The organism is Anaeromassilibacillus sp. SJQ-5, from assembly GCF_054108045.1.
Genome location: NZ_JBPJWQ010000001.1, coordinates 2,765,024 through 2,880,366, shown reverse-complemented (window position 1 = coordinate 2,880,366; position 115,343 = coordinate 2,765,024). Strand labels below are relative to the sequence as shown.

80 protein-coding genes, 4 tRNA genes and 3 rRNA genes (2 of these 87 running past the window's edge) are annotated in these 115,343 nt (G+C 59.2%); 65 read left to right on the top strand and 22 right to left on the bottom strand.

The features are described from left to right. From ACSAMM_RS12210 to ACSAMM_RS12185, 6 genes are all read left to right on the top strand, one after another. Nucleotides 1-165, top strand: the final stretch of a protein-coding gene (locus ACSAMM_RS12210) for a YIP1 family protein (protein WP_457791646.1). 1,962 nt of this gene lie to the left of the window's left edge; 165 of the gene's 2,127 nt are visible here — the last part of the coding sequence; its start codon lies off the left edge, out of view; the stop codon is at nucleotides 163-165. Between the two features lie 17 nt (nucleotides 166-182). Continuing rightward, nucleotides 183-2,798 (top strand): DUF5696 domain-containing protein, encoded by a 2,616-nt coding sequence (locus tag ACSAMM_RS12205; protein WP_457791645.1) that lies wholly within the window; start codon nucleotides 183-185, stop codon nucleotides 2,796-2,798. Nucleotides 2,799-2,812: 14 nt separating this feature from the next. Continuing rightward, entirely contained in the window at nucleotides 2,813-3,742 is a 930-nt protein-coding gene (locus tag ACSAMM_RS12200) for a sugar ABC transporter permease (RefSeq protein ID WP_178726209.1), read from the top strand. An 18-nt stretch (nucleotides 3,743-3,760) separates the two neighbouring features. Then, nucleotides 3,761-4,720 carry a carbohydrate ABC transporter permease gene (locus tag ACSAMM_RS12195; RefSeq protein WP_457791644.1) on the top strand — a complete coding sequence of 320 codons (960 nt, stop codon included), beginning with the start codon at nucleotides 3,761-3,763 and terminating at the stop codon, nucleotides 4,718-4,720. A gap of 63 nt (nucleotides 4,721-4,783) precedes the next feature. Further along, nucleotides 4,784-8,455: a hypothetical protein gene (locus ACSAMM_RS12190; RefSeq protein WP_457791642.1), complete on the top strand. Its 3,672-nt coding sequence runs from the start codon at nucleotides 4,784-4,786 to the stop codon at nucleotides 8,453-8,455. Between the two features lie 136 nt (nucleotides 8,456-8,591). Then, nucleotides 8,592-11,729 carry a glycoside hydrolase family 38 N-terminal domain-containing protein gene (locus tag ACSAMM_RS12185; RefSeq protein WP_457791641.1) on the top strand — a complete coding sequence of 1,046 codons (3,138 nt, stop codon included), beginning with the start codon at nucleotides 8,592-8,594 and terminating at the stop codon, nucleotides 11,727-11,729. A 48-nt stretch (nucleotides 11,730-11,777) separates the two neighbouring features. On the opposite strand, the gene ACSAMM_RS12180 is transcribed toward ACSAMM_RS12185, so the two are convergent. Then, nucleotides 11,778-12,689 (bottom strand): helix-turn-helix domain-containing protein, encoded by a 912-nt coding sequence (locus ACSAMM_RS12180; protein ID WP_457791640.1) that lies wholly within the window; start codon nucleotides 12,687-12,689, stop codon nucleotides 11,778-11,780. A gap of 112 nt (nucleotides 12,690-12,801) precedes the next feature. Here ACSAMM_RS12180 and ACSAMM_RS12175 point away from each other — a divergent pair, with 112 nt between their 5' ends. Further along, nucleotides 12,802-15,507, top strand: a complete 2,706-nt coding sequence (locus ACSAMM_RS12175) for a beta-L-arabinofuranosidase domain-containing protein (RefSeq protein ID WP_457791638.1) — start codon at nucleotides 12,802-12,804, stop codon at nucleotides 15,505-15,507. A 24-nt stretch (nucleotides 15,508-15,531) separates the two neighbouring features. Here the strand turns inward: ACSAMM_RS12175 and ACSAMM_RS12170 are convergent, their stop codons facing one another. After that, on the bottom strand, nucleotides 15,532-16,401 hold the full coding sequence (locus tag ACSAMM_RS12170) for an AraC family transcriptional regulator (RefSeq protein ID WP_178726196.1): 870 nt from the start codon (nucleotides 16,399-16,401) through the stop codon (nucleotides 15,532-15,534). Nucleotides 16,402-16,743: 342 nt separating this feature from the next. Here ACSAMM_RS12170 and ACSAMM_RS12165 point away from each other — a divergent pair, with 342 nt between their 5' ends. The 29 genes from ACSAMM_RS12165 to ACSAMM_RS12025 all read left to right on the top strand — a co-directional run bounded on the left by ACSAMM_RS12165 (nucleotide 16,744) and on the right by ACSAMM_RS12025 (nucleotide 62,573). Then, entirely contained in the window at nucleotides 16,744-19,461 is a 2,718-nt protein-coding gene (locus tag ACSAMM_RS12165; RefSeq protein WP_178726194.1) for a family 78 glycoside hydrolase catalytic domain, read from the top strand. 38 nt (nucleotides 19,462-19,499) lie between these two features. Beyond that, nucleotides 19,500-22,391, top strand: coding sequence for an extracellular solute-binding protein (locus tag ACSAMM_RS12160; RefSeq protein ID WP_457791637.1), 2,892 nt, complete (start codon nucleotides 19,500-19,502; stop codon nucleotides 22,389-22,391). 11 nt (nucleotides 22,392-22,402) lie between these two features. After that, nucleotides 22,403-23,314, top strand: a complete 912-nt coding sequence (locus ACSAMM_RS12155; protein ID WP_457791635.1) for a carbohydrate ABC transporter permease — start codon at nucleotides 22,403-22,405, stop codon at nucleotides 23,312-23,314. A gap of 1 nt (nucleotide 23,315) precedes the next feature. Further along, a complete protein-coding gene (locus ACSAMM_RS12150) occupies nucleotides 23,316-24,221 on the top strand; it encodes an ABC transporter permease subunit (RefSeq protein ID WP_178726188.1) in 906 nt (301 codons plus the stop codon). Between the two features lie 13 nt (nucleotides 24,222-24,234). After that, on the top strand, nucleotides 24,235-25,710 hold the full coding sequence (locus tag ACSAMM_RS12145; RefSeq protein ID WP_457791633.1) for a gluconolactonase: 1,476 nt from the start codon (nucleotides 24,235-24,237) through the stop codon (nucleotides 25,708-25,710). Further along, nucleotides 25,707-26,333: a Yip1 family protein gene (locus tag ACSAMM_RS12140; RefSeq protein ID WP_457791632.1), complete on the top strand. Its 627-nt coding sequence runs from the start codon at nucleotides 25,707-25,709 to the stop codon at nucleotides 26,331-26,333. The genes ACSAMM_RS12145 and ACSAMM_RS12140 overlap by 4 nt, the downstream gene beginning before the upstream one ends. A gap of 66 nt (nucleotides 26,334-26,399) precedes the next feature. Further along, nucleotides 26,400-28,943 (top strand): DUF5696 domain-containing protein, encoded by a 2,544-nt coding sequence (locus tag ACSAMM_RS12135; RefSeq protein WP_457791630.1) that lies wholly within the window; start codon nucleotides 26,400-26,402, stop codon nucleotides 28,941-28,943. Further along, on the top strand, nucleotides 28,940-29,851 hold the full coding sequence (locus tag ACSAMM_RS12130) for an ABC transporter permease subunit (protein WP_178726179.1): 912 nt from the start codon (nucleotides 28,940-28,942) through the stop codon (nucleotides 29,849-29,851). Before ACSAMM_RS12135 ends, ACSAMM_RS12130 begins: the two co-directional genes overlap by 4 nt. 14 nt (nucleotides 29,852-29,865) lie before the next feature. Continuing rightward, on the top strand, nucleotides 29,866-30,813 hold the full coding sequence (locus ACSAMM_RS12125) for an ABC transporter permease subunit (protein WP_178726177.1): 948 nt from the start codon (nucleotides 29,866-29,868) through the stop codon (nucleotides 30,811-30,813). A 49-nt stretch (nucleotides 30,814-30,862) separates the two neighbouring features. Continuing rightward, on the top strand, nucleotides 30,863-32,245 hold the full coding sequence (locus tag ACSAMM_RS12120; RefSeq protein ID WP_178726175.1) for an extracellular solute-binding protein: 1,383 nt from the start codon (nucleotides 30,863-30,865) through the stop codon (nucleotides 32,243-32,245). 22 nt (nucleotides 32,246-32,267) lie between these two features. Further along, entirely contained in the window at nucleotides 32,268-33,236 is a 969-nt protein-coding gene (locus tag ACSAMM_RS12115; RefSeq protein WP_457791628.1) for a sugar phosphate isomerase/epimerase family protein, read from the top strand. A gap of 30 nt (nucleotides 33,237-33,266) precedes the next feature. Then, nucleotides 33,267-35,882 carry a family 78 glycoside hydrolase catalytic domain gene (locus ACSAMM_RS12110; RefSeq protein WP_457791626.1) on the top strand — a complete coding sequence of 872 codons (2,616 nt, stop codon included), beginning with the start codon at nucleotides 33,267-33,269 and terminating at the stop codon, nucleotides 35,880-35,882. Between the two features lie 288 nt (nucleotides 35,883-36,170). Then, nucleotides 36,171-37,949: a hypothetical protein gene (locus tag ACSAMM_RS12105; protein WP_457791624.1), complete on the top strand. Its 1,779-nt coding sequence runs from the start codon at nucleotides 36,171-36,173 to the stop codon at nucleotides 37,947-37,949. 56 nt (nucleotides 37,950-38,005) lie between these two features. Beyond that, nucleotides 38,006-40,126, top strand: a complete 2,121-nt coding sequence (locus tag ACSAMM_RS12100) for a hypothetical protein (RefSeq protein ID WP_457791623.1) — start codon at nucleotides 38,006-38,008, stop codon at nucleotides 40,124-40,126. A gap of 67 nt (nucleotides 40,127-40,193) precedes the next feature. Next, nucleotides 40,194-41,657, top strand: coding sequence for an SGNH/GDSL hydrolase family protein (locus ACSAMM_RS12095; protein ID WP_457791621.1), 1,464 nt, complete (start codon nucleotides 40,194-40,196; stop codon nucleotides 41,655-41,657). 203 nt (nucleotides 41,658-41,860) lie between these two features. Continuing rightward, the gene (locus ACSAMM_RS12090; protein WP_457791620.1) at nucleotides 41,861-42,958 is read left to right on the top strand and encodes a hypothetical protein; all 1,098 of its coding nucleotides are present in this window, start codon (nucleotides 41,861-41,863) and stop codon (nucleotides 42,956-42,958) included. A gap of 105 nt (nucleotides 42,959-43,063) precedes the next feature. Continuing rightward, complete coding sequence (locus tag ACSAMM_RS12085; RefSeq protein WP_457791619.1) at nucleotides 43,064-44,710, top strand: hypothetical protein; 1,647 nt, start codon at nucleotides 43,064-43,066, stop codon at nucleotides 44,708-44,710. A 209-nt stretch (nucleotides 44,711-44,919) separates the two neighbouring features. Beyond that, nucleotides 44,920-46,224 carry a sn-glycerol-1-phosphate dehydrogenase gene (locus ACSAMM_RS12080; RefSeq protein ID WP_457791618.1) on the top strand — a complete coding sequence of 435 codons (1,305 nt, stop codon included), beginning with the start codon at nucleotides 44,920-44,922 and terminating at the stop codon, nucleotides 46,222-46,224. 419 nt (nucleotides 46,225-46,643) lie between these two features. Beyond that, nucleotides 46,644-49,595: an extracellular solute-binding protein gene (locus ACSAMM_RS12075; protein ID WP_457791616.1), complete on the top strand. Its 2,952-nt coding sequence runs from the start codon at nucleotides 46,644-46,646 to the stop codon at nucleotides 49,593-49,595. A gap of 80 nt (nucleotides 49,596-49,675) precedes the next feature. After that, on the top strand, nucleotides 49,676-50,584 hold the full coding sequence (locus ACSAMM_RS12070) for a carbohydrate ABC transporter permease (protein ID WP_457791615.1): 909 nt from the start codon (nucleotides 49,676-49,678) through the stop codon (nucleotides 50,582-50,584). A 123-nt stretch (nucleotides 50,585-50,707) separates the two neighbouring features. Beyond that, nucleotides 50,708-51,604: an ABC transporter permease subunit gene (locus ACSAMM_RS12065; RefSeq protein WP_178723829.1), complete on the top strand. Its 897-nt coding sequence runs from the start codon at nucleotides 50,708-50,710 to the stop codon at nucleotides 51,602-51,604. A 38-nt stretch (nucleotides 51,605-51,642) separates the two neighbouring features. Next, a complete protein-coding gene (locus ACSAMM_RS12060; protein ID WP_178723827.1) occupies nucleotides 51,643-53,079 on the top strand; it encodes a hypothetical protein in 1,437 nt (478 codons plus the stop codon). Next, nucleotides 53,076-53,729, top strand: a complete 654-nt coding sequence (locus ACSAMM_RS12055; RefSeq protein ID WP_178723825.1) for a YIP1 family protein — start codon at nucleotides 53,076-53,078, stop codon at nucleotides 53,727-53,729. The genes ACSAMM_RS12060 and ACSAMM_RS12055 overlap by 4 nt, the downstream gene beginning before the upstream one ends. A 13-nt stretch (nucleotides 53,730-53,742) precedes the next feature. Then, complete coding sequence (locus ACSAMM_RS12050) at nucleotides 53,743-55,986, top strand: DUF5696 domain-containing protein (RefSeq protein ID WP_457791613.1); 2,244 nt, start codon at nucleotides 53,743-53,745, stop codon at nucleotides 55,984-55,986. Further along, on the top strand, nucleotides 55,983-56,861 hold the full coding sequence (locus tag ACSAMM_RS12045) for an ABC transporter permease subunit (RefSeq protein ID WP_178724309.1): 879 nt from the start codon (nucleotides 55,983-55,985) through the stop codon (nucleotides 56,859-56,861). The genes ACSAMM_RS12050 and ACSAMM_RS12045 overlap by 4 nt, the downstream gene beginning before the upstream one ends. Nucleotides 56,862-56,873: 12 nt before the next feature. Next, the gene (locus tag ACSAMM_RS12040; protein WP_178724311.1) at nucleotides 56,874-57,803 is read left to right on the top strand and encodes an ABC transporter permease subunit; all 930 of its coding nucleotides are present in this window, start codon (nucleotides 56,874-56,876) and stop codon (nucleotides 57,801-57,803) included. Nucleotides 57,804-57,994: 191 nt separating this feature from the next. Continuing rightward, the gene (locus ACSAMM_RS12035; RefSeq protein ID WP_457791612.1) at nucleotides 57,995-59,869 is read left to right on the top strand and encodes a hypothetical protein; all 1,875 of its coding nucleotides are present in this window, start codon (nucleotides 57,995-57,997) and stop codon (nucleotides 59,867-59,869) included. Between the two features lie 92 nt (nucleotides 59,870-59,961). After that, nucleotides 59,962-61,494 carry a hypothetical protein gene (locus ACSAMM_RS12030; RefSeq protein WP_457791611.1) on the top strand — a complete coding sequence of 511 codons (1,533 nt, stop codon included), beginning with the start codon at nucleotides 59,962-59,964 and terminating at the stop codon, nucleotides 61,492-61,494. 104 nt (nucleotides 61,495-61,598) lie between these two features. Beyond that, on the top strand, nucleotides 61,599-62,573 hold the full coding sequence (locus tag ACSAMM_RS12025; RefSeq protein ID WP_178724317.1) for a helix-turn-helix domain-containing protein: 975 nt from the start codon (nucleotides 61,599-61,601) through the stop codon (nucleotides 62,571-62,573). 105 nt (nucleotides 62,574-62,678) lie between these two features. Here ACSAMM_RS12025 and ACSAMM_RS12020 read toward each other — a convergent pair whose 3' ends face one another. Beyond that, the gene (locus ACSAMM_RS12020) at nucleotides 62,679-66,539 is read right to left on the bottom strand and encodes a hypothetical protein (RefSeq protein WP_457791610.1); all 3,861 of its coding nucleotides are present in this window, start codon (nucleotides 66,537-66,539) and stop codon (nucleotides 62,679-62,681) included. Nucleotides 66,540-66,912: 373 nt separating this feature from the next. Between ACSAMM_RS12020 and ACSAMM_RS12015 the strand changes: the two genes are divergently transcribed. Next, a complete protein-coding gene (locus ACSAMM_RS12015; RefSeq protein WP_457791608.1) occupies nucleotides 66,913-69,867 on the top strand; it encodes an alpha-L-rhamnosidase-related protein in 2,955 nt (984 codons plus the stop codon). A gap of 68 nt (nucleotides 69,868-69,935) precedes the next feature. Then, nucleotides 69,936-71,708 (top strand): hypothetical protein, encoded by a 1,773-nt coding sequence (locus ACSAMM_RS12010; RefSeq protein ID WP_457791606.1) that lies wholly within the window; start codon nucleotides 69,936-69,938, stop codon nucleotides 71,706-71,708. A 46-nt stretch (nucleotides 71,709-71,754) separates the two neighbouring features. Here the strand turns inward: ACSAMM_RS12010 and ACSAMM_RS12005 are convergent, their stop codons facing one another. From ACSAMM_RS12005 to ACSAMM_RS11990, 4 genes are all read right to left on the bottom strand, one after another. Further along, nucleotides 71,755-73,089 carry a GH39 family glycosyl hydrolase gene (locus ACSAMM_RS12005; RefSeq protein WP_457791604.1) on the bottom strand — a complete coding sequence of 445 codons (1,335 nt, stop codon included), beginning with the start codon at nucleotides 73,087-73,089 and terminating at the stop codon, nucleotides 71,755-71,757. A gap of 15 nt (nucleotides 73,090-73,104) precedes the next feature. Continuing rightward, nucleotides 73,105-73,986 (bottom strand): hypothetical protein, encoded by an 882-nt coding sequence (locus tag ACSAMM_RS12000; RefSeq protein ID WP_457791603.1) that lies wholly within the window; start codon nucleotides 73,984-73,986, stop codon nucleotides 73,105-73,107. Between the two features lie 9 nt (nucleotides 73,987-73,995). Next, complete coding sequence (locus ACSAMM_RS11995) at nucleotides 73,996-74,994, bottom strand: LacI family DNA-binding transcriptional regulator (protein WP_457791602.1); 999 nt, start codon at nucleotides 74,992-74,994, stop codon at nucleotides 73,996-73,998. 145 nt (nucleotides 74,995-75,139) lie between these two features. After that, entirely contained in the window at nucleotides 75,140-76,150 is a 1,011-nt protein-coding gene (locus tag ACSAMM_RS11990) for a putative sulfate exporter family transporter (protein WP_178724333.1), read from the bottom strand. A gap of 124 nt (nucleotides 76,151-76,274) precedes the next feature. Here ACSAMM_RS11990 and ACSAMM_RS11985 point away from each other — a divergent pair, with 124 nt between their 5' ends. From ACSAMM_RS11985 to ACSAMM_RS11975, 3 genes are all read left to right on the top strand, one after another. Then, nucleotides 76,275-77,168: a LysR family transcriptional regulator gene (locus ACSAMM_RS11985; protein ID WP_457791600.1), complete on the top strand. Its 894-nt coding sequence runs from the start codon at nucleotides 76,275-76,277 to the stop codon at nucleotides 77,166-77,168. A gap of 132 nt (nucleotides 77,169-77,300) precedes the next feature. Next, nucleotides 77,301-77,759 (top strand): RNA polymerase sigma factor, encoded by a 459-nt coding sequence (locus ACSAMM_RS11980; RefSeq protein WP_457791598.1) that lies wholly within the window; start codon nucleotides 77,301-77,303, stop codon nucleotides 77,757-77,759. Beyond that, entirely contained in the window at nucleotides 77,756-79,027 is a 1,272-nt protein-coding gene (locus tag ACSAMM_RS11975; RefSeq protein ID WP_457791597.1) for a hypothetical protein, read from the top strand. The genes ACSAMM_RS11980 and ACSAMM_RS11975 overlap by 4 nt, the downstream gene beginning before the upstream one ends. 105 nt (nucleotides 79,028-79,132) lie before the next feature. Here ACSAMM_RS11975 and add read toward each other — a convergent pair whose 3' ends face one another. Then, nucleotides 79,133-80,110, bottom strand: a complete 978-nt coding sequence (gene add, locus ACSAMM_RS11970; RefSeq protein WP_457791596.1) for an adenosine deaminase — start codon at nucleotides 80,108-80,110, stop codon at nucleotides 79,133-79,135. 184 nt (nucleotides 80,111-80,294) lie between these two features. Here add and ACSAMM_RS11965 point away from each other — a divergent pair, with 184 nt between their 5' ends. The 3 genes from ACSAMM_RS11965 to ACSAMM_RS11955 are packed head-to-tail and all read left to right on the top strand — an operon-like array spanning nucleotide 80,295 to nucleotide 82,256. After that, nucleotides 80,295-80,675 (top strand): GntR family transcriptional regulator, encoded by a 381-nt coding sequence (locus ACSAMM_RS11965; RefSeq protein ID WP_178724343.1) that lies wholly within the window; start codon nucleotides 80,295-80,297, stop codon nucleotides 80,673-80,675. Further along, a complete protein-coding gene (locus ACSAMM_RS11960) occupies nucleotides 80,672-81,508 on the top strand; it encodes an ATP-binding cassette domain-containing protein (RefSeq protein WP_178724345.1) in 837 nt (278 codons plus the stop codon). The genes ACSAMM_RS11965 and ACSAMM_RS11960 overlap by 4 nt, the downstream gene beginning before the upstream one ends. A gap of 16 nt (nucleotides 81,509-81,524) precedes the next feature. After that, nucleotides 81,525-82,256 (top strand): hypothetical protein, encoded by a 732-nt coding sequence (locus tag ACSAMM_RS11955; RefSeq protein ID WP_457791595.1) that lies wholly within the window; start codon nucleotides 81,525-81,527, stop codon nucleotides 82,254-82,256. A gap of 97 nt (nucleotides 82,257-82,353) precedes the next feature. Here the strand turns inward: ACSAMM_RS11955 and ACSAMM_RS11950 are convergent, their stop codons facing one another. The 4 genes from ACSAMM_RS11950 to ACSAMM_RS11935 all read right to left on the bottom strand — a co-directional run bounded on the left by ACSAMM_RS11950 (nucleotide 82,354) and on the right by ACSAMM_RS11935 (nucleotide 86,828). Continuing rightward, nucleotides 82,354-82,527 carry a hypothetical protein gene (locus ACSAMM_RS11950; RefSeq protein ID WP_178724349.1) on the bottom strand — a complete coding sequence of 58 codons (174 nt, stop codon included), beginning with the start codon at nucleotides 82,525-82,527 and terminating at the stop codon, nucleotides 82,354-82,356. 18 nt (nucleotides 82,528-82,545) lie between these two features. Beyond that, complete coding sequence (locus tag ACSAMM_RS11945; RefSeq protein WP_457791594.1) at nucleotides 82,546-85,248, bottom strand: YfhO family protein; 2,703 nt, start codon at nucleotides 85,246-85,248, stop codon at nucleotides 82,546-82,548. 67 nt (nucleotides 85,249-85,315) lie between these two features. Then, complete coding sequence (locus tag ACSAMM_RS11940) at nucleotides 85,316-85,993, bottom strand: DNA alkylation repair protein (RefSeq protein WP_457791593.1); 678 nt, start codon at nucleotides 85,991-85,993, stop codon at nucleotides 85,316-85,318. Further along, complete coding sequence (locus tag ACSAMM_RS11935; protein ID WP_178724354.1) at nucleotides 85,986-86,828, bottom strand: helix-turn-helix domain-containing protein; 843 nt, start codon at nucleotides 86,826-86,828, stop codon at nucleotides 85,986-85,988. The genes ACSAMM_RS11940 and ACSAMM_RS11935 overlap by 8 nt, the downstream gene beginning before the upstream one ends. Nucleotides 86,829-86,934: 106 nt before the next feature. On the opposite strand from ACSAMM_RS11935, the gene ACSAMM_RS11930 reads away from it, so the two are divergent. From ACSAMM_RS11930 to ACSAMM_RS11920, 3 genes are all read left to right on the top strand, one after another. Continuing rightward, nucleotides 86,935-88,854: a glutaminase domain-containing protein gene (locus ACSAMM_RS11930; protein WP_457791592.1), complete on the top strand. Its 1,920-nt coding sequence runs from the start codon at nucleotides 86,935-86,937 to the stop codon at nucleotides 88,852-88,854. A 247-nt stretch (nucleotides 88,855-89,101) separates the two neighbouring features. Further along, the gene (locus ACSAMM_RS11925) at nucleotides 89,102-90,160 is read left to right on the top strand and encodes a LamG domain-containing protein (RefSeq protein WP_457791591.1); all 1,059 of its coding nucleotides are present in this window, start codon (nucleotides 89,102-89,104) and stop codon (nucleotides 90,158-90,160) included. Beyond that, nucleotides 90,157-90,816, top strand: coding sequence for a hypothetical protein (locus ACSAMM_RS11920; protein WP_178724360.1), 660 nt, complete (start codon nucleotides 90,157-90,159; stop codon nucleotides 90,814-90,816). The genes ACSAMM_RS11925 and ACSAMM_RS11920 overlap by 4 nt, the downstream gene beginning before the upstream one ends. A gap of 45 nt (nucleotides 90,817-90,861) precedes the next feature. On the opposite strand, the gene ACSAMM_RS11915 is transcribed toward ACSAMM_RS11920, so the two are convergent. From ACSAMM_RS11915 to ACSAMM_RS11880, 8 genes are all read right to left on the bottom strand, one after another. Continuing rightward, nucleotides 90,862-91,752, bottom strand: a complete 891-nt coding sequence (locus tag ACSAMM_RS11915) for a metallophosphoesterase family protein (protein ID WP_178724284.1) — start codon at nucleotides 91,750-91,752, stop codon at nucleotides 90,862-90,864. A gap of 4 nt (nucleotides 91,753-91,756) precedes the next feature. Then, the gene (locus ACSAMM_RS11910; RefSeq protein WP_457791590.1) at nucleotides 91,757-93,013 is read right to left on the bottom strand and encodes a DUF4474 domain-containing protein; all 1,257 of its coding nucleotides are present in this window, start codon (nucleotides 93,011-93,013) and stop codon (nucleotides 91,757-91,759) included. A 206-nt stretch (nucleotides 93,014-93,219) separates the two neighbouring features. Then, nucleotides 93,220-93,555, bottom strand: a complete 336-nt coding sequence (locus tag ACSAMM_RS11905; protein ID WP_457791589.1) for an EamA family transporter — start codon at nucleotides 93,553-93,555, stop codon at nucleotides 93,220-93,222. Further along, entirely contained in the window at nucleotides 93,548-93,913 is a 366-nt protein-coding gene (locus tag ACSAMM_RS11900; protein ID WP_457791587.1) for a transporter, read from the bottom strand. The genes ACSAMM_RS11905 and ACSAMM_RS11900 overlap by 8 nt, the downstream gene beginning before the upstream one ends. Continuing rightward, nucleotides 93,882-94,832 carry a glycosyltransferase family 2 protein gene (locus tag ACSAMM_RS11895; protein WP_457791586.1) on the bottom strand — a complete coding sequence of 317 codons (951 nt, stop codon included), beginning with the start codon at nucleotides 94,830-94,832 and terminating at the stop codon, nucleotides 93,882-93,884. The genes ACSAMM_RS11900 and ACSAMM_RS11895 overlap by 32 nt, the downstream gene beginning before the upstream one ends. Continuing rightward, nucleotides 94,829-95,350: a UDP-4-amino-4,6-dideoxy-N-acetyl-beta-L-altrosamine N-acetyltransferase gene (gene pseH / locus ACSAMM_RS11890; RefSeq protein ID WP_457791585.1), complete on the bottom strand. Its 522-nt coding sequence runs from the start codon at nucleotides 95,348-95,350 to the stop codon at nucleotides 94,829-94,831. The genes ACSAMM_RS11895 and pseH overlap by 4 nt, the downstream gene beginning before the upstream one ends. Beyond that, on the bottom strand, nucleotides 95,328-96,470 hold the full coding sequence (gene rffA / locus ACSAMM_RS11885; RefSeq protein WP_457791584.1) for a dTDP-4-amino-4,6-dideoxygalactose transaminase: 1,143 nt from the start codon (nucleotides 96,468-96,470) through the stop codon (nucleotides 95,328-95,330). Before rffA ends, pseH begins: the two co-directional genes overlap by 23 nt. Beyond that, on the bottom strand, nucleotides 96,457-97,203 hold the full coding sequence (locus tag ACSAMM_RS11880; protein WP_457791583.1) for a YfhO family protein: 747 nt from the start codon (nucleotides 97,201-97,203) through the stop codon (nucleotides 96,457-96,459). The genes rffA and ACSAMM_RS11880 overlap by 14 nt, the downstream gene beginning before the upstream one ends. Nucleotides 97,204-97,234: 31 nt before the next feature. Between ACSAMM_RS11880 and ACSAMM_RS11875 the strand changes: the two genes are divergently transcribed. Next, complete coding sequence (locus ACSAMM_RS11875; protein ID WP_457789050.1) at nucleotides 97,235-98,425, top strand: IS256 family transposase; 1,191 nt, start codon at nucleotides 97,235-97,237, stop codon at nucleotides 98,423-98,425. Here the strand turns inward: ACSAMM_RS11875 and ACSAMM_RS11870 are convergent. Both ACSAMM_RS11870 and ACSAMM_RS11865 read right to left on the bottom strand, forming a co-directional pair. Then, nucleotides 98,350-100,212: a YfhO family protein gene (locus tag ACSAMM_RS11870; RefSeq protein WP_457791581.1), complete on the bottom strand. Its 1,863-nt coding sequence runs from the start codon at nucleotides 100,210-100,212 to the stop codon at nucleotides 98,350-98,352. The two genes, ACSAMM_RS11875 and ACSAMM_RS11870, sit on opposite strands and share 76 nt — an antisense overlap. 195 nt (nucleotides 100,213-100,407) lie before the next feature. Further along, nucleotides 100,408-101,301: a DDE-type integrase/transposase/recombinase gene (locus ACSAMM_RS11865; protein WP_457791579.1), complete on the bottom strand. Its 894-nt coding sequence runs from the start codon at nucleotides 101,299-101,301 to the stop codon at nucleotides 100,408-100,410. A 258-nt stretch (nucleotides 101,302-101,559) separates the two neighbouring features. Between ACSAMM_RS11865 and hisH the strand changes: the two genes are divergently transcribed. From hisH to ACSAMM_RS11780, 17 genes are all read left to right on the top strand, one after another. After that, nucleotides 101,560-102,189: an imidazole glycerol phosphate synthase subunit HisH gene (gene hisH, locus ACSAMM_RS11860; protein WP_457791577.1), complete on the top strand. Its 630-nt coding sequence runs from the start codon at nucleotides 101,560-101,562 to the stop codon at nucleotides 102,187-102,189. Then, entirely contained in the window at nucleotides 102,179-102,949 is a 771-nt protein-coding gene (gene hisF / locus ACSAMM_RS11855) for an imidazole glycerol phosphate synthase subunit HisF (RefSeq protein WP_178724280.1), read from the top strand. The genes hisH and hisF overlap by 11 nt, the downstream gene beginning before the upstream one ends. A gap of 44 nt (nucleotides 102,950-102,993) precedes the next feature. Beyond that, nucleotides 102,994-104,595, top strand: a complete 1,602-nt coding sequence (locus ACSAMM_RS11850; protein WP_457791575.1) for a CTP synthase — start codon at nucleotides 102,994-102,996, stop codon at nucleotides 104,593-104,595. 91 nt (nucleotides 104,596-104,686) lie between these two features. Beyond that, nucleotides 104,687-105,520, top strand: coding sequence for a dihydropteroate synthase (gene folP / locus ACSAMM_RS11845; RefSeq protein ID WP_457791574.1), 834 nt, complete (start codon nucleotides 104,687-104,689; stop codon nucleotides 105,518-105,520). Further along, nucleotides 105,517-106,251, top strand: coding sequence for an AAA family ATPase (locus tag ACSAMM_RS11840; protein ID WP_457792187.1), 735 nt, complete (start codon nucleotides 105,517-105,519; stop codon nucleotides 106,249-106,251). The genes folP and ACSAMM_RS11840 overlap by 4 nt, the downstream gene beginning before the upstream one ends. Continuing rightward, the gene (gene folB / locus ACSAMM_RS11835; protein WP_457791573.1) at nucleotides 106,244-106,612 is read left to right on the top strand and encodes a dihydroneopterin aldolase; all 369 of its coding nucleotides are present in this window, start codon (nucleotides 106,244-106,246) and stop codon (nucleotides 106,610-106,612) included. Before ACSAMM_RS11840 ends, folB begins: the two co-directional genes overlap by 8 nt. Continuing rightward, a complete protein-coding gene (gene folK, locus ACSAMM_RS11830) occupies nucleotides 106,609-107,094 on the top strand; it encodes a 2-amino-4-hydroxy-6-hydroxymethyldihydropteridine diphosphokinase (RefSeq protein ID WP_457791572.1) in 486 nt (161 codons plus the stop codon). Before folB ends, folK begins: the two co-directional genes overlap by 4 nt. 427 nt (nucleotides 107,095-107,521) lie before the next feature. Then, nucleotides 107,522-109,036, top strand: a 16S ribosomal RNA gene (locus ACSAMM_RS11825). A gap of 223 nt (nucleotides 109,037-109,259) precedes the next feature. Then, nucleotides 109,260-109,335: transfer RNA gene (locus ACSAMM_RS11820), tRNA-Ala, on the top strand. A gap of 124 nt (nucleotides 109,336-109,459) precedes the next feature. Continuing rightward, a tRNA-Ile gene (locus tag ACSAMM_RS11815) sits at nucleotides 109,460-109,536 on the top strand. 397 nt (nucleotides 109,537-109,933) lie between these two features. Further along, nucleotides 109,934-112,770 (top strand): 23S ribosomal RNA (locus ACSAMM_RS11810). Nucleotides 112,771-112,906: 136 nt separating this feature from the next. Beyond that, a tRNA-Lys gene (locus ACSAMM_RS11805) sits at nucleotides 112,907-112,982 on the top strand. Nucleotides 112,983-113,073: 91 nt separating this feature from the next. After that, nucleotides 113,074-113,190 (top strand): 5S ribosomal RNA (gene rrf / locus ACSAMM_RS11800). The 16S, 23S and 5S rRNA genes sit together here with 4 tRNA genes alongside, the layout of an rRNA operon. Nucleotides 113,191-113,227: 37 nt before the next feature. Further along, nucleotides 113,228-113,303 (top strand) — tRNA-Asn (locus ACSAMM_RS11795). 981 nt (nucleotides 113,304-114,284) lie between these two features. Beyond that, nucleotides 114,285-114,752: a hypothetical protein gene (locus ACSAMM_RS11790; protein ID WP_457791571.1), complete on the top strand. Its 468-nt coding sequence runs from the start codon at nucleotides 114,285-114,287 to the stop codon at nucleotides 114,750-114,752. Beyond that, the gene (locus ACSAMM_RS11785) at nucleotides 114,641-115,183 is read left to right on the top strand and encodes a hypothetical protein (RefSeq protein WP_457791570.1); all 543 of its coding nucleotides are present in this window, start codon (nucleotides 114,641-114,643) and stop codon (nucleotides 115,181-115,183) included. Before ACSAMM_RS11790 ends, ACSAMM_RS11785 begins: the two co-directional genes overlap by 112 nt. Further along, nucleotides 115,156-115,343: the start of a DUF2961 domain-containing protein gene (locus ACSAMM_RS11780; protein ID WP_457791569.1), read on the top strand. Its footprint extends 1,024 nt past the window's final position; only the first 188 of its 1,212 coding nucleotides appear in the window; its start codon is at nucleotides 115,156-115,158; its stop codon lies off the right edge, out of view. Before ACSAMM_RS11785 ends, ACSAMM_RS11780 begins: the two co-directional genes overlap by 28 nt.

Genomic DNA, 115,343 nt, shown 5'->3' with positions numbered 1-115,343 from the left:
ATGGTGACCCACGAATATTCCTTTGGGAAAAACATCGTGGTGTCCCTGCTAACGGTGGTCGGCATCGCCATCATCCTGTTCCTGGTCATGATATTCTTCAGCCTGACGGGCCGGATGGTGGACTTAATCACCAACATCGTCAACGAAATCACCTTCCGCATGTGAAAGGCAGGTGCCCAACAGTGAAAACAAAACGATGGCTTTCCCTGCTGACGGCGGCGGTGTTGTTGGCGGGGGCCGCCGCCGGACCGGCTGTCCGGGGCGAGGAAGCGGCCGGCGAGGCGGCGGGTGATATCGCCGTAACCGGCGAACCCGTTTCCATCTCGTTTGATTATCCTTCGGAAGAGGCCATGCTGGCGGACATGACGCTGGCGGCGCAAAACAGCCGCTATGCCCTGTATGTGCAGGCCTCCTCCATGGCGGTGGCTCTGCTGGACAAGACGACCGGCAAAGCGGCGTTTTCCAATCCTTACGATGCCGCCCGGGACTCCTCCTTTAATGGCGACACTGAGAAAAATCTTGAATCCCAGCTGGTGCTCACCTACGTGGATGATAAAAACGAGCAGAGCCGTCTGTGGTCATCCGCCGACTGTGCCGAGCTCGGCCAGTTCCGTGCGGAAGAAACCGCTGCCGGCGTCCGTTTTCAGCTCTCCATCGGCAAGGAAGCGGTGGATTTCCAAATCCCCGCCGCTTTCACGGTAGAGCGGTTTGAAGAACTTACCGGCCGAATGAGCGGCCGCGCCAAGCGGAAGATGAACGTCTTCTATACCCGCTATTCCCTTGCGGACATTACCGATGAGACGGAACGCAAGAAAATGATCGATACCTATCCGCCGCTGGCGAATGAGGATTTATACGTCTGTATCGATCTCAGCGAGCGGGAAAAAGAAGAGCTTTCCGGCTACCTGGAGGAAGCCGGATATTCCGCGGCCGATTATCAGGCGGACAGCGAAAAGCTGAATATTCGCGAGGAGGAGGAAACCACCTATTCCCCCAACTTCAAGCTGACACTGGAGTATACCTTGACGGACGAGGGGCTGGAGGTCACTATCCCGAGTGCGTCTATCCAGTACGATAAAAAACATTTTACCCTTATCTCTATTCAATTGCTGGAATACTTTGGCGCGGATAAGCCGGGGGATGCCAGCGACGGCTATGTGTTTTTGCCCGATGGCTCTGGCGCGTTGTTGTCCATGAACAATCCGGATGAAAACCGCCGCCCGGTTATCTCCGGTAATGTGTACGGGCGGGACGCCGCCACGACGCAGAAGGTGGATGAACGCTCGGGCCAGATTTTCCATCTGCCGGTGTACGGCATCCGCCGGAACAACCAGAGCGCTCTGTTCGCCATCATCGACAGCGGCGCGGAGGTAAGCACCATTTCCGCCAAGCTGGGCAAGCCCAACAGCGATTATTACGAGGTGTTCAACACCTTCTATCTGACCACCAGCGAACGGGTCACTCTGGATGCCAAGGTTGCCTCTATCGGCTCCGCCCAACAGGTGTATGTGTACGATGCCAACGCTTACAAACAGGATTTGCGCGTGCGGTACACCCTGCTCACCGGCGGGGAGGCCACCTACAGCGGTATGGCCAGAGTATACCGGGACTATCTGCTGGCCCATGGCATGCGGGAACGACCCGAAAGCAACACCGTGCGTCTGGGGCTGGAAACCCTGGGCACCTCCCTGTACGCTACCTCCTTTCTCGGTATCGAATACCAGGCCAGCGCCGATTACACTACCTATGCCCAGAGCGAGGAAATGGCCCGCTACTTTCTGGAGAACGGCGCGTCCCGCCTGTCGCTGACCCTAACGGGCTGGCAGAAAAATGGACTGGACGCGGGGGTGGCCAACAAGGTGCGCCTGGCCGGATCCCTCGGCGGGAAAAAGGGCCTGGCCAGCCTGCGGGACTGGGCGAAAGGCTCCAACGTGGCGCTGCTGCCTGACGTGGATCTGCTCTTTGTGGCCCGCGATACGCTTTTCGACGGGTTCTCCAAGTCCTTTGACAGCGGCCGGAAGCTCAATAAGAAATACGCGGGCAACAGCATCTACCGGCCGGATATTTCCCAATTCGGAAAAACCGCCTTCGCCGTCTCCCCGCACAAATACGCGTCGTATTGGGCGAGCTTTTTCAAGGGGTATCAAAAGCTGGGGCTTTCCGCCGTCTCCCTTGGCACGGTGGGAACCTCTCTCAACTCCAATTTCGATTCCTCCCACGCCTATAACCGCGGCGATACGCTGGCCCTGCTTCAAAAACAGCTGGATACCCTTTCGGGAACGTACAGCCTCAGCTTTGACGGCGGCAACGCCTATGTCCTGCCCTACGCGTCGAATTTGAACCGGGTTCCCATTCGGCATTCCGGGTACACCGGGGAAACCAGCGCTGTGCCGTTCCTGCAACTGGCGGTGGCCGGCGCCATGACCTGCCAGTCCGCTTCCCTGAACCTGGACGAGGATATACAGACCGCTCTTCTCGGCTGTATCGAAAGCCGGACGTCTCCCAGCTTTGTGCTGGCAGCCGACCATGTCCAGCGGTTGAAGACCACCGAGCACACCGCGTATTATGCTGTTAGCTACCCTGTGCTGAAAGAAACGGTGCTCGAGCAGTACCGTTATGTGCAGGAGGCCTTGGAGGCGGTAGAGGGTCAGGTCATGACGGATCACGCCGTGCTGGCTCCCGGCGTCTCCCGCACCGTCTATTCCGGCGGTACAAAAATCTATGTCAACTACAATCAGGCGGCCTATACGGCGGACGGTTTGACCGTTCCCGCCGGCGGCTACGCCGTGCAGCGCTGAAAGGAGGAAGCCGTTTGAAAGCCGCGCCATCTGCCATCCGCCGTCCCCGGGACAAACGGGACAATCAGCTTTTCGGTCTCCTGTTCACGCTGCCCTTTATCCTGGGATTTGTGTTCATTTTCCTCTATATTTTCATCACGGCCATCCGCTTCAGCGTCTCGGACATGAGCCTTGGGCAAAACGGGTTTGAGCTAAGCTTCGTATGGCTGGAAAATTTCCGGTACGCTCTGCGGGGCGATCCCAATTATGTGCGCATTCTGCTGGACGCGCTGAAAAATATGCTGACCACCATCCCGGTGGTGCTCATCTTTTCGCTGTTTGTGGCGGTGGTGCTCAACCGTCAGCTGCCCGGCCGCACATTTTTTCGGGCGGTGTTCTTCCTGCCGGTCATCGTGGCCACCGGCCTCATCAGCCGGATGGATATGAACAACGCCGTCATGAGCGCCATGAACAGCGCCTCCATTGAAACCGGCGCCGAAACGATGGGAAGCGCCATCGGCGACATCACCCTGCTGCTGCAGGGGATGAATTTCAGCCCCGGCCTCATTCAGTTCGTTTCCGACGCCGCGTCGGGTGTGGTCAATATCGTCAACCTGTCCGGCGTTCAAATTCTGATTTTCCTGGCGGGAATCCAGTCGATTTCCCCTTCAATTTATGAATCGGCAAGCGTGGAAGGGGCGACCGCCTGGGAAATGTTCTGGAAAATCACGCTGCCCATGGTCAGCCCCATGCTGCTGGTCAACGTGTTTTACACCATCATTGACTATCTGACCCGGGACAACAATACGTTGATGAACTACATCAACGACATCTCTTTTGATCAGGGACACTATGGATACGGCGCGGCCATGGCCTGGCTCTATTTCCTGGTGGTGGCCGTTATCCTGGCTGTGCTGGTGGCGATTCTTAATAAGTTCCAGTTTACCTATCAGCGGGAACAGTAGGGGAGGAGTGGACTGCATATGAAAAACTTGGCTGCCAGCCCATCGGCCTCCATCCCCTCCGGCCGCCGCCGGATAACCGCCGCTCGCCTCGGCGGCCTGCTCAGCAAGGTGGTGCTTTTTGTTCTCCTGCTGGGGTTTGCCTACGTGATCCTGTATCCCTTCCTGGCGAAATTCTCCGCTTCCCTGATGCCCAAGGCGGATTTATATGATCCGACGGTGGCCCTCATCCCACGCCATCCCGGCTTGGACAATTACAAAGACATCCTCGCTTCCGGCGAGTTTTTCCCCGCCCTGTGGACCACCTTCTATTTCGCGCTGGTGCTGGCGGTCTGCGCCACTTTCTGCGCGGCCGTGGTGGGCTATGGGCTGGCGCGGTACCGGTTCCGGGGCAGCCGTCTGCTGTTTGTGCTGGTGGTGTGCACCCTGCTGATTCCCAGCCAGACCATTTCCATTCCTCTGTTTTCCTACTTCAAGTTTTTTGACATCTTCGGCCTGCTGCAGGCGGTGAACGGCCAGCCGGGCATCACCAATTCCGTCTGGCCCCTGGTTCTGCTCGGTATCACGGGGCTCAGTTTCCGCGGCGGTATTTTCATCATCCTGATGCGCCAGTATTACAAAAATATCCCCACCGAGCTGGTGGAGGCGGCGTATGTGGACGGTGCCGGGCATCTGCGGACTTTCGGCCGCATCATCCTGCCCATGGCCCGTTCCATGCTGGTGGTGGTGTTCATTCTGGCCTTTGCCTGGCAGTGGACCGATACCTTCTATACCAACACGCTTATGGGAGGTACCAAGCTGCTGCCCAATGTGGTGCTGTCCCTGGCCAACAGCAATATCAGCGCGTCCCATGACTACTACTACAATCTGGTGCAGGCCAATACCGCCCTGCTGCTGGCCGTTCTGCCGCTTCTGATTTTGTATGTCTTGTTTCAGCGGCAGATTATCGCTGGCATTGAACGCAGCGGGTTGGTCGAATAATCGCGTCATTTAAGCGGAAAGAGCAACGGCCGCTTAAATTATAGAATTTAAGGAGGTTTCCCGATGTTAAAAGCAAAAGGGTCCAAGGCATTATCCCTGGTTCTTGCCGTGGCTATGCTGGTCACGCTGTGCTGCACGTATCTGTTTACCAGTGCGGAACCCATCAAAGCGGTGGGGAAAACCGAATCCGTACAGTTGACCTATGGTGGCGACCACGTCTGGCCGAAGGACGGCAATGGCGCGGCGGCCGGCGTGGATTTCAATTTCAATTCGCAGGATATTTCCAGCATGGACTTCTTGGAGTTTGATTTTTACATCGACAACGTGGCGGCCCTGAAGCAGGAAAAGGATTTTGGGGAGTTGTTCATCCGTCTGTTTTCCGAGGCGCCCTCCGAAGGGGCTAGCCGTAATTTTATGAGTGCGACCTTCACCGATCAGGTGATCCGCAACGGTAAAAACCACATCAAGCTGAGCCTGAGCTCTCTCATACAAACGGACGGCGGCGTTCTCAACCGTGAAAAGGTTAACGGCGTGCGGTTTTATATGGAGAACTATGGAACCATCCAAGCCAGCCGGGACTATTCCTATTCGCTGAAAAATGTCTTTGCCACCAAGAATTCCGCCAATTCCGGCGCGAAAGCCATACATCTGTCCCACGGCAATACCGATCCCTTTGCCTGGGAAAGCGGTAAAATCCCCGAAGCGGTTGCTCAGTTCTTCACCTTTGCCGCTCCGGAGGGCAGTCTGACCAAAGGCCTGGATATCTCTGACTGCACATATCTGGAGGCCGACCTTTATGTGGATGATATTGCCGCCCTCAAGCAGGAAGAAAAGTTCGGCGGCCTGAAGCTGCGGCTGTTCACCACCGCCTATAAGGACGACGAAGGCGGTTGGAACAACAAACTGACCTGGGATGTGACCGATCAGGTCTATCAAAACGGCTGGAACCATATCAAGGTGCCGCTGAGCGGCGGCGCCGGCGAAGGTGAGCCCGACCTGTCCACGGCCACCTGGCTGCAGTTCTTCATGGAGGACTATACCGGCATGCACGCTTCCCGCGATTATGCCCTGGCTCTTTCCAACTTGTATGCCACAAAAGCCTCCGACAACCCCATGACCGAGACGCTGCTGATTTCCGCCAACGGTGCGGATGCCTCCATCGGGCAGGGCGGTCATCCCAACAACGGCGGCTTCTTGGAGCAGAAGATTTTCCTGCCGGAGGCTGTGGATGTCTCCGCCTATGACAACATGGAATTCGATCTGTACATCGATAACCTGGAAACCTTCCGCGCCGAACAGGGCTTTAACATAGCCAAGCTGACGCTGCTGGCCAAGGCTGACAACGGCGCTATGGATTCCTGGGATTACCGCAATATCTACCGCATTTACAACCAGATTACCAAAGACGGCTGGAACCACATCACCGTGCCGCTGCGGGGCGGCCGTCAGGAGGACGCGCCTCACGCCACCACCGATAAACTCAACGAACTGGCTTGGATTCGCATTGCAATGGAGACGCCCTCCAACGCCGCTTCTTCCACTGGACACACTATCAAGTTCCAGAATTTCACCGTCACCCGGGAAAAGACGGCCGCGGCGGACGAAACCCTACTGTTCAAGGGCTCTGTCAACGAATTCTATACCGACATGAACCGGGATTGGATCCTACAGGAGTACACCTTCCCGGAAGCCAAGGATCTGTCCGGCTATGATTATATCGCGCTGGATTATGTGTTAAGCGATCTGGCGGCGATTATGGATTCCGATAAATTTGCCGGCGTGAATCTGCGCCTGTGCAACGAGGGAGACCGGTTCTTCCAGTATCCGCTGACCCGCAGCATCCTGACCACTGGTAAAAACCGCGTCATTCTGCCGTTGCAAACCTTCTCCGACGCCATCGGCGACCCCGACATGAAGGCGATTACCAAGATCAAGGTGTTTATTGAGAATTCCAGCGCAGGTATCCTGCAGCCGGCACGGGATTGCCAGGTGGGCGCCGCCAATATTGCGGTTGGGAACTTCCAGGAAGTGGAGGTCGATCCCAACGAAAAAATGATTGCCGATTGCGAAAACGTCTCCAATGTTGCACCCGGCGGCAGTGTGTCCAATTGGGTGGATACCACCGAATACACCCAGGGCTTTGCGTCCATCCGCGCGCTGTTCAAGAGCTATGAAGACGCGGTCCCCGGCTGGAAGAACAATCTGCGCATTGACCTTAACCAGCCGGTGGACATCTCGTCCTGCAACGTCATCAAGTTCGATTTGTACGTCAGCGATCCCGCCCTGTATGCCGCAGAATTCCAGCCAACCATGTATTTCACCATCAACAACAATTATGGCACCCTGGATAAGGGGCAGGTCCCCGAATCCTTTGTGCTTCCCAAAGAGCTGAAAAAGGGCTGGAACACCATCACCATCGACATTTCTGACCGCACCAAGCTGGATTTGGATTTGACCAAGATTTACAACGTGGGGCTCAACACCACCAACCCGGAGGCGGATCCCCTGAGCGTGGATCATGGCTGGAATCACTATTCTGCTCCCCTGACCCTCCGTCTGGACAACGTGCGCGCCACTATCGACCCGGATAAGACCATTGTGGACAGCTACAAGGCACCCGAGAACAGCGTAAAGGTAACCGACGGCAAAAGTCTCCTGTGGGTTAAGGGAGGCAAGACGGACATCTATCCCGTCGCCCAGTTCAACATCCCCGAGGGTCTTGATTTCACCGGCATGGGCACCCTCGATCTCAACGTCTATGTCAGCGACTGGGAAGCCATGAAGGCCAGCGAGGGCTTTACCGGGCTGAAAATCCGCTTCTATCCCACCGAGGGCCTCGGCGACGACAGCGCCATCACTATCCCCATGGACACCGCGAACTTCCAGAGCGGCTGGAACCACGTCCAGGCTAGCCTGAAAAACGTGGCCATTGAAAAGCTGTACGCTCTGCGTATTTTCATCGAGGACAACGCCACGGCGGAATCCTCCTGCGATTTGAAGCTGTCCTATAAAAACATCTACGCCGTTAAGGCTAAGGAGGGTGAGGGCCCGATCGTTCCGGAAAATCCCGATCAGCCCGCCCGCCCCGATACCGGCGCGGTGTATATTTCCGATTGCGAAACCCTGGATGATCCGGAGGCTGGCAGCTGGTATCCCAGCACCGTTAAGCTTGATACCAAGAGCAAATCCGAAGGGAAAGCCTCCGTCACCAACAATCTCAGCGCCGAGCAGGCCCTGCGGGAGAACAGCTTCCGCTTCGTGCCCGTCTCTCCGCTGGATCTGACCGGCGGTAAGGAGCTGCGCTTCGATATGTACGTCAGCGATCCCGCCCTGCTGGCCCGGCGTACCTCCTGGGCGGTTCGCCTGAGCAGCAGCTCCCGCGGCACCGACGATTACATCCAGTGGACGCTCGCGGATTTCGGCACCCTGAAGGAGGGCTGGAATTCCGTGACCCTGAAGCTGGATGACGCGAAGACGAGCGGCGACTTCCAGCTAAGCAGCGTGGAAGCCTTCTACATGCTGGCGGAGGAAGCCTCCTTTGAAGAGGGCGAGCTGGTCATGGTCAAGCTGGACAATATCCGCGTTTCCGGCGCTTCGTCCGGAGATAAGGACGACAACAGCAGCCCGGACACCGGCGTGGCCGCTCCGGTGCTTCCCGCCGCCCTGGCGGTGGCCACCGGCGGCTCCGCTGCGGCGGTTCTCCTCTCCCGCAAGAAGAAGGGATCCGCGAAATAACCGCCATCACCGCGTTCTCGACAGGAACCGGGCTTTACCGCCCGGCCCCTGCCGGGGGCTATGGGCATTCGTCTGGCGAATGCCTATAGCCCTCTGCATGGGAGGAATTTGATCAGGAAAGATACGGTGCGTACCTATGATGGATATCCATAAGGAAAAGCTGATGGCCAAGGTGGAGAACATGGCCGTCACCTATGAAAAATATCGTCTGATCCCTCTGGACGAAATCGCCTGCGATATGTGGGAGACCGACGACCATACCCGGCGCAGTGAGCCGGGAAACGAGGCCGCCTGGCGCCCGGTTCATATCGGCGACCCCTGGGGGAAAGAGTACGGGTACGCCTGGTTTCGAGGCGATCTCACGGTGCCAGCCTCCTGGGAGGGGAAGGCGCTCTGGCTCCTGTCCGGGGCCGATGCCACGGAATGCCTGCTGTTTCTCAACGGAGAGCCGGCGGGGCTGTTCGATTACACGGAGGAAGTGTCCCAGCCGCTGACCCGGCCCCACCGCATCCAGCCTCTGACCTTCCGGGCCGCGGCCGGCGAAACCATCCATGTGGCGCTGGAGGCCTATGCGGGGCATAAGGTGCTGGGCACCATGCCGTTCGAGGATTTCGGCCACTGCGACAATTTCTATCCCAATCGGTGGGATCGGCATTTTAAGGGCATGACCGTCGTGGAAATCGATCCGCTAGTCGAGCATTTTTTGACCCGTCTGCGTACCGTGTGCCAGTATTACGCGAATCTTGAGGAAACCGCTTCTAAGAAGTGGGCCCTCACCCACGATTTTGAGGAGCTGTTCCGCCTGGTGCCCCAGATGCCGGAGGAGTGCCCGCCGGAGGCGTGGCGAACCGCCCTGAAGGACGCGTGCGCCGTGCTGGACAAGGCGCTGGATTGCCGGCGGGAGGAACCGGAGAACCCGCTGGGCTACGCCGGCCTGGTCGGCCATTCCCACCTGGACGCCGCCTGGCAATGGCCAGTGCGGGAGACCATTCACAAAGCGGCCCGCACCTTTTCCAACGCCCTGCGGGTGATGAACGCCTATCCTGAATATGTCTTTGTTCAAAGCTCGGTGGCCTATATCGACTGGATGCGCCGCTATTACCCCGCCATCTACGAGGGGATCCGCCGGCAGACGGCTGAGGGCCGCTGGGAGCCAAACGGCGGCTCCTGGATCGAATGCGACGGCAACATGACCGGCGGCGAATGCCTGATCCGCCAGTTTGTCAAAGGCCAGCGGTATCTTAGGGACAATCTGCATTATCAAGCGGACGCCTTCTGGCAGCCGGACACCTTCGGCTATTCGGCCGCTATCCCTCAAATCATGAAGGGCTGCGGCCTGCGGTATTTCCTGACCACCAAGCTGTCCTGGAACGAGGCCAATGCGTTCCCCTACGACACCTTTACCTGGAAAGGGATCGACGGCACCGAGGTGCTGACCCATTTCAACATTACCCACTGCTGGCCGGATATCGACGCCATCTGTAAAAATGTTCGGGAAAATATCCGCCAGCGGGACGTCACGGACTGTAAGCTCATCGCCTATGGCTTTGGTGACGGCGGCGGCGGCCCCAGCTACGACATGGTGGAGGCCGCCCGCCTGGCCAAGGATCTGCCCGGTATCCCCCGGTCGGAGCACACCACTGTCAGCCAGTTTATGCGCCGGCTGGAGGCGACCGCCCACGACCTGCCGGTATACGACGGCGAGCTGTACCTGGAACTGCACCGGGGCACCTTGACCCAGATGCACGACATCAAGCGGTCCAACCGCCTGGCCGAAATTGCCCTGCGTACCCTGGAAATGGCGGAGGTGCTCTACGGCCTGCGGTACGCCGCCACCATTCCTCGGGAGGAAACCACCGCCCTGTACGAAACGCTTCTGCTCAATCAGTTCCATGACATCCTGCCCGGCACCTCCTTGAAAGAGGTGCACGAGCTGGCCATTCAGGAGAATTACCAGGTGGCGCGGGACGCCGGCCGGCTGGCGGGCGACCTCCTGATGGCCCGGGGGACGCCGGGGCAGAGCCTCACCTTGTTTAACACCCTGTCGTGGTCCTATACCCGGCAGGTGACGGTACCCTATGAAGGCCTCGTGCCGGCGGCTTTGCCATATCAGCGCTTTACGGATCGCAAGGGCGCCGAGCAGTTGGTCATTGGCGGCCTCGATATTCCGCCGCTCTCGACTCTCACCATAGCCATGACCGAGGAAAAACGGCCCATGCCGCCCTCTCCCTTCCAGCTGGAGGGCGATCGGCTGGTCACTCCCTTCGCGGAAATCACGCTGGATGAAATCGGCGCCATAACGTCCTTCGTCGACCGCCGCTGCGGCCGCCAATTGGTCAAGGATCCGCACACCCCGCTGAACACCCTGCTGATGGGAGAGGATATCCCGTATCTGTGGGACAACTGGGATATCGACAGAACCCAGGAGATGAAAATGCAGCCCCAGCACCAGGTTCTCTCCCGCTGTTGCGCGGCGGACGGCTGCCTGCAGCTGCGCTTCCGGACGGTGTACGCCCTGGGCGGACACTCCACCCTCACCCAAGACATGGTGGTCTACGCCGACTCCCCGCGGGTGGACTTTGAAACGACGGTGGACTGGCAGGATAAGCACCATCTGCTCAAGGCCCAGTTCCTGGTGGATATGAAAACCAGCTTTTCTCGGCATGAGATCCAGTATGGCTATGTTGACCGGCCCAACAACGCCAATACATCTGTGGAACGGGCCAAATTCGAGGTCTGCAACCACAAATACACCGATCTGTTCGATACCCGCTATGGGGTGGCGCTGCTCAACGACTGCAAATACGGCATTTCGGTGCAGGGGTCGGATATGCGCCTGACCCTGCACAAGGGTGGCTGTCGGCCCGATCCCGGCGGCGATATCGGCGTGCACGATTTCACCTACGCCCTACTGCCCCACGACAGCGGCTTCAGCGCCCCGTCGGTGGTGCGGCCGGCCTATGAGCTGAACATGAAGCCCCTGTGCGTCCCGGCGGCGCTGGAGGAGCCGGAGGAGCCTCCCATCACGCTGGAGCCTTCCAACCTGATTGTCGAGAGCATTAAGCCCGCCGAGGATGGGGATGGCTGCGTCGTTCGCTTCTACGACAGCGAGTGCACCACATCGCGGGCGAAGCTGCGCCTTCGTCTGCCCGTGCGCCGGGTTGCGGAGACCAACATGCTCGAGGATGAAATCGCCGAGCTGCCGCTGCGGGACGGCGTGGTGGAGCGGGTGGTCAAGCCCTTCGAAATCGTCACCGTCAAGCTCTTTTTCTAAGATGCGGCAACAGGCCGGAAGCCCACAAAGGCTTCCGGCCTGTTGATTTTACGGTCGGCATTGGCGGCGATAGTGCCGGGGAGACAGCCCGTAGGCCCTGCGGAACACACGGTCCAAATGAGCGCCGTCGTAAAAGCCGCATTCCGCCGCAACGGCGGTAACGGACAGCTGATCCTGCTGCAGCAGCTCTCTGGCGCGAATCAGACGGTATTGCTGCAAATACTGCATGGGGGAGAGACCGGTAAATCGGAGGTAATACCGGTACAGGGTGGTTCTGGACACGGCGGCCTGCTGCTGCAGATCGTCGATGGTCAGCGACTCGCCGCAATGCTCCTGGAGGTAGTGGATACTGTGCAGGATGCCGGCGGCGGTGCCATCCACGCGGGAGTCGCCGCCGGCCATATAGCAATCCCGATAAATCCGGCAGATGGTCCCGACCGTATACAGACCGAGCGCGTGCTGGAGCACGGCGGTTTCCTCCCGTCCGGTTTCGCCGAACAAATCGGCGAAGGTGCTCAGCTGCCGGCACAGAACGTCCATTTCCCTGTCGGTCAGGCGCAGGCAGCTGCGAAACGGATCGTCGCACCTGGTGGGGGGGCTTGCCGTCATCACGATGGGGTAGGCGGGCAGCCGCTGCATATCCGCCGCGTACCGGGTGAAAAACGCCGGATGCAGCAGGATGTGGTAAAGAGCCAACGGTTCCTCCGGATAGTAGCCGTGCAGGTAGCCGGGCGGCAGCAGGAACAAATCGTTTTGCTGGACAGGGAACCGCTGATCATTGATGAAGTGATAGCCCTTGCCCTTTACAATCACATTGATCTCATAAAAATCGTGGATGTGCATACCGGCCCGGTAATCCGTCTCGTAAAAGGCCCTGGCCAGAATTTCCGGCGGGTCGGAGAAAAAGTAACGGCTGTACCAATGCCGGATAGGCGCGTCGGGAAGCTTATCGGGGATCATGACGGTATCTCTCCTTTGAAACACCGGTACAAAAACCGGCAACGGGCGTCCTAGCTTTTTCCGCAGCAAACTGTTTATAGTAGAAGCATCAAGCGGAAAGGATGCGATACATATGGCTGAAACACAGGAAGCCGGCCGGAGCTATGCCGGCGTGATACTGGCCGTCGCCCCGGAGGCAAAAGCCGAGGCGGACGCGCCGATGCCGCGAGTTTCCTCCGGCACCCAGGTGATCAACGATACCGAGCTGACCTATGCGGGCCGATGGGAGTCGCTGCGGATTCTGCCGCGGGCCTTCGGTTACAGCAACAACACCTGTTCCAGCTCCCGGGAGGCGGGCGCCGAAGCCTCCTACGCATTTTCCAGCTGCGAGGGCATCGCCTGGTATGCCGCCGGCCGTCAGGCGCGCATGCAGCCCCAGGAGGCAGGCGAGGCCGATGTGTATGTGGACGGTGTCTTCCTCGCGACGGTACGCGCCAGCCAGGAGAAACCGGATGTCCCTGCGTTCACCACCGGCCCGCTGAAAAAGGGCCCGCACACCCTGCGCCTGGTGGCCCGGAGCGCCCAGCCGGTGGAGATCGATCGGCTGGAGGCGCTGGGGGAGCCGGCCTATCCGCTGTTCATCAGCAGCCGCAACGGGGCGTATATGCATGTCTCCCCCGGCTTTGCCGGGGAGACGTGCCCGCCGGCGAAAAGCGGCTGGCTGACGGCGGCCGCCGGCCGCGGCGAACGGTTCTTTATCGGATTTGCCGGCCCGCAGCTGCGCTTGTATGGACGAAAGGGACCGGATGGCGGCTGCTTCAGCGTGACGCTGGACGGCACGTTTATCCGGGAAGTAGACTGCCGGGCGGAGAAGGAAACGGCGTCAGCGTTGCTGTTTTCAGCGGATGGCCTATCCGGAGCGGGCTTTCACATGCTGGAGGCGGAGACGCTGGGCGGCTGTGTAGCGATCGACGGCTGCGAGATCTGGGACAACCGCTGTCTGATGACGGTTATCAACCGGCGGACGGATGAGGAAACCGGCCGTATGGCGCGGTATGAGACAACCGCCACCGATCCGGCGGACTGGAAACCGGTGACCCTTCCCGGGAAAATCCCGCTGAAGAACGTCCGGCTGACCAGCGGGGTGTTCCGGCAGATTTTCCAGCGGAATATCCAGTATCTGAAGGATTCCCTGAAGAAGCCCCAATGGGTGGACGCCAAGGATCCCGACAGGATCTGGGTGGATATGCTGGTGGCCTCCAACGAGGGGCGCATGCTGGGCGGCATGGGCAACACCCTGCGCTACGCGGAGGAACCGGCCTTCCGGGAAGCCATCGCCGGCATTTTGGACGCCGTGGAAAGGCGCCAATTCGCCAACTGGAATGGCTACCTGATGCCTTATGAAAGCCGCAACTACCGGCTGTCGACCGATACCTGGCCCGCGATTATGCGAGATGAAGAAAAAAACTACGACCGGGCCATGTTTACCAAGGGGATGCTGGCCGCCGGCGCGGCCGGCTTCGGCGAGGCATACGATATGCTCCGCCATTTTTACGACTGGTTCAACGGCGCGGAGGAGTACCTGCCTATCATGCTGCTGGGCAGCATGGCCATTCAGGGCAGCATCGCCGGGCCCTTGGTCTACCATTCCCCCGTAGGAGTTCCGGACGACATCCAAACCAACCAGAAATATTACGACCTGGATTGGTGGCTGGAATATCTGGCGGCGGGCTATCCGGAGGCGGTGTACCGCTTCCCGCTTAACCGCCCCCATAACTATCTGCTGACGAGCGTCTGCGCTTTGTTCGAGGAGTACACGGCCACGGGGGACGAAAAATACATAAACGCCTGTCTGGGCGCCTGGCGCATTTATCACGATTATTTCCAGATTCCCGGCGGTGGCATCAGTATCTGCGAGCATTTCGAGTGCAAGCCCTGGTCCCATAAGCTGACCAACCTTCCCAACAACATTTATGAGACCTGCGGCAGCGTATTCTGGGTCGATCTCAATCACCGATTCCTGCAGCTGTGGCCGGATAAGGAGCTCTATGCGGCGGAGATGGAAAAGAGCTTGTACAATATCGTGTTCGCCAGCCAGGGCCCCGACGGCTGCATCCGGTATTTCAATCATATGAATCAGGGCAAAGACAGGCCGGGACGATACAATACCTGCTGCGAAATCCAGGCGACTATGCTATTCGGCCAGCTGCCCCAGTATATCTACATGCTGCGGCAGGACGGGGTGACGGTCAACCTGTTTGCGGCCTCCAGTGTGGATTTCTGCGTGGAGGAGCGGCCCTATGCGCTGCAAATGGAGACGGCGTTCCCCTACGAGGAAACGGTGACGATGAAGGTATCGGCTCCCCAGGGGGGACGCATGGCGCTGCGGATTCGGATTCCCTCCTGGCTGCAAGCAAACGCGGTGATCCGGGTCAACGGCCGAGATGCCGCCGAGGGCCAGCCGGGCAGCTATGTCCTGCTGGACAGGGAATGGACGCAGGGGGACACCGTTTCCCTGGCCCTGCCCATGGCCTTTAGGACGGAGGCCTATACCGGAGAAAACCGTGTTCCGGGCTGCGTGCGCGCCGCCGTGCTGTACGGCCCGCTGCTCATGGCGGTACAGGGGCCGATGAGCGAAGGCGTCTATCAGGCGGAGGGCGAACCCACGATTCGCCTGGACAAAACGGTGCCGGAGCTATTGCAATCCCTGCGGCCCGGCGAGGAGGCACTGGCCTTTGCCATCGAGGGTGCGCCGGCCTACCGCCTGGTTCCCTACTGGACGGTGGGGGGGGAGCCCTTTACCTGCTTCCCTGCCCTGCGCCCCGAAAACAAAAATTAGCAGTAGCAAGCGAGCCGCGGAAGTTCAGGACTTCCGCGGCTCGCTGCTGTCCGTTTCCTGATCGGGATATATGGGCTTCGAGGAGGATACCAGCCGATAGTCGGTGGGCGTGAAGCCGGTTTTTCGTTTGAAAATCCGAGCAAAGTAATACGAGGATTTGAAGCCCACCGCCTTGGCGATGTCCTGGATGGCCATCTCCTCCGTCTGGAGCATCCGTTTGGCATGCTCAATGCGCAGATTGCTGATATATTCCATAGGGGATAGGCCGGTCGCTTCTTTGAAATACCGGATGAAATAGTTGGGATGGAAATGCATAATGCCGCACAGCTCGTTAATGGTCAGCGTATCCGGCAGATGCTCTTCAATGTACAGCATCAGCCCTGCCAGCTTTTCGTCCTTGAACATGTCCTTGGCGTCGGGCAGATTGGAATGCTCGATATAATACGCCAGCAGCTGGAACAGCATGGCTTTCTGCTGCAGCCTGGCCCCTAGATGCGGGCTTTTGTTCAGCTCCAGCATTTCGGTGAACCGATTGGTGACGATTTGCGGATCCTCCACGTTGATGAAATGAGGCAGGGAAATGAGCTCAAGCAAATCCCGATCCTTACAGGGTGCCGTGAAATGCACCCAGTACTTGGTGGCCAAATGGCTGGAGAAATGGTAATATGTCTGGGTGGAGTTATAGGGAAGCAAAAACATCTGGCCCGCTTGCGCTTGATACTCGGCGTCGTTGATTTTTAAATAGAACTCTCCGTCCACGACGTAATACAGCTTGTTGTAAGCCGGTGTGACGTTGTCATACCGCCAGGACTGCCAGCACTGCGTGTACGCGCCGGTCATAAATTCCACGTTGGCATCCTCAAAATACCGGCTCATGGTCAGACGATCCTCCATATGGCTATCACGTGTTCCTTTCTGTCGCGCCCGTACGTGTTCTATCAGGTTAATATAATACTATTATAATGTCCGGCAATACAATTCTAACTTTTTATTAAGGTCAAAAAATTGATAAAACGCACAAAAAAGTAAGTATTTTAAGAGTATTATATCGATTATATCCGCACATGTCAAGGGACAACCGAAAAACAGCCTGTACGATTTTCAGATAGTAAAAATCGGGTTTTATAAGGAGAAGTTAGAATTGTACTATATACGGTTAGCGCCGTCCATTTTAAACCGCCGGAATTCCTTCTATAATTTAGCTATAATAAGTCGCTCGTGAAGGAATGATTATTGGTGAATCCGTTCGATATGCTCTGCGAATACAGAATACGGCCCATGGGCGTCGAACGCCGCCCGCTGCTTACATGGCGCGTGCGGGGAACAGACGGCGCGAGGCCCGAGGGTTACCGCCTATTGGTGGCGGCGGATGAGGCGGACCTATCGGAGGAGCGGGCGTATTGGGACAGCGGTGCGATCCTCTCCGATACCTGCGCCTGTACCTATGACGGCCCTCCCCTCGCGTCCTGCACCGCGTATGTATGGACGGTGAAGGCTCTGTGCGGCGGCGTCTGGACAGCGTACGCACCGCCCGCCCTGTTCGAGACCGGCCTGCTGTCGCGGAAAGACTGGGACGGGGTTTTTATCGGCATGCCGAACGACAGCCGCGCGGTGGCGCTCTTCCGCCACCATGAGCCGCTTGCGGCCCGCGTGGTGCGGGCGCGGGTGTACCTGGCAAGCGACGGCTACGCGGAGCTGTGGATAAACGGCAAAAAGGCTGGCGAGAACCTGCTGGAGCCGGCCAATGCCGATCACGCCAAGAGGGTTTACTACAACACCTATGACGTTACGCCGCTGCTGACAGCGGGCGATAACGCCGTCGGCGTGATGTTGGGCCGCGGCTGGTCGCCCCACGCCCGCTTTCTGCTTCAGGGCTTGGCGTGGCTGGAAAACGGCGAATGCGTGCGGTTTTGTTCCCGGTTTTCGGACTGGGTGTTTTCCATTTCCCCGGTTCTCTCGGCCACCATTTATTCCGGCGAGGTGTACAACGCCAACTACGAGTGCCCGGAATGGAACCTGCCGGGCTGCGCTTTCGAGAAGAATGTACCCAAACGCCGGTGGACGCTGTTCTGTGACAGCCTCCCCCGCCGGCCGGAGGATAATCCCGAGCAGTTCGCCGAGTTCGGCCGGGCGTGCTTCGACGTGATGGAGCTGCCCGCGCCGGGCGGCGTGCTCTGCTCGCAGATGATGGAGCCTATCCGCGAAATGCGGCAGTTCAAGCCGGTGAGCATGACCCGGCTGCCGGATGGGAAATATGTGTTTGATTTCGGACAGAATTTCGCGGGCGTTATCCGGATCCGCCTGCGGGGCGAACCCTATACAGAGGTCAAAATTCAGTATTCCGAGATCCTCAACAAGGATAACACCCTGAACATGGAGTATCTGCGGGTTTCCGACCCCAGCTATCCGCTGCCCATGCAGTGCGATACCTATGTTCTCAAGGGGGATGGGGAAGAGGTGTATCAGCCCCGCTTCACCTATCACGGCTTTCGGTACGTCAGCGTGGAGGGCGGCGTCCGCGACCTCCGCGAGGAGGATGTCGTCGGGGTGGCCATGTATACCGCTGTGCGGCAAACCGGGCAGTTCGTCTGCGGAAATGTACTGATTAACCGGATCCAAGATAATATATTGTGGACAGAGCGATCCAATTTGTACAGTATTCCTACCGACTGCTGCCAGCGTTCCGAACGGCAGGGCTGGCTCAACGACCTGACGGCCCGGGCGGAGGCCTCCGTCTATAATTTCGACCTGAATCTCTTTTACGAGAAGTTTCTGCGGGATATCCGCGACACCCAAGATCCGGTTTCGGGCGCCATCGCCGACACCGCCCCCTTCCGGCGCGGCAATATGCCGGCCGATCCGGTATCCAGCTCCTATCTCATTCTGCCCGACCTGCTGTATACGCACTACGGCAATCGCCGTCCTATGGAGGAGCAATATGAGGGGCTGCGGATGTGGACGGATTTTCTCGGGCGGAATTCCCGGGACGGCATCGTCTCCTTCAGCCTGTACGGCGATTGGGCCTCCCCGATCGAGCACTGCTGCCACAACGGGATATATTCGCCGATTTCCAATATTACACCTGGTGACTTTGTGTCCTCCGGCTATTACTATTATAATTTGGGGCTGATGGAGAGGTTCGCCACCCTGTTGGGACGGCGGGAGGAGGCCGCCGCCTTTGCGGCCCGCCGGGAATCGGTGGCCGCCGCGATAAACCGGGTCTTCCGGGATGAGGAAACCGGGGATTACGCCGGCGGCAGTCAGGGCTCCAACGTCTTCGCCCTGTATCTGGGGCTCGTACCCGCGCAGGATACGGCTCGGGTGGCGGCTCGGGTGGATGAGGATGTGCGGCGGCGCGGTTATCATCTCACCACCGGCAATCTGATGACTAAATATTTGCTGGAGGTGCTCACGGCGTACGGCTATCTGGAGACGGCCTATCGCCTAGTGGTGCAGACCACCTATCCCAGCTGGGGCTATATGCTGTCCAAGGATGCCACCACCATCTGGGAGCGGTGGGAATATGAGACCGGCTACGGGATGAACTCCCACAACCATCCCATGTACGGCAGCATCAGCGCCTGGTTTTATAAATATCTGGCGGGTATTTCCGCCGAGGCTCCGGGCTTTGCCGCCGTTAAAATCCAGCCGTACCTGCCTGAGGAGCTTCCCTTTGTGCGCTGCAGCCTGGAAACGTGTGCCGGTCGGATCGGCTCCTCCTGGAGTCGGGAGACCGACGGCGTGGAACTGCTGGTGGAAATCCCCGGGGATGTCACGGCGGATCTTTATCTGCCGATCCGGCCGGACGCCGCGGGCGTCGACCGGGACGGCGTGCCGCTCTGGCGGCGGGATACCGGCGCGGTTCCGGATGACGCCCTTCGGTTTATCGGCGGGGAGTCGGGCTATCTTCACTTTGCCGGCCGGGGCGGGAATTACCGGTTCTGGATCTACTGACATACCGCAACCGAAGTAGGAAAGGGTTGGTCAAGAACATGAAACCGTGCGTACATAAAGGGATTGGCTGCGCGATGGCCATTCTGCTGTCCCTGGCCATCCTGCCCGGCGGCGTGAGGGCGGAGGGGTCCGGTGTCCCGGAAGGTCGCGGCGCCTCCCTGGACTACACCGCTGCCGATTCCTACCGCGCCTATCTGAAAAACCACAGCGGCGATGCCCGGGGCGCCGATGACTTGCTCTTGGGGGCCGACGCCCTGTCCGCTCATTCGGAGAATGTGACCATGCAGGAGAACCTCGGCGGCCGCCCTGGCGCAAGCTTGCTGACAGGCGAGGAGGGGTATGTGACCTACCGATTCGCCGTGGCCAGCGCCGGTCTGTACAACATCGGGCTGCACTACTATCCTCTGGAAGGCAAGGGATCGTCCATGATCCGTACCTTCGAGGTGGATGGAAGCGTTCCCTTCGCGGAGCTGCGGGAAATCGACTTTCCGCGTATCTGGAGAGACAAGGAGCCCATCGGCCAGGATTCCAACGGCAACGACACGCGGCCGGCCCAGGAGGAAGCCCCCCGCTGGCTGTATACCGATCTGCACGATTCCACGGGCTATTACAACGAGCCCCTGCAGGTATACCTGTCCGCTGGAGAGCATACGCTGACTATTTTTTCGGAAAGAGAGCCCATGGCTGTAGGCGGCGTGCGGATATACAGCGCTCCGCAGCCGGCGCCGTATGCCGAGGCCCTAGAAATCTACCGGCGGCAGGGTTTGGCCGACGCGCGGGAATTCTGCCGGGATTACCAAGGGGAGCAGGCCGATTATAAATCCGCCTCGTCCATTTATCCCATTTACGATCGCACCTCGCCTGATACGGTGCCCACCAGCGCCTCTCAAATCCGCCTGAATACCATCGGCGGCAGCAAGTGGCAGGTGGCGGGCCAGTGGCTGATTTGGGAGGTGGAGGTTCCCGCCGACGGACTGTACACCCTGGGCATCAAGGGGCGGCAGAACGTGGTCAACGGAGCCTACTCCAACCGCCGGCTGTATGTCAACGGCGAAATCCCCTATAAAGAGGCGGAGGAAATCCGATTTCATTACGACAACAGCTTTCAGACCCAGGTGTTCGGCGACGGGGAAACCGCCTACCGGATTCCGCTGAAAAAGGGTATCAATGAAATCAAGCTGGAGGCTACACTCGGCAGTTTGTCCAGCCTGCTGATGGAAGTGGACGACTGTATCGCCGCCCTCAATTCCATTTACATGAAAATTCTTATGATCACCGGCCCCACGCCGGATCAGCTGCGGGATTATCAGTTTGATAAACAGATCCCCGACGTGTTACGGAATCTCAAAGAGCAGGCCGACGCCCTGGAGGATCTATACAGCCGCTATGTGGCCATTACCGGCCAGAACGGCCAGGAAGCCCAGACCCTCAAAAAGGCGTACCTGCAGGCCCGGGAGATGACCGACGACCCGGACGGGATCGCCCAGCGGTTTTCCGCCTTTTCCTCCAACATTACGGAGCTGGGTACCTGGCTGAGCAACGCCGCCCAGCAGCCACTGGAAATCGATTATCTGACCGTGGCCTCTCCCGATCAATCCCTTGTGAAAAAAGGGGCGGGCTTTTTCAGTCGCTTCTGGTTTGGCGTCAAGCAGCTGGTGGCCTCCTTCCTGCACGATTATGACGTGGTGGGGGCGATTGACGGCACGGGGCGGAACGTGCGCGTCTGGGTGGGCAACGGTGCCACCGGCGGTCGGGATCAAGTGCAGGTGCTGCAGCGCATGGCCAGCGCCTCCTTCACAAAAGATACCGGCATCGCCGTGCAAATCCAGCTGATTTCGACGGGCGCTCTGCTTCCCGCCACCCTGTCGGGCAAAGGCCCCGACGTGGCCCTGACCCTGAACGCCTCCGATCCCATCAACTACGCGGTGCGCCATGGGGTTATCAATTTGGCGGCCTTTTCCGATTATGTCCAGGTGGCTGAGCGTTTTATGCCCAGCGCTCTGGAGCCCTTCTCCTTTGACGGCGGCGTTTACGCCCTGCCGGAAACCCAGACCTTTTACATGCTGTTTTACCGCAAGGACATTCTGGCAGAGCTGGGGCTGGAGGTTCCCAACACCTGGGAGGATGTTATCCATATTCTGCCCGTCCTGCAGAAAAAGAATCTGAACTTCGGCTTCCCCAAGGTGCTGGTGGACGGCGCCGTGGGCCTGGGGCTGCCTGTGTATGCGACGTTTCTGTTCCAGAACGGCGGCAGCCTCTACACCGCCAACGGCTCCAAAACCCTGCTCGACAGCAAGGAGGCGGTCAACGCCTTCTTCGAATGGACGAAGTTTTACACCAGCTATGGCCTGCCCACCCAGTACGATTTTCTCAACCGCTTCCGTTCGGGCGCGGTACCCATCGGGATAGAGGAATACTCGAATTACAACACGTTGCAGGTGTTTGCACCGGAAATCAAAGGGAAATGGGGCTTTGCCGCCATACCCGGCACCCCGCGGGAGGACGGTACGCTGGATCGGTCGTCCTGCGGCACCACCACCGGCTGCTCCATCCTGAATACGGTGAAGGATAAAGATGCCGCCTGGGCGTTTCTCAAGTGGTGGACCAGCGCGGATGTCCAGGGTGACTTCGGGGTGGAGCTGGAAAATATTCTCGGCGCTGCGGGCCGGTATTGCCCCGCCAACCGGGAGGCGCTGGAGCGGATTCCCTGGTCCCAGGAAAACCTGAAGACGATTCAAGCGCAGTGGAGCGAGGTCAAGGGGATCCGGGAGGTGCCGGGCAGCTATATGACCTCCCGATTTGTGGACTTTGCCTTCCGTGACGCGGTGAGCAGTGGCGTCGATCCCGATGAAGCCCTGCGGGACGCCGTCAAGCAGATGAACGCGGAAATCAAACTGCGCCGCAAGGAATTCGGCCTGGCGGAAGAATAGGAGGAACCCACATGCGCCAACAACCAAAAGCGGGCGGCGGCCTTTTGAAGAACATCGCGCGCAACCGCACCAACTACCTGTTTCTGCTGCCCTTCGGCATTGTTTTCCTCCTGTTCACCGTTATTCCCGTCGTCATCGCCATCTGCCTAAGCTTCACCCACTTCAACGTGCTGGAGCCGCCCACCTTCAACGGCTGGGGCAACTTTCAGCAGCTGTTTTTCAACGACGATCTGTTCATCACCACCCTGACCAATACCTTGACCTTTGCGGTGATCCTCGGCCCGGCGGGGTATATCCTGAGTCTGGCCTTCGCCTGGTTTATCAACGAGCTGGGGCCGAAAATGCGCTCCTTTATGACCCTGCTCTTTTACGCGCCGTCCCTGGCCAATATCTACGTCATCTGGAAGGTGATTTTCAGCTCCGACGCCTATGGCTTTGTCAACGCCTGGCTGACCCGCCTGGGCTTCATCACCTCGCCCGTGCTCTGGCTGCAAAGCAAATCCACCATGGTGGGGGTCATTATCCTCATCCTTCTGTGGGCCAGCCTGAGCACCAGCTTTCTGGCCTTCATCGCCGGCTTCCAGACCATTGACGCCTCGCTGTATGAGGCCGCCGCCGTGGACGGCATCCGCACTCGCTGGCAGGAGTTGTGGTACATCACTCTGCCTTGCATCAAGCCGCAGCTGATGTTCAGCGCCATCATGAGCATCACCTCCTCGTTTACCATCGGGGATCAAATCACCATGCTCGTCGGCTTCCCCAGCCCTAATTACGCGGCGCATACCATCATGCACCATCTGCAGGATTACGGATCCACCCGGTTTGAAATGGGTTACGCCTGCGCCATCGCCACGGTGCTGTTTCTGCTGATGGTGGTCTGCAACACGCTGATCCAGAAATTCCTCAGGAAGGTGGGCAACTGATATGGCGCATGAAACGGTCACGGTCAAAAGACACAGAACGCGCCTGCGTCTGTTCCACCAGCCGCGGGTCAGCCGCTCCCGGGCGGGTAATGCGCTGATGTTTCTCTTTCTGTTTCTCTGCGGCGCCTTCACGGCTATGCCCATGATCTATGCCATCAGCACAGCCTTCAAGCCCTTGGACGAATTGTGGAAATATCCGCCCAACATCCTCATCGTCAACCATCCAACCTTGAAAAACTTCTCCGACATGGTGGCGGTTATGTCCAACTCCTGGGTGCCCTTTTCCCGTTACATATTCAACTCCTTTTTCATCACGGGCGTCGGCACCTTCGGCAATGTGATTTTCGCCTCCATGGCGGCGTATCCGCTGGCCAAAAAGCGGTTTCCCGGTTCCGGCCTGTTCTTTCAGGTCATCGTGCTGTCCCTGATGTTCACCCCCGCCGTGACGGCCATCCCCAGCTATCTGGTGATGTCCGGCCTCGGCTGGGTGGATACCTATGCCGCGCTGATCGTCCCGGCGGTGGGAAGCTCCCTCGGGCTATACCTGATGCGCCAGTTCATGACCGGCATCCCTGACAGCATGCTGGAAGCGGCCAAAATCGACGGGGCCAACGAGTGGATCATCTTCTGGCGCATCGTCATGCCGCAGGTCAAGCCGGCCTGGCTGACCGTCACGATTTTCGCGGTGCAGGCCCTGTGGAACGGCACCAGCGGTAGCAATTACATCTACAGCGAAAAGCTCAAGGCGCTGCCCTACGCTATGAACCAGATCGTCAACGGCGGCCTGGCCCGCCAGGGCGCGGCGGCGGCCGCCACCCTGGTCATGATGGTGGTGCCCATCGTCATCTTTTTATTTGCCCAGAACAACATTGTGGAAACCATGGCCAGTTCCGGCATCAAGGAATAGGAGGGAGAGCCGCTTGAAAACCCCGAAATTTGCCCGCTGGGGCAGAGGGATCGCTGGCGCGCTGTCCCTGACCCTCCTGTTTTCCCTGTCTGCCGCGGCGCTGGAACCCTATCGGAACTATACCTATGACAGCGAGGAAAACGCCTGGGTGGAGCCTCAGGCCTATTACGCCGCCGACATCCTGCGGGGCGGCACCCTGGGAACGGCGGATTTCCATAAGCCGCAGGATGTTTTCGTCGCGCCGGACGGGCGGGTCTATATCGCTGACACCGGCAACAATCGGATCCTGCGCCTGAGCGCCGCACTCGAGCTGGAAGCGGTTATCGATTCCTTCGATAACAACGGGAAGGCCGACGGCTTCGCCTCTCCCTCCGGCGTCTTTGTCACCGGGGAGGGCCGGCTCTATGTGGCCGATACCGATCATAAGCGCCTGGTGGTGCTGGAGGCGGATGGCCGGCTGTGGAAGATCATGGGCGAGCCGGACTTCCAACTGGACGAAAGCTTTATCTACGCCCCTGTCCGGGTGGCGGTGGACGGCGCGGGCCGGGTGTTCGTGGTCTCCAAAAACGTCAACTACGGCATGGTGGAGCTAGATAAGGATGGAAACTTCAGCAGCTTTTACGGGGCCATCCAGGTAACCTCCTCTCTCAGCGACCTGCTCTGGCGGCGAATCGCCACCAAAGCCCAGCGGGAAAAGATGCTGCAAAACATCCCCACCGAGTACAGCAGCAACGCCGTGGACGGCGATGGCTTTATCTACGGCACCATCAGCACCCAGAGCGCCGACCAGTTCATCAAGAAAATGAACCCCATGGGCAGCGACGTGCTGCGCCGCATGGGCAGCGTCGACCCCAATGGCGATATCGAGCTGCCCGACGCCGACGAAAAGCCCGTCCGCTCCGTCCTGACGGATATCTGTGTCGGCCGCGGGGGCGTTTACAGCGTCCTGGATACCCGGCAGGGCCGGGTGTTCACCTATGACAACGACGGCAATCTGCTGTATGTTTTCGGCGCGCTGGGCAACCGCAACGGCTGCTTTGTCCAGCCTTCTGCTGTGGATGTGCTTCCCGACGGCACGTTTCTCGTGGCGGACAGCGGGCTGAACCAAATCCTCCGCTTTTACCCGACCGAGTACGCGCAGAAAATCAACGCGGCGGTCGGCTATCAGTACAACCGGGACTACGCCAGCGCGGAAGCCAGCTGGATGGAGGTGCTCAAATACACCGCCAAGTCGGAGCTGGCCTTCAATGAAATCGGCAAGGCCTATTACCGGCAGGAGGAGTATACCGCCGCCATGAAATACTTTAAGCTGTCGGGCGACCGCACCCAGTATTCCAAGGCCTATAAGGAATATCGGCGGCAGGTGCTCAACGATTCCTTCAGCACGGTGATGACCTGCCTGTCGGTGTTGGCGGCTGGAATCGTCGTTCTTGTGTGCGTGCGCCGCCGCAAAGGACGGAAAGCCGGACGAGGAGGGGTGGACAGATGAAAGCGATAAAAGACAGCCTGCTGTACGCGTTCCATGTCATCACCCACCCCTTCGACGGCTTCTGGTGCGCCCAGAGGGAGCGCCGGGGCGACGTACGCGCCGCGACGATCCTAATCGCGCTGGTGACCCTGGTGTCCGTGCTATCCAATCATCTGACCGGGTTCATTTTCAACGAGAACAGCGGAAAATCCTCGAATCTGCTGGCCGAAATTCTCGGTATCGTGGTGCCGGTCGTTCTCTGGTGTGTGGCCAATTGGAGCATCACCACCCTGCTGGACGGCGAAGGGAGCTTCCGCGATATTTATATCGCCACGGCCTACGCGCTGACCCCCATCATCCTGGTGCAGATCCCCATGATTCTTCTCAGCCAGGTCATTGTCCTGGAGGAGGCGCGAATTTACCAGGCGCTGGGGTTGCTGATGCTGGTATGGGTGGCGTTCCTGCTGTTTTCCGGGCTGATGACCATCCACCAGTATACAGTGGGGAAAACGCTGCTGACCGTCCTCATCGCCATTGTGGGCATGGCCGCTATCCTGTTCCTGTTTCTGCTGTTTTTCGCCCTGATCCAGCAGCTGATGAACTTCCTGTACATTTTCTATAAAGAGATGACCCTGCGGGTATGACGGGGCGCCTGCGGAGCCGTTGGGGCGGGTTTACGGCAACCCCTGAACGAAAGGATGGATGAAACGGTGAGAAGACGCTTATGCTGCTTGTTCAGCGCGCTGCTGGTGACGGCGGGTCTTGCCGGATGCGGGACCGATCAGACGGCGGCGCCCTCGACCTCGACGGAGCAGGCGCTTGCCGACACGTCCTACAGTACGGGGCTGAAGGCACAGGATGGCTTCACGCGCGTGGCGCAGACGGACGCGCTGGAACTGTTTATCAACGGAAAAACCGCCGAATTGTGCGTGCGGGAAAAGGCCGGCGATCGCCGCTGGTATTCTACCCCTCAAGAGGGGGAGGGTCGTCAGGCGCTCCTTGCGCAGATCGAGCTGCGTTACGCCAACAGCAAAAGCCAGATAAGCACGATGAACAGCTACGCCGACGCGGTGGAGCTCGGGCAATTCGTCTGGGAGGCCTGCGAGGGCGGCGTGCGGGTGGTATATGACATCGGCAAGCGGAAAAAGGTGTATACCATGCCCACGGTTATCACCAAAACGCGCTTCGAGCAGGTGCTGTTGGCCGGCCTGTCCGAGACGGATAAAACCACGGTGCGCGGCTTTTATACCGCCTACTCCTTGTCCTCCGCCTCCTCCCAGGTGGTTAGGGAGGAGCTTATCTCCAAGTATCCCCGCATTCAGGACGACGACGTCTATGTCCTGATGGACGGCCTGGCGGATTTTGCCGCCGCCCGCCTGGAGGCGGTTATCGTTTCCGGCGGCTATACCCAGGAGGAGTTGGAGAAGGACAACGCCGAGAATCAGGTGGCCGCTCCGGAGGCCTCCATCACCTTCCGGGTGCCGGTGGAGTACACCCTGGACAAGGACGGCTTTGTGGCCCGGGTGGTGACGGAGGATATCCAGTGTCCCTCCTCCGCCCACCTGCTCACCCTGTCCCTGCTGCCCTATTTCGGCGCGGCGGGGAAGAAGGAGGAGGGCTATATGCTGGTGCCGGACGGCAGTGGCGCCCTCATTCGCCTGAACAACGGAAAGGCCTCCCAAGGGCTGTACCAGGCGGGCCTGTATGGCGACAACCTGACCGCCGGCCGCTCCGACGTGCTCACCGAGAAGCAGGCGGTTCCCCTGCCGGTCTATGGCATGCGGCGGCAGACCGCCGGCTTTCTGGCGATTATCGAAAGCGGCGACGCGCTGGCCGCGGTGAACGCCGCCGTCAGCGGCGGCGCCAATCGTTTCAACTATGTGTATCCAAGCTTCACCCTCAACCAGGCCGAGGCGGCGGATGTGCCCTATTATATGGCCACCAGCATGTATTTTTATCAAAAAACCATGACGCGAGAGGATTTGCAGGTGCGGTATTGCTTCCTGAACGGGGAAGACAGCACCTATTCCGGCATGGCCCGCCGGTATCAGCAGTACCTGCTGGACGCCGGCACCCTGCGCCTGCGTCCCGAGGCGAAGCCCGCCCTCTATCTGAGCCTGCTTGGCGCCATCGATTACGAGGACGACATTGTCGGCATTCCGGTGCAAAAGACCGTGGCGCTGACCACCTTTGATCAGGCCCGCGGCATCGTCGAACAGCTGCGGGAGCAGGGCGTGGACAGCGTGGCTGTCCTCTATGAGGGCTGGGCCAACGGCGGCCTGCGGCACAGCGCCATGGACAGCCTGAAGGTGCAAAAGCAGCTGGGCGGCAGCAAAGGGATGGCCGCATTTGAGGAGTATATGCAGCAAAACGGCGACCGGGTATACTGGGACATCGATCTGCAGTACGTCCACCGCAACGGGCTGTTTGACGGGTATAAGGCCATGAGCGACGCGCCCAAGTCCATTATGGGAAAAACCGCCGGAGCCGACGTGTTTCATCTGGTGACCGGCCGGAAAACCGGGACGGTCAACCTGCTGTCCCCCGGCAAATATCTGGCCTTTGCCGAGAGGTCGCTGCAAAGCCTTTCCAAGCTGCCGGGCCGCGGCGTGTCGCTCAGCGGCTTGGGCAGCACCCTGTATGCGGATTTCTCCGAAAGCGCCTTTGTGAACCGGCAGCAGGCCGCGCGCAACGCCTCGGAGGTGTTCCGCCGCTTCAGCGACGCGGGCAGGGTGTTGGGCAACCGGCCCTCGGCGTACGCGCTGGCCGGCCTCGAGGAGGTTGTGAATCTCCCCGCGGACAGCAACGGCCACTATCTGCTGGATGAGGAAATCCCGTTTTATCAGATGGTGCTCCACGGCTGCCTGCCCTACGCCGGGGAGCCGGTGAATTACGCGAATAACACCGCCGAGGCGGCGCTTAAGCTGATTGAAACCGGCGCCATGCCCGGCTTTGAATGGATGTACCAGCCCAATTATGTGCTGCACGACGTGGATTCCACGTATGTGGCCGTTTCCTACAGGGAGTGGCTGGACGAGGCTGTGAGCTTGTACAAGAAGGTGGCGGGCGCCCTGTCCGGCGTAGCCGGTCAGCGGATCGTCTCCCATGCCGAGGCGGCGCCGGACGTCTACCGCACTGGCTACGAGGACGGCACGGCCATTTATACCAATTATGGCAGCGCCCCGATCACAGTGGGCGGCGTGACGGTGGCCGCCAAGGATTACGCGGCGGTGAAGGAGGGAGCGCATCCATGAGAACCAAAAAACGCCTGTCCATCAGCGGAAGAAAAGCGTTGACCGGCTGGGTGTTCAGTATCCCCTTCCTCATCGGATTTTTCCTGTTTTTCCTGGTGCCGGTCATCCACTCCGGCATCCTCAGCTTTCACACCATCACCGCCGGCCCCACCATGAAATTCGTGGGCTGGCAGCACTATTACGATCTGTTTTTTACCAATGCCGAATATATCCCCAAGCTCAAGGAGAGCCTGCTTAATTTGCTTATCGATTTCCCCTGCATCCTGCTGTTCAGCTTTTTCATCGCCACCATCCTCAACCAGCGGTTTCACGGGCGGACGGTGGCCCGGGCGGTGTTCTTCCTGCCGGTGGTCATCTACAGCGGCGTGCTGGCTATGATGCAGAGCAATCAAATCCAGGACGTGACCATGAGCAATATCACCGCGGAGGCGGCGGGCGAGGGGACCGGCATCCTGCAAATCAACCAGATGGTGGCCGGCCTGCTGGGAACGCTGAACCTGAGCGGCGGCCTGCTGGATTTCGTGCAGACAGCGGTGGATCGGGTGCAGGACATTACCATGGCCTCCGGCGTGCAGATTCTCATCTTCCTCGCCGGCCTGCAGACCATATCTCCCTCCCTGTACGAGGCCTCCACCATGGAAGGCGCCACCGGCTGGGAGAATTTCTGGAAGGTAACCTTCCCCATGATCAGTCCCATCATCCTGGTCAACGCCGTGTATACCATCATTGATTCCATGGCGGGCCTGAATAACCCCATTATCGATAAAATTTACTATGAATCGGTCGTTTACGGGCGGCACGGCCCGGCGGCGGCTATGAGCTGGCTTTATTTTCTGATTATCTCGGCGGTGCTGCTGGTGTTTATCGCCATCGCCTCCCGCAAGGTGTATTACGAGGACGCACGGTGAAAGGAGGAACCACCATGGCAAATGGCCATATCCGCAGGCACGCCACGCTCTACCGCACCCAGAAATGGGTCTGGAGCCTGTTTCGGGCGGTGCTGCTCATCGGCCTCGGCTTTATCATTCTGGAACCGGTGATTATGCAACTGTCCACCTCCTTCAAAAGCATCAGCGACCTGTACGACGGGTCGGTTTATCTGGTGGCCAAATCCCCGACGGTGAACAACTACCGGCGGGTGTGGGAATACCTGGACTATCCCGTCCGGTTTGTCAATTCCCTGCTGTATTCCCTGGCCTGCTCCCTGCTTCAGCTGATGAGCTGCACCTTGGTGGCCTACGGCATCTCCCGGTTCCGCTTCCGGGGCCGGAACTTGATTCTGGGCATGGTGATTTTCACCCTAGTGATCCCGCCGCAGACGGTGCTGCTGTCCCTGTATTTCCAGTTTCAGTATTTCAGCCCCCTGTCCATTTTCTCCCTGGGTATGTCCCTGCAAGGGGCCAATCTCATCGGCACCCCCTGGCCTCTGCTCATCCTGTCCGCCACGGCGGTGGGCTTTAAGAACGGCCTGTATATCTTTATGCTGCGCCAGCATTTCAAAAATGTGCCCAAGGAATTGGAGGAGGCGGCCAGCATCGACGGCTGCGGCGCTTTTCAGACCTTTTTCCGGGTCATCCTGCCCGGGGCGAAGCCCATGCTGTCCTCCATTCTGCTGTTCTCCTTCGTCTGGCAGTGGAACGACTATTTCTACACCACGACCCTGACCCCGGGTATGAAGATATTCACCACCGTCATCTCGGGCGTCGGGCACAACATCGCCCGGGGCGACGGGCAGGTGATCGGCAATATGCAGAACATGCTCTACGACAGCGCCGCCTTTATCCTGTTCATCATTCCCTTGATTGTCCTCTATCTGTTCACCCAGAAGGGCTTTGTGCAAAGCATCGAACGCAGCGGCCTGGTAGGCTGACGCTTTCGGCAACGCGTGTCCATTAATTGATATAGAAGGAGTGGTTGACATGTTCCATGGCGGAAAATTCAGGCGGGGTGCGGCGGTGCTTCTGGCCGCTGTTCTCACGGCGGGGCTGGCCGCGGGCTGCGGCGACAAACCGGCGGTATCCTCCGGCAGCTCACAGAGCGCCGGCTTGTCGGTCAAAACCGTGGATCTGAAGCAGCGCAAAATCCGTATCTACCAGTATGGCTTCCGGAAAGCCAGCATCACGGATACCGAGGACGGCCGCCGGCTGATGAACCGGGTGGCGGAAATTGAAAAAGCCTTCAACTGCGTCATCGAGCTGCCCGAGGACGATGACTACACCGCCGTCTGGAACGCCACCATGGCGGGACAGCCCAGCTTCGACATCATGAGCGTGGCCGCCCCTCATTTGTTCGCCCAACCGGCCACCAACGGCATTTTTCAGGATTTGAACCAGTTCAAGGACGCGCTGGATTTCAGCGCCGACAAATGGAGCGATCAGACCAACGGCCTGTACCAGCTCTCCGGCAAGCAGTTCGCCTGCGCCGCCGAGAGCGAAGGGGTCAACAGCCTGACGGGCAACCTGGTCATGTATTTCAACAAACGGCTGCTCAAGCAGGCCGGCTATAACCCGGACGATTTATATACCATGCAGAAGGACGGCACCTGGACATGGAGCAAGTTCGAGGAAATGGCGTCCAAGGTGGCGGCCCTGTCTTCCGGCGGCGACACCGTCTGGGGCTGTGTCAACAACGCGAGCCAGCTGTACAACAGCCTCTGCGTTTCCAATGGCCTGAACTGGATTACCAAGGATCAGCAGGGTGTGCATTTCAGCGCGGACGATCCCAAATGCATGGCGGCCATGGACTTCCTGCTCAAGCTGCGGGGGAACAACGTCATCCCGCAGGAGGATTCCTTCAACGACTACAAGATGTTCCTGGAGGGCAAGGCCGGCTTCATTCCCGAATACCTGGAGCGGCTGCAGCATAAGGACGGCTACGGCGGCATGCAGGACGATTTCGGCCTGGTGATGTTCCCGAAGCCGGAAGGCGCCTCCTCCTACATCTCCATCAACGACTGGTTCAGCGGCTGGGCCATCCTCACCGGCGTCAAGGAGCCGGAGAAGGTGGCGCTGGTGCTCAACGCCCTGACCGAGCCTCTCTATCCCGATCGGGAAGAGATGCAGAAGACCCAGAACTCCACGTATATGTCCTGGGTGCGGGACGAGGGGTCCATGGATGTGTTCCCGCTGGTGAAAGCCAACTCCGTCATCTCTCCCATGGGCTTCGCCTCTCCGGTGGACGCACAGTGGAAAGAGCAGGTCGGCAAAATCCTCAAGGGGGAAAAGACCTCCGCCCAGGCCATTCAGGAAGTCAAGAGCCAGTACACCGATACTCTGGAAGGGCTTTGGACCCTGACGGAATAATAAATAAAAAGGAGAAATTGCCATGAAGTACGCCGTGATTCTCGGGAACGTGGGTTCCTGCTCCGACCGGTATATGACCGGCGGCTATTCCGAACCGTTCACCGTTGAGCAGCTGTTCGAGCGGCTGTCCACCATTGATAACGTCCACGCGGTGGAATTCGTCGGGGGCTGGCAGCTGACGCTGGACAATCGGCAGATGGTGAAGGAACAGCTGGAAAAATATAAGCTCACCCCCGTGTCCATCATTCCGGATCATTTCGGCAGGCCCATCTGGGGGCTGGGCGCCTTTACCCATCCCGATCCGGACGTGCGCCAAGCGGCGGTGAAGGAAACCATGGACATGGTGGAGGCCGCCCGGTTTATCGGCTGCGATACCATCAGCATCTGGAACGGCCAGGACGGCTATGATTATCCCCTCCAGGCCAATTACGCCGACGCCTCCAAGTGGCTGGTGGAAGGGCTGCGGGAATGCGCGCTGGCGGCTCCCGACATCCGCTTCAGCCTGGAATACAAGCCCAAGGAGCCCCGCAACCACAGCTTTATTTCCAATGTGTGGTCGGCCATCACCTACGCCCGGGAATGCGCGCTGCCCAACGTGGGCGTGACCATCGACGTGGGGCACTCGCTGGAGGCCTATGAGAATGTGGCGGAGGCTATCTGCGCCGCCGCTTCCCGGGGCCTGCTGTTCCACATGCACATCAACGACAACTACCGCCTGTGGGACGACGATATGATCACCGGCTCCATCCACACCATTGAATATCTGGAAATTTTCTATTGGCTCAGGAAAATGGGCTACGACGGCTATGTTTCGGTGGATCAGTATCCCTACCGGGAAAACAGCCGGGACGCGGTCAACGAGAGCATCCAGTGGATGACCGCGCTGGAAAAGGCCGCCGATCGCCTCGATCCCGCGAAAATGGACGCCATCCTCGCCAAAAACGACGCCGTGGCCTCCACGCGCTATGTCCGAGAAATTCTTTTCGGCTGAGGACGGCCGGGCCGAAGGAGGGCCGACGCCATGGACGGAACCATACGGCTGACCTGCGAATTCTTGCACAATCCCCTGGGCATCCAGACCGCTCGTCCCCGCTTTTCCTGGTACAGCGACGAGCCGAAGGGGATGCAGGCCGGCTGGCGCATCCGCGTGGCCGCCAGCGAAGAGGACCTGCGCGGCGGGCCCCTGCTGTGGGACAGCGGGCCGGTGGCCTCCGGGCGCTGCACCGCGATCCCCTATGAAGGGGTCACGCTGGAAAGCCGGCGGCGGTACTGGTGGCGGCTGACCCTCTCCCTCGCAGGGGAGGACGAACCGCTGGAAAGCGCCCCTGCCTGGTTTGAAACCGGCATTCTCTCGCCTGGCGAGTGGCAGGCGGACTGGATGGCGGCCCCGGCTCATACCTATGGGGTCACCGACTGGTTCCGCCGCCCCTTCCGTCTGGCTGCCCCGCCGGTGTCGGCCCGCCTGTACATCAGCGGTATCGGATACTGCGAAGCGTTCCTGAACGGGGAAAAAATAGGGGATCGGCTGCTGGATCCCGGCTGGACCGATTACCGCCGTCGGGTATTGTACAGCGTTTATGACATCACCCCGTATCTGCGCGAGGGGGAGAACGTCCTGGGGGTGGAGCTGGCGGAGGGCTGGTACGGCCACCGCCACGAGAGCTTCGACAGGTTCATGGGCGGCCAGCCCGCGTTCCAGGGCACCCCGCGGCTGCTGCTGGAGGCGGATATCCGCCTGGCCGACGGCGGCAGGGTGCGGCTCTTGTCCGGCCCCGCGGGCGGGTTTTCCACCCATCCCGGCGCCGTGGTGGAAAATGGCGTCTATGACGGGGAGGTGTATGACGCCCGGCGGGAACAGCCCGGCTGGGCGTGCCCCGGCCCCGTCGGCGCGGCGTGGAAGCCCGTCGAGGCGGCGGAGCCTCCCGGCGGCGTGTTGACCGCGCAGCTGATGCCTCCCATCCGCCGGTTGGATACGCTGACGCCCCGCTGCCTGTTGCGGGTGGCCGATGGCCGCCTGGTGGCGGATTTCGGCCGGAACTTCGCCGGCTGGGTGACCATGACGGTGCGGGGCCCCGCCGGTGCGGCCGTCACCGTCCGCACGGGGGAGACCCTGCGGCCGGACGGCCGGGTCAACCAGGAGAATCTGCGCGGAGCCAAAAGCCGGGATCGCTACATTCTCAAAGGGGAGGACCGGGAAACCTGGCACCCCCGTTTTACCTATCACGGCTTCCGCTACGCGGAATTCGAGCTGCCCGCCGGGGTGGAGCTGCTGGCGGCCGAGGGGCAGGAGGTGGCGACCGGTGTGGAGCAGACCGGCCGCTTCTCCTGCAGCGATCCGGTGCTGGAAGGCTGCTTCGCCGCCATGATCCATACCGAGCGGAGCAACATGCACAGCGTCCCCACCGACTGCCCCCAGCGGGACGAGCGGATGGCATGGCTCAATGACATGACCGTCCGGTGCGAGGAGGCCATGTTCAACTTCGACGTGCGCCTCTTTTATGAAAAATGGCTGCTGGACATCGCTGACGCGCAGACTCCGGAGGGTTCGATTCCTGATACCGCCCCCCACGTCTATTGCGGGAACCCCGCTTTCCATGTCTCCAGCTGCTTTGTCCTCATCCCCTGGCTGATGTACCAGCTGTATGGCGACGATACCATGATGCATACGTTATATGAACCCATGAAGCGGTACGTCCGCTTTCTGGCCTCCCAGCGAGGGACGGACGGCCTCATCGGCCCCCCGTATTTCGGGGAGTGGGCGCCGCCCGCCGCCGAATGCAATCCCGACAGCCCCTGGAGCGCCGAACCGGTGCATATCCCCACCGGCCTCATCGCCACCGGTTATCTCGCCTACGACTGCCGGCTACTGGCCGCCATGGCCGAGCGGACCGGCCGCGCGGAGGACGCGACCGCCTTCCGCTCGCTGTTCCGGGAGACGGCCGACAGCCTGAACGCTGCCTATTATCAGCCGGAGGAAGGGCATTACGGCGGGGCGCAGGCCTGCGATATTTTCCCCCTCTTTCTCGGCATCGCTCCCGCGCCGCAGCGGGTGTTCCGCCACCTGCTGGCGGATCGGCAGGCCCACGGCGGCCATATCACCACCGGCAACCAGATGACGAAATACTGGTTCGAGGTGCTGGACGCCTTCGGCCGCAATGACGTGGCCCTGCAGATGGCCAGTGACACCACCTATCCCAGCCTCGGCTTTATGCTGGCAAACGGGGCTACCACCCTGTGGGAGCGATGGGAAAACCTGGACGGCAGCGGCATGAACTCCCATAACCACCCCATGAACGGGGCCTGTACCGTCTGGTATTACAAATCGTTGGCCGGCATCCGCCCCGATGGAGAGGGCTGCTACACCGTCACCCCCGCCGTCGAACTGCCCATCGACTGGGTGAACGCTTCGGTGGCAGCGCCCGGCGGGCGGCTGGCCGTGCTGTTCTGGCGGGAGGAGGGCGGTACGGTGGTGGATGTAACCGTGCCCTTCAACACCCGCGTCGCCCTGAAGCTCCCATCCGGAAACCGCCCAATCGTCTGCAACGGGCAGACAGTGGAAACGGCGGCGGGGGAGGACGGCTACCGGACAATCCCCCTGTCGGCCGGCCACTATCGCTGCCATATTCTGCCGGTTTGAAGCCCTAGGTAAGCGATGATGAAATCCAGTGGATGGATTTCCCCACTAAGCCGCCGCTGAGCCGCTAGGCGTGATTTAATCAGTGCTTACCTAGCACGGCGGAAAGTTAGATTTGTATTATATCGTCTTAGCACCGTCCATTTTTATAGATAAAAAGGAATTGTATAATAAAGAGGAAGTTGGGCAAAGTATCCAGTCCGCACTCCCGGAAGAAAGCCGGGGGTCTTACCCGATGGGTCTGACGCCACACATGGCGTAAACACCATAGAAAGAAAGGAAGAACGAAAAATGAGTACGAAACTCAAATCGGTGGTATCCCTGGTTGCCGGTATGGCTATGCTCATGAGCGTTGGCGTGGGAACCGCTATGACAGCCGGCGCCGCAGAAGCGCAAACCCCTCTGGTCCAGCTGGTGGAAGAGGACGGTGGCACGACGGTTCTGGACAAAGATACCTTGACCGACGGCGCCGGTACCCCCTGGAAAAGCATGTATCTGGTTTTCGAGAAGGAGCTTAACTCCTACGCCTCCGCGGACGACTGCGTCGCCGCCATGGGCGAGTTTATCACTGTTAACGGAGCTACCTTGAAAAACGGATTCACCGGCATGGGCGGTTTCGGCCGGGCTATCAGTCCCTACACGGTGGATTTCCTCAGCGCGGATAACGATCCCAAAATGAACGCCAAAACCCTGCGCCTGGACACCAACCGCAACGAATGGGCGGATCACTACATCGAGGGCGGCAATACCGGCCTGACCATCTCCCCTCGCCCCCAGTCCGACGACTCTAAGGTCAATGAGGTGAAAATCCTGAAGGGCTTCCCCCTCAAGGACGGTCCCCTAGATCGCACCATCACCATCACCAGCTCCAAAGCCACTGAAAACAAGTGGGTGGTGGACGATCCCGGTTCCCAGGACGTCGTCACCGATCCCAACGAGGGCAAGCCTCTGGAAATTTCCATGGGCACCTTCGAGGTGGACGGCAAGGAGTACCCCGTCCTTCCTGCGGCTGTCCAGGTTCCGTACGGCGCGGTGAAAATCCAGTTCTCCCGGCCACTGTACTGCGGCACCTCGCAGGAGGAAATCCTGGAGGCCGTGGGCGAACGCATTCTCACCAAGGGCCATACCCTCACCAGTCTGTACAAGGATTCCGACGCTCAGGGCATTCCGGGAAAAACCCTTATGTTTGACCTGAGCGCCGATAAGCGCACCCTGGTCATCTATGCCCGCTGGGATACGATTGGCGGCAGCGACGGCGGCTTCTACTATTATGTGGACGATAAGGGCGCCGTGACCACCGATGAAATAGAGCTGACCTTCCGCAAGGGCTTGGCCTACGGCCTGACCGGGGAAGAGAAGCTGGACGCTGATTACCGCGCGGTTTGGGACAAGGAAAAGTGGACCATCGTGGATCCCAACGCCGAACCGGATCTGGACGGCGTGAAGGTGACTGTCAACATGACCGACGCGGACGGCGGCCCCGGCATCACCGACGCCAAGTCGGGTGAGAGCTGGACCTCGGTCGCCCGTATCGTGTTCAGCGCGCCCCTGACCGTGGAGGATATCTCTCCCGACGCCCTGATGGCGCAATTCGGCAAATACGTCACCATCAACACCGGCACGGCGGATAAGGCCTATCAGCTCAACAACGCGGGCGGCACCGGCGTGCAGCACGCTATTTCCTTCGGCATCAGCGCCGATCGCACCGCCCTTATCGTGTATTCCGATGTCACCATGGCCAATGCCGGCGCCCTGCTGGTGGATCGCGACAACTTCGTCATCGTCTCCAAGGACTTCCCCATCACCAGCAAGAAAACCCTGGAACGGGACGTGGCCTTCGAATATGCCAAGGATACCGGCGCCTGGACGGTGATCGACCCCTATACGGGCGACGATACCAGCAGCGATTCCTCCAGCAGCGACCCTGCCTCCACTCCTGAAGAGAGCGGCGGCGACAGCAGCACGGACGAGATTCCCGTCACCGGCGTGGCGGCCCCCGTCGCGGCTGTGGCGGTTCTGGCTGCCGCGTGCGGCGCTATCGTCCTGACAGCCCGCCGGAAGCGTTCCTGATTGACCGCCCGCTCTCCGGACGCTGCCCGACTGTATCTAAAAAGTGAGGTTTGACTATGCTCACCAGGTTTCGCGATTTCGTTGTGAAAAATAAGCTGTATGTCGGCATCGGCGGCGTGGCGCTGGCGCTGTGCGTCGTGGTCGCGGTGGTGTTCGGCGTGTTGGCTGGGCAGCCGTCCGGGCTCCCGGTGGACAACAATTCCGTGCTCTCCTCTCAGGAATCCGGATCCGACGCCGTGTCCTCCTCGCCCGAGGAGAGCGGCGCCGCCGATCCCTCCGGGGAGGGCAGCACCACCGGCGGCACGACCGGCGCCGACTCGTCCGGCGGCGCAACCCGGACGAAATCCACCACCAAAGCCACCGGCAACAGCGCCAACCAGGCGATCATCGGCCATACCATTTATTCTGCCGACACCTCCAAGAACGGGTATAACACCTATAATATCGTGGGCGTGGATAACCTGGGCCGCACCTTCTCCACCCTGTCGTCGGAGAAAAGCGGCAAGCAGGTGGGCATATTCGCCGCGGCGGCCGAAGGCAACGGGGAACCGGAGCTGGCCATGGGCATCTACGACAATTCCAAGATCCTGGCCATGCCCAACGGTCTCAAGCTGCTGACCGATCCAAAATCCTACAACAGCGACATCAGTCCCGTGTGGCAGCCCCATTTCTGGGCCGAACCGGTCTGGGGCTATTACCGCGGCCGGGATAAATGGGTCATCCGCCGGCAGCTGGAAATGATGGCAATCGCCAACATCGACTTTATCGTCTATGACGTCTCCAACGGCGTCAACGAGAAGCAGCAGAATTTCGAGGATCCGAACAACAACTCCTACGCGCAGATTATGAAAACCGTGGAAGAACTGACCGCCGAGGGCTGGAAGGTACCGAAAATCGCCTTTTACACCCACTCCCGTTCCAGCGACGTGGTGCGCATGCTCTACAATAAGCTGTATAAAAAGGGCCTGTACAAAAACGCCTGGTATATGGTGAACGGCAAACCCTTCATCGTGGGGTATACCAACCTGAAGGATGAAATCGAAGAGGCGGACAGCCGGGGAGACACCTCCTACAAGCCCACCGCCCTGTCTTCCGAAATCATGAATTTCTTCTCCTGGCGGGAAGCCCAGTGGCCCCAGGAAACCTTCCGGGACAACGGCTTCCCCTGGATGGAATGGAGCTGGCCCGCCCCGATACACAACGGGGTCATCAACGTCACCACCGCCGCCCATCCCGGCGTACCCATGTCCTTCTCCGTGACCCGCCCCGGCTGGATCAACTGGGGTCGTGGCTGGGATCCCCGCACCAAGAAAAACGTGAGCGCCAATGTGGATAAAGGATCCTTTTACCAGGACACCTGGGATACGGTTTTCAAGAATCAGGACAAGGTGAACACGGTGTTCATCGGCGAGTGGAACGAATGGTGCTCCATGAAGCAGATGTGGGATGGGGAGTACATGTTCGCCGATGAGTTCAACGCCGAGTATTCCCGGGACATTGAACCGATGATCGGCGGCTTCGAGGACAACTTCTATATGCAGACCATCCAAAATATCCGCAAATTCAAAGGCAACAGCGGCGGCGGATCCGGCACCAAGAAAACCATCGACATCCGGGCGAGCGCCAATCAGTGGAAGGATGTCGCAACCATCTACCGCAGCATCGGCACCACCGGCCTTGCCCGGGACAGCTACGGCGCCTCCGACGTCATCACCTATAAGCAGGCCGCCCCCCGCAATAACCTGCAGGAGGTCAAGATGGCCAACGACGGCGAAAACGTCTATCTGTATATTCGCAGCGAAAAGGCCATCACCGCCTACGACGGAAAATCCTCCAACTGGATGAATATCCTCATCGGTACCGGCAGCGTCGGCTCCAAGGGCTGGGAGGGCTATGAGTACATCGTCAACCGCAGCCCGAAGAATACCGGCAAAACCTCGGTGGAGAAGCTGGACGCCAGCGGCAAGGCCTCCTCCGCGGGTACCGCGGAGTATACCGTCGACGGCAACGTCATGCAGGTGAAAATTCCCCTGAGCGTGCTGGGCGGAAACGCCAAAAAGGGCCTGTATATCAAGGTGGCCGACAACGTGGAAAAGCCCACCGATATGATGAGCTACTACAACAGCGGCAAATCTCTGCCCCTGGGCCGTGTCAGCTATCAGTACGCGGTGAAATGACCGCGCCGGCCCGCCTTCCTGCTGGGGGCGGGCCGGCTGACGCGGTTGAACAAAAGAGGAACGAGCTATGATAACAATCAAAGGAAAGCCTATTTCTCAGAAAACCATCTTTATCGTCGTTCTGTCGGCACTCGGCGTCCTGCTGGTGGGGCTGTGCATCGGCCTTGTCGTGGCGCTGACCCCCAAGGATAAGGCGGTGGTGGCCCCGTCCTCCTCCCAGACGGAGGAAAGCCGCGGCTCCACCAACGCCTCCGGGGAGTCCACCCAGTCCGCCGATTCCACCTCGCAGGAAGGAGACAGCACGATGAGCCTCAACGGCAGCACCGCCTCGGCCACCAGCACCGCCGGCAAACCGGACAACACGCAGACGCCGGCCACCGCCGGCACCAAGGCGACGTCCACTACCACCAAAAAGACGGACACCTACAAAACCTATACCAAATACAATCTCGACGCCTACATGACCCCTGTCTGGAAGGGCGGCGTAGTGTATAACGAATCCGTCATGTTTTTCCCCAACGCCAAAACCGGCAAGCTCGATCCCGCTCCCCTGCTGTACAAGCCGGATAAAATTCTGTCAGTGCGTTCCTCCGATCTGAAGACGGAATATAAGGAGGGCGTGGACTATGTGGTGGAAAACGGCTGCATCAAGCTGACGGAGAACACTAGCATCTGGTCCTGGGATTACGACGATTTTTATCTAAAGTCCCCGGCGAGCGTGCCGATCGGCAGCGTGCAGGCTCCGGGCCGGTATGTATTCTATACCAACGGCGCCACCTATGCCGATACCCAGCTGGCCGTCACCTACACCCATTCCGGTAAATGGACGGGCACTGTGCCCCAGTACGCGGGTAGCCAGCTGCCCAAAACCATCGCCAAGCTGAAGGCTAAGCAGCCGGTGACGGTGGTGTATTACGGCGACAGCATCATGGTGGGCTGCGAGGCCAGCGGCCTGAATAAATACGAGCCCTATATGCCTATTTTCACCACCATGGTCACCGATCAGCTGAAGAAGACCTACGGCACCTCCAATATCAAGGAGATCAACACCTCCGTCGGCGGTAAGCACAGCGAATGGGGCCGGGAGGAGGCGTCGAATCTGGTGACCAAGTACAATCCGGATCTGGTGGTCATCGGCTTCGGTATGAACGACTCCGGCCTGACCGTGGAAGTGAACGGCAACAGCCAGCCGGTGGACGTGGCCCGCTACGAGGCCAACATCCGCGCCATCATTCAGAACGTCCGCAGCAAAAACCCGAACGCCGAGTTTATCCTGGTGTCCACCACCCTGCCCAATCCCGACTGCAACGGCTGGACCAACTGGCAGCCCAAATACAAAGCCGGACTGGAAAACATCGCCAAGGATACGGCCGGCGTCGCCCTGGCGCCCATGACGGATATGCATACCTATCTGCTGAGCAAGAAGAGGTACGAAGACATGGACGGCAACGGTGTCAACCATCCCAACGATTTCCTAGCTCGCGTCTACGCCCAGACCATTGCCCAGTGCCTGGTGCCGAATCTAGGTTAGCACTGAATAAATCACGCCTGACGGCTCAGCGGTGTCTTGGCGGGGAATTTCCCTCATGACTGCGTCAAAAATCCTCGGAAACCGGAAGGTTCCTGCGGTTTTTTCCTTGTTGTGGGGAAAATTCCCTTCACCAATCCATCCGCTGGATTTAATCATCACTTACCTAGGATAAGAACCCTAACCCTTGAAAGGATGATGGCAGAATGAAAAAACTAGCGGCGCTTTTGGTAAGCGCCATATTGACGGTGGGACTGCTGCCCGCGGCCTCCGCCGCCGGGGAGCCCAATCCCTGGAAGGATTCGTCAATCCATATCATGGAGATCGAGAGCTTCGAGAGCGGGTATCCGTCCGGCGACGTGAACCAGTGGTCCGGTTTCTGGTCTTATAACCAGGAGATCGGCTATGCGCCCACCAGCGGCCTGATTAAGAACGGGCAGCTGGTGATCAACAACGGCGGCACGGAAAGCTTCTTTTTCAAACGGGCCAGCGGCGCCATTTCCTCCTCCCTGCTGTCGCAGGCGGAGGGCGTCGGTTTCTACGTGAAAAACAATACCAAAAGCCCGGTCCGGCTGGCGTTTTACGGCGCCGGGGACAAGGACAAGAAGGACAACGGCGAAGCAATGTTCTTCTTCCAGAAGAGCGCCGCCACCTTTATCGACATGCAGGGCAACGCCTCCACCCTCTCTGGCAAGGACAGCCTGGTGTCTCTGGACGCGGGCAAGGAAGGGTACGTCCTTTTCAGCTTTTCCGATTTTGTGGACGGCTGGCACGATAACAAGAAGCTGGATGTGTCCAAAACCTCGCTCGAGCGCATCGGCCTGAGGCTGAACGACGGCATGGTCAACGTCCGCTACACCCTGAATTTTGATCACTTCTTCCTGTATGGGAAATCCATCAAGCACGCGCCCGGCACCATCTCGATGTCCGGCGCCGCCACCACCAAGCCCACCCAAACGAAAGCGCCGACCTCCCCCGCCACCAAGGCCCCCACCAAGACGCCGGCGGGCAGTGGTACCACCGCCCCCACCGCCCCCACGCAGGATTCCGTCGCCTCCGGCGAGGAGACCACCCTGCCCGCGGAGGAAACCACCCTCCCCACCGGGGAAACCACCCTTGCCGAGGAAACCACCACCACCGCCCAGCCGGTGGTCGGCCCGACCGCGGCGAATACGGAAGAGCCCGGCGGCATCAGCCCGGCGGTGCCAATCCTCATCATCGCCATCATCCTCGTGCTGGCGGTCGCCGCCGTGGTGATCGTCTACGTGGTGAAAAAGAAGAAGGCCGACGGCGCCCCGCAGTAATCCAAAGGAATCAGCCGGAGGAACGACGCTTCCGGCTAGTAGTCCGCCAAGACTAAACGGCTTTCGTTTTGGCGGACTACTGTTCTCTTTTAAGGAGGAACGCGTATGGATAAGTGCTCGCAGCTCAACCACCTGGTGGGCCTGGATAAGTACGGCCGCGCCTTCGCGCCCCAGGCCGGCGTCCGGCCGGATCGGCAGGTGGGCCTTTTTTTCTGGCTGTGGATCGGCCAGCCCGCCGCTACTGGCGCCTATGACGCCGGCGCTCTTCTGGAGCAGGAGAACGGCCGGGACATCCTCTTTCATCAGGATGTCCCCGAAAGCCCCGACGGACAGCAGCACTTCTGGGGCAAGCCCCTGTGGGGTTACTATGATTCCGCCGACGAGTGGGTGATCCGCCGCCAAATCGAGCTGCTGATGCTGGCCGGGGTGGATTTTATCGTGTTCGATACCACCAACGCACGCACCTATCCGCAGGTCTACGAGCAGGTGCTCGCCGTCATCCAGGCCTATCAGCAGGCCGGCTGGAACCCTCCCCGCGCCGCCTTTTATACCCACTCTCATTCTCTGGATACCGTGCGGGTTCTGTATGAGGAGCTGTATCGGCCGGGTAAATTCGCCTCCGCCTGGTACCAGTTGGACGGCAAGCCGTTGATCATCGCCTATACCGCCTCCGCGCCCGATTTGGCGGAGGCCGCCACCCGGGGGGATACGGCGTATTCCCCGGCGGAACTGTCCCCTGAAATTCTGGATTTCTTCACCTTCAAGCGCCCCCAGTGGCCCTTCGATCCCTTCTATCCCGACGGCTTTCCCTGGATCGAGTGGACGTATCCCCAGCCCCTGCACGGCGACGTCATGAATGTGACGGTCGCCAGCCATCCCAACGTACCCTTCTCCTTCACCCTCACCCGCGGCCTGGAGAACTGGGGGAGAGGCTGGGATCCGCAAGCCCGGGTCAACCGGCCGGAGGACGTGGATACCGGCGCTTTTTTCCAAAAGCAGTGGGACTGGGCCATTGAGAACGATCCGGCTCTCGTGTTTGTGGGCGGCTGGAACGAATGGATCGCCTATAAACAGCTGTGGGAAGGGGAATACATGCTGTGTGACGCGGTCGATCGGGAGTTTTCCCGGGACATCGAACCCATGTGCGGCGGGTATGAGGACGCCTTTTATATCCAGCTGATTCGCAACATCCGCCGGTATAAGGGGCTGGAAGGCTCCGAAAAGCCGGCCGGTCCCCTGCGGCTGGAGGCCACCGCCCTGCCCCCCATCCCCCGCGATCACCGGGGGGTCAGCGAGACGATCCGGTACACGGTGCCCGCACCCGTCAACCCCTTGCGCAGCGTCGAGGCCGCGCGCGTCGGTTCTTCCCTGCAGCTGACCCTGGCGTTCGCGCAGGATGTCCGGGCCTGCGGCACGGCACCCGACGTCCTGCTGGGGACGGGATCGGTTCCCCACGGCGGCTGGCAGGGCTATGCCTTCCGCCTGCGCTGCCGGCCGGAGGAATCCGCCGCCTGCCTGGAGACGCTTGAAAGCGACGGGACGGGCACTGCGATCGCCAAGTTCCCCCTGGAAACGCGGGAGGCCGAAATCCGCCTGTCCCTGCCCCTGGAGGCCCTGGACGCCGCCGGGGAGCCGGCGATTTACCTAAAGGCTGCCTCGGAGGTGGAAAACCCCCGGGATATTCTGAGCTATTACACATCGGGCAGCGTGCTGCCCCCCGGCCGCCTGAGCTACAGCCTGCCTCTCGCCTAGTCAAAAAGGCCCGGAACCCGTCACTTGGCGGGTTCCGGGCCTTTTCAGTCTGCCAAAGAAGCCAGCGCGGGAAGCTCTTTCTATTTCGGCAAGATGACCCTGACGGAGGGCAACTTATCCCGTTTACCCGGCGGTCCCTCGTGTGGTATGCTGTCCCTGACAGCCGGCTGCAGCCGGCGGGAAAATAGCCCCGAGGAGGAAAATCACTGATGAAATCCTGGGATACATTGCTTGGGCATCCCTATCCGTGCGCCTGCGGGGGGACTCACATGTGCGGCATCGAGCGAGTGGTACTGGGCAGAGGCGCGCTGGCCGCCGTGGGGGAGTTGGCCGCCCACTATAAAACGATTCTGCTGGTGGCGGACGCCAACACCTACCGGGTATGCGGCCAACAGGTTCAAAAGCAGCTGACCGCCGCCGGAAAAGCTGTCTCCACCCTTGTGTACAAGGAAGCGGATCCGCTGCTGCCGGACAACGCCGCTGTCGCCCTGCTGGAGGAACGGATCGGGGCCGACACGGAGCTGGTGCTGGGGGTAGGCTCCGGGGTGATCAACGATCTGTGCAAGCACGGCAGCTGGCGGCGCGGGCTGCCCTATGTCATCGTGGCCACCGCCCCCTCCATGGACGGATACGCCTCGTCCGGCGCCGCCCTGTTGCTGGACGGCATGAAGGTGACGGTTCCCGCCCGGCCCCCGGCCGCCATTCTCGCGGACACGGCGGTGCTTCGGGAAGCGCCCTTCGACATGCTGCGGGCCGGCTTTGGAGACACGGTGGGCAAGTTCTCCGCCCTGAACGACTGGAAGCTGGGCAGCCTGCTGACCGGGGAGCCCTTCTGCCAGGGGGTGGCCGATCTGGTGATGGAGGCGGTGAACGAGGTCGTCGGGCTGGCCGATGGATTGGCCGCACGCCGGGAGGAAAGCGTGGAGGCCCTGATGGCCGCTCTGATTACGGTGGGCGTCGCCATGAGCTATGCGGGCAATTCCCGCCCTGCCTCGGGCAGCGAGCACCATCTGTCCCATTTCTTCGAGCTGACGGGTATCGAGCGCCGCCGCCCCTATCTCCTGCACGGCATCGACGTGGGCTATGCCACCGTGATGACCTGCCGAATGCGGGAGCAGGCGCTGCGGGGCCGGCCCATCACCGCCCCCCTGGTTCGGGACGCCGCCGCCTGGGAGGCGGCTGTCGGACGGGTGTTCGGCGCCGGCGCGCCGGAAATCCGCCGCCTGCAGGCCGGCGGGCTGGAGGAGTGGGATCTGCGCCCCCTGGTGACGGAAAAATGGGATGACATCCGCGCCGTTCTCCGGGAAGCGCCTGCCGCCCGCGACGTGGCGGCCATCCTCGCGTCCATGGGATACGGGCGCGGGGAATTCCTCGCGGCCTACGGCGAGGAGTGGATCCGCCAGGCCGTGGACTACGCCCGGTATACCAAGACGATTTATACCCTGCTGTGGCTGCTGCGGGACGTGGAGGCACCCGCCCTCTCTCCCGCCGAGCTGCTGGCGGCCTTTTCATAAGGCGGCGGACACCTGATCTAAGCCGGAACAGCTTCTGTTCCGGCTTCTTTTATGTGTCTATATTTGCCCGGGATCCATCCAATTTTGCATAGACACCCCTGCAAGATTGGATGGGTACCCCTTGATACGACTTGTGAAAAGTTGTTGGAAACCCCTTAAAATACAAGTACACAGGCTGAAAAACAAGTCGAAATCCAGCAAATTCCTTTTCGCAGGTGAAGGCCGCGGTTTAAGCGAATAAAGCGGAATTGATAACCGCAGGCACGATCTTGCTCAAAAAAGTGTATAACTTGGTAATAACCCCTCCGCTGGTTGTTCCTCTTAAAACCGATGTGTTATACTCGGTATGGGACGGGGGAGAATCCCCGCTTTTTCGACAACCCCGGATGGGTTTACTATGCGGAAATGGAGCGACGATTATGCCGACAAAGCCGATCACGTGCCAGAGAACTCCCGGCGGGATCCGTCTGCTGGCGGTCGTCAGCGCCGCCTGTCTGCTGATCCCCGCCTCCGGCTGGGGAGCCGGGGCGAAGACGCTGGCGGATAAGCTGCGGCCCGATGCGGAATACGGCGTCTCCTTCGATTATCAGGTGCAGGACAATTACCAGGCCCGGCTGAAGGAATACGCCGAGAAAGGGTACGCCCCGGCCGAGGCGGTACCCGTGCGCGTGCCGGCCGGCAACTTCACCAAGGCGGACAAGACGCCCGCGGCGCATACGGAGGACGGCCGACAGGCCGTCCTCTGGGAAGAGGATAACGACTATCTCGAATGGACGGTGGAAGTGCCGGCCTCCGGACTGTATTGCCTGCGCCTGAGCTATAAGGCGGCGGATGACAACGGCGCGGACATGGTGCGGGCCCTGTCTATCGACGGGGCGGTGCCCTTCGACGAGTGCGCCAATATCCCGCTGTACCGCCGCTGGAAGGACAACGGCAAGCCGGTGGTCAACAGCATTGGCGACGAGGTGCGGCCTGGCGTTGTCCAGGCCATGGAATGGACGGTCTCCCCGCTGTACGACGCGGGGGGCATGTATGACGGCGCGCTCCGCTTCTACCTGGAAAAGGGAGCCCATACCCTGCGCTTGTCAGTGGTCGACGAGCCGCTGCTGCTGGAATATCTCGAGCTGTACGCCCCCGAGGAGCCGCCGGCCTATGCCGCTGTCAAGGCGGACTATGACGCCAAGGGCTACACCCCCGCCGGAAAAGGGATTACCTTCGAGGCGGAAGGGGAGCGGATCCTCTTCAAAAACAACAGCACCCTGCGCATGACCAGCGACGGCGACCCCAAGACCAGCCCCCAGAAGACGGGAAGCGTGGTGATGAACGTCCTGGGCGGCACGGCCTGGCAGAGCGGCAACAGCGCCGTCACCTGGCAGGTGGAGGTGCCTCAAAGCGGCCTGTACCGGCTGGCCCTGAGGCTTAAGCAGGACTACCGCGAGGGCCTGCCCTCCTACCGGCGTATCGAGGTGGACGGCCAGGTGCCCTTTAAGGAGTGGGAGTCCTACCGCTTCGCCTACGACAAGAACTGGCGCACCGAGGTGCTCGCTGACGAAAACGGGACGCCCTATTATATTTATTTGGAGGCCGGGCGGCCCCATACCCTGACCATGACCGTCAAGCAGGGGGAACTGAACACCATCACCCAGATCCTGACGGCCGATTCCCTCCGGCTGTCCGAGCTGCTGCTGAATATCACCATGATCACCGGCCAGACGCCGGACGTGAATTACGATTACGAGCTAGATAAGAAAATCCCCGGCCTGCTGGACGCCCTGGACGAAATTGCGGCCAACATGCGTTCCTGCATGACCATTATGGAGCAGGTGTCCGGCAACCGGCCCTCGAAATACTACCAGATGGAAAGCATGATCGCCCAGCTCGCGGCGCTGCGCGGGGATCCCTTCACCATTCCCCGCCGCCTGGACGATCTCAACAACATCCTGACCACCTATGGCGAATGGGTCACCCAGTTCCAGCAGCATCCGCTGCTGCTGGACACGGTGGAGCTGGTGCCGGGGGACGGAGAGGTGGCCAGCCCCCGCTCCAATGTTTTCCAGCGGCTGTGGGTGTCCACCGTCAATTTCTTCAATTCCTTCTTTAAGGATTACGACAGCGTGCTAGGTGTAAGCGCCGGCGACTATGAGGTGCACACCACCATCGACGTGTGGATCGGCCGGGGCAAGGACTGGGGAATGCTCCTCAAGCAGATGGCTGATGAGGATTTCACCCCCAAGACCGGCATCGGCATCCGCCTGAACATCCTGCCCGCCGGCCAGCTGGGTGCGGGCAGCGTCAACGCCATGCTGCTGGCCATCTCCTCCGGCCGGGCCCCCGACGTGGGGCTGGCCACCTCCACCAATTCCATTGGGGAATTCGCCCTGCGCAACGCCGTGGTGGATCTCAGCGGGCTGGAGGGATTCGCGGAGGTGCGGGAGCGGTTCCTGCCTGAGCTGTTCATCCCCATGACCTATCAGGACGGAATATACGGCCTGCCGGAAACCATGAAATTCACTGCCCTGCTCTACCGCAAGGATATCCTGTCCGAGCTGGGGCTCAGTCTGCCCGAGACGTGGGAGGATTTGTATGACAAGATCATCCCCGTCCTCTATCAGAACAACATGCAGTTTTACATCCCCGCGGCCAATCAGGCCGAGGTGGAAAGCAGCTTCGGCATGTTCCTCTGCCAGCTGGGCGGCCGGTATTACAGCGACGACCTGATGAACTCCGCCTTCGATCAGCCCGAGGCCTATCAGGCCTTCCGGGAGTTCACCGAGCTGTTCACCCTTTACGGCGTGCCGGTGTCCGCCAGCTTTTTCAACCGCTTCCGCACCGGGGAAATCCCCATTGGCATCACCGATTTCACCGCCTATATGCAGCTGCTTGCCGCCGCGCCGGAGCTTGGCGGCAAATGGGGGGTGGCCCCTATCCCCGGCCATCGGCGCGAGGACGGAACGATTGACCGGACTCACAACGGGATTCTGGCCGAAAGCGGCATGATTCTCAGCCAGTCGGCGCACCCCGACGAGGCGTGGCAGTTCCTCAAATGGTGGATGAGCACCAGCGTGCAGCGCCAGTTCGGCAGCGAAATCGAGGCCTTGAACGGCCGGGCCGCCCGCTGGAACACCGCCAATCTGGAAGCCTTCGGCGACATGGCGTGGCCCCGGGACGATTTGAAGCAGATCGAACGCACCTTCGAGCAGGTGACGCAGATCCCGGTGGTGCTCGGCGGGTATTTCGCCGGCCGTCATATCAACAACGCGTTCAACCGGGTGGTCATCTCGGGCCAAAACGCCCGGGATTCCCTGGAGGAGTCGGTTAAGGACATCAACCGGGAACTCAAGCGGCGCCGGGAGAGCTCCTCCGCCAGGTAAGGGATGATTTAACGGCGTGTGCGCGGGATGAAATCATTGCTCACCTAGATAGCCTTCACTTTGAAATGGGATGTGGTATTGTGGCGTTCCAAAAAGAGAAAGCGGTGAGGCGATATGGCAACACCAAAATGGGGTATCTGTTCATGTCCCCCTTCCTGGTGCTGTTCGCGCTGTTCACCATCGTGCCGGTGCTGATATCCTTGGCGCTGAGCCTGACCAACTACAATATGATGGAAACGCCCGACATCATCGGCATCACCAATTTCAAGCTGCTGATTTTGGACGACAAGGAGTTTCTCATCGCCCTGAAAAACACCCTGCTGTTCGCGGTGATTTCCGGCCCGATCTCCTTTTTTGCCTCCTTCATCATGGCGTGGCTCATCAGCAACCTGAAAAAGCTGCGCAATGTGTTCTCCCTGGCCTTCTACGCCCCCTCCATCACGAGCGGGGTGGCCATGAGCACCGTCTGGCTCTATTTTTTCTCCTCCGACTCTTACGGACTTATCAACAACGTGCTCATCCGCATGGGGCTGATTTCCGAGCCTATCAAATGGACGCTGGATCCCCAGTACATATTGGGCGTGGTGGTGTTTATCTCCATTTGGATGGGCATGGGCACCGGGTTCCTTACCTTTCTGGCCGGCCTGCAGGGGCTCAACGAGGAAATTTATGAGGCGGGAATGATCGACGGCATCCGCAATTCCGTGCAGGAGCTGTTCTATCTCACCCTGCCGCAGATGAAGCCCCAGCTGCTGTTTGGGGCCATCAACGGCACGGTGGCGGCCTTCGGGGTGTTCGATATTGCCGTGTCGGTAGCGGGGATGCCCAGCCCCAACTACGCGGCTCACACCATCGTGGCCCATTTGTACGATTACGCCTTCATCCGCTTCGACATGGGTTACGCCTCGGCGGTGGCGGTCATCCTGTTCCTGATGACCTTTGTGCTGGGCCGGGTGTTCATGAAGGTCTTCTCCTCCAAGGATCAGTGAGGCCGGCGTGCTGTGGCATGAAAAATCCCAAGCGGGATGGAACAGAACCGTTCGGCGGCCGCCCCGCATGGCGGAAGACGGTTCTTCCCATTCTATCTGTGCCTGAAAGGAAGGCGGTTTACTATGGCAGCCGTCAAAGGCTTCAGCGTCCGTTTCCGCGGACGTCACCTGTTTTTTGTCAACGTTCCCAAGCTGGTGCTGTTTCTTTTCCTGGGGCTGCTGGTCTGCTTCACGGCGCTGCCCCTGGTCTATGTGGTGTCCACTGCCTTCAAGCCTATCGATGAGCTGTATCTGTTCCCGCCGCGCTTCTTTACCAGTAAGCCGACGCTGAACAATATGGCCAGCCTGTTCAGCGCCCTGGACAGCTCGGCGGTGCCCTTCTCCCGCTACATATTCAACAGTCTCTTCACCGCGACGGTGACGGTGATCCTCACGGTGCTGGTGTCCTGCATGGCGGCTTACGGGCTGGTCAAGCACCGGCCCCGGGGCGGGGATTTCATCTTCAACCTCATCCTGGTGGCCCTCATGTTTTCCCCTCATGTCACTCAGATCCCCAACTACATGGTGGTGAAAACCCTGGGGCTTATCGATACCTATTGGGCGCTCATCGTGCCGAAGATCGCGGTGGCGTTCAACATCTTCCTGGTCAAGCAGTTCCTGGAGCAGATGCCGGACGCGTACCTGGAGGCGGCGCGGCTGGACGGGGCCAGCGAATGGGCCCTGTTCTGGAAAATCGTCATGCCGTACATCAAGCCCGCCTGGGCCACCCTGGTGGTTTTCTCCTTCGTGAGCAACTGGAACGACTATTTCAGCCCGTTGGTGTTCATCACGAAAACCTCGCTGAAAACCCTGCCCCTGGCGGTGCAGACCATCGCGGGCGGCCCGGGGGCGGCGGCGCTGGCCACGGCGGGGGCCATGGCGGCCTCCACCCTGGTAATGACCCTGCCCACCATTATCGTGTATACCGTGATGCAGGGCCGCGTGCTGTCCACCATGGCCCATTCCGGCATCAAGGCGTAGCCGCCCCACGGACAGGCGGCTGGAAAGGACTGGTACTCTTGAGAAGAACATGGCGGGCGGCGGCCGCGGCTTCGGCTCTCACTCTCCTGCTTGGAGGCGGCGCGCAGGCGCTGGGCACCATGGATTACGTGCTGGATACCGACGGCAAAACCCGGATCCCCACCCCTGTGACCCATCAAATTGAGACCGTGGTCGGGTATCTGGGGCCTCAGGGCGGCAGCCTGAACAAGCCGTCGGATCTCTATATTGACAGCCAGGACAACGTGTATATCGCCGACACCGGCAACAACCGCGTGGTCCAGCTGGATAAGGACGGGCGGTTCGTACGCAGCTATACCGACGCGGGCCGGCTGAACGCGCCGGAAGGGGTGTATGTGGACGAGGACGGGGACGTGTACGTCGGGGACACCCAGAACGAGCGGATCGTTCATCTCGATCCGGTCGACGGCTTTATCGAGGAATTCGTCAAGCCCCAGTCCGACATGCTGGAGGAAAGCATGGATTTCCAGGTGGGGCGGCTGGGCATCAGCCCCCAGGGATATATTTATCTCATCAAGGGCCAGCATTTCATGACCATCGACGCGGAAAACGCGTTCAAGGGCTATGTGGGCGCCAACGAGCTGGGCTTCAGCCTGACCCGGATCCTGATACGGATGTTCGCCTCGCGGGAGCAGCAGAGCAAGCTGCTCAAGGAGGAGCCTCCGGCCTACAATTCCTTCGACATCGGGGACGACGGCATGGTTTACGCCACCACGGTGGAGGGGAAGACCAGCGGCCAAATCCGGAAAATCAACGCCGTGGGCAAAAACATTTTCCCGGAGAAGGCCTATGGCGAAACCTATTTTAACGAGCATACCAACGTCTACAACAATCCCCGCTTCATCGACGTGGCGGTGGGGGCCGGCGGGCTGGTGTATGTACTGGAGGGGTATTCCTCCCAGGTATACGCCTACGACCCGGAAGGCAACCTGCTAGCGGTGTTCGGCGGGGAGGGCAAGGTGAAGGGCCGGTTCCAGGCGCCCAAGGCGCTGGATGTGAACAGCGCGGGGGATGTGTTCGTGCTGGACGGGGCCACCGGCTATATCCACCGGTTCGCCCGCACCGACTTTATGGACAACGTGGCGGGCGCGGTGGCCGCCTATGAGAGCGGCGATTACACCGGCGCTTATGATAAATGGAACCAGGTGCTGCGCATCGACGTCAACTATCCGGTGGCCAACCGGGGCATCGCCCAGGCCCTGTACAAGGACGGGAAGATGGAGGAGGCCATGGCCTATTACGAGCTGGCGGACAGCAAGGACGGCTACGGCGAGGCGTTCGCCGAGTACCGGTATCAGAAATTCCGGGCGTATTTTGGCTGGGTCGTGCTGGCGGCGGCCGTGTTGGCGGTGGGGATTATCCTGCTGGTATGGCGGCTCAAAGCCGGCGCGGATCGGTATGTGCGCCGGTATTTCAGCGGAGGTGATCGCTCATGAGAGGCAGGCTGCTGAGACTGGGAGAAAACAGCGTGGCGGGTAAAATGCTCCTCATTGTGTTTCATCCGCTGGACTGCATGGATATCATCAAGCGGGAGAAAAAGCAGGCCCGCCTCTGGGTGGTGCCGGTGCTGTACCTGCTGGCCTTCCTGGTGAACTACGCGTACATTTTTCTGGTGCATTTTCCGCTGGAATCCAAAAATCCTGCCGACGCAAGTCTCCTGCTGGAGGCGGCGATGGTGATCGTGCCTCTGTTCAGCTGGGTGGTGGGCAGTTACCTGATGACCGCCATCACCAGCGGGGAAAGCACCTTTCTCGAAAGCCTGGTCGCCTCCGCCTATGCGCTGGTGCCCTATATTGTGCTCACCCCCCTGATGGCCCTTTCCTCCAACCTGCTCGGAAGCGGGGAAGCAGGGGTATACCGGGCGCTGCGGGTTATCGTTCTGCTGTGGGTGCTCCTGCTGCTGCTGCTGGCGCTGCAGCGGCTCAACGACTACAGCCTGAAGAAAACCGTGGGGGTGGCCGTTTTGTCGGCGGCGGCGGTCATCGTCCTGTGGGCGGTCTGCCTGCTGCTGTTCTCCCTGACGGTGCAGTTCGTCACCTTTTTCACCGGCATCGGCGGGGAAATCCAACTGAAATTTTTCACATAAGGAGGGCGGGGACATGCGACGACTGAAACGATGGCTTTCCGTGCTGCTGACCGCCGCCCTGCTAGCGGCGGGGGCCGCGGGCTTTACTAGGGCGGAAAACGACGACAATCCGCCCCCCGACGGGTTCGCCACCTGGGAGGACTATTTCAACAGCCTCATCTCCGGCGGCAGCGAGACCGAGGTGCCGGTGCCGCCCCTGGAGCAGATGCATCTGGCGGGGGAGAACGAGAACTTCGCGTTTTACTATCACGAGGAGGGAGCCGACGCCTACATCCTCGACAAGCGGGAGGGCAAGCTGTGGAGCACCGCGGTCCATCCCGATACTATGGACACCACCGGCATGACCCCGGCAGTGAAAACCGCCCTGCTGGAGGTGGGCGTGGCGGATAAGGAGGGGGTCATTACCACCCTGACGCTGACCTCCGCCGCCACGGAGGGCTTTACCCTGTCTCCCGCTTATGGAGATGGCCGGGTGACGCTGACCGTGGAGGTGAAGGACACAGGGGTGTCCTTCGCGCTGGACATGTGGATCGACAAGGAGGGCTTCAACTGCTCCCTGCCGGACGACGCGGTGCGGGAAACCGGGGAGGGCCGGCTTGTGTATGTCACGCCTCTGCCCGCCTTCGGCGCGGCCGGCGGGCAGGAGGACGGCTACATCTTCTACCCCGACGGCAGCGGCGCCCTCATCGATATCAAGCCCTATCCGCTGCCCACCTCCGAGGCCTATTCCTACCCCCTGTACGGCCCGGCGGACGCGGATCTCGACCTGCTCGAGCAGAACCGCGAGCAGGATATTCAAAACCTGATGCTGCCGGTGTTCGGTATCAAACACACCAGCGGCGGGTTCCTGGCCGCGGTGACGGCAGGGGAGGAGACCGCCACTCTCCACATGGCCATGGATAAGGTTTACCGGGCGTATTTTCAGTTCGATTATCGGAAATATGCGACGGTGGAATACAATTTCACGGGCAATGTGTTCGACACCAAAACCCTCAGCGAGCTGATTCCCGACCGGACGGCCGGCGATCGCACCGTCAAATATTTCCTGCTCGGCGGGACGGCCAACACCTATTCCGACATGGCGGCGGCCTACCGGGGCTACCTCATGGAGACCGGCGTGCTCAAAAAGAGGGCGGCCGGGGACGGCGTGCCCCTGTCGGTGGAATTTTTCATGGGCATCCCCTCCAACGGCTTTTTCACCAAGAAGATGGAGACGCTGACCTCCTTCTCCCAGGCGGAGTCGATTCTCGGGGATTTGCGGCAGGCGGGGGTGAACCGTCTGGAGGTGTCCCTGTCCGGCTGGTGCCAGGGCGGCTACGATATGCTGCCCACCCGGCCGAAGGCGGAGGGCAAGCTGGGCGGCAGCAGCGGCCTGAGCTCGCTGGCCGTCGCCTGCGCCGAGGGCGGGGTGAACCTGTTCGCCAACATGGATTTCCTCTACGCCCGCGACGGGGTGGGAAAATTCAACGCCAAAAAAGACACCATCCGCGACCGGCTGGGCAAGCTGATTACCGACAAGGAGGAAGAGCTGTACCTGCTCAACCCAGCCCGCACCCTGCGCGGCAGTCTGGATAAGGCACTGGACGGGCTGGACAGCCGGATTTCCCTCCATCTTCTCTCGGTGGGGAGCGTGGCCGTGCCCGACGTGCAGCGGAACGCCTACACCGACCGCAAGGCGGCGGTGGAGGCCTACCGCGAGAACCTGGCGGTTCTGGCCGGCAAGCGGAAGAATCTGGCGGTAGGGGGCGGCAATGCCTATGTTCTGCCCTACGCCACCCGCCTGTACGATATCCCGGATAAGGATTCCGGCTATTATCAGAACAGCGCCGCCGTGCCTTTCTATCAGATGGTGGTGCACGGCTGTGTGGACTACAGCTCGCTGGCGGGCAACCTGTCCTACAACGACGCCTACCAGAAGCTGCGCTGGGTGGAAACGGGGAGCATCCCCCATTTCCTCATCACCCATGAAAACCCCATCCGGCTGAAGGAAACCAGCTACAACCGGATTTTCTCCTCCCAGTACACTGCCTGGAAGGAGGCCATGACCGCCGTTTATCAGGAGTTTAACCAGCGGCTGTCCGGCGTGTGGAACCAGACCATCGAGCGGCACGACCGGCTGAGCGCCGATGTGGTGCGCCTGACCTACGGCGACGGCAGCCGCACGTACATCAACTACGGCGACAGCGCCGCCCAGGCGGACGGGCAGACCATCCCGGCTATGGACTACGTCGTGATCGGGGCAGGAGGGACGCCATGAAACTGAACATGAAACAGCGCCGGAGCCTGGCCGGGTGGTGCTTTGTCTCCCCCTGGGTGCTGGGCGGCCTGGTGCTTCTGGTGTTCCCCCTGGGATATTCTCTGGTGCTCAGCTTCATCCGCCTGAAAAACAACGGCTGGCAGGGGGCCTCCTTCGCCGGCTGGGCCCATTACCAAAAGGCCTTTGTCTCGGACATTGAGTTTGTGCCCAAATTTCTGGCCGTGGTCAAGGATACCCTCATCAATACCCCCATGATCCTCATTGTGTCCCTGCTGATTGCCATCATGCTCAGCCGGGACATCAAGGCCCGCGGCTTTTTCCGCACCATATTTTTCCTGCCTGTTCTGCTGGGCACCGGCTTCGTCATGGAGCAGATCCTCGGGCAGAACGTGGATCAGCAGGCCATGGAGGTGGCGCGGGGTATTCTGCTGCCGCCGCAGGTGCAGGGGTATCTCGGCCCCGACGTCACCGGCTATATCCTGGAGTTTTTCAACCGGATCACCATGGTTATGTGGAAATCCGGTGTGCAGATTATCATCGCCCTCGCGGGGCTGCAGGGCATTTCGGCCTCCCTGTACGAATCCGGCCGGGTGGACGGCGCCACCGAGTGGGAAATGTTCTGGAAAATCACCCTGCCCATGATGTCCCCCATCCTGCTGCTCAATACGGTGTACACCATCGTGGTGTCTATGACCGACAGCGGAGGCATCGTCGACTATATCGTGGCCAAGGCGTTCAACAGCACCCCCATTCAGTTCGAGTATTCGGCGGCCCTGGGCTGGATTTACTTCGCGTTCATCCTGCTGCTGGTGCTGGCGGTGTTCCTGGTCTTCCGGCCCTTTGTGAACCGGGCGGCCGACAATAAGAGAGGATAGGAGGAAGCGGCTATGTCGGATAAAACCGCGGCTGTCCGCACCCTGCGGCGGGTGTTCACCGCCAAGCGCGTCGTGCGGTTGGTCATGTATGTCTTTTTGCTGGATTTGATGTTCGTCTTCCTCTATCCCTTTCTGTACATGCTCATCACGTCCATCAAGTCCCCGGAGGACGTGATGGACGTGACAGTGAACTGGCTGGTCAACCAGGTGTATGTGCACAACTACGCCCTGTCCTGGGAGGCCCTGCAATATCCGGTCACCCTGCTGCGCACCGTGTTCCTGGTGGTGGTCTGCACCTTGGGGCATCTGATTGCCTGCTCGCTGGTGGGCTACGGGTTCGCCCGGTTCGAGTTCCGGGGCAAAGGGGTGCTGTTCATTTTCCTGCTGCTGGCCATCATCGTCCCGCCCCAGACCATCGTCACCCCGCTATACATGATATACGCCGGTATCGGCATCACCAACACCATGCTGCCCCTCATCCTGCCCACCTGGCTGGGCTTGGGGCTCAAGGGCGGGCTGTTCATCTTCCTGTTCCGGCAGTTTTATCTCTCCCTGCCCCGCTCCCTGGAGGAGGCGGCCAACATCGACGGCTGCGGCTTTTTCAGCACCTATTTCCGCATCGCCCTGCCGGCCTCCCGCTCCTCCGTCATGGTCTGTCTGGTGCTCAGCCTGGTCTGGCATTGGAACGACTATTTCGAGCCCACTCTGTTCATCCATCCGGATAAGAAGCTCCTGCCCATGATGCTGCCCGGCATTTACACCATTATGAACGGCGGCGGCAGCCTGGACATGTCCGGCGCCGGGGGCCTCGGGGACGTGTATACCGAGGCCGTGGGCATGGCGGCCACCGTTCTGGTGGTGCTGCCGGTCTTTCTTGCCTACATGTTCCTGCAAAAGCAGTTTATCCAGGGCGTGGAGCGCAGCGGCATCACCGGCGAATAATCCTTCCTGCAAGATTGTGCAGGTGCTGAGCAAGTTAGGCGATTCCTATTCTGGCGATTCTGTGTTAAAATGATAAGGAAATCATCGGGTAACCGCGCGAAGTTGGAGGATTTATCCAACGTATTCCCGCCGCGGGGGCGTCGAGCCGGTTTTGTCCGCCGCCGCCGTCAGAGCAAAATAAGGAGGAAGACATGAAGAGAATCACGACCATGCTGCTTTGTGCGGCCATGCTCCTGTCCCTGGCCGCCTGCAGCCGGGAACCGGCCGGATCCACGCCGGAAGGCTCGGGCGCCGACGCCTCCGCCGCCGTGTCCAGCGACGCGGATGCCGCCACCAGCGGCGACGATACCGTCTCGGGGGAACCGGGCAGCGACGTGTCCGCCGACGGCACCACCCCCTCGAATTCCGGCACCCCCAGCAACGGCGGCAACGCCACCAAAAAGCCAGGCACCAGCTCCCAGTCCGCCGGTCCCCGCCAGGTGGTGAACAACTGTTACACCACCGGCTATCCCATTGCCAAGGATCCGGTCACCTTCAAGATCATGATCCGCGACCACGCCAATGGACTGGCGAAATACAACGATTCGCCCCTGGTGAAGTACATCAAGGACAAGATGAACATCACGCTGAGCTTTGAGTCGGTGCCTCCCACCGATATGGTGGGGCAGAAGATGACCACCGCCTATGCCAGCAACAACATGCCCGACATGTTCTGGGGCATGGCACCCGCCTCCACCCTGCACAGCCCCTTCATCAAGCAGGGGAAGGTAATCGAAATCGGGCAGTACGTCGACAAATTCGCCCCCAATGTCAAGAAAATGTTCGAGGACGTGCCGGCCGCCAAATATCTGACCACCTTCGACGACGGCAAGACCTACATGTTCCCCATGGTGAACGATCCCGACGAGAGTTCGCCCAGTAATTACTCCTTCAAGCTGTTCATCAACAAAACCTGGCTGACCAACGTGGGCAAAAGCATGCCCACCACCACCGATCAGCTGCGGGACGTGCTGATCGCCTTCCGGGATCAGGACGCTAACAAGAACGGGGACAAGAACGACGAAATCCCCCTGACCTTCGGCGGTTGCGGCGTGCCGTACGGCGACATCCCGCCCTCCCTGTTTGGCCCCTTCGGCGTGTCTACCTATCTCAACTGGCTGAACATCAACCAGAAAACCAACAAGATTGAGTACGCCCCCATTACCGATGGGTATAAAAACGGTCTCAAATACTTTGCCGATCTGTATAAGGAGAAGCTGCTCGACAACAACTTCCGGGGCAAGCAGTTCAAGGACGTCAAGCAACTGACCAGCGCTAAGATCCCCACCGTGGGCGTGTTCGCGGCCACCGGCTGGTCCGAGGGCGTCAGCGCCGAAAACTACCTGGCCCATTACACCGTCATGCCGCCTCTCAAGGGGCCGGCCGGGGCGGACAGCACCTGGTCCTATGTGGACACCGAGAAAATCTGGCCCGAGTGGTTCGTGGTCACCAAGAACTGCCAATATCCCGAAATCGCCGTGCGTCTGGCCGATTACTTCTATTCCACCGAAGGCACCACTGTGGCGCTTTACGGCCCTCCCGGTACCAATAACTGCTGGAATTATGATAAGAACGGGAAATATGTCCCCAACTATTCCAAAATGCCCGCGGGCAAAAGCTTCGGTGAATGGGCGTATACCATGACGCCGGGGTATCCGATCCCCCACTACAACAGCAAGGATTTCTATAAGTTTACCACCTACACCAGCAGCAACCCCACCGCGGAGGAGAAGGCGAACACCCAGTATACCGCCGCCGGCACCGCCATGTTCAAGAACATGAAGCCAAAACTCGTCCTGCCCAAGCTGTCCTATACGGCGCAGGAAGCGGCGACCGCGGCGGATTTGGGCGGCTACGCCTCCTACGCGGCGGAGATGCGCTTCAAGTTCATCAGCGGCGAGAACATCGATTCCGCCTGGTCCAGCTACGTCGCCAACATCAAGAAGCTGGGCGTCGATAAGCTGCTCGAGGTGGAGAATCAGGCCTACAACCGCTATCGCGTGTGGATGAAGAATAACGGGAAATAACCATGCGGGACAAAACGCTCCCGTCCCTGAACCCCTGAACGGGCAGGGGCGGGAGCGTTTATGCGCATGGGGAGAAAGAGACGGGGAGAGGTATGGACAGACAGATTTTCCGGCCGGAGGCGTTCGGCGCGCTGGCCGACGGGAGCACCAACGATGCGGCGGCCTTCTGGCAGGCCCTGGATGCGGCTGCCGCCGTGCCGGACAGCATCCTGGAGCTGAAGAAGGACGGCGTGTATTATCTCGCGCGGCGGGGGACTGCCGCCGCGACGGACTGCGGTGCCTCCGGCGCCATGGCCAGCGCGGCCGGAGAGGATAAGACGGCGGCCATCGCCCTGGACGGGGTTCGGGGCCTGACCATCCGGGGAAATAACACGACCCTGCTGCTGGAGGCGCCCCTGTTTTACTGCAACATCAACAATACCGAGCGGGTGACGCTGGAGGGGCTGAATTTCGACTACCGCGTCCAGCCTTTCGCCGGCGCGCGCACCCTGGCTGTCGACCGGGAAGCGGGCTGCGCGGAGGTGGTGACCGACCGGAGCCTCGGCATCGAGGGCTCCCACGACGGGCGGCCCTTCGGCCTATTCGGGGTACTGGATCGGCCCGACGGCCGGTGGCACATGTTCCTGGACGGCTACGACACGCTGGACGCGGCCGCCAACCGGTACCGGGTGCGGTTCAAAAAAGAGGACGCGGCCACCATGTCGCGTCTGGATTTGCTGGAATCCACGCGGATCATCCTGCCCATGCCGGGCATCGGTCACCGGATCGAACGGGCCTTCTCCATTGTGGGCAACACCGATTTTCAGATGCGGGACTGCCGGATCTGGAGCGCCGCCCGCTTTATGTTCGCCCTGTTCCGTAACGAGGGGGAGATCCGCTTCCAGCGGGTGCATATAGAGCCGCGGCCGGGCTCGGATCTGCCTATCGTGGGCTGGCGGGACGGGTTCCACGTCAAGGAAAACCGAGGCCGGTATATCTGGGAAGACTGCCGGGCCAGCGGCCTGTTTGATGATATTTTCAACATCTCCGCCTCCATGCTGAACGTGCAGGATGTGTATGCCGACGACGACATCGACCTTCTGTGGGGGGAGACCCACGGCCCCTACGTCCCACTGAAGCCCGGCGATACCCTGACCGTTATCAACGAGGATACCGGCGCGCTCATCGGCTCCACCGCCGTGCGCCGGGTCATCCGGCAGGAGGGGGAGCATAACCGGATCCTGCTAACCGAGCCGCTGCCCGGCGTGCGGGCGGGCGAGCACGTGAAGGCCTGCTTCGATTCCATGGTGGCGCCCGGCTCGGTCATCGAGGGCTGCGACTTCCGGGGCACCTTCCGCTTTCGGGGTCCCATCGAAATCCGGAACAGCTATTTCTACGTGGCCCGGATGTGGATCGACCTGTTTTCCCCCTATGAGGGCCCGGTGCCGCAGGGGGTGCATTTCACCGGCTGCCGCTTTGTCTGCGACGACGAGGAGGCGCTGTACTTCCATCTGGAAAGCCAACGGCAGGGGGACGGCGGCGCCCGGCCCTATCATCTGGAAGATATCCGGTTCAACAACTGCCGTCTCTGCCCGGCTAATTTCCAAATTGCCGAGCAAGATCGGCCCTATGTGTATTTTGAATGAGAGCAAATATCCAGAATTTAACGGGCCTTTTACGGGAATATAAACCAAACCGGCCGGTTTTGCACTTGCAAAATGTGCCGTATGGCGTATAATGGGGGTAGACCATGGAACAACGCCGAGGGGTGAACCTGATGCCAGAGACGGTAACGACTGCATTCTGCATGGATTACAAGCGGATCGATTTTCTGTTCTGCGACGACGGGGATACCTATAACATTATGGAGCAGGTGCGCCAGCTGCAGGGGACCGGCGGCGAAAACCCGGTGCTGTTCCATACGCCGGGCGAGGAAGAAATGGCGATGCCCTTCTCCGTCACCGGCGGCGCCCATTATGAGGTGGGGGATAAGTATTTTACCCGCCGCAGCCAGCTGGACAGCTACCAGCTGATCCTGACCTGCTCGGGCCACTGCCAGGTGGAGACCGGCAGCCACCGGTATGACTGCACCAAGGGTACCGTGCTGCTGATGGACTGCCGGGCGCCCCACGTCTACCGGGTGCCCAAAGGGGAATGCTGGGACTATAAGCATATCCATTTCGAGGTGGACGAGAAATCCCGCCGGGTAGCGGACAAGGCCCTGGGCTTCATCGCCTTCCCCGAAAGCGATATCGAGCGGCGCATTGACGAGATTTTCTGGGAGATGCGGCATTTCAGCGCCAATTCCCCCTACATTTTGTCCAATCACGTGTCCAACATGCTGACCGAAATGATCCAACTCCGCTCCCAGGCGGCCATTATCCGGCCCCATATGGAGCTTATCGAAAAAGCCGCCAAATATATGCGCGGCCATTATATGGAGAAAATCAATATCAACGACCTGGCGAAAAACGAGTTTGTATCGGTGTTCTACTTCACCCGGCTGTTTAAGGATTATTACGGCACCTCTCCGTATGATTACCTGGTGAAATACCGGCTGAATAAGTCCAAGAACATGCTCGCCCAGGGGCGGGCGGTCAAGGAGATTGCCCAGGAATGCGGCTTCGGCAACGCCAATAACTTCTCCCGCATCTTCAAAAAGCACACGGGTATCTCGCCCAACCAGTTCCGCGCCCAGTTCTTCGGCAGCGCGGAGGAAGCCTAAACCTCTCGTAGGGGCCGCCGTTCCTTCAAAACGGCGGCTCTTTTTTACGCATAGAAATATCACCCGGCCCCGGAGGACGTCCTCCGGGGCCGGGTGATTTTTTGGTTATTTCCGTTTCCGCAGCAGAAGCAGCGTCCCAGCCGACAGGGCCGTGAGCAGCAGCACCGCCGCAGGCAGGGCCGAACCGGTGTCGGGAATACTGTTTTCGTCGTCGTTCCCGCCGGAACTGGTCTCGTCGTCCACCGTGTAGGCCTTGATGATTTGCAGCAGTTCGTAAGCGCCCTCATCGGTGTCCAGCAGCCGGGCCTCCACATCCATCTGGGTGAAGTAGTCCAGCGCGTTCCAGGCCTTGGCCAACAGGGTCAGGGCGTCCTTGTCGCCCGCCGAAGCGGCGTCGTAATGCTCGTTGAGCAGCGCCAGGAACTTATCGGTGGCGGTTTCCTCAGGCTCTTCAGCCTTTTTCTCAACGAAAGCGACGGTGGGGTTGATGCCGTTCTCGGAGGCGGAGGCCACCCGGAAGTAGGCGTCCTTGCCCTTCACCATGTTGTCCATCTGCAGGTATTTGTCGATTTCGGGGTCGGAGGAGGAAAGGATCTTGCCCGCCACCTGGAGATACCAGTGGCCCTGTACCCCGTCTTCGATGACCGAGATGGTCAGATCCTTGCCGCCGCAGGCGGGCACCGCCGTCAGCGTTTTCCATTCCGTTCCGGCCCAGGCCAGAATGTGGGTGTTGCCGGGATCGGCTTCGGGCTTATCCACCAGCCGGATGGCCACGCCCTGGCCGGGTGTCGGCTTGCGATCGACGTTGGGCCCGGTGACAAAGGCGAATTCCGGCGCCCAGTTGGTTTTGCCCTCCAGATTGGCGTTGAAGTTGATGTAGACCGGATTGTTTTCCAGGTTCTTGATGGGCAGGTTGTACTGCGCATACGCGCCGGCCGGCACACTCAGCTTGTAGCCGTCCTCCGCGCTGCCCTCGGTGGCGGAGCCCATAAGCACCGAGAACCACCAGTCGCCGCTCTGCTCCATGTTGGCGATCTGGATGCCATTGGTGCGGAAGCCGTTGTTGCCGCCGATGCGCACCTTGGTTTTCGCGGCGTTGGCCTCCATATACGCGTCGAAGTTGTCGAAGGCGCGGCCGGTGAACAGATGGCTGTCGATTTTCAGATACCAATGGCCGTCCTGCTTGACAAAGGAATAGGTGTGGGTGCCGTCCAGGTTGAAATTGGTCAGCTTGCCGTTTTCCAGGCTGGCGGGGTCGTCGCTGGCGATGGTCACCGCCTCCATCTTGTCGCCCACCTGCGTCCAGCACTGGACGATTAGGGTGTTGCCCGCCTGGGGCGTTAAGATAAAGAACAGGCCGTTCTTCGCGCCCGGCGCCGGATATAGGCCGGTGTTCGGATCGGTGGTTAGGGACAGGGTGAACCATCCGCTGTCTCCGGCGGTGGCCCCCGCCCAGGTGATGACGTCCTTGGTCATGTCGTAGTCCTTGGTGGTGGTGGCCCAGAGCGAGCCTTTTCCGCGGCAGTCCTCGAACTGCCAGCCCTCGGCCTCGCTGCCGGTGTATTTGACCTTGTCGTCGTCGTTGACATACCAGTCGCCCGCCGCGTCCAGCTTCAGCTCGGCAATTTTCGCCTCGGCGTCGGTCAGCTTTTTCAGGGTCTCGGCGGCCACCAAGGCTTTATCCGGCAGCGCGTTATAGGCGGCGCGGGCGGCCTTGACCGCCGCTTCGTCCTGCAGGGTGATGGCGCCGGGGGCCGGCAGCGCGCCAATCAGCGCCGCGGCCGCGTCGGCCTTCAGCTGCGGAATCCGCGCTTCAGCGTCTGTGAGGCGCTGAAGGGTCTCGGCGGCGATCAGGCTCTTGTCCGCCTCCAAGGCGTCGTAAGCGGCGCGGGCGGCCTGGATGGCTTCCTCGTTCTGCAGGGTGACGGCGTCAGCGGCGGGCAGCGCCTTGATGGCCGCGTCGGCGTCCACTGCCTTTTTGACGGCGGGCAGCCGGTCCTCCACGGCCTTCAAAGCGGTCAGGCTCAGAGGATTCACCAGCGCGGACACCTCGGGGGTCAGCGCGCTGTAAGCGGCGCGGGCGGCCTCGGCGGCGGCCTTCTTGGCGGTGTAATTGGCTACGGTAATATCCTCTGGCTTACCCAAGGCGGTCACTGTGGCGTCAAAGGCCTCGGCCGCCTGCTTGTTGGCCTGATAGGCCGCGTCCAAATCGCTCAGCTTCTGGGACAGAGCCGCCAGCTTGGCGGCTTTGGCCTCATCCACCCGGGCGGCCAGATCGCCAAGCGCGCTGTAGGCCGTCTGGGCGTCGACAATGACCTGCTTATACGTGGCGTAGTTCTCGGCGGTCAATTCGTCGGCGGTGACGGGAATGGCGTCAATGAGGGCTTGCACATCGTCGACCTGCTTCTGGATTTCCAGTTCCGCCATCCGGCTTTCCAGCGCCGCGAGCTTGACCAGCTGCGCGTTTTTCAGGAACACCCGGCTGGCTCCTAGGGCGTCGACTTTGCCGGCGGCGGCCGTCAGCGCCGCCTTATCCGTCAGGGCGAGGGCGTCCGTCTCGGGCAGGCTATCGATGGCTGTACCGGCTTCGCCGATAGCCGCCGCGTTGTCGGCTGCCGCCTTGGCCGCCGTCTCGCTTTTCACCCAGTAGGAAATGGAGGTGGCGGAGGAATCGGCGCCGAAGGAGACGTAAACCGGTTTGCCGACAAAGCGGTCAAACTGCAGATGCGCGTCCTGCGCCAGCTGTTCGGCGGTGGGGGTGCCGCTGGCCTTGATTTTCGCCGTCCAGCCTCCCACGCGGGGAACAAAAATTTTTAAATACCAGTGATTCTGCCCGTCGATACCGGGTTCGTTGACAAAGCTGATGACGTTGCCGCCTTTTTTGGGATCGTAAATCGGATTGAAGTTATCATCGATACCGAAATATCCGCAGCCCCAGGCATCCAGCGTGGGGGAGGGACCGCTGGGCATGTTGGCTACGCGGTGGACATTTTTCGAGCCGGCTACGTATGTGGGCCGGATTTGAATCACGTCGTCCTGTCCGGCAGGATTCATCGCCGCGTCCGGGTTGGTGGAGAAGGACAGCACCGAAGTAAAGTTGGAGGTGCGCGCTTCCATAAATTCCTTACTGAGAACCGGCGCATAAACCAGCTCTTCCTTGGTGATGTCCGTAAAGCCGTAATTGAATTGCGCCATGGAAGCGTTGGAGGATAGGGTGAAGCGGTACCCCTCCGCCGCGCTGCCCGTGACCTCCGGGGCCTTGCCCGGCGCGGTGACCTTCCATTCGCCGGTCTTATTCAGGTTTTGCAGAAATTGGCTGGTAAAGGTATAAACCACGGTGGCGTTGGCCCGCCCCAACAGGGTGATCCGGGCGCCTTTGCCGACAAAGTCGTCAAAGTTGAATTTTCCGCCCGCACCGTCCAGCACGATCTCCATACCCGACGCGCAGGTAAGCTTCAAATACCAGTGGCCATTTTTCTGGACAAAGGACAACCCCACAGGGCGGGGGGTGTCATCCGTCTGGAAAATGTGGGCATAATTTACCCGCTCCTGCACTTCCGTACCTTCCGCATAAAAGATGACCTGATTGGGCTGCCCGGCTCCGGGCTCGGAAACCAGTTCCAGCTTTTTCGTGAGCGTTCCGTCTGCGGAAGTGAATTCAATCCCTGTCCATAGCTGTCCACCAAAATAGGATATTTTCGTGTTCAGCGAAAACGCCTGTTCCAGCAGATTCGGGAACACAACCTGCAGCTGAGCCGATTGTTTTTCCTTGTCCAGCGTGACGGTGTATCCGTCGGCGGCCGAGCCGGTCACCCGGCCCTCCGGGTTATCCGCTTCCACCTTCCAGGTGTAGCCGTCCTCGCCGGTGATGTCCGCCGCCGAGCCGAAGGGCGGCGCTATCAGCAGGGCGCTGGCCATCAGGGAGGCCGCGGCCACGACCGACAGTGCCTTTTTGAGCCTTGTCATTGCAATCCTTCCTTTCTCTGTCGAGAACGTCGGTTCTCAGAACAAAATATGCCGGATCGATTTTTTGGAGAAAGAAATCCGCCGCCCGGCGTCCCGGCCGATCGGATCCCTCCCGTCATGCTCTCAGTATAGCAGACCGTTCTTATCAAACTCAATGCATTTTCTGCCACTTGGCAAGATCGTGGTGGTATTGTTCAAAAAATGCCGAGTTATATTTAATAAATACGGAGGACATATCCAAACACTGCAAAAAGTGCACTGCGAATGGCAAGATAGCCTGTTGAGATGCCTTCGGCTTTCTTGTAAGATGGGAATATAGCCGGCGGCCGCCCGTGCGAGGGACGTCGCCTCTGCAAGAAAGGACTAGAACGGTATGCGTATCACACAGCCGGCCCCCTTCATCTGGGCGGCCCCTCCCTTTGCCCGGCGCAATGTCTGGCAGATGTTCCGCCGGGAATTCACGCTGGATTTTCCGCCGGAAACGGCGTCTTTGCATATCACCGCCGATACCCGCTACACCCTGTTTGTCAATGGTGTCCGCCTGGGCAGCGGGCCGATGAAGTATTTCCAGGCCCATATCCCCTACGACACCTACGACATCGCCCCCTGCCTGCGATGTGGCAAAAACGTCATCGGCGTGCTGGTACATTACTGGGGCGTGGGCACCATGCAGCATCAGTTCGGGGAGCCGGGCTTGTGGCTTCAGGCTATCGTGCAGGGCGGGGAGCGCCGCCTGGAAATCGGCACCGGCCCGGAATTCCTCACAGCCCCCTGTGCGGCGCTGGACAGCCGTTCCCCCCGCATCTGCGTGCAGCAGGCTTTTACCGAGCACCTGGACATGTCCCGCTGGGAGGATTTCTCCGCCCCCGGCTACCGCCCCGATCCCGTCCGCTGGACGCCCGCCGTCCCCACCCCCCGGGACACGGCCGTGCTGTTTGCCCGGGATATCCCGCCTCTGACGGAGGAGCCGCTGCTGCCCGCCCGGGTGTCCCGCCTGCGCTTGGTCAGTCCGCCGGAGGTCAGCTTCGTGGTGGATACCCGCTCCATGATGCTGGACGCCGAAGGGTATAAGAATTGCAATCCCGCCACCATGCAGGGCCTGGTGGTGACTGTGATCCATATGGAGCAGCCGGGGGATGTCGTCCTCTATCTGGATATTTCCCGGTGTTATCCGGTCTTTTTCGGCGGCCGGTGGCATACGCCCGAGGAGCTCAAGGCCGCCGCCAGCCCCCATCTGCATATCGCCGCCCGTCTTGGGGCCGGGGACAACCGGCTGGCCTTCGACATCACCGCCCGGGAACACTGGATGGGCGTGCATTTCGCCCTGCACAGCGAGGCGCCCTTCCGTCTGCGCCCGCCGGAGGAGGCCGGGCCCGCGGCTTCGCCCTTCCTGCTGCTGGGCCCCTTTTCACCGACACTGTACAACGTGGACGACGTGCCGGGCATCGGGGTGGATCCCCTCCATCCGGACTATCGCCGGGCGGTGGATCGCATGGCGTATCCCGACGGCCTGCAGGGGCTGGAGCATTATGCCCGCCCGGTGCCGCCCGACCTGGTGGCGCCTTGCGATCCCTTCCTCCTGTTTGCCAACGCCCGCGAGGCGGATTCCGCCTGCGCGGCCGACTATGCCGTACCCCAGGCGCTGCAGGAAATCGTCCTGCCCGGAGGCGGCTGGGCGGTTCTGCCGCTCCAGCCGGAGCGGGATACGGAATTCACCGTGGATTTCGGCCGGGAAACGGTGGGCTATCTCGCCTTCGAGGCCGACGCACCGGCGGGCACCATTCTCGATTTTTACCCCTACGAGTACACCGACGGCCGGGTGATTCAGCATACTTGGGGGATGGATCCGGTCTGGCGGGTCGTCTGCCGGGAGGGGCGGCAGCGCTTCACCTCTTTCTTGCGCCGGGGCTTCCGCTACTGCGCGGTGGCGGTGCGGGGCGCATCCCGGCCGGTGAAATTCCGGTCGGTTTCGGCCATCCAGTCCACCTATCCGCTGGCCCAGGTAGGGAACTTCTCCTGCGCCGACCGGCTGCTGACCGACATCTGGGAGCTGAGCGCCCATACCGTGCGGATGTGCTCGGAGGACACCTTCGTCGACTGTCCCGCCTATGAGCAGGTGTTCTGGGTGGGGGACAGCCGCAACGAGGCCCTGGTCAGCCGGTACGTCTACGGAAACACCGCCAACATCCGCCGCTGCTTGGAGCTGGTCCCCCAGTCGGCCCCTCAGACCCCGCTGCTGTGCGATCAGGTGCCCAGCATGTGGGACAGTGTAATCCCCAACTGGACCTTCGCCTGGATGATCGCCTGCGGCGAGCAGTATACCTATACCGGCGACGTTTCCTTTGTTAAGGGCATCCTGCCCGCCGTCCGGGCCGCCATGGAGGCATATCTCGGGCATCTGGACGGGCGGGGCCTGCTGAACATCGAGGCCTGGAACCTGCTGGACTGGGCCCCCTCCGATCAGCCCAACGCCGGGGTGGTCACCCACCAGAATATGTTCATGGTCAAGGCCCTGCGGGAGCTGGCCCGCCTGTCCCAGGCCGCCGGAGAGGATCCGAGCCCCTGGACGGCCCGGGCCGACGCCCTGCGCGCCGCCATCAACGTCCATTTGTGGGACGGCGGCCGCCAGGCCTACCTGGACTGCATCCACGCCGACGGCCGTTCTTCCACGATTACCAGCATCCAGACCCAAATCGTCGCCCTGCTCTGCGATATCCCCCGGGAGCGGGAGCGCGCCGCCGCCGTCCACCGGCTGGTTCTGCGGCCCCCGGCCGACTTTGTCCAGGTGTGCAGCCCCTTCATGGCCTTTTTTCAGTACGAGGTGCTGGAAAAGGCGGGGGACGTGGCCGCCATGCTGGAGGATATGCGGATCCATTACGGCGAAATGGTGCGCTGCGGCGCCACCACCTGTTGGGAGCAGTACCCTGAATCCCCCCTCAACAAGGCGGTGGAGGGGATGCTCAGCCGCAGCCACTGCCACGCCTGGAGCGCGGCCCCGGCCTATTTCCTGTCCCGCAGCGTCCTGGGCGTCAAGCCGCTGGCCCCCTTCTGGACGTCGGTGGAAATCGCCCCCGTTCCCTGCGGTCTTGCCTGGGCCCGGGGCGCCGTACCCCACCCGGCGGGCGGAGTCATCGAGGTATCCTTTACCGTTGAGGGGGATAAAATTGATCTGCGGATTTCCGCCCCCGAGGACGTGGAGCTGGTCATCCGCCTGCCCGACGGGCTCAAGGGCGAACCCCTGGTAGAGCGCACCAAGCGGCTGGAATCCCGCGCACGTCCCCCGATGGAAAAACCGATCCATTGGCAAATGCCGGTGGTGCCGGTATAATGAACGAAGGCCGGATGCACGGGGAACTATCCCCGGCTCCAAACCGCGAACAGAAAGGAAGAAATCGGATGAAACAGGGTACAAAATGGGCGGCGATGGCCGCCGCGGCGCTGTTGACCACGGCGCTGCTGACCTCCTGCCGGAACACGGAGCCGCCGGCCTCGTCCCCCTCCTCGCAGCCCGCTTCCTCCTCCGTCCAGACCACCGGCACGGAGGAGTCCGCCGCCACCGGCGCCACCGACGCGACGGCCTCCGCCGCCTCCGGAAACGCCACCTCCCCCAAGACGAACAGCGGCGGCGCCACCAAAAAAACCACCACGGCCGCCACCACCAAGCAGAATGTCCCCGCCTCCAAAACCCTGTATGTCAAGGACTTCGGGGCCAAGGGAGACGGCAAAACCGACGACGCATCGGCCATTTTCACCGCCCTTGGCGCCCTGCAGGACGCGGGCGGCGGCAGCACCCTGGTGTTCGAGAGCGGCAAGACCTACTATGCCAAAAACAACGGTACCTCCCTAAAGTCCATTTTCACCCTCAGCGGGGCGAAAAACGTGACCATCAAGGGCAGCAACACCACCCTGCTCATCGACGCGCCGAAATACTATGTGGATTTCCAGGACACCACCGGCGTCACCCTGGAGGGCTTCAATTTCGACTATAAAACCAAGCCCGCCTTCCGCGCCACCCTGGTAAGCCTGAACGCTGCCGCCGGCGAGGCGGTCATGACCGCCGACCGGGACATCGGCCTGGAAAACGGTGAGGAGTATATCCCCACTGTCAACGCGGGCGGCGGCTGGTTCGGCGTGCTGGATAAGCCTGCGGGCCGGTATCACATGTACATCAAGAAATACACCATGATCGACAAGGCCGCCCGGAAATTCAAGGTGACCTTCGATACCTCCAACGCCAACACCAAGGGCTGGCTGTCCCAGCTGAACAGTGTGGCCCTCACCGCCCCCATGCCCTACGTCGGCCACATCATCGAGCGGGCCTTTTCGCTGAGCGGCAACACCGATTTCACCATGAAAAACTGCAACGTCTACGCCATGGCCCGGTTCGGCTTCGCCGTTTTCAACTCGGAGGGCACCATCCGCTTTACCAACGTCAACCTCACCCGCGCGCCCAACTCCCTGGATAAAAACCTGAACTTCGTCGGCTGGCGGGACGGCTTCCACTGCAAGGAAAACCGCGCGAAGATCATCTGGGACGGCTGCAAAATGGAGGGCCTGTACGACGACGTGTTCAACATATCCGCCTCCACCATGTACGTCAAGGAGGCCAAAGGTCAAGATGAAATCAATATGTTTTGGCCGGAAACCAAGGGCACCTATTCCCCTCTGAAAAAGGGCGACAAGCTGACCATCATCGACACCTCCACCGGCCAGCTGATCGGCACCACCACCGTCAGCCGGGTGATGAAGCAGAGCGGATCCGACAACCGGGTGAAGCTGACCGACAAGCTGCCCGGCCTGAAGGCGGGGGAGAACATTCTGGTGTTCTTCGACTCCATGGTGGCCCCCGGTTCGGAGATTAAGAACTGCGATCTCGACGGCACCTTCCGATTCCGCGGCCCGCTGACCGTGACCAAAACCAAGATTTACAACCGCCGGATGTGGATCGATGTGTTCGGCAGCACCGAAGGCCCGGTGCCCCAGAACATCCTGTTCAAGGATTCCCCCATCTCGCTGGATTCTCCCACCGGCAAGTATTTTCATATCAGCAGCTATAACAACAACACCGCCGCCTCCGCCTACCACATCAAAAATGTGGTGTTCCAGAACTGCGGCGTCAGTAAGACTAACATGGAAATCGGCGCCGGCGACCAAGTAACCGTCCGCTGAAAAGAAACCCGGCTCAGCCTGTCGACAGGCTGAGCCGGGTTTCTTCTCATAAGGTTTCCAGCAGCACCGCAGCGCCCGGCGGCAGGGTGACGGCGCGGGACAGCCCGCCCGCCTGCAGGGGGAACGCCTCCCCCGGCTGCTCATATCTCTCGTCCACCGCGCGCCACCGGGCGTGCCCTCCCGGCAGGCCGCGCCATTCTAGGGATACCTCCGCCGGCGTGTCGCCGCTGTTGGCCAGCAGCGCCGCCGCCGTGCGTCCGTCGGTTGCCCCGGCGGCATACACTCCGTCCTCGGATACGAGTCGTACATATTCGCGCCGTTTATACAGTTCGTTGAACGCGCGGAAAGCGTAATATGCCGGGAACACATCCTCGGTCAGCGGATTGAAAAGCCCTCCGTAGGCGGTGTTCACCTGCCCGTCGTAGTAGACGCAGAGATCGACCGGCCCCGCCTGCATGGCGCAGAACATGGCGGCGATTTCGGCCGCGTCCCGCGCGGTGCCCCGCAGTCCCAGCCCCCGGTTCCACTCGTTGAGAATGTTCTCCGTATGGGTGAAGCCGTAGCTATCCAGGGTGTCCCGGGCGTAGCGGGCATAGGCCGCGGTTTCCGGCACCCCGGCATAGCTGTGCCAGGAGAAGAAGTCTAGAGGGCTCTTGTGGGCAGGGGAGGAGATATACCGCAGAAACTCGTGAAAGAATTCCACAAAATAACCCGTCCGGGTGCTGGACTTGGCCATGGCGGCATAGTCCGCCTCCGACAGGGCGTAGAAGCCGCACCCGGCGTACCCGCCGATGCGCAGGGAGGGAAACCGGCTTTTCAGATAGTTGGACGTCGTCTCGTACAGACGGAAATAGTCCTCCTTCGTCCCCTGCCACATGGGGTTGCGGGCGGGATCCGGCTCGTTGTCCGGCTCGTTCCAAATTTCCCAGTAGCGGATGCCGAAATGATAGCCGTTCGCCCACCCCTCGTTGTAGTGCCGGATGACGCCCGCGCACACGCGCGCCCATTTCAGCGGATCCGCCGGGGGAAAGATGTGGTAGGCCTTGATGGACCAGCTGTTTTCAATGGTCACGCCCAGCCGGTAGAAGGGTTCGACCCCCTGCCGGTGCAGGGCGGTCAGCAGCCAGTCGGTGAAGGCGAAATCGTAAGAGTCCTCCCGGTCCGGATCCGCGTCCCAGTTCCGGAACACGTTGGGAATGTCCACGAAGCAGCCCCCGCCGTACCGGCCGCCGGTATCGTGCAGGCGGGAAAACGGGATGCCCGCCTCCCCGAGGAAGTGAAACAGCTTGTCGTCAGTGCCCAGCAGCGGCGCGTTGCCCACCCCGTGCATGGGCTTGACCATGCCGTCCGTGCGGCGAAAATCGCCCGAAATGCGCGTCATACGGCCCGCTCCTTTCTATAGCGTATTGATGATAATCAGCGCCATGGCGCCCAGCGCCACGCCGGCCAGGCTTTTCGCCGTCAGCCTTTCCCGGAAGAAGACGGCGCCGATGCCCGCCGCCAGCAGCATGCCGCCCCCGTTGACCAGGGTGAACAGGACGACCGAGGGCACCAGGGCGGAGGCGATGGTGGACAGCAGGTTGACCACGAACAGCGCGCCGGCGAGAATCAGCCCGTATATCCATAAAGGCCGATCAAGGCGCAGACTGCCCATTCCTGCTTTGCGGCCCTGCGGCAGGACGCAGAGGAGCAGCGCTGCGCTGGCAAACAGAAAGGCCGTCAGGGAAAAGACACCGGTGCTCGTCTGCGGGTAGTAAAAGCTGAACAGCTTCTGCGCCAGCATGGTGGTGCCGTTGGACAGCAGGCTGACGAGAAGTATCCCCACGGTTTTTGCCGACAGATGGCCGTATTGCTTCTTGGAACACCCGCCCAACAGCCAGGCCGCCCCCAACAGCATCAGAACGCCGCCCCCCTGCCATGGGGACAGGTGCTCCCCAAACAGCAGCGGGCCGGCCGCGCAGGGGATGAGCAGGCCGGCCGCCGCCGCCAGGCTTCCCAGCGCCACCGTGCCGCTGCGCAGGGCCGCCAGGCCGCTGATGGAACAAACCGCCATGGACAGCCCTCCCAGGGCCGAGACCGCCAGCGCCCCCGCTCCGGGCGCCTGCCCGGCCGGCGCCGCCAGCAGGTACAAAAGGCTGAGGGCCGCGCAGGCAGCGTAATTGAACAGAGAGAAGCTCAAAAATTGATGACGGGATCCCAGCAGGATGCTGGCTTTCTTGTTGAAATATCCCTGCGCCGCTTTCATCAGCAGCAGGATCCCGATGAATAGGGTTCCCATGAAACCTCCTTATAGCGTCCTGGCCGGCCCCGTGGTTTCCCGCGGGATCAGCCGGCACTGGACGAGAATACGCTGCACCATCCGGTAGTCGGGATCCGCCGTTTTCCGCAGCAGGATGTCCACCGCCTGCCCGCAGGCTTCCTCAACATAGGCGTGGATGGTGGTCAGCGCCGCTGGGGCGAAGGACGCGGTGGGCACGTCGTTGATGCCTATGATGGAGAGATCCTCCGGCACCCGCAGGCCACTTTCCGCAAAGGCCCGGATGGCGCCGAACGCCACCTCGTCATAAGCGGCGATGAAGGCGGTGGGGCGATCCCCGCGGCCGAGGGCCTCCTTGGCCGCGGCGTAGCCGGCCTGCTCGAAGCGGCCGGCCGCGATGAAGAAATCCTCCTCCCGCGCCGTCAGCCCGGCCCGCGCCATGGCCGCGCGGACACGGGCCTCCTTGGGGGAGGCCAGCCGTTCGCCCAGATAGCCAATGCGCCGATGGCCCAGCCCCTGCAGGTGGCGGACGGCCTCCAGCAGCCCGGCCTCTAAATCGAAATCGATGCAGTCGAAGGCGGGGGAGTAGCTCGTCCCGCCCAGCTGCACCACCGGGATACAGAAATCCTCCCGCATAAGCGCCCCCGCCGCGCCCGGAATCAGCACCGCCGCGTCCACCCCCGGCTTGACCGCCAAATCCTCGAGCAGCGCGCTCTGCCGTTCCGGCTCGAAGCCGGACAGATACACGGCGCTGGTGCCCCCGTGGCTCTCGGCCAGACGGCTCAGGCAGGTGGCGATGGCGGAATAATACACGCTGACGATTTCGGGGCAGACCACGGCGATGGTGGGGGCGGACGGCTTGCGGTAGGAAAGCCGTCTCTCCTTGCATTGCCGCAGATAGCCGGATTCCCTGGCCACCTGCCGGACATGCCGGACGGTTTCCTCGCTGACCTCCCGGCTGTTGGCCAAGGCCTTGGAGGCGGTCGAGGGGGACACATGGGCCAGCTCTGCCAGTTTTTTCAGCGTCATGGTCTTCTCCTTTTGTGCGGGTTTGTTCGAACGCCTTCATTATAGCCCGTCTGCCCCCCGGATGCAATGAAAGACGCCACGAAATTCTTTCGAAATAAAAACCGGGAGCCGCTGTGCTCCCGGTTTTTATTTCGAAGGGCTTGGTTCACCAGAGCCCGAGCAGCTTCTGCGCGCCCAGGCTGACGCAAGCGATACCCACCCAGCAGCAGAAGCCCAGCAGGATGGGCTTGCCGCCCGTGCGCACCAGATGCACGATGTTGGTGTTCAGGCCGATGGCCGCCATGGCCATGATGATGAAGAATTTGCTCAGCTCCTTAAGCGGCGCGGTCACTGCGGCCGGGAGCTGGAACAGGGTGGTGACCACCGACGCCAGCACAAAAAACAGCACAAAAAACGGGAAAATCTTCTTCAGGCTCACTTTACCGGCCCCCGCTGTGTTCTTTTCCTTCCGGGCGCGCACGAAGGCCAGCACCAGTGTGATGGGGATGATGGCAAGCGTCCGGGTGAGCTTGACGATGGTGGCCGCCTCCAGGGTGTTGCTGTGGTGGATGCCGTCCCAGGCGGCCGCGGCGGCAGTGACCGAGGAGGTGTCGTTGACGGCGGTGCCCGCAAACAGGCCGAACCCCGCGTCGGACAGCCCCAGCAGCCCGCCGAGCGACGGGAAAATCAGGGCGGCGGCGATGTTGAACAGGAAAATGACCGATATGGACTGGGCGATTTCCTCGTCGTCCGCGTCGATGACCGGTGCGGTGGCCGCGATGGCGGAGCCGCCGCAGATGGAGGAGCCCACCCCGATGAGGGTGGCGCTTTTGCTCGGCACCTTCAGCAGCTTTTTGAGCAGAAAGGCGATGACCAGCGAGGTGGTAATGGTGGACAAGATGATGGGCAGCGATTTCCGCCCAGTTTCCAGCACCACCTTGAGGTTGAGGCCGAAGCCGAGCAGCACCACAGCCGCCTGCAGCAGCTTTTTGGAGGTGAAGTTGACGCCCGGCTGCCAGCGGGTTTTGTCCTTGAGAAACAGGGTCAGCAGCATGCCCGCCAGGATGGCGAATACCGGCCCGCCCACCACGGGAATCCATTTTCCCAGCAGCCACGCCGGCACCGCCAGGAGGAGGCACAGCAGGATCCCCCGCACGTTTTGCTTGACAACATTCATGTTTTCCACGCCTTTCTGCATGATGCGTCCTCCAGTATAGCGCGGAAGGAAGATTATGTAAAATGATGATTCTTTATCTTTCCATGATGGTGTGTTATCATTAAGAGGAAAGGGGGCCGCGTCTATGCTGGATTTTCGTATCCATACCTTTCTCGCGGTGTGCCGCCATATGAATTTCACCCGGGCGGCGGAGGAGCTGCACATCACCCAGCCCGGCGTCTCCCGCCATATCCATCAGCTTGAGGAAGCATACGGCGTCCGGTTGTTTGCCTACGAGGGGAAAAAGGCGGTGCTGACCGAGGCGGGCCGCCTGCTGCTGGAGGCCGCGCAGACGGTCAAGCACGACGACGCCTTCCTGCGGGAACAGTTGGCCCGCCTGGAGGACGGGCACCGGCGGCTGCACTTTGGCGCGACGCTCACCGTGGGCGCGTATGTCATGCCGGCCGCCGTGGGGGCGTATCTCAGGCGGCATCCCGACGCGAGGGTGCAGATGGAGGTGGCCAACACCAGGGAGCTGCTGGGTCGCCTGGACGCCGGAAAGCTGGATTTTGCCGTGGTGGAGGGCTTCTTTGACAAGACGTCCTATGACCATCTGCGCTATGCGTCGGAGCCGTTCGTGGCGGTGTGTGCCCCCGGCTACCCCCTGCCCCCGGAGGCGAAGCGCCTGGCCGATTTGCTGGGGGAGCGGCTGATCACCCGGGAGCCGGGATCGGGCACGCGCACGATTCTGGAAAAGCATCTGGAGCTGCAGAATCTGACGCTGGGGGATTTCCGGCAGGTGATGGAAATCTCCAGCCTGGAGGCCCTCAAATCCCTAGCCATGGAGGGCTGCGGCGTGACCTTCCTGTATCAGGCCGCGGTGCGGTGCGAGCTGGCCGACGGCCGCCTGCAGGAAATCGAGCTGGAGGATTTCCGCTACCGCCACGATTTCACCTTCCTCTGGCGGAAAAACAGCGTCTTCCCCGCCTGGTATCACCGCCTGTTCCACGAGCTGGGCGGTGTGGAAGCGGAGCAGTAAACGCAAAACGCTCGGCGGCAGCCCCCGCCGGGCGTTTTTCCTATCCGGACGCCGGAAATCCGAAAAAATTTGTCCCGATGGGAAAATTCTGGGCGGCCGATTCGTTTTATCAGTAGGAGGGAGGGGGAACCTATGGATACGGTTCAGCAAACCGTCGATACCTATGCGGATATGTTGTTTCGGGTGGCCTGGCAGCATCTGGGGCAAAGGGAAGAGGCGGAGGACGTGGTGCAGGAGGCTCTGCTGCGGTTTATTCAGCACCCGTCCTTTGACGATGCGGCCTATGAGAAGGCGTGGCTGATTCGGGTGACGATTAATCTATGCCGGGATCATCAGAAAAGCGCCTGGCGCCGGCTGACCGAGCCGCTGACGCAGGATCTGCCCGGAATTCCCGATGAAAGCCGGTGGGTTCTCGAAGAACTGAAGCGGCTGTCGCCGGATCATCGGGACGTACTGTATCTGTATTATTTCGAGGGCTACCAAATCGCGGAGATCGCGGACATCCTGCACGTCAATAAACGGACGATTGGCACACGGCTGGCCCGCGCGAGAAAACGGCTTAAAACGATTCTGGAGGAGGATGCGATATGAAAAACAAATATACGCGGGCCCTGAGCGACGTGCATCTGACCGAGGAATTCCGCGAAAAGCTGGGAAGCTCCCTGCGGACGTCCCCTTTGCTGACCCAGCCTTATCAGGAGAAAAAATCACCTGTGAAGCCGCTTGGGTATCGGCACAAAGCGTACATAGCCGCGTGCGCCGCCGCCGCAGTAATGCTGACGATCGCCGTTCTGCTGACCACATTCACCCGCAGCACCCTGCCGCCTCTGCCCATAGACAGCAGCGCCGCGCCGCCGACGAGCACAGAGACGGCCTCCTCCACGCAAGAGTCCTCCTCTGCCGCCACATCGGGGCAGAGCACAACTGGTACGAAGCCGGGTGGGAGTACCACCGCCGCACGCACCACCACCTCCAAAGTGAGCGCCGCCACCACGGCTTCCACGACCGCCCCCACCCTTCCGCGCCTGCCCTGTACCCCCGGCGTGGTGCCGCCCAAACGCTATTTGGAAACCGGCGGGTGGACCAATGAGAACAGTCTTGTCGTTACGATGAAGAAGCCCGTTGCCGATAAGCGCTCCTGGTCGCCGGCCGACTTCCCGGAGGCGGAGGTAACGCAGATCCTCTACACCTCTTATATGAAGGGGGAAAGCCTGGAGCTGCTCCTGGTCGTCCGTCTCGCCGACGGCGATACGCTGGAAGCCGCGGCCAACCGGCTGAAGGAAAACGCCGGCGTCGAGACCGTCCAGCCCAACCGGGAGGTCCCGTTCGAATCCGTCCTGGTTCCCACCTACACAAAAATCCAGTTGCGCGTGGGGGAAACGATGGAACTCGGCATCCTGGGCGGGCATCTGTATGCGCCCAACCGCAGTTCTCCGATTGCTCTGATGACAGAAGAGACCAAGACCTTTACCACGGCGGATTTTCCCGATTTGGAATTGGAGCGGGTTGAAAAAGGAGACAGCTATGAAAGCGGAAAAAACACCTGGTACTTATATCTTAAAAAAGCCGAATATTTTAACGAGATAAAGGCTGTAGACAGCTTGATTCAGAGTGGCCGCTTCAACATAGTCTGCCTCGATGGGTTAGAATATCCGGGTTATGTGGAATCCCAATGGACCGTGGAGACGCCGGATATCACGGATATCAAGTCGGTGGATAGCGGCGAATACGGGAAAGCGGCGGATGGAAGGAACATAGTGGTAAAAGCGCTGCGTCCGGGGAAAACCACGCTGAAATATTCGTATTATAATCAGGCCAGCGGCTCCGCCTTCTGTGAAGTGGAGGTCGTCCCCGGGTAACGCAAAATATATGGAGAAAAGCCGGCAGACACGAAAGTGCCTGCCGGCTTTTCTGACGTACCTCCCGCCCTCTTCCACACTGAACTGGGGATTATTTATCAGGCATTATGAAAAAGACGTCCGTTTGTCCCGCATCCGGGCCAGCAGCGCCGCCTTTTCGGCTTCCGGGAGGAACGCCGCCCGCGCCGCGTTTTCCAGCAGCGTCCTCTCGTCCGCCTCTGTCATCCCCAGCCGTTCCCTGGCCAGGGCGTATTCCCCGGCCAGGGTGGTGCCGGAGACGGTGGTGTTGTCGGTGTTCAGGGTGACAGGGATCCCCTGATCGAGATAGGCCTTCAGCGGATAGCTGCCGGGCGCCGCCGCCCCGGTCTGGAAATTGCTGGTGGGGCACATCTCCAGCGGGATCCCCCGCCGGGCCAGCGCCGCCGTCAGGGCGGGATCCTCCGCCGCTCGCACCCCGTGGCCGATGCGTGCCGCCCCGGCCTCCAGGGCGGCCCAGACGCTGTCCGGCCCCGCCGCTTCTCCCGCGTGGATGGTGAAGGGGAGGCCCTCCTGCCGCGCGCGGGAGAACAGGGGGAGATAGTCCCGGGTGGGGTACAGCCCCTCCGCCCCCGCCAGATCCAGCGCCGCCACTCCTTGACCCAGAAAGGCGCGCGACGCCCGCAGGGTGTCCATATTGGCCGCTTCGTCCGCTCCCCGCATGCAGCAGAGAATGAGCTGTCCGGGCAGCCCGGAGCGGCGAAGCCCCCGTATCGCGGCCTCCACAATGGCCTCCTGGCTGTGACCGTTTTTCTGGTGGAGTTGGGGAGCGAAGCGGATTTCCGCGTACAGCAGCCCCTGTTCCCGCAGACGTCCCGCCAGCGAGGCGGCGGCGTATTCCACGGCCTCGGGGCTTTGCAGCACGGCGAGGGGCGTCTCAAAGCACCGCAGATAGTCGTTCAGGCTTCCGCAGCCGGACGGCACGGTCAGGAAGGGCCGCAGTCCTTCCGGCGTCTCCGCCGGCAGACGGATCTCTTCCGTCCGGGCCAGAACCAGCAGTTCCTCCGCCGTTAGCGAGCCGTCCAGATGGATGTGCAGGTCGATCATCCGAATCCCCTCCTGTCGGTGTTTTCTGAATCCATTGTAGCATAACCGGCTGGGAAAGTCGAACCGTCCTCTTTTTGAGAAGCCGCTTGAAAATTACCATTTTGCTCTTGACATAGGGCTTAAAATGTTGTATGGTTAGTTACACAAGTAATTAACCAATTGACTTGAAAGGGACGGTGAGCGGGTGACATTCGACTTTGACAGCGAGGTGCCGATTTATCTCCAGGTTGCGGAGGAAATACAGGACGCCATCCTGTGCGGGGCGTTCCCGGAGGACACCCAGGTGCCGTCCACCACGGAGATTTCGGTCACCTACAAAATCAACCCCGCCACGGTGCTCAAGGGGATGACCCTGTTGACCGAGGAAGGGGTTCTGTACAAGAAGCGGGGGGTCGGGATGTTTGTCAGCCCAGGCGCCGCCGGACAGATCCGGCAGAAAAGGCGCCGGCAATTTTACGAGACGTATATTGTCAAGCTTATCAACGAAGCGGAGAAGCTGGACATCAGCCAAGAGGAGATTCTGCAGATGATTCGCAGCGGACGGAAGGACGGGATTGAGCCATGATCGAAGGTAAAGGCCTGACCATGCGGTTTGGGAACAACACGGCCCTGGACGGGGTGGACGTGTGCTTTGGAGACAATAAAATCTATGGGCTGCTCGGGCGCAACGGGGCGGGCAAATCCACCCTGCTGAGCGTGGTGACCAACCGGCTGCTGCCCACGGCGGGAGAGGTGTTCATCGACGGGGAGCCGGCACGGGAGAACGACCGGGTGCTGGGCCGGGTGTATTATATGGGGGAGAAGACCCTGCTGCCCGACACCGCCACGGTGGCCCAGCTGTTCCGCTGGACAGGGGATTTTTATCCCGGGTTCGATGGCGAGTATGCCGGACAGCTGGCGGATACCTTCGGGCTGCCGGAGAAGAAGAAGCTGAAAAACCTGTCCACCGGCTACCTGACCATCGCCAAGCTCATCGCCGCGCTGGCCAGCAATGCACCCTACACCCTGTTCGACGAGCCGGTGCTGGGGCTGGATGCCAACCACCGGGAGGTGTTTTACCGGCAGCTGATCGAGAGCTACAGCCGGCAGCCCCGGACCATTCTCATTTCCACCCACCTCATCGAGGAGGTGGCGGACATCATCGAGCAGGTGGTCATCATCAAAGCGGGGAAAATCCTGCTGGATCGGCCGGCCGAGGAGGTCAAGCGGATGGGGTATACCGTATCTGGCAGGGCGGAGGCGGTGGACGCCTACTGCACCGGGAGGGACGTGCTGAGTGTCGACACGCTGGGCGGGCTGAAAACCGCCTGCATTTTGGGCAAGGCGGAGGAGGCCCCGGGGCTGGACGTGTCCGGCCTGGACATGCAAAAGCTGTTCATCCGGCTGACCAACGTTTGAAAGAGGAGAACTGGCCATGAAAATCAAGCAAATGATCAAATGGAACTGGCAGAACAGCTATATGGGGCTTATCGTGCTGTATGGGGTGTTTATCCTGCTGTACCTGTTCGCCTTTGCCGTCAACGTTTCGGCGGGCGGGGAGACGGTCAACGTCAACGGCATGTCCACCGGCTCGGTGGTGATGATGCTGGTGTACGGGATCGTGCTGTTCTCCCAAAGCCTGCGCTTCGGCCTGGGCAACGGGGTGTCCCGCCGGACGGTGTTCCTCAGTTTTTTAGCGTTTTTTGGCATCTTTTCGGTGTGCATGACGGTGGGGGATGTGCTGCTGCAGCTTCTGGTTTCGCTGTTCACGGATAACAGCACCGATGTGTTGCTGTTGCTGTTCGGCCACGAGCACAGCCTCCAGCTCACCACCCGGCTGTCCTTGATGGGCTGCCTGCTGGCGGCGCATCTGGCCTTCGGCATGATCGGGTATTTCATTGGGGGCGCGTATTACCGCATGGGCAAGTACCTGCGCCTGGGGGTGTCCATCGGGGTGCCGGCCTTCCTGTTCGTCGTCCTGCCCATCCTGGTGATGCTGCTCCCGGCGGCGGCCCAAAAGGGGATTTTCGGCGCGATAACGGCCGTCGCGGATTTCCTGCTGCTCTCACCCCTCCATCTGGGCGCGGGGCTGCTGACGGTGGCAGCGGCGTTCGGTGTGTTCGCCTGGCTGTTCATCCGCCGCGCGCCCATCAAGGCGGCGTTTTAAATGAATATGGGGATCGGCAAATAAAAGCAGCCGCCGGAGGAACAGACTGTCTGTTCCTCCGGCGGCTGCTTTTATTTGGGCGCGGCTTCGGCGGCGATCAGGCCGTTTCCCGGCCAGCGGCTTCCGCTTCGAGGGAGCGGCGGACGGCCTCGTAGTCCCGGCGCTCCGCCTCGTCGGCCGGATGGATGGCCAGGGAGCCGCAGTCGGGGCACCGCTCCGGCTCCGACACCCGTTCAAAAGCAAATCTACATTTGCCGCAGCTGTATACCATGGGAGTTCCCCTTCCTTTCTAACGCTGTGTGTCCGTATCGCCCGGACACAGTGGTTCAGTATAGCACGCCGGCGCGGGGAGAGGCGGCGAATTCTGTCGGTTTTTGCGCCGGCGGCGGCTCCATCTCCCCAGGAAGAGAGCGGTCAGCAGCAGGATAGTCCCCGCGGTGACGGCTGTCCCCGCCGCGAAGCCGGGCGGGACGTACCGCAGGGCGATCCGATGCTGACCGGGAGTCAGGGACACCGACAGCAGCGCGCCGAAGGCGGCGTCGGGCGCGGTTTTCTTCCCGTCCACCAGAATCGTCCAGCCCTCGTCCGCCGGGATGGTCAGCAGCAGGCGGGTGCGATCCTCCGGCACGTCGATGACTCCGTTTAGGCGGGAGCTGGTGAAGGATTCGAGCGCATAGGGATGGGCGGCGAGGGTTTTGGACAGGGTGCGGGTGGCTGACAAATCCTCATAGTAAAAAAGCGCTTCTTTATACTCCAAGGAGTCTCCGTGGGGCGTCATCCGGAAGGAGACGAGTTCTCCAGGCTGGAACCGGCCTAGGGGGATAACGCCGTACCGATACGAGGTGAAGGTTTGGCCCAGGCTGACGCCGTTGACCGAGATATCCGCCCCCTTCAGAGCGGCGCCGGGGAAGTAGGCGTAGAGAGGATCGGCGGTAGGCGCGGAGAAGGTATAGACGATTTCCGCTTGTTCCGCGTCCTCTTCCCGAACATAGACGGTCGCCGTATCGGACAAGCCGGCGGACAGACCGGTCAGGGACTCCTCCGCCCCGTCCACCCGGTAGAAGAGGCATTCCTCCCGGCCGGTGAGGGCGCTGGCCATCCGGTTCTGACGCAGGAAGGGATCGTCCCAGCCCATATCGGCGCGGAGAACATCGTCGGCGGCGGCGAAGCCGATGGGCAGGGCGGCGGTGTTGCGGAAGACGGAGACGCTGCCCATGGTGTACAGCCGGGGATACACGGGATCCGCCTCGCTGCGGGACAGCCGGTATTTCACGCCTAGCAGGCAGTCAGCGAAAACAGTGGATCCTTCCCAGTAGTTGGCCCACAGGCCAGCGTTGCGGAAGCCCATCCGGCCCATAAAATCCTTGGTGGCGGTCTTTTCGGTGGAACTGAAGTGGGACAGGCCCCGGTAGGAGAACAGCATGGGATCGTTGCGGCCCCGGTGGAAGGTCTGTTCCATCCGGTAAAAGCCTTTGTCCTCATGCTTGACCCGCTCCACCACCGGCTGCACGTCGCTGACATAACGGGCGTAGGTCTTCACGGGGATGTAATTCATCTGGGACAGCACATGCCGGCCGTACAGCAGCAGATTGCCGCTGTTGACCAGCAGAAGAGCGGCCAGAACCAGGGAGCCGAACCGCCGGCGGCCGGCGCGGGACACCCGCGCCCGCGCGCCGAGCAGCACGGTGAGGACGGCGGCCACCAGGACGTCGAAGCCGATCCCGGCCAGGGTCAGGTACCCATACTGTTGCCGGGCGACCATCGCGGCTATCAGCATGAACAGCGTGAGGGCTATGGCCAGGTGCCGCCGCTTCACGCCGCACCGCAGGCGGACAAAGCCCCGGCAGGCCAGGTAAATCATGGTGAAGCTGAACAGGAACGCCTGCCGGGAGGGGAAGCCGATGGGAAAATTAAAGGCATGCCAGACGAGATAAAGAGCCTCCACCTGAAAGCCGCAGAACATCACGGCCAGCCAAATCCCGGCGGCCACTTTTTCCCGAAAGCGGATGCGCCGGTTGAAAAAGTAGAGAAAGAGCAGCAGGGTTATCAGCAGGCCGCAGAACATCACGGGCAGGGGACTTGTCCACATATCCCGGCTTTCAAAGGAGCCGGTGAACAGCTTGGAAAACAGATCCCCGGCCTCGAACCGGACCCCCAGGCCGAGGCGGGAGAGGAGCCCTAGATTCTTGTCCCCGCCCATCAGGGAAAAGGCGGTGGGCACCAGGACGAAGGCGGCCAGGCCCGCCGCGGCCAGATACGCGCCCAGCAGCCGCCCGCAGGAGATAAGCACGGCCCGCACGCGCAGCCGGGGGGATTGTGGATGGATCACCGCCAATTGGAAGAGAAAATACAAAACGGAGAAGATGCATATCATATACGTTATGTAATAATTGGTGATCAGGCAGGCGGCCAGGCTGAGGATAAACAGGAGGGGACGACGGCGGCTCATCAGCCGCTGGACGCCCCAGAGCACCAGAGGCAGGAAAATGATGCCGTCCAGCCAAAGAATATTCTGCTGATAGACGAAGACGAAGCCCATCAGGGCGTAGGAGCAGGAAAAGAGCAGGGTGCCGGAACCGGCCCGCTCTGCCCGCGAGAGAAACAGCGCACAGGTCAGCCCGGCGCTGCCCACCTTGAGGAGGGTGAGCAGAAGGATGCCGGCGGGCAGATGGACGGTGGAAAAGGGGAGCAGCACGAGATTGAAGGGGCTGAGCAGGTAATAGGCGGCGAAGCCGGCCATATCGCCGCCCAGATTCTTGCTGAAGGTATAGAAAAAGTCGTTACCGTTGCGGGCCATATCCTTTAAATAGGAAAAAAAGCTGACGTATTGGCCGTCCATATCGGTGACCAGCAGGCTTTTCTCACCAAAGGGGGCGACGCCGATAAGGGCGTAGACGGCCAGCATGACCGCCGCGGGCAGCAAAAAAGCGGCGGCATAGCGGCCGGCTTCCCGGGCGCGGGGAGGGATACGCGGTGTTGACAGCGACTGCAAGCGGCCGCCTCCTTTCGGTTGGATTCCGGGTAAGTATAGCATAAACGGGGGCGTGGGCGCAACCGTATCAGCGCTTCATGGCGCGCAGGAGGGAGCGGGCGGGTTCCCCGACGCAGCGGGATTCCACGGCCTTTTGCAGGGCCTTGTTATAGGTAAAATCGTCCAGAGAGCAGGTCTTCAGATAGGCCAACGTTTTTTCCGGAAACCGGACATAGGCGATGGACACCGCCCAGGCCACGGCCATGCGGGCGTAGTAGTCCGGCTGCCTGACGCCGTCCAGCAGGGACAGCACCCGGTCGATATGGGCATCGTCCAGGTAGTAGAACAGCAGCATCACCACGGCGAAGCGCACGGAGAACTCGCGGCCGCTGCCCAGATAGGGCAGGAGAAAGTCCCAGACCGGCTCCGGATAGGCAGCGGCCAGCTTCAGGCTGCTGCAAAAGCTGTCACAGATCGACCAGTTATCGATTTTGGGCACAAAGGCGGCCACGTGGGGGAGGATTTCCGCCGGGGTGCCCTTGGCACAGCCGATGAGGAGGCCCTGCAGCAGGACTTCCTCAAAGCTGCCGTCCCCCATGGCGGTCAGGGCGGCGCGCCAGTCCTCCCGGGCGAGCTGCCGGGCGAGCTTGCGCAGATGGGGGATGCGTACCCCTAGGAGGTTATCCACCCCGGGGAGCAGGCGGGAGGCGAAGGCCTGGTAATCCGGCTCGGCCAGGGCCCGCAGGCGGGCTTGCAGTTCAGTCATGGGGAGGCTCTCCTTTCGGGGCGGCGGCGTTCTTGCGGCAGGCGGAGGGGGACAGGCCGGTCTGCCGCCGGAAGGCGTGGGAGAAATACTGCGGATCCTCGTACCCCAGGCCGGCGGCGATTTGAGCCACCGGCAGGCGGGTTTCGGTCAGCAGCTTGACGGCCAAGGCGGCTTTCCGCTCGGCGGCATAGGCGTGGGGCGTGCGGCCGAAATGGCGTTTGAAGAGCTTGATGGTATAGTCCTCCGAACGGTAGATTTCCTCCGCCAGCTCCCGGATGGTGACCGTCTGATTGAGACGGCTGTCGATGAGGTTTTTCAGGCGGGCGGCCTCGTCGGGGGGCGCGGCCCGGCCCTTGAGACAGGCGGACAGGCCCATGAGGATTTCGTGAAATTTCAGGGCGCACCGCTCCATCACCGTCTCCTGCGGCAGGCCGCCCGGCCCCGCCCCGCCCGACAGGGCGAACAGATCCCGGAACAGCCCTTCCAACGGGCAGGAGGGGAAGACCACCTGTCCGTCCAGCCCATAGGCGGTCAGCAGCGGGGGGATAACCGGGCCCCAGGCGTTGATGAACAGCTTGGTCCAGGGGTGCTCCCCGTCGCTGAAGTAGCGGTGCGAGCTGCCCATGGGCAGCAGATAGACGTCGCCGGCCGAGGCGGTGTGGGCCACTCCCTCCACGATGACGGTACCGGTGCCCTCGGCCACGTATTCCAGCACGCAGATGGGGGAATTCACCCGTTCCTGGCGGTAGGTGCCATCGCAGTAGGAAATGCCGCACATCTCCACCACAAAGGGCAGAGGGGAGGAGGGGAGAAAGTAGTGAATATCCTCTCTCACTTGTTTTTCACACCTTTGCACCGGTTTTTCCCCTGGTAAGCGGGGGATAAAAATAGTATATTACAACTAAAGGGGAAAAGCAATCCCAACGGAAAGGATGACGAGTATGAAGCTGCGAGCGCCCGCGTATCCGCTGATCACCATCGACCCCTATATGAGTGTTTGGTCCATGGGAGACCGGCTGAACGCCGGGACCGTCCGGCATTGGACAGGGCGGGACATGCCGCTGGACGGGCTGGCGGACATCGACGGAGAGACCTATGTGTTCATGGGGGACGCCGGGCGGCTGGGGCTGCCGGGCATGGAGCAGACGAGCGTGGAGGTGGAGGCCTTCGCCACCCGGTACCGCTTCGAGGCCGGCGGGGTGGAGCTGACGGCGGAGTTTCTGTCCCCCGTTCTGCCTGATGATTTGCAGCTGCTGAGCCGGCCGGTGTCTTATCTGCGCACAGCGGTGCGGACGACGGACGGCGGGGCGCACCGGGTGGCGGTCACCGTTCGGGCGTCGGAGGCCTTCTGCCTCAACGAGCCGGGGCAGTGCCCGGTCTTCGCCGAGCGGGCGGACGCTGCGCCGGGTGTCACCACCATGCGGCTGTACGGCCAGGAGCAGGCGGTGCTGGGCAAGGCCGGGGACGACCGGCGGATCGACTGGGGCTATTTCTATCTGTCGGTGAACGGGGAGCGGGAGGCCGGGCAGATGGCCGATCCGGCCGGCGGGAACATGCGGTATGTCTATGTAACGGCTGGGCTGGATACGGCGGGGGAGGCGCAGGCGCTGTTCACCTTCGCCTACGACGATGTGTATTCCCTGACCTATTTCGGGAAGCCGCTCAAGTCGGTGTGGAACCAGGACGGGACGACGATCGGCGCGGCAATCGCGCGGGCGTACGCGGAGTACGTGGATGTGGCGGAACGTTGCCGGGCGTTCGGAGAGACGCTGACCAGGGAGGCCGCCCAGGCGGGGGGCGAGGAATACGCCGAGCTGCTGCTTCTCGCCCTGCGGCAGAGCATCGCGGCCCACAAGGCGGCGGTGGATCCGGAAGGTAAGCTGCTGTTTGTCTCCAAGGAGTGCTTCAGCAACGGGTGCGCCGCCACGGTGGACGTGAGCTATCCGTCTATTCCGCTGTTTTTGCTGTACAACACCGAGCTGGTCAAGGGAATGATGCGGCCGATTTTCCGCTATGCGGCGCAGGAGCGGTGGCCCTTTGATTTTGCGCCCCACGATGTGGGAACCTATCCTATCCTTAACGGGCAGGTATACGGCGGGGGGACGGATCCCCGCTGGCAGATGCCGGTGGAGGAATGCGGCAACATGCTGGTGATGGCCGCGGCGGTGTCGGCGGCCGACGGGGATGCGGATTTTGCCGGGGAGCACCGAGAGCTGCTGGCCAAATGGGCCGGGTATCTGCTGCGTCACGGGGTGGATCCGGAAAATCAGCTGTGTACCGACGATTTCGCGGGGCATCTGGCCCACAACTGTAACCTGTCCCTCAAGGCGATTATGGGGCTGGCGGGCTACGCCCGGTTGTGCGGGATGTGGGGAGACCGGCAAGAGGCGGCCCGGTTCGACGCCGCCGCCCGGGAAATGGCTGCCTCTTGGTTGGATCGCGCCGCCGAGGGAGACGGCAGCTTCCGCCTGGCCTTCGATCAGCCGGGTACCTTCAGCATGAAGTACAATGCGGTGTGGGATAAGCTGTTCGGCACCGGGCTGTTCCCGGCGGCGGCCATGGAGCGGGAATTCGCCTCTTACGCCGCCCGGCTGAACCCCTACGGGATGCCGCTGGACAACCGGGCGGATTACACCAAATCGGACTGGCTGGTCTGGACGGCGACATTGGCGCCCGATAAGGAGCAGTTCATGGCGTTCATCCATCCGCTGTGGCTGGCTTACCATGTGTCTCCTTCCCGGGTGCCCATGACCGATTGGTATTCCACCGTCACCTCGCAGCAGATCGGCTTTCAGAACCGGACGGTGCAGGGAGGCCTGTTCATCAAGTTGCTTGAGCAGAAGGGGCTCTGTCGGTTTTAAAAAAATTCCCGCGGGCGATAGGCCGGCGGGAATTTTTTTGCCATAGCCGGCCGCCGGATTTTCATGACCGTGGCATCACCATGCGGCGAGAGGTGTGGAGCGCATCGGCAGCCGATTGCAGAATACACTGAAAAATGGATAGGGAATGCGATCGGCGTCTCTTTTTTATTTAATAGGATTGACAAGAGGGGGAAAAAATAAGAGAATAGAGAGGATACCAATAAGCAGGAAATGAGGGCTTAGAGCCATGCATACAGCAAAACGAGGAAGACGGTGTGCGGCGCTGGCGGTGTGCGGCGCGCTGCTGCTGGCGGGGATGCTGCCCGGTCTGCCGGCGGCGGCGCTGGACGGCTTTTCCAAGGGACGGCTTTCCATCATCACCGAGCCGGGGGCGGTCTCCGACAAGGTGAGCTTTTACAAGGACGGCAAGGAGCAGGGGGCGTCCGCGATGACCTGGGTGGATGGGCGCGACGGCAAGGCGCTGCTGCTGGACGGCAAGACGGAATATCTTCAGCTGGGCTACGCGCAGCTGAAGACCAACCGGTTCAGCTTTTCTACCTGGATCAAATGGCTGGGGGCCCCGGACGGGGCGGAGGAGGACGCCCGATACAATCAGCGGCTGTTCACCTATTCCCGGCGGGAAGAGCGATGGCTGGCTTTCAGCCCCTTTGCCCGGGACGCCTCCAAGCAGAAGGAGGGCGGGAGCCTGAACGGCATTTATCTCGATCTGGGCTTCAACAAGACCAAGACCCAGGAGGGAATGCATTTCGAGCAGTTCAACCCTGCGGCGGACGGGGTGTCCTACGGGCTGCCCGAAGGCTCCTGGCACCATGTGGCGGTGGTTTCCGACGAGCACAGCATGAAGGTGTACATTGACGGGACCTTGTGGTTTGATGATCCGCTGCTGATGAGCATGGTGGAACTGCAGGCGCTGACCATGAAGATAGGGGCGGCATACGACGGCGGCCGCTGCCTGCATGCCGAGCTGGACGACACGGCCCTGTATGAGGTCGCGCTGACGGCGGATCAGATCGGCATGATGGCGGGGGGCGTGGATCCCTTTGCGGACGGGGCGTCCATGCCGCCGTCCACCGCGCCGTATATTCCCACCGCGCCGGCGCCGGTCTCCTCCGAGGTGAGCGGGACGGGCGATGAGGATGATCGGCCGGCCACCGTATTCGGCTTCCCGGTGGCGGGGCTGGTGATCATGGGCGGGGTGGTGGTCGTGTTCGCGGGCCTGTCCATCCTGCTGAGCGTGCGGGCTTCCAAAAATAACGGCGGGCCGAAAGGGGGCGGACGGGCATGAGGCACATTTCCAAGGGCGTCCGCCTCGCTGCGGCGCTGATGGCGCTGCTGCTCCCCGCGAGTTTTGCTGTCTCGGCCGAGACGGCGCAGGCGCAGCGGATTTACACCGTAGTCAGCCAGGGCAACAGCGGGCAGATTTTCAAGGAGCCACAGGAGAGCACCTTCTGGGAGTCCCCTGTGCTGCGGGCTGGGGAGGCTCGGGAGGACGGCATCCTCCGTTTTGTCAACGAGGACAAGGCGGCGGTGGACGTCTGGATCCGGGCGGTGGAGCTGCCTTATGACGACGAGGAGGCGCTGGCCTATCTGAGCGCGCTTCGCCTGCGGATCACCGACGGGGAGACGGTCTTGTACGACGGGCCTTACACCCGGGCGGCGGACGAAGGGGGGATCCGGCTGCGGCAGAACGCCCTGGCCAGAGGTTCCCAAAAGGAATACCGGGTGGCGCTGTACTGCGATTTCGCCTATACCGGCGAGCCGGTTCCCTGCGTGGTGGACTGGGATGTGCAGGCGACCCCCAGCGTGATCCGGGACGATATTCCCGCCCCTAAGCAGCCGGTCTGGGTGTTGGTGACAATTGGTGTGGCCGGGGCGCTGGCGATTCTCTGCGCGGTGCTGGGCGCGACCAACCTGACGAAAAAAAGGAAAGAAAACCGCTGATATAAAAACCGGCGGGCCCCTTTATGAGGGACCCGCCGGTTTTTGCTAGTCTTGATAGGCAGACAGGGGGATGGGACCCTCCAGGATCTCCCTTTCAATAAACAAGGTGCGATCCTCTCGGGTGCCCACCGCCCACTTGACCAGGGAGATGCTGCCGCCGGCGATTTCGATGCCGGTGATACACCGGGGATGAACGCAGCTCCCATCGTTGAAATAGGGGCATTCGCCAGGCTGGGGGAAAATCGGGCGATGGGTGTGCCCGGCGATGACAATTTGATTTTCGCTGGCCGCGAAGGCGCACAGCTCTTTTTCAATCTTTTCCGTTTTCTGGCGGGGGCGGCCGCCCCCTACCGGCGCCAGGAAGCCCACCAGCTCCAGCGGGCCCCAGAGATACCGCACAAGGAAGCGAGCCAGGGGCCACAAGGCGTCGTTGAGCAGGCTGCCCTGATGGCCGTGAACCAGCAGCAGGCGCTGGCCGGTCTGCCGGTTTTCCAGCACCAGGCTTTCGGGGATTTCCAGGCCGGGGAACAGCGGCTTATCGCAGCGGTCGCAGTCGCAATAGTAGCTCGCGCATTGGCAGGGGTAGGTTTTTCGCCGCTTGACAATGTCGTGGTTGCCGTAAATCATGTGCAGCCGGCCGGCCTGATAGAATTTGGACAACAGCTGAAAGGCGTTGGTGTGGGTCTGAATGATGGTTTGCTGATTTCGATTTTCCCACAGCTCGTCTCCATCTCCCAGTTCGATATAGGTGTAGCCGTTGGCCAGATAGTACTCGAGCGCGCCGCAGTAGACCTCCTGGTTGGGCAGAAAATTATCGGCGCTGTTGCCCTGGCCGCGATGGCAGTCGCTGAGAATAATGAACTTGGAGGAGGTGTCGAAGGGGATGACCTTTGCCGCCTGGTAGGCCTCGAGTAGCCGCTGCTTGACGGAGAACATGGCCTCAGCCCTCTGGCCGATGACCGCCGCTTCTGCCGCAGCTTCCGCGCCGCCGGCAGTGACGGGAACCGCAGCAGGGACAGGGCGGTTTCGGCTCCGGCGGGCAGGGGGGAGAGGGGGGGCAGGGCTGGGGCGGACAAGGCAGCGGCCACGGCGGCGGACAGGGGGACTCTGGTTCCGGTGGGCAGGGCACGGGGCAGGCCAGCAGGCTGCCCGGTTCGCCGGGAACCGGGCGGATCAGCAGACACTCCACCGGGCAGGGCCGGGGCCGAGGCGGACAGGGAGGTTCCGGATCCGGCGGACAGGGTTCGGGCGGACAGGGCTGAGGATGCGGCGGGTGCACCAGGTCAATCAGCCATTCGAAAGCCTCGAACAGGCCGCGGGCATACAGGGAGTGCAGGAAGAATTCATACAGCTCGGGCATGGCTGCCTTGACGTATTCCAGCTTATCCAGCGTGTCGGAATATTTGGCGGTGGCCATCCGGTACAGGCCGCAGTTGTTCTCGTTGGCCTGCTGGATGACGGCTTCCTGTACGACATTCAGGGACTGGGGCGTGTGCGGCGTGGTGTAATGCACGACGGCGGTGCGGCCCCGCACCGAGAATTCATGCGGCTGGTAGCCGATGCCCCGCAGACTGTCGGCAAAGGCGCGGCACATGGCCTTGTCCGGGAAGGTGATGCGCGCGTCCATGGTCAGCGTATGGGTGGGAGAGAACTCCCCGAGCTTGAAGCCGGTCAGCCACCAGTGCAGCCCTTTGCGGCGCATGATGGGCTTGCCGTTCTTTCGCAGCACGAAGGCCATGGGCAGGCGTTCGTCGTCGGAGATGCTCTCGTAAAAGGTACCGATGAATTTTTCCGAGTGAACGTCTTCGAGCGTGGTATTGTACACACCGATTTCGCCGCCGGTAGTAATGCCGTATTGGCCTTTCCACAGTTCGACGAGCCAGCGTTTTCCCCCGTAGAAAAAGGGAACGGGTTCGCAGTGCATAATCATATTGAAGCCGGGCGCGGCTTCGTCGTACAGCCGGCAGTAACCCATTTTTCGCTGCCAGCAGTCCATGAGGGAATAGAAGGTATCGGTTCGGCGGTCGTAGGCGAAGCCCACAGGCTCCAAATCCTGGTTAAGCTGTTCCTGTTGAGCGTTTTTGTCGGGATTGGGGCGGAAGCGGCGGGTGCGGATTTGCCAGACGACGACAACGATAAGGAAGCCCAGGAAAAGTGCCGCAGCCGCGCCGATGACAATAAATAGCGCAGTGCTCATAATATGGTTCCTTTCTGATAAGGCCCCCGTGCGAAAAAAAGTCGCTGGCGGGGACGGTGTGGGTACGCAGATTTCCCCCTGAATAGAAGGCTCGCTATTCCACTGTATGCGCGGGCAGGACAATGGTGACGGCTTGTCTGAAGAAAAACATGAAGGTAATGCTGAAAAGCGGCCCGTATATCCAAGGCTTGGATATACGGGCCGCTTTATATACTGAAAATCACAATACCGAGAATGATACAGATGTTGCCTACAATTTTCCTAAGAGTCATTTTTTCTTTGAAAAGGAAAAAGCCGAACAGCATGATATAGACATAAGATGTGGCCTCCAGTATCGGGCCCAGAGACAAAGGTACTTTTCGATAGGCGATTACCGTAAAAAGGGTACACATGAAAAACAAAGCATAGGCAAGGATGACCTTAATATTCAGATATTCCTTGAGTTTGTTCTCATGGGGTTCCATAGCGCTTTTTTTTAATATTACTTGAGATACCGAGGATAAGAAAACGGAACCTAAAAACAAAAGTATATAGCTACCCATTTTTTTCTTCCCCTACTACCAGAAAAATGCCAAGCAGAACAATAGCGCATCCGATAAGCATCTTAGGAGTAATGGTTTCCTGAAAAAGCACGGTACCCCAGACCATGCCCCATATCAGTAAAACACCTTTGTTAGCAAATGCTGCAGAAAGGGACATGCGCGTTAGAATTTGTTGCCAGAATACGGCGTAAATAAGAAGAATGATAATGACCGCCCCATAAAATAAACAGAAGCGGAAAGATAAAAACGATTCTTTTGCGGCCAGCTTAGAACAGACAGAACTCAGCGAGTATAGAATAAGCAAGCCATGGAGCAGCCCGTAGGATTTAAATGTCTCTTTGATCTTCACGTGGTTCATGACACAATTCCCTTATCACATATTGCGGCGCACGGTTAATGGAAATATACATACGTCCGACGTATTCGCCCAGCATACCTAAAATGAGCATCAGTGTCCCACCGATAAAGAGCAGAACGGCCATAAGGGAACTGTAACCGATAGGAGCCGTCCGAATAAATAGCTTACTAATTATTATCCATATTCCATAGAGAAAGCCAATACCGGCGAAGATAACACCCAATAAGGAGGCAATTCGTAGAGGTTTTACCGAAAATGCCGTGAAACCATTCATCCATAAGGCTAGCAGTTTTTTTAGGGTGTATCCGGAAGTGCCGATTTCCCTATCCCGATGGTTCACGCTTACGTTGGCCAGCCTGTTTGTTGAGCGGAGCAGAAGGCCGGATACATATGGATACGCGTTGGTATATCTTTTCAATTCCTCAATGACGAATCGTCTAGCGACGAAATAGCTGGAGAGGTATAAACCTTTGGGTTTGCCAATAAGATGGTGAGCCATCATATCGTTAATCCGGCTGCCAAAATTACGGAAAAAGCTGTGCTTCTTTTGCGGATAAGATGCAAAGACGACATCGAAACCGTTCTCCAGCTTGTCTATTAAACGAAAGACCTCGTTCGCAGGTGTTTGGCCATCATCATCCAGGGAAACGATGTAATCCCCAGTCGCTTGGCTGTATCCGGCCATTAAGGCGCTATGCTGCCCAAAGTTTTTCGCCAAATCGATGGCGGTAAGGCGGCCGTCCTTCAAGGCCGCTTGTTTGATGACGGAAAAAGTTTCGTCTGTTGAATTGTCGTTTACCAGAATGATTTCAAATGTGAACTCTTTTCTGCCTTCCATCGTTTGCCGCACTTCGTTCACGACGGTTAAAATGGTTTTTGCGGAGTTATAGCAGGGGATAACAAAGCTCAGCATTTTCATGTCCATTCACACTCCAGCACCGACATAAAGATTACGTCCTCGAAATGCCCGTTAACAAAGACATCCTGACGAAACCGGCCTTCGGGAACAAAACCGCAGGCCCGATAGGTTCTCATCGCCTTTTCATTTCCGGCTAGGACGCGTAAAAAGACTTTATTCAGATGAAGCGTATGAAATGCATAGTGCAGGATTTGCCGGCTGGCTTCTATGGCATAGCCCTTGCCCAAGGCGGAATCCTCACCGATATAAATGCCATATTCCGCCTTTTTGTGTTGATAATCCACGTCTCGCAAATAGATCGTTCCGAATGCAAAACCCGTAGCAGATTCCTGCATGATAAACTGATGACATTTTCCTGTTTCCACTTGGCTTTTAATCCAGGTGAGATGCTCCTGTTCAGTGAGTGGAGCCTGATATATGAAATTTTTAACGACTCGTTCGCTGTTTCGCCAGCGAAGTATTGCAGATGTATCTGCCTTCGTGATAGGACGAATCTCAACAGTGGTTTTTGACTCCATAAAAATCGTTTATCCTTTCTATTACCCGCAGGACATCCTCTTTTCGAATGCCATAATACAAAGGAAGCCGCAGCAGACGCTCGCTTTCTCTTGTGGTGTAGATATCTTCCCCATAAAATCGACCATATTGCTGTCCGGCCGGCGAAGAATGCAGAGGAATATAATGAAAAACGCTCATGATGTCATGCTCTCTCAGATAGGAAATCAGCGCGGTTCTTTCGCCTAAATCCTTAACCTTTATGTAGAACATATGGGCATTTCCCTTGCAACCGCTTGGAATAATAGGGAGCTCTATTTTACCACTTTCCTGTAAAGGGAACAAACCATGGTAATACATATTCCAGGAATCAAGACGATTTTGGTTAATCTTGTCAGCGTTGGTTAACTGCGCGTACAGGTAAGCGGCGTTAAGTTCGCTGGGCAGATAGGAAGAGCCCAAATCGACCCAGGTATATTTGTCCACCTGTCCCCTGAAAAATTTGCTTCTGTTAGTGCCCTTTTCGCGGATAATTTCAGCTCGTTCTGTGAACTCCTTATCATTAATAAGAAGAGCTCCGCCTTCGCCGCAGGAGTAATTTTTGGTTTCATGGAATGAATAGCATCCAAAGTCGCCTATGGAACCCAATGCCCGGCCTTTATAGGTGGACATAATTCCTTGAGCGGCATCTTCGACAACGATAATATGATGTCGGCGCGCGATGTCCATGATGGTATCCATTTCACAGCTAATTCCGGCATAATGGACAGGGACAATGGCTTTTGTTTTGGCAGTTATCGCTCCTTCAATGAGTTTTTCATCTATATTCATGGTGTCGGGACGAATATCCACAAAAACAATCTTAGCCCCTCTCATGACAAAGGCGTTTGCAGTGGAGACAAAGGTATAGGAAGGCATGATAATTTCGTCACCTTCCTCTATCTCGGACAGCACGGCACTCATCTCCAAAGCATGTGTGCAGGAGGTTGTCAGCAGCACTTTCTCAACACCGGTACTTTCCTTCAGCCATTGATTGCACTTTTGGGTAAATGGACCGTCACCACAGATTTTGTGGTTTTGGATGGCGCTGGTGATGAATTCCAGTTCTGTACCGATATAAGGAGGCACATTAAACTTCAGCATTAGCTTTTTTCCTCTTTCTATTCTTTACTATCAGCAGGACGATTAAAAGTCCCACACTTAAGATGCTTATAATAGCGCCCGGCAATAGAAGCGGCGTAGAATAACACAGTTCCAGTGTATTATCACCCGCAGGGACCTCCAAGCACATGAAGCCGTAATCCGCACGCTTTATCGGCACGGATTGACCGTTAAGTTTGGCTGTCCAACCACCTTCATACGGTATAGACAGAAAAAGAAGACCGTTTTCGTTTGTAAACACCTGCCCGTTGATTTTCCCGCCATGATCCTTAGAGGTGGATATAAAAATGGATGCTTCGTTCTGATCCGTTTTTTTAATATTTTGGATAGCACTTAAATATTGGGGAGGCGGTTCATCCAAAATGACGGTGTATTTCATAATAGTTGACAGAACTTTCGGATTGGTAATTTTATCAGCCTCTTTTGTGGAAATGGCAGTTGTGTAAAATTTCCCGATTTGCTCGGTGTTTAAGTTTCGGTAAACATAAATGTTTCCGAACTGTTTTAAGAATTTATAGTTTTTCTTCTCCAACTCCTTGTCAGAGAGTAAATATTTCATATTAGTTAAATCAAGGGAAGTATCGTAGTAATTGTAAGAATGGAGGACAGATTTAAATCCGGCAGGATTCAGCGGATAAGGTAGAATAAGTTGCGCAAATTGAAAAAGGGATAAAAAAAGAGACATAGTTTGCAGTCTTTGGTAGAATGAAGTCACGACACACCATTCTGAAAGGAGACAATAAACTATGTCCGAGAAAATTGTACAACTAAATGAGGAAGTAATCAAGGGTGAAATCAGGGAACTGGTGCGTGGGAGCGTGGAGGAGACCCTCAACGGCCTGTTGGAGGCGGAGGCGCAGAAACTGACCCAGGCGGCGCGCTACGAGCGCAGCGAGGAGCGGCAGGCCTACCGCAGCGGTCACTACCAGCGTAACTTGACCACCAGCTCCGGCGACGTGACCTTGAACGTCCCTCGTTTAAAGGGAGCAACCTTTGAAACCGCCATCATCGAGCGGTATCGCCGCCGGGAGAGCAGCGTGGAGGAAGCGCTGATTGAAATGTATCTGGCTGGAGTATCTGTGCGCCGCGTGGAGGACATCACCGAGGCACTGTGGGGCAGCAAGGTGTCCCCCTCTACCATCAGCGAACTGAACAAGAAAGCCTATGTCCACATTGAAGACTGGCGCAACCGCCCCTTACAGGGCGGTAAGTACCCGTATGTGTATGTAGACGGCATCTACCTGCGCCGCAACTGGGGCGGAGAGTATGAGAATGTGGCCGTACTGGTTGCCATTGCGGTTAACGAAGACGGCTACCGCGAGGTGCTGGGCGCTGCCGAGGGTATGAAAGAGGACAAGGCTAGCTGGGTCAGCTTCTTTCAGTGGCTCAAAGGGCGGGGTCTGGAGGGCGTCCAGCTCATCGTGGGAGACAAATGCCTCGGTATGCTGGAAGCTGTGGGAGAGGTGTACCCGGACGCGAAATACCAGCGGTGTGTGGTACACTTCTACCGCAACGTGTTTTCCTGCGTCCCACGCACCAAGGGGAAGCTGGTGGCCAAGATGCTCAAAGCAATCCATGCCCAAGAGAGCAGAGCCGCCGCCCAGGCGAAGGCGCGGGACGTAGTGACCGCTCTGCGTGAAATGAAACTGCCCGAGGCGGCGAAAAAGGTAGAGGATGGGCTGGAGGAAACACTTGCTTACACTGCTTTCCCCTATGAGCACTGGACGCGCATCCGCACCAACAATGTGATTGAACGTCTTAACCGGGAGATCCGCCGTCGCACTCGCGTGGTGGGGGCTTTCCCAGACGGTAATTCTGCCCTCATGCTTGTCTGTGCCCGGCTGCGTCATGTGGCCGGCACTCAGTGGGGCAGCAAGAAGTATATGAACATGAAGCATTTAGACGGGGCGTGTGACGATGCCTCTTTTGCCGGTTGACTTCTTTCTGTTTTTGACTGCAAACTAATTTGCGCATAACTCTTGACACTACCATTCAGCGCCTTACTTTTGAATTCCATAAGATTTCCATTTAGCATGGAATTGTAAGCACACACACCATTATAATTCTGTGAAAGAGCCTCCAAATAGAAACTGATGCTATAAAAATTTTTATCCACCCGATAGAAACTTGCGTCTTGCTCTTGAATATAGGACAAGGCCTGCTGGATATCCTCTCCGAACAATTCTTCCATTTCCAGGGAATCCTTTTTAATTGTTTCCCTATTTGAAACGGTTCGATAGTTATCTGCGAATAAACTGACGCCTACTGCCAAAACCAATGCAATGCAAAGACTATTGCGTAAACCTTTTGGCACTTCGTAAGACGAGGTAAACAGACAACAGAACAGGATGGCAAGGCAAGCTAGCATAACGGAAAATGTAAGAGTCAACATAGCCTTTTGTCCATCCGATACCGGCCAATTGCTTAATTTGCGGAGTCTATCGATAATGACAGCGGCGCAGAACAGAGCCGTCAGGCATAACAGAAGCCTGGACATCTGTTTCCGAATAATCATATCATCAAGGGTTCTGGCTAGAATAAGGGCAAATAACGGCATAAATACAAAGCTGTGACGCTGAAAAGGGTATGCAAATCCATTGAACATCAGACTGAAAACCGGCATTAGAAGTCCTCCGGCAATCAACAGGCAGCCGATGATGGAAGATATACGGTACCGTATGGGTCTTTGTATATGAAATATATTGTATATAAACTGTGGAACAACCAATAAAAACAGGAGGGAAAAACTAATATTTATGGTTTCATAATAATTCACATCACCGAAAAATTCGGTGCCGATTCCTTGAAAATTATTCGAAAAGAAGCGAAAAAACGTGGAGCGATAGGTATCCGGATTATAAAAGGAAGTAAATGTGTCCCATATTCTGGAGACTACCGACTGTTCATTATTCAACCTACCGGAAACCATAAACATTTGATAAGCGGAAGGGAGAAGAATAACAGCGGAGAGACCTACCCCCAACAAGATCCATAAAGCGAAATCCCTGAAAATCCGACCAATTGTTTTACCGTTTTTTGGTTGCTCTGACTGCACATAACGCAAAATCGCATATGGGACGAGAATAAGCATGCTCATATACGAAAAATAGATGCCAAAGCACAAGGAGATTGCAACGATAAGGCATAAAAAGGGAAAAAATCGCTTGTCATGCAGACTGCGTTCTACTCCTAACAGAAGCAATGGCAGCAATACACAAAATGTAGCGAAAAAGTAATGTTGTCCCCACACCATTATGAATCCATTGAACGCGTATATATACGATGCCGTTATTTTAGAAAAACGGGAAAAATGAAAAGAACTTAAAAATAAATAACAGAACAAGCCACTGCAACAAATTTTTATTATGTTAACATAAATGAGAGCTCCCCCCATAGCGGCTGGCGAATGGAAGAGACCAACAAGAAGCAGAATAACGTAAAATGGATCGAAGGCATACATTTGGCCGGTCATTAGGTTGGCCCCGAGACCGTTTCGAAAATCATAAAGATTGAAAAAATGTTCCTTAGCCTTATTAACATATAAATTGTAATACATGAAATAGCTATTTTTAGTATCCGAACCGATATCTTTATAAATAAAAAGATCATTTCCAAACAAAAAATTTTTATAAAGCAAACAACAACTTAATAGGATACAGGAGACAAGTATTATTCCCCCATAATCAACGGGTTTCCGCGTTTTTAATTTGCACAAATATTTCACATCCGATTCATTTTAAAAGTAAAGACCTCTATACAACTACCAAAGCATTATGACTATACCACTCTTTTTTAAGTATTTCAATATTGATATGAGAATATTTATAAATAATCTACCAATTGTTGTTGCAAATTAGAAGGTGAAATTTTGTCGTCTGTTTATATTGAGTAAAAGAGAAATCACTTTTTTGTAAGATTGTCAAACAAGTTGGACAGTGTAGGAATGAGGAGCGTCAATGGGAGAGAGCCAGTAAAGAGGGCGCATCGGTCTAAGATTGGAGCGAGCGTTGTGAACAGAGAGCTGATGAGCAAAATCGGCGAGTGAGAAGAAGCGGTGGGAGTCGTAAAGACGTTTTTGATCCTCGCGGTGGCTGCGTTCAACCTTGCCGTTATGGCGGGGTGTATAGGGAGGAATGAGTTTGTGACGGATGCCCAAACGAGCAGCTGTCTTTTCGAAACGGGTGGGAATATCCTTTTTGGAGTTGGAAAAGCGATTGGTAAATTCAAAACCATTGTCGGTTTGAACGCACTCAACAGTGACGCCGCGCCTTCGGAACCAGGCGGTCATCTTTTCAAGGAAGTCGGCGGAGGAATAGGTGCTCTGCTCTTCATATGCGCCAAGGAAACGCAAACGGCTGAACTCATCAATGGCGGTGTACTGGAAAAGACGCAGCTCTGGGTCGGCGATACAGGAACGTGGAACGACTTTCACATCCACTTGGACCCGCTGACGGGGGTAGGTCATCTGCTCATAAGGCTTGGGGATATACGCCTTTTTCGGTTTGGGCATCGGCAGCAGTTCCATGCGTCTCATAACGCGGAAAAGGGATTCGGGACGCCGGGTGTAGCCTCGCTTGCATAACAGACACCACAGTTCCGGCAGACCCAGTGTGGGATTTCTCCGGCGCATGTCCCGGATGAGCTTCAATTCCTCCTCCGTATGCTGGTTGGGATGGCTGTGCGGGCGTCTGCTCTGGCAGCAGAGCGATTCCGCTGTGCCGTCCCACCGGACTTTCCAGAGGTAGATATACGACCGGCTTTTATTGTACTTTCGACTAGCACGGCTTACTCTATATTTCTCGGCATATTTCATGAGGGATTGTCGCCACTTCATATCTTGTGTTATACTGGCCATGAAAGATGAGGCACTTCCTTTCGGTGAATGTTGTCTGGTAACTCCATTCTACCTCTTGTGCGCTCATCTTTCTTTTTTTATTTCTTATTGTCCAATATCTATTGTAATCCTACAATTGAGTAAAAGAGAAATCGCTTTTTCGTCTTGACCGGACAGGGCGCTGATGGTAAAATAAATAAGTATGTTTTATGAAAGCGCGAAAGGGGGGCGGGGTGATTGATTGCGGTGGTGGATTACGGCGCGGGCAATCTGCGCAGCGTCGACCTGGCGCTGGCGCGGTTGGGAGCCGAGGCGGTCATTACCCGCGACCCGGACGTGATGGCCGGGGCCGACGGGCTGATTCTGCCGGGCGTGGGCGCGTTTGCCGACGCGATGGCGGCGCTGGAGAACAGCGGCGTGGTGCCCGCCCTGTACGCGTTCGCGGAGAGCGGCCGCCCGTTCCTGGGGATTTGCCTGGGAATGCAGGCCCTGTTCGACGGCAGCGAGGAGGGCCCGGGCATCCGGGGGCTGGGGCTGATACCCGGCCAGGTGCGCCGGCTGCCCGACTGCGGGCTGAAAATCCCCCATATGGGGTGGAACAGCCTGACGCTGGCCAAGGAAAGCCCTCTGCTCGACGGGTTGCCGGCGGATCCATATGTGTATTTCGTCCATTCCTACGCCTGCGCGGCGGACAAGCCGGAGGACGTACTGGCCTGCGCCCGGTACGGGATCGACTTTCACGCGGCCGTGCAGCGGGGGAACGTGGCGGGCATGCAGTTCCACCCGGAGAAATCGGGGCCGGTGGGGGAACGGATGCTGATGAACTTCATCCGCTGGACCGAAAGGGGGGCGGCTGATGTTTGCTAAGCGCATCATCCCCTGCCTGGACGTGAAGGACGGCCGGGTGGTCAAGGGCGTGAATTTCGTGGATCTCCGGGACGCGGGGGATCCGGTGGAGGTGGCCGCCGCCTATTCGCAGGCGGGGGCCGACGAGGTGGTGTTCTTGGACATCACCGCTTCCCATGAGGGGAGGGCCACGGCGGCGGAGCTGGCCGCCCGGGTGGCGGAAAAGCTGACCATTCCTTTCACGGTGGGGGGCGGTATCCGCACGGCGGAGGATTTTCGATCCGTCCTGCTGCAGGGGGCGGACAAAATTTCCGTCAATTCCGCAGCGATCGACCGGCCGGAGCTTATCCGGGAGGCCGCGCAGCGGTTCGGCAGTCAGTGCGTGGTGGTGGCTATCGACGCCCGCAGGAGACCGGACGGTTCCGGCTGGGACGTGTACAAGACCGGCGGGAGGCAGAACACGGGACTGGATGCCCTGGAATGGGCCGCCCGGGTCGAGGCGCTGGGGGCGGGGGAAATCCTGTTGACCAGCATGGACGCCGACGGCACCAAGGCCGGCTACGATTTGGAGCTGACCGCCGCCGTATCGGGGCGGGCGGGGATTCCCGTCATTGCTTCCGGGGGCGCGGGCGCTATGGAGCATTTTCTGGACGCGTTTCAAAAGGGGAAGGCGGATGCCGTGTTGGCGGCCTCCCTGTTTCATTACCACGAAATCGGTATTCCGGATCTCAAGGCGTATCTGGCGGCGCACGGCGTGCCGATACGCCCGGTACAGGGCTGATGGGAAGAAGTTAAATACAAGAGGATATTTTTGGAGGATGCGACATGGCAGCAAAATACGTATTTGTCACAGGCGGCGTGGTTTCCGGGCTGGGAAAAGGGATTACAGCGGCTTCTTTGGGAAGACTGCTCAAAAGCCGGGGGTTGACGGTTTCGGTCAAGAAGCTGGATCCGTATCTGAACATCGATCCCGGCACGATGAATCCTATTCAGCATGGCGAAGTGTTCGTCACCGACGACGGCGCGGAAACCGACCTGGATCTGGGGCATTACGAGCGGTTCATCGACGTCAGCCTGTCGCAAAACAGCTCGGTCACTTCCGGCAAGGTGTACTGGAACGTGCTGCAGAAGGAGCGGCAGGGGGATTATGACGGGGGCACCGTGCAGGTGATCCCGCATATCACCAATGAAATTAAGCGCCGCATCGAGCTGGACGCGGACAAATACGACGTGCATATTATCGAAATTGGCGGCACCGTGGGCGACATCGAGGGGTTGCCCTTTCTGGAGGCTATCCGTCAGTTCGCCAGCCAGCGCCGCCGCGACTGCCTGTTCCTCCATGTGACGCTGGTGCCGTATATCGCCGCGTCCCAGGAACTGAAGACCAAGCCCACCCAGCACTCGGTTAAGGAGTTACTGTCCCTGGGCATTCAGCCCGATATCATCGTCTGCCGGAGCGAGCAGCATCTTCCCTCCGACCTGCGGGACAAGATCGCATTGTTCTGCAACGTCAAGCGGGAATGCGTCATTGAAAACTGCGATGTGAGTCTGTTGTACGAGGCGCCGCTGGTGCTGGAGGAGGAGGGGCTCGCCTCCATCGTGTGCAAGGAATTCGGCCTGGGCGACCTGGAGCCGGATTTGGCCGAGTGGACCCATATGGTGGACTGCCTGCGCAACCCCACTGTCACCGTCAACATTGCCCTGGTGGGCAAATATGTGGAGCTTCACGACGCGTATCTCAGCGTCGCCGAGGCTCTCAAGCACGGCGGCATCCCGGTAGGCGCCGCGGTGAATATTCTGTGGATCGATTCCGAGACCGTCACCGACGAGACGGCCTCTCTGGTGCTGTGCAACGCGGATGGCATCCTGGTGCCTGGTGGCTTCGGCTCCCGCGGGGTGGAGGGAAAAATCGCCGCCGTCCGCTATGCCCGCGAAAACCAGATCCCCTTCCTGGGCATCTGCCTGGGCATGCAGGTCGCGGTAGTGGAATTCGCCCGCAATGTGCTGGGATACGCCGACGCCAACACGGCGGAGATCGATCCCGCCTCTCCTCACAATGTTATTGATCTCATGCCCGACCAGCGGGATGTGGATCAGCGGGGCGGCACCATGCGCCTGGGGCAGTATCCCTGCGTGTTGGATATCCGTTCTAAGTCCTATGCCCAGTACGGCGAGGAATTGATTTATGAGCGGCATCGGCACCGTTATGAATTCAACAACGACTACCGGGAGCAGATGCAGAACGCCGGCATGATGCTTGCGGGGATTTCGCCGGACAAGCACATTGTGGAAATGGTGGAAATTCCCGATCATCCCTGGTTTGTGGCCTGTCAGTTCCATCCGGAATTCAAGTCCCGGCCCAACCGCCCGCATCCCCTGTTTAAGGGTCTGGTGGCGGCTGCTGCGGAAAAGCGGCGGGCGAAATAAAGGGACGCCGCCCGATGAGTCGGCTCTGACTGAAAGGGTATTCCCGCCCCCGTTTTGCGGGGGCGGTTTTTTATTGGAAAGGGGACGGCATATGCCTAGATTTCACTATCGCGGCGGGGAGTTGGATTTGACGCAGCACACCCATATTATGGGGATTCTCAACATTACGCCGGACAGCTTTTCTGACGGGGGACGGTACGACACGGTGGAGGCCGCTGTGGAGCGGGCCCTGGCCATCCAAGCGGAAGGGGCGGATGTGCTGGACATTGGCGCCCAGTCCACCCGGCCCGGGCATATCCCGGTGACGGCTGAGGAGGAATGGGGCCGGCTGCGGCCGGTGCTGGAGGTGCTCAGTGGGCGGGTGACGATCCCGGTTTCCATCGACACATATTATCCTGAGGTAGCGGCCAGAGCGCTGGAGGCCGGGGCGCACATTATCAACGATGTGTCCGGCTCCCTGCAAAACGGTATGCCCGGCGTCGCAGCCCGGTACGGGGCGGGACTGGTGATGATGCATGCAGGCGGCGGCGCGGACGACGAGGGCGGCGCGGACGCGGCAGGGGCGGTGCGCGCCTATTTCCTGGAGGCGCTGGAAGCGGCGGAACAGGCGGGGCTGGCTCGGGAGGCGGTGTGCCTGGATCCGGGCATCGGCTTCGGCAAGCCGCGGCTGGGAGACGTGCAGCTCATCGCCCGGTTGCCGCAGGTGCTGGCCGGTCTGCCGGAAACCGCTGTGCTGGTGGGTGCGTCCCGCAAAAGGGTGGTCGGCATGTGGTGCGGCAATCCGCCTTTTGAGGAGCGGCTGCCAGGTACGCTGGCCATCCATACGCTGGCCCAATGGAACGGTGCGCATATTCTGCGGGTGCACGATGTGGCGCCGGCCGTGCAGGCGGCCCGTGTGGCGGACGCGTGCCGCCGCGAGAGATGATCGACCGGCGGTTTATCCGCCGGGTCCGGTTCCGGCGGGAGATACCGCTGCGGGATCGGTATGTGTGGGAGCTGCCTGCCATCCGGAACACCCGCGAGGTGGAGCTCTCCGAAGCCGTGACATTTTTCGTCGGAGAAAACGGCAGCGGCAAGTCCACTTTGCTGGAAGCCATTGCGGTGAACTGGGGATTTAACGCAGAAGGCGGCTCGGTGGATTTCAATTTTTCCACTGCCGAGACTCATGCGGACTTTTATAAAGGGATCGTTCTGGAGAAATCGGCGCTTTTGCCTGAGGACGGGTATTTTCTGCGGGCCGAGAGCTTCTACAATGTGGCCTCCCAGGTGGAGAAACTGGAGCTGAACCTGGAGGGGTACGGCGGCAAACCCCTGCACGCCCAGTCCCATGGCGAAAGCTTTTTATCGCTGGCGCTCAGCCGGTTCCGCGGACGGGGGCTGTATATCCTGGACGAGCCGGAGGCGGCCCTGTCGGCGGCTAGGCAATTATCCCTATTATATAGGCTGCACGAGTTGGTGCAGGGCGGCTCCCAGGTGCTGATCGCTACCCACTCGCCGATTCTGACCGCCTATCCGGGGGCGCGGATTTATGCGTTTTCGGACGAGGGGATCCGGCCGTGCGCCTATCGGGAGACCGACAGCTACCGGATTACCCGAAGCTTTCTGGAGAATCCGGAGAAAATGCTGCGGGAATTGATGGAGGAAAAACATGGATAAGATTTATATCCGCGGGCTGCGGGTGTATGCCTATCATGGCGTTAAGGAGACCGAAAAGGAAAAGGGACAGCCGTTTGAGCTGGATATCACGCTGGAGGCGGATCTGCGCCGGCCCGGTGCGACGGATGACCTGAACGACACCGTCAACTACTCCAAGGTAACCAAGCGGGTGCTGGCGGTGATGCAGGCGGAGAAGAACGATCTCATCGAGCGGGCCGCCCAACGGGTGGCCGAGGCGATGCTGGCTGATTTCCCCGTGGAGGCGGTGACGGTGCTGCTGAAAAAGCCCCGGGCGCCCATTGCGGCCGATTTTGACTATGTAGCGGTGGAGATTACCCGCCGCCGGGAGAATCGGGCGTGAGCCGGGTGGTGGTGGCGCTGGGGGCCAACCTGGGCGATCGGATGGACAATCTCCGGCGGGCGCTGGCCGCTTTAGCCGCTTTGCCCCGCACGCGGGTGCTCAAGACGTCCGACGTGTATGAGACCGATCCGGTGGGGTATGTCGATCAGCCGGCTTTTCTCAATGCGGCGGTGTTGCTGGAGACCGATCTGTCTCCCCGGGCGCTGCTCGGCGCCTGCCTGGGGATCGAGGCGGCCATGGGCCGGGTGCGGACGGCGCTCAACGGACCGCGCACTTTGGATTTGGATTTGCTGCTCTATGAGGGGCAGACACTGCAGGGGGAAGAACTGACTCTCCCACATCCTCGCATGGGGGAAAGGGCTTTTGTACTGGTGCCGCTGGCTGATGTGTTCCCGGAGGGGTGTGCGCTGGGGATGGACTTTTCCGCGCAGCTGGAGGCAGTCGGCCGCCAAGGCATCAGCCGCTGGGCGGAATCCCTGTAGGAAAACGGCGAAAACAAGGGAAATCGCTGAGGAAAATCAACTTTTTCGAAAAAAGGCAAAAAAAGATTAAAAAAGTAGTTGACAAAGGGGAGGAGGGATGGTATTATAGTCAAGCGCTCTCGAGCGGGGGAACCCGCGGGAGGCCAAAAACCCAGGAAAATCAAGGGCTGAGAGGCTCTGATGGGAATGGGCTGGGAATGAAATGCATAAAGCAGGGAAACATTGGCAACAATGAAACCGCGGACATGCAGGAGAGTTCCAAGGCCGTAGAGTGGGGACCTTGAAAATTAAACAACGTAAACGGAAAGAACCAAAACTACCCGTTAATTAAAGGCACACCGGGCCTAAACCGGTGCGGGCAGCAGAGAGGCTGCGATGAGCTAGAAGCTCTAAAGACGATATAGACCGCTTCGGCGGATATATACCATATTTAGAGAGTTTGATCCTGGCTCAGGACGAACGCTGGCGGCATGCCTAACACATGCAAGTCGAACGGGGATACGAGAGCTTGCTTTTGTATCTTAGTGGCGGACGGGCGAGTAACGCGTGAGCAACCTGCCCTTCAGTGGGGAATAACGTCTGGAAACGGACGCTAATACCGCATAACACAACGGAGCCGCATGACTTTGTTGTCAAAGGATTTATTCGCTGAAGGATGGGCTCGCGTCCGATTAGCTAGATGGTGGGGTAAAGGCTCACCATGGCGACGATCGGTAGCCGAACTGAGAGGTTGATCGGCCGCATTGGGACTGAGACACGGCCCAGACTCCTACGGGAGGCAGCAGTGGGGGATATTGCACAATGGGGGAAACCCTGATGCAGCAATGCCGCGTGAGGGAAGAAGGTCTTCGGATTGTAAACCTAAGTAGCCAGGGACGATAATGACGGTACCTGGAGAGTAAGCTCCGGCTAACTACGTGCCAGCAGCCGCGGTAATACGTAGGGAGCGAGCGTTGTCCGGATTTACTGGGTGTAAAGGGTGCGTAGGCGGGATGGCAAGTCAGATGTGAAATACCGGGGCTTAACCCCGGGGCTGCATTTGAAACTGTCGTTCTTGAGTGAAGTAGAGGCAGGCGGAATTCCTAGTGTAGCGGTGAAATGCGTAGATATTAGGAGGAACACCAGTGGCGAAGGCGGCCTGCTGGGCTTTAACTGACGCTGAGGCACGAAAGCATGGGGAGCAAACAGGATTAGATACCCTGGTAGTCCATGCCGTAAACGATGATTGCTAGGTGTGGGGGGACTGACCCCTTCCGTGCCGGAGTAAACACAATAAGCAATCCACCTGGGGAGTACGGCCGCAAGGCTGAAACTCAAAGGAATTGACGGGGGCCCGCACAAGCAGTGGAGTATGTGGTTTAATTCGAAGCAACGCGAAGAACCTTACCAGGTCTTGACATCCAACTAACGAGGCAGAGATGCGTTAGGTGCCCTTCGGGGAAAGTTGAGACAGGTGGTGCATGGTTGTCGTCAGCTCGTGTCGTGAGATGTTGGGTTAAGTCCCGCAACGAGCGCAACCCTTGTCATTAGTTGCTACGCGAGAGCACTCTAATGAGACTGCCGTTGACAAAACGGAGGAAGGTGGGGACGACGTCAAATCATCATGCCCCTTATGACCTGGGCTACACACGTACTACAATGGCCATTAACAGAGGGAAGCAAGACCGCGAGGTGGAGCAAAACCCCAAAAATGGTCCCAGTTCAGATTGTAGGCTGCAACTCGCCTATATGAAGTCGGAATTGCTAGTAATCGCGGATCAGCATGCCGCGGTGAATACGTTCCCGGGCCTTGTACACACCGCCCGTCACACCATGGGAGCCGGTAATACCCGAAGTCAGTAGTCCAACCGCAAGGAGGGCGCTGCCGAAGGTAGGATTGGCGACTGGGGTGAAGTCGTAACAAGGTAGCCGTATCGGAAGGTGCGGCTGGATCACCTCCTTTCTATGGAGAGAAGAAGAAGCAAGACTTCTTCGGAATCCAAGGTCAGGCGGAAGAAGCGCAAGCGGAAACCGCAAGGGTAGGATAGGGACAGACCGAATACGTTGTTTAATTTTGAGGGTCTCCAAGATGGGGCGGAACGGCTTAGGCCGTTTTGTTCTGTCCAGGAATCTTCAGAAGGTGGAAGCTGGAAGGCTCAACCGAGAGAGGCAAACCTGTAGGATATGGGGGTGTAGCTCAGCTGGGAGAGCACCTGCCTTGCAAGCAGGGGGTCGACAGTTCGATTCTGTTCATCTCCACCACCAGCTGCGCTGGAGGCAAGACGCGCTGAAGAGAGTACGAACGGCAAGTTGGCACTCGCGAAGCGAAGAGGACCGCGCAGCAACAGGTAGGCCGGGAATGGCAACTTGAAACGGCCACGGATATGGGCTCATAGCTCAGGTGGTTAGAGCGCACGCCTGATAAGCGTGAGGTCGATGGTTCGAGTCCATTTGAGCCCACCAGCGGCTGGCGCCGCGGCAATTCGCGAACCAAGAGGGAAGGGACTGAAAAGTCAATACCTCGCGGAACGGAGAAAGCTGAAAAACCAAAAAGGACGCGATTGAGCGAAGCACAAACTAGCCGAGAAATACGCGGAGCGTATTTCCAGGACAAATTGTGCGAAGCCCAATTTGTCCGGTGTACCTTGAGAACTGAATAAAGAAAAGCAAGAAAGCAAAGTGAAGTAGAATTATGGGTAAGCTGTTTGCGAGAGCGAATGGCAGACTATGATTTTGCCAAGAAGAACCCAAGAATGATTCGAGCATGATTGGAGCAATGCGGACGACGCCCGTAGAGGTTAATCTAGAAATATGCGCAGCATATTTCCGGAACGAACCTCCGCGAAGCGTAGGTTCGTTCGGTCAAGCTAGAAAGAGCGCAAGGGGGATGCCTTGGCACTGGGAGCCGATGAAGGGCGTAGCGATCTACGAAAAGCCACGGTTAGCCGAAAGCAGGCGCCTGACCCGTGGATGCCCGAATGGGGAAACCCGGCCGGATAAGCCCGGTCACCATACACTGAATTCATAGGTGTATGGGGGGAACCGCCTGAACTGAAACATCTAAGTAGGGCGAGGAAAAGACATCAACAGAGATTCCCTGAGTAGTGGCGAGCGAAAGGGGAAGAGGCCAAACCGGAGGTAGCAATACCTCCGGGGTTCGGACAGCGATATGCAGGATGTAGTTTAGCCGAAGCGTATGGGAAGACGCACCATAGGGAGTGAGAGTCTCGTAGGCGAAAAGCGAAATCCGCTAGCTGAATCCAGAGTACCGCCGGACACGTGAAACCCGGTGGGAAGATGGGGGGACCACCCTCCAAGCCTAAATACTACCCAGTGACCGATAGCGAAGAGTACCGTGAGGGAAAGGTGAAAAGAACCCCGGGAGGGGAGTGAAATAGAACCTGAAACCTTGTGCTTACAAGCACCGAGAGCCCGTCAAGGGGTGATCGGGTACCTATTGTAGAATGGTCCGGCGAGTGAATGTAACTGGCAAGGTTAAGGGCTTAAGGCCCGGAGCCGCAGCGAAAGCAAGTCTGAATAGGGCGTATGAAGTCAGTTGTATTCGACCCGAAACCGTGTGACCTACCCATGTCCAGGTTGAAGTGGCGGTAAAACGCCATGGAGGACCGAACCGACTCCCGTTGAAATGGTAGCGGATGAGATGTGGGTAGCGGAGAAATTCCAATCGAACTCGGAGATAGCTGGTTCTCTCCGAAATAGCTTTAGGGCTAGCCTCGGTTTGAGATTACTGGAGGTAAAGCACTGAATGGGCTAGGGGCCGAGAGGTTACTGAACCCTATCAAACTCAGAATGCCAGATAATCATAACCGGGAGTCAGACAGTGTGAGATAAGTCTCATTGTCGAAAGGGAAAGAGCCCAGACCCACAGCTAAGGTCCCTAAACATGGTTAAGTGGAAAAGGATGTGGGGTTGCACAGACAACCAGGATGTTGGCTTAGAAGCAGCCACTCATTAAAAGAGTGCGTAATAGCTCACTGGTCGAGTGACCCTGCGCCGAAAATTTAACGGGGCTAAACCATGTACCGAAGCTTGGGATTGCATACTTGTATGCAATGGTAGGAGAGCGTTCCATACGGGGCGAAGTCAGAGCGGAAGCGCTGGTGGACTGTATGGAAGTGAGAATGCCGGAATGAGTAGCGAGAATTATGTGAGAATCATAATGGCCGAAAGTCTAAGGTTTTTGAAGGAAGGTTCGTCCGCTTCAAGATAGCCGGGAGCTAAGGCGAGGCCGAAAGGCGTAGTCGATGCACATACGGTTGATATTCCGTAGCCGTCCGAAGATTTAAGCAAGGGGACACTTTGAAAGCGCATGACCCGGGCGATGGTAGCCCCGGGCGAAAGGGACTGAAATTCAAGTAGGGAAGCATGCGTGGACGAAGGCGAGAAAAGCCTTGTGTATATCAAGGATGCCCGTACCGCAAACCGACACAGGTAGACAGGAAGAGGATTCTAAGGCCAACGGGAGAAGGGTAGTTAAGGAACTCGGCAAATTGACCCCGTAACTTCGGGAAAAGGGGTGCTCTGGAAACAGAGCCGCAGTGAATAGGCCCAGGCAACTGTTTAGCAAAAACACAGGTCTCTGCAAAATCGAAAGATGAAGTATAGGGGCTGACACCTGCCCAGTGCTGGAAGGTTAAGAGGAGGGGTGCAAGCTCCGAATCGAAGCCCCAGTGAACGGCGGCCGTAACTATAACGGTCCTAAGGTAGCGAAATTCCTTGTCGGGTAAGTTCCGACCCGCACGAATGGTGTAATGATCTGGGCACTGTCTCAACTACCCGCCCGGCGAAATTGTAGTACCGGTGAAGATGCCGGTTACCCGCGACAAGACGGAAAGACCCCATGGAGCTTCACTGCAGCTTAATATTGGGTTTCGATATTTTATGTACAGGATAGGCGGGAGACTAGGAAGCAGAGGCGCCAGCCTTTGTGGAGTCAACCTTGGGATACCGCTCTTAAAGTATTGGAATTCTAACCTGCGGCCATGAATCTGGCCGGGGGACATTGTTAGGCGGGCAGTTTGACTGGGGCGGTCGCCTCCAAAAGAGTAACGGAGGCGCTCAAAGGTTCGCTCAGCACGGACGGAAACCGTGCCTTAGAGTGTAAACGCATAAGCGAGCCTAACTGCGAGACCGACGGGTCGAGCAGTAACGAAAGTTGGAGTTAGTGATCCGGCGGTATGAGAGTGGAATTGCCGTCGCTCAACGGATAAAAGCTACCCTGGGGATAACAGGCTGATCTCCCCCAAGAGTCCACATCGACGGGGAGGTTTGGCACCTCGATGTCGGCTCATCACATCCTGGGGCTGTAGTAGGTCCCAAGGGTTCGGCTGTTCGCCGATTAAAGTGGTACGCGAGCTGGGTTCAGAACGTCGTGAGACAGTTCGGTCCCTATCTGTCGCGGGCGCAGGATATTTGAAGGGCTCTGTCCTTAGTACGAGAGGACCGGGATGGACGTACCTCTGGTGCACCAGTTGTCACGCCAGTGGCACAGCTGGGCAGCTAAGTACGGTGCGGATAAACGCTGAAAGCATCTAAGCGTGAAGCCGACCCTAAGATAAGATATCCCACTGAGTAATCAGGTAAGGTCCCAGGAAGACTACCTGGTAGATAGGCTGCATGTGTAAGAGCAGTGATGTTTTTAGCTTGGCAGTACTAATAGACCGAGGGCTTGACCTATGCACCAAGAGCGGAATTGTTCTTGGGTTTCTTGGAGCGGTTGTGGTTGATGCCCCTCCTCTCCCTTTCTTGCTCCTCTCTTTATTCAGTTCTCAGGGTATACACCTTGTCAAGCGTTTTGGAGTCGTATGGACACGCGCCATTAGCTCAGTTGGTAGAGCACCTGACTCTTAATCAGGGTGTCCCGGGTTCGAGTCCCTGATGGCGCACCACTTACCAACAAGTCTGCGGTGAATCCGCAGTTAGTTTGGAAAAATCCCGCAAGGGTTTTTCAAATAGGTCGGATTTATCCGATCGTCAATAGTCGGTGCCGATGGCGGTGGGGGTACACCCGTTCCCATCCCGAACACGGCAGTTAAGCCCACTTGCGCTGAAAATACTTGGCTGGAAGCGGCCCGGGAAAATAAGCAGGTGCCGACACAAGCAGCATCCGGTATAACCGGATGCTGCTTCATATTCCTCCTTAGCTCAGTTGGTAGAGCATGCGGCTGTTAACCGCAGGGTCGTTGGTTCGAGTCCAACAGGGGGAGCCATAGAAAAAGCTCCGAAAGCCCTGGGTTTTTGGAGCTTTTTTCTTTTTAAAAAAACTGACATACATCATCTTGAAAAGAGTATGTCAAAAGCATTTTCCAACCGTTTTTGAGGTCTTTTTTCAGAAAAAATCCTTTCTGTTGTTTGCAGACGAAATCGTTGGTTCTTGATAAGAAAAAATATGGGCTGGACCCACTTTTTGCCCGGTTTTTTGAAACTTTAGACGTGAATAAGTACAAGATCGAAACAGACAATCGAAAATAAAGATCTGACATACATTTGCATGAAAAAGTATGTCAGTTTTTTCATCTCATATTTTGTGTAAATTTTCTTTCATGTCAAAGAAGCGCATCCTACCCGTTTGCTAATGGGCAGAATGCGCTTTCACAATTTATGCAATTTCGGTATTACTCTGCCAGATAATATTTATAAAGTAACTTACAGCAATTGGGGCGATGATAATTTTGTATCATCGCCCCAATTTCATATATCACTTGATTTAGGCTATTCGCTTTTTGTTTCGGGAGCACTAATAGTGATAAAGGATAAGGTAGAATAAGTTGCGCAAATTGAAAAAGGGAAAAAGGTAGTGTCAAGCTTTATGCGCAAATTAGTTTGCAGTCAAAAGCAGAATGAGGTTAACCAGCAAAAGAGGCATCGTCACATGCCACCTCTAAATGCTTCATGTTCATATACTTCTTGCTGCCCCACTGAGAACCGGCGACATGGAGCAGCAAGAAATATATGAAGCATTTGGATGCGTCGTTTACCGATTCTTCCGCTGTCGGCTGACTTTTTTTTCAGAGCTCTTTTCCTTTTTGCGAAATTCTCTTGACACTACCTTCGGCCCACCCTTTTACGGGTGGTTATGACTGAAATTATGGGAACAATTTTCAGATATATATTATCGAATATTATTGTTGACTTTTGTTTAGTGACGTTTTATACTAATAAATGACAATAAACAATAAGGAATGAGAGCTGTGCGGGAACTGACATTCATGCGGGATCTCCGGTGTCTGCCCCTGCTGCGGGATGGGGTTACCGCCCGCTACGAGGGCAGTATCGACAAGGCCGGCGGCAACGCGGACTGGGACTGGTCACTGTATCGGGATGAGCGGGGCGAATGGGTGCTGTTCGACCATCAGGGCGCTGGCTGCGTATACAATTTTGTGCAGCATCGGTATCCAGACAGTCCGGAGCCGACCTTCCGGTTTTATTTCGACGGGGAGGAGGAGCCGCGCTTTGTCATTCGGCATTCCCAGTTCGGAGAGGTCTACCCGTTCATCGAGCCGCTGGCGGGGCGGTATATCGGCCCGATAGACGGGGGCCCATCCGGGTGGCGCGCAGCTTCGTACCCATGCCCTATGCCAAAAGCTGCAAAATCACCAGCGACATCAAGCTGGAGGGCTGCCGGCGGGAGTGCGGCGAAGGCGGCTGGGGCCACGTGATTTATCACGTCTATACCGACGGCCGGGAGGTGGAGACCTTCCGCACGGACGAGGAGGGCTACACCGCGCTGGCCGCGTTCTGGAAAAGGAGCGGGGGCAGCGTGATCCCCTTCGAGCGGGAGGAGCGGGAGGAGAGCGGCGTGTTCTCCCTGCGGCCTGGGAAATCCCGCCAGGTGTTTGCCGCCTCCGTCGCCGGGCTGGTATCCGGCATCCGCTGCCGAACCAGGGGCTTCCGGCGGGAGGACGCAGCCGAGCTATGGCTGCGGGCCGTCTGGGACGGGCACGGTCAGGCGGATTTGGAGCTGCCCTTCGGCTGCCTGTTCGGCAACGAGCTAGGATACCATGGGGGCGCTGCCTGCTGGCCGGTATGTCGGCGGAAGGGTCGTATTATAACGAGATGCCCATGCCGTATACCGCGTCGGCGGAGCTGACGGTGACCAATCGCGGAACGCGGGACGTTGTTTTTGAACGCTTCACCGTCCGGCATACGACAGAGTACGCCGACTTTTATCGGGAGCATCCGGCCGGGTATTTCCGGGCCGCCCCATATTACGCCCGCCGGCATACGGAGGGGGCGGACAGCGTGATAGC

Excerpts from the sequence above, each read along its gene's own strand:
- ACSAMM_RS12195 (WP_457791644.1), top strand. The coding sequence starts at position 3,761 with ATGAAAAACTTGGCTGCCAGCCCATCGGCCTCCATCCCCTCCGGCCGC.
- ACSAMM_RS12190 (WP_457791642.1), top strand. The coding sequence starts at position 4,784 with ATGTTAAAAGCAAAAGGGTCCAAGGCATTATCCCTGGTTCTTGCCGTG.
- ACSAMM_RS12185 (WP_457791641.1), top strand. The coding sequence starts at position 8,592 with ATGATGGATATCCATAAGGAAAAGCTGATGGCCAAGGTGGAGAACATG.
- ACSAMM_RS12180 (WP_457791640.1), bottom strand. The coding sequence starts at position 12,689 with ATGATCCCCGATAAGCTTCCCGACGCGCCTATCCGGCATTGGTACAGC.
- ACSAMM_RS12175 (WP_457791638.1), top strand. The coding sequence starts at position 12,802 with ATGGCTGAAACACAGGAAGCCGGCCGGAGCTATGCCGGCGTGATACTG.
- ACSAMM_RS12170 (WP_178726196.1), bottom strand. The coding sequence starts at position 16,401 with ATGGAGGATCGTCTGACCATGAGCCGGTATTTTGAGGATGCCAACGTG.
- ACSAMM_RS12160 (WP_457791637.1), top strand. The coding sequence starts at position 19,500 with ATGAAACCGTGCGTACATAAAGGGATTGGCTGCGCGATGGCCATTCTG.
- ACSAMM_RS12155 (WP_457791635.1), top strand. The coding sequence starts at position 22,403 with ATGCGCCAACAACCAAAAGCGGGCGGCGGCCTTTTGAAGAACATCGCG.
- ACSAMM_RS12150 (WP_178726188.1), top strand. The coding sequence starts at position 23,316 with ATGGCGCATGAAACGGTCACGGTCAAAAGACACAGAACGCGCCTGCGT.
- ACSAMM_RS12140 (WP_457791632.1), top strand. The coding sequence starts at position 25,707 with ATGAAAGCGATAAAAGACAGCCTGCTGTACGCGTTCCATGTCATCACC.
- ACSAMM_RS12130 (WP_178726179.1), top strand. The coding sequence starts at position 28,940 with ATGAGAACCAAAAAACGCCTGTCCATCAGCGGAAGAAAAGCGTTGACC.
- ACSAMM_RS12125 (WP_178726177.1), top strand. The coding sequence starts at position 29,866 with ATGGCAAATGGCCATATCCGCAGGCACGCCACGCTCTACCGCACCCAG.
- ACSAMM_RS12120 (WP_178726175.1), top strand. The coding sequence starts at position 30,863 with ATGTTCCATGGCGGAAAATTCAGGCGGGGTGCGGCGGTGCTTCTGGCC.
- ACSAMM_RS12115 (WP_457791628.1), top strand. The coding sequence starts at position 32,268 with ATGAAGTACGCCGTGATTCTCGGGAACGTGGGTTCCTGCTCCGACCGG.
- ACSAMM_RS12110 (WP_457791626.1), top strand. The coding sequence starts at position 33,267 with ATGGACGGAACCATACGGCTGACCTGCGAATTCTTGCACAATCCCCTG.
- ACSAMM_RS12105 (WP_457791624.1), top strand. The coding sequence starts at position 36,171 with ATGAGTACGAAACTCAAATCGGTGGTATCCCTGGTTGCCGGTATGGCT.
- ACSAMM_RS12100 (WP_457791623.1), top strand. The coding sequence starts at position 38,006 with ATGCTCACCAGGTTTCGCGATTTCGTTGTGAAAAATAAGCTGTATGTC.
- ACSAMM_RS12095 (WP_457791621.1), top strand. The coding sequence starts at position 40,194 with ATGATAACAATCAAAGGAAAGCCTATTTCTCAGAAAACCATCTTTATC.
- ACSAMM_RS12090 (WP_457791620.1), top strand. The coding sequence starts at position 41,861 with ATGAAAAAACTAGCGGCGCTTTTGGTAAGCGCCATATTGACGGTGGGA.
- ACSAMM_RS12085 (WP_457791619.1), top strand. The coding sequence starts at position 43,064 with ATGGATAAGTGCTCGCAGCTCAACCACCTGGTGGGCCTGGATAAGTAC.
- ACSAMM_RS12080 (WP_457791618.1), top strand. The coding sequence starts at position 44,920 with ATGAAATCCTGGGATACATTGCTTGGGCATCCCTATCCGTGCGCCTGC.
- ACSAMM_RS12075 (WP_457791616.1), top strand. The coding sequence starts at position 46,644 with ATGCCGACAAAGCCGATCACGTGCCAGAGAACTCCCGGCGGGATCCGT.
- ACSAMM_RS12065 (WP_178723829.1), top strand. The coding sequence starts at position 50,708 with ATGGCAGCCGTCAAAGGCTTCAGCGTCCGTTTCCGCGGACGTCACCTG.
- ACSAMM_RS12055 (WP_178723825.1), top strand. The coding sequence starts at position 53,076 with ATGAGAGGCAGGCTGCTGAGACTGGGAGAAAACAGCGTGGCGGGTAAA.
- ACSAMM_RS12050 (WP_457791613.1), top strand. The coding sequence starts at position 53,743 with ATGCGACGACTGAAACGATGGCTTTCCGTGCTGCTGACCGCCGCCCTG.
- ACSAMM_RS12045 (WP_178724309.1), top strand. The coding sequence starts at position 55,983 with ATGAAACTGAACATGAAACAGCGCCGGAGCCTGGCCGGGTGGTGCTTT.
- ACSAMM_RS12040 (WP_178724311.1), top strand. The coding sequence starts at position 56,874 with ATGTCGGATAAAACCGCGGCTGTCCGCACCCTGCGGCGGGTGTTCACC.
- ACSAMM_RS12035 (WP_457791612.1), top strand. The coding sequence starts at position 57,995 with ATGAAGAGAATCACGACCATGCTGCTTTGTGCGGCCATGCTCCTGTCC.
- ACSAMM_RS12030 (WP_457791611.1), top strand. The coding sequence starts at position 59,962 with ATGGACAGACAGATTTTCCGGCCGGAGGCGTTCGGCGCGCTGGCCGAC.
- ACSAMM_RS12025 (WP_178724317.1), top strand. The coding sequence starts at position 61,599 with ATGGAACAACGCCGAGGGGTGAACCTGATGCCAGAGACGGTAACGACT.
- ACSAMM_RS12020 (WP_457791610.1), bottom strand. The coding sequence starts at position 66,539 with ATGACAAGGCTCAAAAAGGCACTGTCGGTCGTGGCCGCGGCCTCCCTG.
- ACSAMM_RS12015 (WP_457791608.1), top strand. The coding sequence starts at position 66,913 with ATGCGTATCACACAGCCGGCCCCCTTCATCTGGGCGGCCCCTCCCTTT.
- ACSAMM_RS12010 (WP_457791606.1), top strand. The coding sequence starts at position 69,936 with ATGAAACAGGGTACAAAATGGGCGGCGATGGCCGCCGCGGCGCTGTTG.
- ACSAMM_RS12005 (WP_457791604.1), bottom strand. The coding sequence starts at position 73,089 with ATGACGCGCATTTCGGGCGATTTTCGCCGCACGGACGGCATGGTCAAG.
- ACSAMM_RS12000 (WP_457791603.1), bottom strand. The coding sequence starts at position 73,986 with ATGGGAACCCTATTCATCGGGATCCTGCTGCTGATGAAAGCGGCGCAG.
- ACSAMM_RS11995 (WP_457791602.1), bottom strand. The coding sequence starts at position 74,994 with ATGACGCTGAAAAAACTGGCAGAGCTGGCCCATGTGTCCCCCTCGACC.
- ACSAMM_RS11990 (WP_178724333.1), bottom strand. The coding sequence starts at position 76,150 with ATGAATGTTGTCAAGCAAAACGTGCGGGGGATCCTGCTGTGCCTCCTC.
- ACSAMM_RS11985 (WP_457791600.1), top strand. The coding sequence starts at position 76,275 with ATGCTGGATTTTCGTATCCATACCTTTCTCGCGGTGTGCCGCCATATG.
- ACSAMM_RS11980 (WP_457791598.1), top strand. The coding sequence starts at position 77,301 with ATGGATACGGTTCAGCAAACCGTCGATACCTATGCGGATATGTTGTTT.
- ACSAMM_RS11975 (WP_457791597.1), top strand. The coding sequence starts at position 77,756 with ATGAAAAACAAATATACGCGGGCCCTGAGCGACGTGCATCTGACCGAG.
- add (WP_457791596.1), bottom strand. The coding sequence starts at position 80,110 with ATGATCGACCTGCACATCCATCTGGACGGCTCGCTAACGGCGGAGGAA.
- ACSAMM_RS11960 (WP_178724345.1), top strand. The coding sequence starts at position 80,672 with ATGATCGAAGGTAAAGGCCTGACCATGCGGTTTGGGAACAACACGGCC.
- ACSAMM_RS11955 (WP_457791595.1), top strand. The coding sequence starts at position 81,525 with ATGAAAATCAAGCAAATGATCAAATGGAACTGGCAGAACAGCTATATG.
- ACSAMM_RS11950 (WP_178724349.1), bottom strand. The coding sequence starts at position 82,527 with ATGGTATACAGCTGCGGCAAATGTAGATTTGCTTTTGAACGGGTGTCG.
- ACSAMM_RS11940 (WP_457791593.1), bottom strand. The coding sequence starts at position 85,993 with ATGACTGAACTGCAAGCCCGCCTGCGGGCCCTGGCCGAGCCGGATTAC.
- ACSAMM_RS11930 (WP_457791592.1), top strand. The coding sequence starts at position 86,935 with ATGAAGCTGCGAGCGCCCGCGTATCCGCTGATCACCATCGACCCCTAT.
- ACSAMM_RS11925 (WP_457791591.1), top strand. The coding sequence starts at position 89,102 with ATGCATACAGCAAAACGAGGAAGACGGTGTGCGGCGCTGGCGGTGTGC.
- ACSAMM_RS11920 (WP_178724360.1), top strand. The coding sequence starts at position 90,157 with ATGAGGCACATTTCCAAGGGCGTCCGCCTCGCTGCGGCGCTGATGGCG.
- ACSAMM_RS11915 (WP_178724284.1), bottom strand. The coding sequence starts at position 91,752 with ATGTTCTCCGTCAAGCAGCGGCTACTCGAGGCCTACCAGGCGGCAAAG.
- ACSAMM_RS11910 (WP_457791590.1), bottom strand. The coding sequence starts at position 93,013 with ATGAGCACTGCGCTATTTATTGTCATCGGCGCGGCTGCGGCACTTTTC.
- ACSAMM_RS11905 (WP_457791589.1), bottom strand. The coding sequence starts at position 93,555 with ATGGGTAGCTATATACTTTTGTTTTTAGGTTCCGTTTTCTTATCCTCG.
- ACSAMM_RS11900 (WP_457791587.1), bottom strand. The coding sequence starts at position 93,913 with ATGAACCACGTGAAGATCAAAGAGACATTTAAATCCTACGGGCTGCTC.
- ACSAMM_RS11895 (WP_457791586.1), bottom strand. The coding sequence starts at position 94,832 with ATGAAAATGCTGAGCTTTGTTATCCCCTGCTATAACTCCGCAAAAACC.
- pseH (WP_457791585.1), bottom strand. The coding sequence starts at position 95,350 with ATGGAGTCAAAAACCACTGTTGAGATTCGTCCTATCACGAAGGCAGAT.
- rffA (WP_457791584.1), bottom strand. The coding sequence starts at position 96,470 with ATGCTGAAGTTTAATGTGCCTCCTTATATCGGTACAGAACTGGAATTC.
- ACSAMM_RS11875 (WP_457789050.1), top strand. The coding sequence starts at position 97,235 with ATGTCCGAGAAAATTGTACAACTAAATGAGGAAGTAATCAAGGGTGAA.
- ACSAMM_RS11865 (WP_457791579.1), bottom strand. The coding sequence starts at position 101,301 with ATGAAATATGCCGAGAAATATAGAGTAAGCCGTGCTAGTCGAAAGTAC.
- hisF (WP_178724280.1), top strand. The coding sequence starts at position 102,179 with ATGTTTGCTAAGCGCATCATCCCCTGCCTGGACGTGAAGGACGGCCGG.
- ACSAMM_RS11850 (WP_457791575.1), top strand. The coding sequence starts at position 102,994 with ATGGCAGCAAAATACGTATTTGTCACAGGCGGCGTGGTTTCCGGGCTG.
- folP (WP_457791574.1), top strand. The coding sequence starts at position 104,687 with ATGCCTAGATTTCACTATCGCGGCGGGGAGTTGGATTTGACGCAGCAC.
- ACSAMM_RS11840 (WP_457792187.1), top strand. The coding sequence starts at position 105,517 with ATGATCGACCGGCGGTTTATCCGCCGGGTCCGGTTCCGGCGGGAGATA.
- folB (WP_457791573.1), top strand. The coding sequence starts at position 106,244 with ATGGATAAGATTTATATCCGCGGGCTGCGGGTGTATGCCTATCATGGC.